The sequence below is a fragment of the Neoroseomonas terrae genome (assembly GCF_018129025.1).
Lineage (GTDB): Bacteria > Pseudomonadota > Alphaproteobacteria > Acetobacterales > Acetobacteraceae > Neoroseomonas > Neoroseomonas terrae.
Genome location: NZ_JAAEDI010000018.1, coordinates 1 through 109399, shown reverse-complemented (window position 1 = coordinate 109399; position 109399 = coordinate 1). Strand labels below are relative to the sequence as shown.

Here is a 109399-nt window from a genome sequence, read left to right as displayed (position 1 = left end):
CCTTCTCCGTCTCGCTGGGCCTGACTGCCAAAGGGCGCATCGACCGGCTGCGCGACACGATCGACATGGAGGGGACGATCGTGCCGGCCTACGTGTTCAACTCGCTGCTCGGGCGCATCCCGGGGCTCGGTCGAGTGTTCAGCCCCGAACGCGGCGGCGGGCTTTTCGCGGTGACCTACAGCATGCGCGGGCCGCTCGCCGATCCGTCCGTCAGCGTCAATCCGCTGTCGGCTCTGACGCCCGGCTTTCTGCGGGGGATCTTCGGCGGGAACTGACGGCGGGCGTTTCGCGCCGCGGCGAATGTGCTCTAGCCTCCCCGGCGCACGACCCATGGAGCGGCACATGACCGGCATCGCGAAAGGCCCCGAGGAACTGGCGCTGATGGAGGCCGCGAAGCGCGTGCTGCCCGCCGGCGGCTTCGGCAACTTCCCCGCCGACATCATCATCCGCTCCGGCAAGGGCGGGCATGTGCAGGACGTGTCGGGCAACGACTACATCGACTACCTGCTCGGCTCGGGCCCGATGTTCATCGGCCACGACCACCCGGCGGTGACCGAGGCGGTGCTGCGCCAGATCCCGCTCGGCACCACCTTCTTCGCGAACAACGAGCCGGGCATCCGGCTTGCCGAAGCGATCGTCGAGGCGGTGCCCTGCGCCGAGCAGGTGCGGTTCCTGACCTCCGGCACCGAGGCCGATTTCTATGCGATGCGGCTGGCGCGGGCGTATCGCGGCCGGCCGAAGATCGTGAAGTTCGAGGGCGGCTACCACGGCATGTCGGATTGGGCGCTGATGTCCCTCGCGCCGCGCCGCCTCGCGAATTTCCCCGAGGCCGTGCCCGACAGCCCCGGGATTCCGGACGCCGTCCGCAGTGAGGTTCTCGTCGCCCCGTTCAACGACATCGAGGCCGCGGTGCGGCTGATCGAGGCGCATCAGGACGAGATCGGCGGCGTCATCATGGAGCCGCTGCAGCGGCTGATCCCACCCAAGCCCGGCTTCTTGCAGGCGGTCCGCGACGTGACCGCGCGGCTCGGCATCCCGCTGATCTTCGACGAGGTCGTGACGGGGTTCCGCTTCGCCTATGGCGGCGCGCAGGAACTGTACGGCGTCACGCCCGACATCTGCACCATGGGCAAGATCGTCGGCGGCGGCTTCGCGCTGTCGGCGATCGGCGGCAAGGCCGAGATCATGGCGCTGTTCGACAAGGCGGTCGGAGAGGAACGCTTCCTGACGCAGGTCGGCACGCTGTCCGGCAATCCGGTCGCGGCGGTGGCCGGCCTCGCGACGCTCGGCGTGCTGCGTGAGCCCGGCACCTACGACAAGGTCTTCGCCATGGGGCGGTCGCTGATGGATGGGCTCGCGATGCTGATCGCTGAGGCCGGCATCCCGGCGCAATGCCTCGGCGAGCCGGTGCTGTTCGACGTCGTCTACGCTGCGGGCGACCTGCGCGACTACCGCGCCGTGCTGCGCCAGGACACGGCGATGCAGAAGCACGTGAACACCGTGCTGCGCGCCCGCGGCATCCTGAAGGGGGACAGCAAGTTCTACCTGTCCACCGCGCATACCGCTGAGGATGTGGCGCAGACGCTCGATGCGTTCCGCTCCGCGATGCAGACGCTGCCGGCGGGCCGCAAGGTGGCGTGACCGGGGACCGGCGGCCGGTTCAGCCGGCCGCCGCCTTCTCCAGCGCCGCGAGGTCGAGCTTCACCATGGTGAGCATGGCTTCGGCGACGCGCTTCGCGCGGGCGCGGTCGGGATCGTTCATCAATTCGCCGAGCCGCTTCGGCGCGATCTGCCAGGACAGGCCCCAGCGGTCCTTGAGCCAGCCGCATTGCTCCACCTGGCCGCCATCGCGCAGGGCGTCCCACAGCCGGTCGATCTCGGCCTGGGTGTCGCATTCCACCATGATCGAGAAGCTATGGTTGAAGGCGTCGAGCGGGCCGGCCTCGATCGCCATGTAGCGCTGGTCGCCGAGGGTGAAGGTCGCGACCTTCACACTGCCCGCCGGGCCGCTGGGGCTGTCGGTCGGCATCGATGAGACGCTGTCGATGGAGGAGCCGGGGATCAGCGAGGTGTAGAAGCCGATCGCCGCTTCCATGTCCTTCTCGTACCACAGGTTCTGCGTGACCCTCATGCCCGTGCTCCCTTCGTTGGCGATGGTGCCAAGGTCGGACCGAGGGCGCAGGCCTTGCAAGCATGCGCGCGGCATGGTGATCGCCGGCTCGTCACGCCGTGCCGAAGATCCGGTCCCCCGCATCCCCGAGGCCGGGGCGGATGTAGCCGTGGTCGTCCAGCGCCCGGTCGATCGCCGCGGTCCAGATCGGGACATCGGGATGGGCTTCCTGGAGGTGCCGGATTCCCTCCGGTGCAGCGAGCAGGCAGACGAAGCGAATGGAACGGCAGCCCCGCGCCTTGAAGCGCTCGATCGCCGCGACAGCCGAGTTCGCCGTCGCGAGCATCGGGTCGAGCACCAGTACCAGGCGCTCCGCCACGTCGCCTGGCGCCTTGAAGTAGTACTCCACGGCCTGCAGGGTGACGGGGTCGCGGTAGAGCCCGACATGCGCGACGCGCGCGGAGGGCACCAGCGTCAGCATGCCGTCCAGCATGCCAAGCCCGGCGCGCAGCACGGGCGCGAGCACCAGCTTCCGGCCCGCGATGCGCGGCGCCATCATCGGTTCAAGCGGCGTTTCGATCGGCACCTGCTCCAGCGGCAGTTCGCGCGTCACCTCGTAGCAGAGCAGCATGGCGACTTCGCCGAGCAGCCGTCGGAACTCCGAGGACGGGCAGCCGGCCTGTCGCATCAGCCCAAGCTTGTGCTGGATCAGCGGATGCGTCGCGACATGTACCGGCGCTGTCATATCCGCATCGCCCTTCCAACCATCACGCGCTGATCCTCCGTTGTTGCGCCAGCTAGGCCGAAAGCCGAGCGTGGCGCCAGGGCCGCGTGCATATCCACCAATGGTTGATTTTAAGGCAATAATTAGCAACTATTTGGGATGCCCGATATTGGCCTGCTGCCCGACCCAGCCAGCGCCGCCGCCATGGCGGCGAGGGAGGTGGTGGTCATCGGCCTTGGCTACGTCGGCCTGCCGATCGCGCTGGAGGCCGCCGCGGCGGGCTTCGCCGTGACAGGCTACGACCTCGACCCGACAGCGGCGCGCGCGGCTGAAGCGGCTGCACGCGGCACCGTCCCGGCCGGCCGATTGCTGGCCACCGCGGATCCGCTCGCATTGCCGCGGGCCGGGACCTGGCTGATCTGCGTGCCGACGCCGCTCGATGCGACGGGCACGCCGGACCTCTCGTTGGTCGCCGCAGCGCTCGAGACCTGCCGGATCGGCTTGGCGCCCGGGGCGCTGGTCTGCCTGGTCTCCACCTGCCATCCGGGTGCAACGAACGGGCTGTGCCGGCAGGTGCTGGAACGGGACGGGCTGCGCGTCGGTCGCGACGTGTACCTCGCTGTCTCGCCGGAACGCGAGAACCCGGGCGGCGAGGCCGGGCCGCGCCGAACACCACGGCTGCTGGGCGCACCGGACCCCGTCTCGCTCGCCCGTGCCCGTGGCTTCTGGGACCGTATCACCGACCAGGTGATCCCCGTCGCGACCCCCGAGATCGCCGAATGCGCGAAGCTGCTGGAGAATACCTATCGCCTGGTCAACATCGCTCTGATCGATGAACTGCATCGCGGTTTCGCCGCGCTCGGCGTGCCGACGCGGGCCGTGGTGGAGGCGGCCGCGACCAAGCCCTTCGGCTTCGCCCCCTTCTGGCCGGGCGCGGGGGCCGGCGGGCACTGCATCCCGGTCGACCCCGCCTTCCTGCAGATGGAACTGGCCCGCGCCGGCGCGACCTCCACGCTGCTGGCCGCCGCGGCGGCGGCGAATGGGGCACGGCCCGGGCGCATCCTGGCGGCGCTGGAAGGCGCGCTGGGCGGCAGCGTCGCCGGCCGGCGCGTGCTGGTGCTGGGCGTAACATACAAGCCGGACGTGCCCGATCTGCGCGGTGCGGCGCCGGTCGAGCTGGTGCGGATGCTGCTCGCATGTGGCGCGGAGGTGCTGTGGCACGACCCGGTGCTCGGCCCCGAAGCCGACGCGCTGCGCGAGGCGCGCCGCGTGCCAGGTATCGCCGTGCCGGGGCTCGATGCGGCGATCCTCGGGACGCCGCATCGGGCCTATGACCTCGCGCGGATCGCCGCGACGGCGCCGCTGGTGCTCGACCCGTTCGGCGTGCTGCCGGCAGGGCAGGCGAGGGTGGTGTAGCGCCGGCGCGGCCTCCGCTCGGGAAGGTCGCTCCGTGTCATCGGGCATCGCGCCGATCAGGCGGTTCCGCCTGATCGGGAACGACACTATGCGCGCCCGTAGGTGTCCTCGAAGCGGACGATGTCGTCCTCGCCGAGATAGGACCCGACCTGCACCTCGATCAGCACCAGCGGGATCATCCCGGGATTCTCCATGCGGTGCACGCAGCCGAGCGGCAGGTACACGCTCTCATTCTCGCGCAGCATGATCTCCTCGGCATCGCGGCGCACGATGGCGGTGCCGGAGACGACGACCCAGTGCTCCGCGCGATGGAAATGCTTCTGCAGCGACAGCTTCGCGCCGGGCCGTACCTGGATCTTCTTCACCTGGAAGCGCTGGCCGAGGATCAGCCCCTCATAGTGTCCCCAGGGGCGATAGGCGCGGCGATGCTCGGTCGCTTCCTTGCGGCCATGCGCCTTCAACTGCTCGACCAGCTTCTTCACGTCCTGCGCGCGGTCTCGGTGCATCGCGAGTACCGCATCGTCGGTGACGACGACGACAGCGTCCTCGAGCCCGACGACGCCCGTCACGATCCCCTCGCTGCGCACGAAGCAGTTCTTCGCCTCGACAAGCTCGACCGGCCCGACCGAGACGTTGCCGCCGGCATCCTTGCCGCTGATCTCCCACAGCGCCGCCCAGGACCCGATGTCGGACCAGCCGATCGAGGCCGGCACCACGGCGGCGTGCTGCGTCCGCTCCATCACCGCATAATCGATGCTGATGGACGGTGCGGCGACGAAGGGCTCGGCGGCAAGGCGCACGAAATCCATGTCGCGCTGCGCGCCCTCGACCGCGCCGCGGACCGAGGCGAGCATGGCAGGTTCGTAACGCTCCAACTCGGCGAGCAGCACCGAGGCGGTTGCGACGAACATGCCCGAATTCCACAGATGCCTACCGCCTGCGACGAACTCCGCCGCCCGCGCCGCATCGGGCTTCTCGACGAAGCGGGCGATGGCCTGCACCCCGGGCAGGCCTGACAGCGCGTCCCCGGCCTCGATGTAGCCGTATCCCGTTTCGGGCGCCGTCGGCTTCATGCCGAAGGTGACGATCCGGCCCGCGCGGGCTGCCGCCGCCGCCTGGTCCAGCGCCGCATGCAGCGCCGGCAGGTCCGTCACCGCCGAATCCGCCGCCATGATCCACATGACGGTGCCGGGGCCGGCTTCCTCCGCGAGCAGCGCCGCCGCGGCGATCGCGGGGGCGGAGTTCCGCCCGGCCGGTTCCAGCACGATCCGCGCGCCACGGCCGCGCAGCTGCTCAGCCACCAGGAAGCGGTGCGCCTCGTTGCACACCACCATCGGCGGGAGGAAGCCGGGGCCCTCGGCGCGCGCCGCGGTCTCGGCCAGCATCGGCTGGTCGGAGGCGAGCGGCCAGAACTGCTTCGGATAACCCTCGCGCGACAGCGGCCAGAGGCGAGTGCCGGTTCCGCCCGAAAGGATGACGGGAAGGATCTGGGGGGTCTTCTGGGTCATGTCGTCCGGGATGTGATGGAGCGCTGCGGCTGATATGCGACGCAATCAGGGCGAAGGAAAGGTAGAGGGCCCGCTCCCGCCCGCCGCGGACCCGGCGTAGTATCGCAGCGCAGCAAAGGGGGCAGGCATGGCGGATGGCCAGGTCGCGGACGATCTCATGGAACAGGCAGTACTGGACATTCCGGCGGGCTTCCTGCCGCGCCGGGCGGGCGGGCCGTTTCTGGAACCGATCGGGCCAATCTACCTCCGCGCCGGCGATGGCGGGTCGACCTTCGGCATCCGCATCGAGCGGCGGCACTGCAACAATGGCGGGGCGGCCCATGGCGGCATGCTCGCGACCTTTGCGGACCTCGTCCTCGGCATCGGTGGGCTGGAGCGGGCGGAAGTCGTCGGGAACTTCCTCACCGTGAGCCTGGTGACGGACTATTTGGCGCCGGCACCGCTCGGCACCTGGCTGGAGTGCCGGCCGGTGCTGCTGCGGCGAACGGCCCGCCTGATGTTCGTGGAAGGCCGCTTCGAGGCGGACGGCGCCCCGGTGCTGCGGTCGAGCGGCGTGTTCAGCGTGAAGCCGAAGGTGCAGCCGCCCCGTTGAGCGAGCGCTGATATCCGGCGGCTGACCACCTCCCCGCCGTTACCGTCACCAGCATCATCGCGACGCCGACCACGCCGTCTGGCGTCCGGCGGGAGGCTGCCCGTGCCGGCGGACGAGCGCGCGCCGCCCTTACCCTTGGTGAAGGCCGGCGCCCCGTCGAGACTGTCACACGCTTCCGGTGCCGCGCCGATGCCGGCCGGCGGCGCATCGCCCGCATGGAGACCACCGGTACCAAGCTGCCGGGCAGCGCCCGCCCTGCGTGTTGCCAGGCCGCAGCGCACGTCCTCAATTGCGGCTACGCCGGCCCGCCCGGGAGGCGCGGCATCACGATGACGGCGGAGGCCGCGGCGTCACCGCGCCGGCCCGGAGCCCCAGCGAGGCGCCCTGGATGTCGTCCTGTTCGCAGATACGGAAACCACGGCCTGCGAAGCCCCCTGACCAAAAGAAAAGGCGGGCCCCCGAGGGGACCCGCCTTCCGCAACCCGGCCGACGAACGCGGCCGCGTCGTTGTCAGCCGCCTTCCTGCAGCGCGCTGTCCTTGCCCTTGCGCAGGGCGGGCAAGAGCATCGCGATGAGGGCGATGGCCGCGATGCCGAGCATCGTCGCGCTGATCGGGCGCTCGAAGAACACCATCGCATCGCCGCGCGACAGCAGCATGGCGCGGCGCAGGTGTTCCTCCATCATCGGGCCAAGGACGAAGCCGATCAGCATCGGCGCCGCCTCGAGCCGCAGCTTGGAGGCCATGTAGCCGAACACGCCGAACAGCGCGGTCTGGTACACGTCGAACACGTTGTTCTGCAGCGAGTAGATACCGATCGCGCAGAAGATCATGATCGACGGGTACATGTAGCGGTACGGCACCGCGAGCAGCTTCACCCACATGCCGATCATCGGCAGGTTGATGACCAGCAGCATCAGGTTGCCGACCCACATGGACGCGATCAGGCCCCAGAACAGGTCCGGCTGCGCTTCCACCATGCGCGGGCCCGGCTGGATGCCCTGGATGATCAGCGCGCCGACCATCAGCGCCATCACGGCGTTGGCAGGGATACCGAGCGTGAGCAGCGGGATGAACGAGGTCTGGGAGGCGGCGTTGTTCGCCGATTCCGGACCCGCCACGCCTTCGATCGCGCCGGTGCCGAACTCATGCCGGCCCTTCGAAACCTTCCGCTCCATCATGTAGGAACCGAAGGAGGACAGCGCCGCGCCGCCGCCCGGCAGGATGCCGAGCATGGTGCCGACGAGGGTGCCGCGCAGCACCGCGGGGGTCGCCCGCTTGAACTCCTCGCGGGTCATCATCAGCTTGCCGATCTTGCCCGACATCACCGAGCGGGCCTCGGGCCGCTCGAGGTTCGAGATGATCTCGGCGATGCCGAACATACCCATGGCCATCGAGGCGAAGCCGACGCCGTCCGACAGTTCCGGGATGCCGAAGGTGAAGCGCTGCTGACCCGTCTGCACGTCCGTGCCGACCATGCCGAGCGAGACGCCGAGCGTCACCATGCCGATGGACTTCACCACCGAACCCTGGGCGAGAACGGCCGAAATCACGAGGCCCAGGAACATCAGGGAGAAGTAGTCGGCAGGGCCGAAGGACAATGCCACCGAGGTCAGCAGCGGGCCGGAGGCCGCCACCACCAGGGTCGAGACGGTACCCGCAAAGAACGACCCCAGCGCCGCGACGGTCAGGGCGGCGCCGGCGCGGCCGTTGCGCGCCATCTTGTAGCCTTCGAGCGTTGTTACGACCGAACTGACTTCACCTGGCAGGTTCAGCAGGATCGCGGTCGTCGAGCCGCCATACTGTGCGCCGTAATAGATGCCGGCGAGCATGATGATGGCGGTCGTAGCGGGCTGTCCGAAGGTGATCGGCAGCAGCAGGGAGATGGTCGCCACCGGGCCGATGCCCGGCAACACGCCGATCGCCGTGCCGATGAGGCAGCCGATCAGACAGAACATCAGGTTGTTCAGCGTCAGTGCGACGCTGAACCCGTGCGCAAGATTGGCGAAAAGATCCATTGTTCCGGTTTCCTTGCCTCAGAACACCGGCCAGACCGGCACGCGGATGTCGAGTTCCCAGATGAACACCGCCCAGCACAGCGCGCAAAGGAAGATGACGAGGCCGACCACGCCCTTGGGGTGGTGCGTCTCGTCCGCGAAGGCGGAGAGGACGACGGCAAGGGTGATGGAGGCCATCAGCCCCAACGTCTCGAGCACGAGGCCGAACAGGCAGAAGGCAGCGGTGATTAAGAATAGGGGGCGCCAGGATTTGACGACACTGGCAACCATGCAGCCCACGAAAAGGCCGATGCCGAGGGGATTCCACCCCTGGCCGATCCAGCCAGACATCCCCCCCGCCATCATGCCCGCAGTGGTGCCGATGACGGCACCTGCGAACAGGAAGCCCCATTCGGCCGGCGTCCACATCTTGATGGGGTCAGGACCGTTGAACAGCCCGAGCAGGAGGACCCCGATGCCCAGGAACAGCAGCAGCCCAAACGACAGGGCAGGCATGTAGCCCGGCCCCATCCGACGTGCCGTGCCCAACGTGTGGTCCATGTTGAGCCACAGCCCGGCGGCCGCCAAGCTGATCAGGAGCGCTGCCGACAGCAGGTCCTTCGTATTCAGTTTCATCCGCTTTCGCCCACCCACTGATTGATGAAGTTGATTTAATGCCGGCTCAGTCTGCCGTCGCACCGGAAGCCTGCACGAGCGGAGCCCACACGGCCACCTCCCGCTGCACGAATTCCGTGTAACCTTCCGCGGTCAGGTCGCCCGGCGTTCCGCCGAGTTCGGCGAAGCGGCCCCGGATGTCGGGGTTGGCCAGGAAGGCCCGCGTCTCGCGGTTCAGCCGCTCGACGATCCCTGCCGGCGTTCCGGCGGGGAAGGACAGGCCGAACCACGAATCGCTGGCAAGGTCGAAGCCCTGCTCGCGGAAGGTCGGAACGTCGGGGAAGGCGGGGTGGCGCGCGGCCGAGGCCATGCCCACCGCGACCACCGAACCCTGACGTATATGAGAAGCCGCCGAAGGCAGGCTGTCGGACATCATCGGCACCTGGCCCGCGATCACCGCCTGCATGGCAGGGCCTGCGCCGCGGAAGGGGATGTGGTTCATCTCCTTGCCGACCAGCTGGCTCATGCGGACGACCATCATGTGGTTCGAGGAACCGGCGCCCGAGGTCGCGACGTCGAGCCCCGCGGGGGACCGTGCCCTGGCGGCCGCGTCGGCCAGCGTGCGGATGCCGGAACTCGGGCTGGCGACCCAGACGGAGGGGTTGGTCACGACCAGGGCCGCGTGCGCGAAATCCTTGACCGGATCGTATCGAACGCGGTTGCCGTACAGCGTCGGCCCGATTGCGTGGCTCGCGATGTTCGACATCACCAGCGTGTAGCCGTCCGGGGCGGACCGCGCGACCTGCTCGCTGCCGAGCGTCGCACCCGCGCCTGGCCGGTTGTCCGCGACGACCGTGACGCCGAGCCGCTCCTGCAGGCCGGCGGCGACGAGCCGCGCGACGAGGTCGGTGGTTCCGCCCGGGGCAAACGGCACCACGATGCGGACGGTCTGCGACGGCCACGACTGGGCAGCGGCGCGACGTCCGGCAAACGGTGCAGCAACGGTCGAAGCCAGCATAGCGCGCCGGCTTAGCGCCCAGGACATTGAACCCCCCACGTACTCCCGGGTCGCCCTATGGCATGCGCGTTCCTGCCGGGCAAGCGTTAGCAATTGTAAGAATGCTGCGCCAACCTATGCTGAATGTAACCTGACGTTTCACTGGAACCTCCATGCTCGCCAACGACCCGCAGCGCCTGATCCGCGACGCCGCCGAGGCTGCGGCGCCGGCGCTGATCGCCCTCCGCCGCGACATCCATCGCGTGCCGGAACTTGGCTTCCAGGAAACGCGCACCGCCGGGATCGTGGCAGCGGAACTGGCGCGTCTCGGCATCGCGCATCGCACCGGCGTCGGCGTCACCGGCGTGGTGGGGGAGATCCGCGGCGGCCGCCCCGGTCCGACGCTGGCGATCCGCGCCGACATGGACGCGCTGCCGATCCATGAGGAGACCGGGCTCGACTTCGCGTCTTCCGTCGAGGGTAAGATGCATGCCTGCGGCCACGACATCCACACCGTGACGCTGCTGGGCGTCGCGGCGCTGCTGAAGGATCTCGCGCCGCAGCTTGCCGGCACGGTGCGGCTGATCTTCCAGCCGGCGGAGGAGATCCTAGAAGGCGCCGCCGCGATGATCGCGGATGGCGCCGCGGACGGCATCGACCTGGCGCTCGGCTTCCACAACCACCCGGACATGCCCGTCGGGTCCTTCGGCTTCGTGCGCGGGCCGTGCCTCGCCGCTTCCGACCGGTTCGACCTGATCGTGCAGGGCAAGTCGGGCCACGCCGCGCACCCCTACGCCGCGGTCGATCCCATCGTGGCCGCCGCGCAGTTCATCACCCAGGCGCAGACCGTGGTTAGCCGGGAGATCAGGCCGCTGCATCCGGCGGTCGTCACCGTCGGCATGGTCCAGGGCGGCGCGACCTACAACATCATCCCCGAGCGGGTGGCGCTGAAGGGTACCGTCCGCACGCTCCATGCCGCGGCGCGCGATACGGCCGAAGCGGCGCTCCGCCGCCTCGCCGCCGGCCTCGAACCCGCGATGCGCGTGCGCTGCGAGATGCGCTACCAGCGCCTGGTGCCGCCGCTGGTGAACGACGACCGGATGCTCGAACCGGTGCTCGCCTCCGTCGCCCGTCAGATGGGTGTGACGCCGGAGGAAGGGGAGGCATCCATGGGCTCCGAGGATTTCGCCGAGTTCGCCGCCCGCGCGCCCGCCTTCCATCTGCGCATTGGCTCCGGCACTCCAGGCCGCGACGACCGCCTGCACAATGCGATGTACCAGCCCGATGAGGCCTGCATCGCTCTCGGCGTGCAGGCGCTGAGCCGCGCGGCGCTCGACCTCCTGCGCTGACCGCCGCCACGCTGGCGGAAGTTGCTCCCCGCTGGCACAACCCAGCGGCCGGGTCGCACCCAGGAGACGTCACCATGCTCGGGATGGAATTGCTGCACGATCGCGGCATCGTCGTTCTCGAACCGGCCGGGCCCCTCGCGGCGGAGGATTTCGACCGCCTCGCCGCAATGGTCGATCCCTACCTCGCGGAGGCCGGCGCATTGCGCGGCGTCCTCGTCGACACCCACCGATTCCCGGGATGGGACGGGCTCGACGCGCTGCTCGCCCATGGCCGCTTCGTGCGCGGCCACGTCGCGCATGTGAAGCGCATCGCCATCGTCACCGCCAGCGACTTTGCGGGCATGATCGCGCGTGTCGCCGGCGCCGTGCTGCCGCCGGAGGTCCGCCGCTTCGAACCCGGTGAGCGGCCGCAGGCGCTGGCCTGGCTCGAGGAGGAACCCCCGGCGTGACGCTGCCATACTATCGTAAGGTATCCGGATGACCCATCGCATCGCCGAACTGGCAGCCCCCGAGGTCGCGTCGCGCCTCGCCGCCGGCGCCGTTGCCCTGCTGCCGATGGGCAGCCTCGAAACGCACGGCCCGGCACTGCCGATGGGCGACTATCTGGTCGCCGAGGACATCGCCGCGCGCATCGCCGCCGCCGCGATGGCCGCCGGGGCCGATGCGCTGGTCGCCCCGGCGATTCCCTTCGGCGGGGAGGACTTCTTCGCCGGCGTCGCCGGTGGCATCACCCTGTCCGTCCCGACCCTGACCGCGGTCATCGAGGAAATGGCCGAGGCTTTCATCCGCATCGGTACGCGCCGGATCATGATCGTGAACGGCCACGCCGGGACGATCGGCCCGGCCGAGGCCGCCGCCCGCGCCATGCGCCACCGCCATGGCGTCATCATCCCCGCACTGCATCTGTGGCGGGAGGCGGGGAAGCTGCATGCGGAACTCGGCGGGCCGGTGGTGTCCTTCGGCCATGGCGGCGATCCGGTCGCCTCGGTGACGATGCATCTGCGCCCGGAACTTTGCCGCCCGCAGGATGCACGGGAGAAGGGCGCAACCGGCCCTTATCTTGGCCTGCCGCCGACGGGATTCGGCGCGGTGCGGACGCTCGGCGTCGACTTCGCCGTGCCGATGTGGGTGGAGGAAGTCGCGCCCGGCGGCGTCGCCGCCCCCGACCCGCGCGGGGCCAATGCCGCCCATGGCGCGGCGATCACCGACCGGCTGGTGGCGGCCGGGGCGGCCATGTGCACGCAACTGCGGGAACACGCGGCATAGATCCTGCTTCCTTCCGCATTCTTCTGATAGTCCGGCACCGGCCCGCACCCCCACCCGGCCACTCAATTCAGCATGCTGTCGTTGGGTGGCCGGATGGGGGTGCGGGCCGGTGCCGGGCTTTTCAAACAGCCTCTGAGGACCGTTTCCATGACCCGTATCTGCGTCTTCGGCGCCGGCGCCATCGGCAGCCATCTCGCCACCCGCGCCGCGCTGGGCGGTGCGGACGTCTCCGTCATCGCCCGCGGCCCGCACCTTGCCGCCATGAAGGAGAACGGCATCACCCTGCACGCCCATGACGGTGTGAAGACCGTGACGGTGCAGGCCGCGGCCACCGCCGCCGAGATCGGTCCGGTCGACGCCGTGCTGATCACCACCAAGGTCCCGGCTTTGCCGGTGGCGGCGGAGGCGATCGGCCCGCTGCTCGGCCCCGAGACGCCCGTCGCCTTCGTCACCAACGGCATCCCCTGGTGGTACTTCCTGCGCCACGGCGGCGCGATGGACGGCCGTCGCCTTCCGCTGCTCGATCCGGGCGGGGTGATCGAGCGTCTGGTCGGCATCGAGCGCACGCTCGGCGGCGTCGTCTATTCGGCCAGCGAGGTCATCGCGCCCGGCGTGGTGAAGTCCGCCCATGGCGACATCCGGCTGTTTCTGGGCGAGCCGGACGGCAGTCTTTCCGACAGGGCGAAGACGATCGCGGGCTTCATCGACGCCGGCGGCATGCCCTGCCCGGTGGTGGGCGACATTCGCCACCGCATCTGGGGCAAGCTGATGGGCAATATCACCTCCGGCCCGCTATGCATCCTGTCGCGCTCGCACATGAAGGCGACGCTCGCGCCTCCGGCCGTTTTCGACGCCGCGGTGCGCATCGCCGAGGAGGGGGCGGCGCTCGCCGAGGCTTATGGCTTCGACCTCGCCACCGCTGCCGAGTCCCGCATGCGGCGCTCGGCCGACATCGCGCACAAGCCATCCATCCTGCAGGACCTGGAACTCGGCCGGGCGATGGAGATCGACGCGCTGATGACCGTCCCGCTCGACATGGCGAAGCAGGCCGGCGTCCCTATGCCGACCTTCGAGCTGGCGGCGCGGCTGGCGACGCAGGCGGCGACCGCCGCGGGCCTCTATACGCCGCCAGATGCCTGAGTCTCGGACAAACAAATACTTGGACCGCCTTGCGGAGAAGGCGTGTGAGCCGCAGGCATCGCGCCCGGTGAACTTTGCGGCAACAACACGGCGAATCCATGAAACCGTCGTGCGTCGGCCGCGTCATCAGGCTACAAACGCGGCGGAAGGACGAGCCCCCCATGATCAAAGGCGACGCCCTGTATTTCATGCTCAGCGCGGTGTTGGCCGGCGTGATCGGCGCTGGCATCTGGTCGTACAACGACACCTACAGTCCTGAGCTCAAAATGACGCTCGCCGTGAACGGCGTGGTCAGCCAGGACCGCTGACGTCAGGCACTTTCGGGCAGGAGCCCGGTGCGGAGAACATGCGGCCAGGCGGCGTTGAAGCCGACATCTTCAGCGCGCTTCGCCGCAGCCTCCCAGTCATAGGCGATCGCCAGCATCTCGACCTGGGGCGGCGCCGTTCCATCCAGATGCAGGACGGCATAGCGCGCATGGGGTGATCCGGCTTCCTGCCGATGCGCCGGTTCGCGGCTGATGCGGAAGCCGGGCAAGCCGAGGCTGCCCGGATTGAGCACCAGCGGCCCACCGGGCACCTGCACCAAGCCGGTGCGATGGCTATGGCCGCACAGCACGACGCGCGCCGCCATGCCCGCCTCGCCCAGCCTTTCCCGCAGTACCGCCATGGGCGCGCGCCGCAGCCGCTCGGCGACGATTTCCTCGATCAGGTTCTGTACGTCCTGGCCCGGCGAACCATGAACCGCGAGCACGCCCGGCGCGGGTTCCAGCGCCTGCGGCAGGTCCAGCAGCCAGCGTCGCTGGTCGGCGGACAACTCGTCATAGGCAAGCCGGTCCTGCTTCCCCATCGTCTCGGGGTCGTGCTCGCTGATCCAGCGGTCGTGATTGCCGCGCACGCACGGGATGCCCGTCGCCTGCAGCATCTCCACGGTTTCGCGCGGCCAGCCGGCGCCGGAGGCGATGTCGCCGAGGCAGATGATGTCGCGCAGGCCGCGCGACGCCGCATCCTCCAGCATGGCATCGAGCGCCGCCGCATTGCCGTGGATGTCCGTAATCACCGCCAGTCGCATGCAGGCCCCCTTGATGCGGCGCGCAGTCTCGCCGCTCGGCGCCGCTCCGTCACCCCCGCGGAAGCGCGGTCTGGCCGAGCACCCAACCCTCCCAGGCGTGGATAGCCGGGTCGTCCGGGACGAAGTCCGGACGCGCGCCGTCCAGCACGCCGATCAGCCCGAGCAGCCCGATCACCGAATCGAAACGGTCCTCGCCCGCCGCATCCGCGCCGAAGCCGTCCCGTGCCGCATCGCGCAGCGCGGGGGCGGGCGTGACGCCCCGCAGCGCCATCGCGGCCAGGAGCGCCTCTCCGATGGCTGCCCGATCCGCCCGGACGCGCTTCGACCCGCGCAGCACCAGCCCGCAATGCCGCAGCGCCTCGGCCGGATAGACCTCGGCCAGCACGGCGCGCCCCGGCGCCAGCAGCCCATGCAGCGCGCCGGCGAACGGCCAGACCGCATAGGGCGCACCGGCCGCTAGCCGCGGCGCCAGCCAATCGCGCCAGGCCGCGATCGCCGCCTTGCCGGACTGGTTCGCGCCGAGCGTCCAGAACACGGGCGCCCCGGCGGGGCGTTCGGCTGTCGCCCGGTCGCACCAGCGCGACAGTCCCCGCGCATCCCCCAGCCCCAGCGCTTCGGCATGCGCGGCGCGCGTCATCCCCTTCACGCCCCGGGCCGGATAGAAGGGCCGCCCGCGCGAGACCTCATCCAGCGTTGCCGCCACGGTGAAGAATCCGCCATCGCCCGCCCGCCCGCGCAGGAAGTCGATGAAACCCGCCTCGCGGCGGCCCTCGGCGAAGCCGCGCGGCACGCCGAGCGGCAGGTCGAGCCCCATCGCGACTGGCACGCCTTCCGCCAGCAGCGCGGCGACGAGGGCTGCCGGATCGCCGACCGGCACCGGTTCCTCCGCCCGCCAGCCGCGTGAACCCCGCCGTGCGATGCTCACCCAGCGCTTGCGTGGATCGGTGCTCCAATCCGCATGGGCCGCGATCATTCCCACCACGCCCTTGCCTGCGATACGCTGCGGTGCCGACCCCGACGGAGACGCAGGATGGACGCGACGCACACCACTGCGCTGCCTGGCCAGGACGCCGCGCATCCCGACGGGCAGTATGGCGCCATCGCCAAGTGGTTCCACTGGGTCACCGTCATCCTCATCGCCATCGCCCTGCCGACCGGGTTCGTCATCAAGTTCATCACCGGCGATGCCGACGGCGCCTACAAGATGGGCTTCTACGCCATCCACGAAAGCGCGGGTCTCACGATCCTCATCTGCGCCGTCCTCCGCCTGCTGTGGAAGGCGACGCACCGGCCACCGCCGCTGGCTGCCGAGTTGCCGCCCGCCCTGCGCATCGCCGCGACGGCGACACACCACATGCTTTATGCGCTGCTGATCATCCAGCCGCTGCTCGGCTTCTTCGCCACCAATGCCTGGGGCTTCCCGCTGCAGGGGCAGACAGCCTATCTGGGCTTCATCGACCTGCCGAAGTTCATGGATACCTGGGAAGGCATGGCGAAGGTGCTGCAATGGCTGCACACCATCGGCGGCTATCTGTTCCTGGTCCTTCTCGTCGCCCATATCGGCGCCGCGGTCTTCCACCACGCGATCCGCAAGGACGGGACGCTGATGCGGATGCTGTGACGGTCGCCTGCCGTAAGTGACCGTATCCGAGGCGTATGGTCAGCGGCGCGGCCGCCCAATGCCGCCCGGTGGGCGAAACCATCGAGCCCGTCCGCTTCTGGCGCCGGAGGGCCGCCCTGGGCTTCCCGTCACGCAGGCGGGGCGTCGAGAGGGGCTGCGGGCGGCGGCCGGCGCCAACCTGCTGACCGTCGAGACCGCAAGGCGGCGGGAATCGATCCGGCGCGCTGGGGCCGGGCCCGTCAGGGGCCTTCCCCACCCACCGGCACCACCCGCATCCGCCGCAGCGGTCCCGGCCCAGCCTCCGCCTCTGCGCGCAGGCCGCCGGCGCTCACCTCCATCCGCCGCGCTGCTCCCGGTTCCGCCGCGAGCGTCGCCAACACCCCGTCCGCCGGCAGGCCGAACAGATCCAGCACCGCCCCGGCCGCTGCCGAGGCGCGCCACCTTGCCTCGCCCTCGCCAATCCCGGCCGGCCATTCCAGCACCGCGGCGACACGTCGCGTCCCCGTCACCCGGAGCACCGTCAGCACCGGCACTGCATCGGGCGGCACCTCGGGCGGGCAGAGGAACGGCGGCGGTTCCAGCGCGGTCCGCGCGATCTCGGGCACCGAGCACCCCAGCGCGCGGGCGACGCGCGGCGCGAGCGCGGTCACGAAGGCGGGCAGCACGGCCGCATCCAGCGCCCGCGCCTCGGCCTCCGCCACGCCGGCCAGCCGCGGGCCGGGGCAGGGTGCCAACTCCACCCGGTCGTTCATGGGTTCCGCGCGGCCCGCCGGAGCAAGCCGCGCCGGCATGCGGTCCCCCGACGCCTCGATCGCCACATCGGCGGGGTCCACCCCCTGCCGCGCCATGACCGCCGCCACCGCGCGGACGCGGGCCAGCGCCAGCGCCTCAGCCCGAGGCCCGTGATCGGCATGGCCGCGCAGGCAATGGCCCCGGAATCCCGCGGGGCGCGGCGGCCGGAGGAAGCCGAGCACCACGTCCCGCGCCTCCGGCGTCACCACGGCACTGCCGGGCGCGAACAGCATCACCGCCCCGTCGGGCACGGCCTGCCCTTGCGCCGGCAGCGCCAGCGCGAGGACGCCCAGCAGCACTGCCGGCCCAATCCGCATGGGCCGACGATACATGATTCCCGGCCGCGCCGGAGAGAGGCGGAGGGCCCCTCTGTCGCGCTTCAGCTCCCGCGCTGCATCAGCGCGATCACCGCCCGCTGCCAGGCCTCCCAAGCCTGATCCGCGGCCGTGCCGGCCTGGTCCGCCTCGCGGCTTGCCGTGTTCAGCCGGCGCCGGGCTTCCTGCAACTCGGCGCCGGTGCGGTCCTCGGCGGCCTGGCGGGCGCGCTGGAGCGTCTGGTCGGCCGTGCGGTAGGCGCGCTGCTTCATCCGGGCATCGTCGAGCAAGCGGCGGAGTTCGCCCATCGTCTCGACGACCGCGGCGAGGTCGGCGCGGCCCGGCCCATCAGCCGGCGTGCGGGAGAGGATCTCCTGCAGCCGTTCCATCGTGCCGGGGCCGCCGGGCAGGCGGCGCAAATTCTGCTCGAGGTCGAAATTCTGCCAGCGCAGCAGGACCGGCTCGCCCAGCCCCGCGTCCCAGAACGGGATCGACTGGGTCATGGTGCGTTCATAGGCGAGGTTGATCGTCTGCGGCCCGCCTTCGAGCATCGCTTCGTGCCGCAGGCCGAAATCGCCCTGGGAGACGACGGTGAAGCGCGGCGTCGCACCTGGGCGCTGCGGCATGTCGATCACGACCGGACCGCGCGCGCCGCGCGGGTCGATGGCGATCGAGGTCTGCTCGGTGCGGATTGTCTCGACGCTGACGAAGCCGCGGCGCAGCGCGATGCGGGCGACGCGGTCGGCGGTGCTGCTCGTCTGGTTCACCTGGACGTCGCGGTCCCGGCCGAAGGCGAGGATGCGGCCGTCGCCGGCCGGCATGGCGCGGATCTCGGCGTCGCCGAGGAACACACCGGCTTCCGGACCCTCCGCGCCATACACGGTCGCGAGGCCGTCCGGCAGCGTGTGCTGGGAGGTGTTGCGGATCCGCACCGCCTGGAGCGGCGAGCGGGCGCTGAGGTCCTGGATCCACCAGACGCGCTCGGCCGGCAGGCGGACGTCGAGGAAGGGGACGTTCGCCGTCTCGCCGCTGCGGATGGTGACCGGTTCGGCCAGCACGAAGGCGACGCGGCCGGCGGAGGATTCGGCGCTGGCGCCGGCAGCGGACGTCGCGGCGTCGGCGATGCCGGCGCCGACCGGGGCATCGGGCGCGGCGGCGCGACGGGCCATCTGCGGCGCGGCCGCCTCGAACGCGCGGCCGCCCATGGCCGCGGCCGGCGCTGGTGCCGGTAGCGGGATCGGCCTGCCGCCCGTATCCGGCCGCACCTGGATGGCGCCCGGGACGCGAACCGGCAGTTCCGGCCGTGGCACGGTGATCGGGTCGTAGATGCGCTGGCGGAAGGCGGCGGCTTCACCCGAGACGAGCGCGAGGCGGATGCGGTCCCAGTCGCTGCCCGAGGCGTTCTCCACCACCGCCCAGCCCTGCAGGCGCGCCATCGGCCCGACCGCCGGCGTCGGCGGCGGGGCCGCGGGGGTCGGTGCCGTCGGAGCGGCGGGGCTCGGCGCGTTCGCACCCATCGGTGGCACCAGCAGGCGGTAGGACGGCTTCCACAGCGGCGCACCGGCGACATAGAGGACAGCCACCTGGCGCGCGCGGTCGGCGCGCAGGCGGATGTCGATGCGGCGTTCGTCGGCCGAACGGGCCGCGGCCAGCGATTCGGCGGCACGGGCGACGCGGGCGGCCAGGCCCTCATCGAGCAGGCGCACCTCGTCGCCCTCCCGCAGCATCACGGTGACGAGGCCGCGCTGGGTGATGAGCGTCAGGCGCAGGCCGCCCGGTGCGCCCTGCACCGGCTCGACCTCCGCCGCATCGGCGATGCGGCCACGCGCATCGCCGGCCTGGGCTTCCTGGCCTCGCAGCGCGGCGAGCAGCCGGGCGCGGCTGTCGAAATCCTCGGCGCGCAGCGGCAGACCGCGGAATGCCTCGTCGGTCAGGTCGCGCGCGGGCAGGCGCAGGCCCTCCACCGTGCCGGCCGTGTCCACCACGATCAGGCTGCGCAGCAGGTCGTCCACATCGTCGGTGCGGGCGCGGAAGGTGACGTCGCCATCGGCCGGGACTTCCCCCGCGCGCTCGATCTGCGCCAGGCCGGCGGAAGACAGCGTGACGCTGCGTACCGGCAATTCCGTCGCCAAGGCGGTCGAGGCGGTGAGCAGGAAGGCAAGGGTCAGGCGGCGCACGGCGGTCTCCTCTCCTCGGGGCGGCGGTCGAATCCTTCGACCGCCGGTAGCGTCAGTGGCGCCTCAGGCGCCGGTGCCCGCTTCGGCAGGCTTGGCCTCGTGCCGCGCGCTGGCGGCGGCCGACGGTCCGGGCGGGGTCGCGTCGCACGCTCCCGGCCGGAGGCGGCGCCTCGGGCCGAAGGGCACGCGACGGGGCCGTCGGTGTCAGGCGCCGGAGGGTAGGGAGGCAGGCCAGCGGGGTCCAGCGACGGACTGTGACAAGGGATGAAACCGTTCAGCGTGCCGTGCCGTGCGTCACAGGAAAGCCGGAACGAGCGAGCCCACCATCAGCAGCGCCATGGCGACGTTGAAGGCGCGCAGGGCGCGGGGGGTGCGCAGGATGCGCGAAGCACCGGCGCCGAGGCCCGCCCAGGCCAGCGTGCAGGGCAGGCAGACCGCGGCGAAGACGACGGCGATGCGGAGCGATTCCGCGAAAGTGTCGCCGGCCGGCGTCGTGAAGGCCGGGATGGCGGCGAGGGCGATGAACCACGCCTTGGGGTTCACCCATTGGAACAGCGCCGCGCCGACGAAGCTGAGCGGCGGGCGGGGTGGCCCGTCGCCCGGCGCCCCGGAACGCGCGATTTTCCAGGCCAGGACCAGTAGCCAGGTACCGCCGGCCCACTTCATCACCGCATGCAGCAGAGGCCAGCTGGCGAAGGGGCCGGCGAGTCCCAACCCGACCACGATCAGCATCGCCGCGAAGCCGATGGCGATGCCGAACTGGTGCGGCAGTGTTGCCCGGATGCCGTGATTGGCCGCCGCCGCCGCGACCATCAGCACGTTCGGCCCGGGCGTGACGGAGGCGGCCACGGCGAAGCCGAACAGCGGAAGGAGCGTTTACATGTCATGATATTATGTCAGTATTGCTGACATACATCCGCTCTCTTGCCGGGGCGTCCATGCCCGCGTCGCATGGCACCGCGTCCAGAGCGCAGCGCCACCGCCGTCGCACGGTGGCACCAGACAGCGACCCCTAACGCGCTCCGGCGGCGCCGCTCAGTCGAGAATGCGGAAGATCGCTTCGATCTCGACGGGGATGCGGCTCGGCAGGGACGCGAAGCCGACCGCCGAGCGCGCATGCTTGCCGTTCTCGCCAAGCACCGCGACGAACAGGTCGGAGCAGCCGTTGATCACACTCGGATGCTCCTCGAAATCCGGGTCGGCATTCACCATGCCGAGCACCTTGATCGCCTTCAGCTTCGACAGGCCGCCGGCTCCTTCGGCCGCGGCCGCCAGCAGGCCGAGGCCGACCAGCCGGGCGCTGGCATAGGCGTCCTCGACGCTTAGTTCGCTCGGCACCTTGCCGCGCGGGCGCGGGCCGCTGGTCACGCGCGGTCCCTGTCCGGAGGTCCAGAGGATGTTGCCCTCGACGCGATAGGGCACGTAGGTGCCGGCCGGCTTGGGCACCGGCGGCAGGGTCAGCCCGAGCGCGGCGAGGCGCTGTTCGGGGGTCTGGTCGGACATGGCGTGGGTTCCTTGATCAACTCACACCATGCGACACGAGCCCGGCGATCCGGGCAAGTGTGGGACGGCGGTTCAGCCGCGCTCGACCTGGAACTGGTCGAAATCGTTCAGGCCAAGGAACTCATCTTCGTACGACCTCCTGAACGCCCGCAGGAAGGGGACGACGTCGTCGGTACCGATGCGGTACTCGCCCATGTTCGGGTCGTAGAAATAGACACTCCGGTTGAATCCAAGTCCGAAAGTGCCGTGCGAGCAGTACGAGGCGATCATGTGGGCGGCGTTGCCCTTGGACGTCTTTATGCCGATGTTGTAGAGGCAGTATGCGCCTGTCGTGGTGGCTCCACTGACTAGGACATCGAGCGAGGCAGGCCGCGGGTTGTCGATCACCGTGCCGCCGATGATCCGCAATACATAGGTTTCGAGCGCAGGCCCGAACCAACCCTTGTAGGTTTCCTCGGTAGTGCCGTCGCCGTCGCTCGCCATCATGATGTCCTGGCTGCGGCCCCCGAAGCGGAAGCCGCCCTGGCTCACCAGCGCCGCCTTGCGCTGATCGGGCGTCTCGTCGTGGAACATGATGCGCCGCGCCACCCAGACCATCGACAGGCCGCAGCAGATGCCCTGCCGCTTGCCGTCTGTGAGGGGCGCGTTGAACAGGGCATGGAACTCCTGGTCGTTCCCCAGTGTCGCGCCCTGGTCCATCGCGAAGGTCTTCTCGTAGCCCTGAACTCTCACACTGCATCTCCCGCTCGATCGAACTCGAGCCCCCCGACGGGCATGCTATGAATTTCCTGTCATTAGTGCAACGAGGCGCGGTGCGGCGTCGCCTCAACCCCGCTTTACGTTGATCGGCAGTGCCATCCCCTTCTGCACGCCGCTGATGTCCCGCCGCCACGCGCTGTCGATGAAGTATTGGCCGAGCGGGATGAAGGGCAGGTCCTGCCAGAACTGCGCCTGGATGCTGCGGGCGATCCCTTGCTGCATCTCGACGGGCCCGGCGGAGAACCAGGCGTCGCGCATCGCCTCGAGGGCCGGGCTTGTCGGCCAGCCGAACCACGCATTCGCGCCATTCGCGCGCAGCAGCGGATGCTGGCCCGGATTGGCGAGATCAATGCCGCCGAACAGCACGACCAGCGCATTCCACCCGCCCTGGTCGGGCGGATTGCGATTGGCGCGGCGCTGCAGCACCGTGCCCCAGTCCGATGTCGCGCTTTCCGCGTTCAGGCCCGACCGCTTCAGCGTGTCGGTCAGCACTGTCGTCAGCGTGTTGTTGTTCACGACGTCGGTCGGGTGCAGCACCGTCACCTTCTGGTTGGCGTAGCCGGCGGCGCGCAGCGCGGCGCGCGCGGCATCCGTGCTGCGCGGGCTGGTCATCGCCGTCAGCCCCTCATCATTCGCCAGCGGCGAGGAATGCGGAAAGACGCCGATGCCGTCGCGCCACAGGCTGCGGTCGTCGCCCATGATCGCCGTCATGAAATCGGCCTGGTTCACGCTGTGAAGCAGCGCACGACGGATGGCGGGGTCGTTGAAGGGCGGATGCAGGTGGTTGAAACGCAGCATCGCCATGTTGCCGCCGAAGTCGACGCGCTCGAGGACGATGTCGCGATGCCGGCGCATCACCGGGCGCAAATCGGGTGCCACCTGTTCCCACCAGTCGATCTCGCCCGACTGGATCGCCGCGGCCGCCGTGCCGGAATCGCTGATGACGTTGAATTCGACGCGCTCGAAATGCGCGAGCTTCGCGCCGCCCAGCAGGTTCGGCGGCGCCGGGGCAGGGCGGTAGCCGTCGAAGCGGCGATAGACGGCACGCGCGCCGGACAGCCGTTCCTCTGCGACGAAGCGATAGGGGCCGGAGCCGACCACTTCGGTGAAGGGGCGCGCCGGGTCCATCTCGGCGAAGCGCTGCGGGTAGATGAAGCAGGGGTAGGAGGACGGCTTGCCGAGCGCCCCGAGCATGACCCCGAAGGGCGCGTTCAACCGGATCTCGAAGCGGCGGTCGTCGAGGGCGCGCAGCTCCGCCGTCCGTTCCATCAGCGACTGGCCGAGCGAATCGCGCGACGCCCAGCGGCGGATCGACGCCACGGCGTCGGCGGCGCGGATCGGCTCGTTGTCGTGGAAGCGGATGCCTTCGCGCAGGGTGAAGACCCAGCGCAACCCGTCCTGCTCGACGACGTGTCCCTCGGCGAGCTGGGGCTTCGGAACGAAGTCCGTGTCGACGCCGTACAGCGTGTCCCAGCACATGTGGCCGTGATTGCGCACGCCGTAGGAAGTGGTGGACATCGGGTCCACCGCGGTGACGTCGGCCTGCGGAATGAATCGCAGCGTGTGCGCGGCGGCGCCTTGTGCAACCGCGGCGCGCGTCAGCGATGCGGCGGTGAGGCCCGCGCCGGCGAGCAGCATGGATCGGCGGTGCATGACGGTCTCCTGCTCCGGAAGCCCGCAGTTTCGGCAGGCCGTGCGCCGGCTGCAAGCATCACGCGCAGCAACGGTGATTCCGAGCCGGCACGGCCGCTTGCGCGCCGCCGGGGCCACGTGTCACCGTTCCGAAGGCACCGATGGCGTGCCGCGGTGCCGCTGATGGACGAGCCGCGGGCGCCGACAGGGAACGACCCCGGATGCGGGGCGCAGGGAGACAGGATGATGGCTTTCACCACCTCACGCCGGCTGGCACTCGGCGGCGCGCTCGCGCTGCCCTTCATCCGCACCGCCTCGGCGCAGACCACGCTCGAATGGGTGGCCGGTTCGGTCGGCGGCGGCTGGTACACGATGGCTGCTGGCCTCTCCTCCCTGATCCGCGAGGAGAACCCGGATATCCAGATCCGCGTGGTGCCCGGCGGTGGCCTCGCGAACCCGACGCGCATCAACAACGGCCAGTCGCAGATGGGCTGGGGCATCGATGCCTTCTCGGCATCCGCCGTGCAGGGCGTCGAACCGTATTCCGCGAAGCACGACAAGATCCGCTGCCTCGGCACCGGCTACTCGCCGACCGAGCATCTGTTCCTGCGCCACACCGGCGCGGGGCCGGACGATATGCGCTCGATCCTGACGCAGCGCGGGCTCAAGATCGGCACGCCGCAGCGTTCCTCGACCGACGAGATGTCGCTGCAGCGCATCCTGCGCTTCCTCGGCACCAGCCCGGACAAGATCCGCTCGGAAGGCGGGCGCTACCTCAACGGCTCCTATTCTGACATCGGCGCCGCCTACAATGACGGGCAGGTGGACTACCTGTATGTCTGCCTCGCGAAGCCCGCCTCGCTGATGACCGAGATCGCGCAGGGCCGCCGCAGCGGCCGCCTCACTGCCTTCCCGGACGATGTGCGCCAGCACATGATCCAGCAATACGCTTATGCGCAGGGCACGCTCGAGAAGGCCGACTATCCGGCGCTGCTCGAGGGCACCATCCCGGTGACGCTGATGGACAGCATCATCGTCGTGAACGAATCGGTGCCGGCCGAGATCGTGCAGAAGATCACCGCCACGCTGATCAAGAACCAGGGCCAGCGCCTCGCGACCATCCATCCGTCCATGGCGGGATGGACGCCGGCGAAGGCGGTGGATTATCGCGGCGTGCCGTTCCACCCCGGCGCCGCGGCCGCCTTCCGCGCGGCCGGATTCAACCCGCCGGCCGCCTGAGACCAGCGCACCGCGACCACAACTGAGGAGAGCGCGGTGCGCGACCTTCCTTCCTGGTTGAAGCACACGATTTTCGGCTGGCTCGCCTTCTGGGCCGCCGTGCATCTGTATTGGGGTGGCTTCGGCTTTCCCGAGCCGATCACCATCCGCAGCCTGCACCTGCTGGTCTTCACGCCGCCGCTATTCCTGCTTTACCCGGCCTTTCCCGGGCGCTCGCCCGCCAACAGGCCGAGCGTGATCGACTGGATCTGGGCGGCGGCGTCCGCGGCGCCGCATCTCTGGGCCTTCGTCAATGCGGGCGCGATCAACGACCGCATGGAGTATGTCGATCCCTTCACGCCGCTGATGATGACGCTCGCGATCGTCTGCATGGTGACGATGCTGGAGGCGATCCGCCGCGCGGTGGAGCCGGGCCTCGCCTGGATGACGGTCGGCTGCCTGGCCTACATGCAGTTCGGCCATCTGCTGCCGGGCGTGCTGAACACGCGCGTCTTCACGCCCGCCGAGATCATGGAGGCCGCCTGGCTGGTGCCGACGGCGGGCGGCGTCTACGGGCCGCTGACCGGCATCGTCGCGACCACCATCGCGGTGTTCATCCTGTTCGGCGCCTTCATGCAGGGCAGCGGCACGGGACGGCTGTTTGCGAATTTCGGCGGTGCCGTCGCGGGCCGCTATACGGGCGGGCCGGCGAAGGTCGCCGTCGTCTCCTCGGGCCTGTTCGGTACGATGAGCGGGTCCTCCGTCGCCAACGTCATCACCACCGGGGCGATGACCATCCCCGTGATGATGCGCATCGGCTACAAGCCGGCCGTCGCGGCGGGGATCGAGAGCGCGTCTTCGGTCGGTGGCGCGCTGATGCCGCCGGTGATGGGCGCTGCCGCCTTCGTGATGGCCGAGATCACGAACATCCCCTATGGCGACATCATCGTCGCCGCCGCGCTGGGGGCGGTGCTCTACTACTTCGCCATCCTCGCCGCCGTGCATTTCGAGGCGAAGAAGATCGGCATCAAGCCGATGGCGCTGAAGGATGTGCCGGCCTGGCGCGAGGTGCTGCAGGACGTGCACCTGATCATCCCGATCGGCGTCCTCGTCTACCTGATGATGGAACGCTGGAGCGGCAACTTCGCCGCCTTCTGCTCGACGCTCGCCATGATCGCCGTGTCGATGCTCCGGGCGCGGACACGGATGGGCTGGCGCGCCATCGTCGAGAGCCTGGTCAATGCCGGCCTGACCATGGCGCCGCTCGCCGTCGCCATCGCGGCTTCCGGCGTCATCGTCTCGGTGCTGACGGCGACCGGCATGGTCGTCGCCTTCGGCGGCATCATCAAGGAGATGTCGGGCGGCAACCTGGGCCTGCTGCTGGTGCTGCTGTGCATCACCGTGCTGGTGCTCGGGCTCGGCATCCCGACGACGCCGTCCTACATCATCGCGGCGGCAATCGGCGTGCCGCAGCTGCTGGAACTCGGCCGGCCGCTCGGCGTCGATATGCTCCAGGCGCATATGTTCATCTTCTACTTCGCGGTCATCGCCGATGCGACGCCGCCTGTCGCCGCTGCCGCCTTCGCCGCGGCAGCCATCGCCAAAGCGAGCCCGACCATCGCGTCCATCCACGCATCGCGCTTCGGCATTGCCGGCTTCACCGTGGGCTTCGCCTTCATCTACGACCCGGGGATCATGCTGCGCGGCAGCCTGCTCGACATCCTGAGCGCGACCGCGATCCAGGTCTTTGCGCTGACGATGATCACCGCGGCCTATGCCGGATACCTGCTGCGGCCGATGGGCGTGGTGCTGCGCGTGATACTCGGCCTGGGTGGGCTGTTCGCCGCCTTCGGCCATGTCGCGACCGGGCCGGTGCGTCTGGGGATTGCGGTCGCGGTGCTCGGCGCGATCGCGCTGCTGCAACTCCTGGCCAGCCGGAAGGATACGATGATCCGCACCACCGCCCTGCTGCTGGGCCTTGTCCTCGCTTCCCCCGTCCTTGCGCAGACCGTCGCGCCGCAGCAGGCGGGGCCGACATTATCGGCCGTGCGCGCGCGCGGGGTGCTGAACTGCGGCGTTTCCACCGGAGACCCGGCCTGGAGCCAGCCCGACAGCCAGGGCGTGTGGCAGGGCCTCGATGCCGATCTCTGCCGCGCCATCGCGGCAGCAGTGCTGGGCGACCCGAGCAAGGTCGCCTGGCATCCGCTGACCGGGCAGACGCGCTTCGCCGCGCTGTCGGGTGGGCAGATCGACGCCCTGGCGCGCACCACGACCTGGACCTTCCTGCGCGATGCGGTGAATGGGCTGAACTTCACCGCGCCCTACTTCATGGACGGGCAGGGCTTCCTGGTGAAGGTCGCGAGTGGCGTCGAACACGCCCGCCAGCTCGATGGCGCGGCGATCTGCATTGTCTCCGCCAGCACGCATGAGCTGAACCTGCAGGACTGGGCGCGCGCGAACAACATCCGCTTCCAGCCCGTCGTCTTCGCCGACAAGAACGAGGCGCGCATCGCTTACGAAAGCGGGCGGTGCGATGCCTATACGGCGGATTCCAGCCAGATCGCCGCGCTGCGTGCCGCCTTCCCCGATCCGTCCGCGCATCGCGTGCTGGCCGACCGCATCAGCAAGGAACCCTACGCCGTCGCCGTTCGGCAGGGCGACGACCAGTGGTTCGACATCGTCCGCTTCGTCGTCTTCGGGCTGATGGAGGCAGAGGAACTCGGCGTGACGCGGGAGAACGCGGCGCAACTCGCCGCCACCAGCGACCGGCCCGCCGTGCAGCGCCTGCTGGGACGCACGGGCGACCTCGGGCCGGCCGTCGGGCTCGACCGTGCCTGGCTGCTCAACGCGATCCGGGCGGTGGGGAACTACGGCGAGGTGTATGACCGCCATCTCGGTGCCAACAGTCCGGTCGGGCTGCCGCGCGGGCCGAATGCGCTGTGGAATGCCGGCGGCGTGCTCTGGAGCCCACCGATCCGCTGACGATATCCCGGGGTGGTTCAGACCCCGGACCATGGGACCGCCTTGGCGGGCCCGTGAAAGACTGACCTTTCTGGGAGAGAAAAACGCCATGAAACGTACCGTCCTGACCCTGCTCGCCGTGATGGCGACAGGTCCCGCCCTTGCGCAGACCGCGTCGCCGGGGCCGACCCTGTCGACCGTCCGTGCCCGCGATGCGCTGATCTGCGGGTCCCACCCGGGCGCGCCGGGCTTCAATGTGCTGGATAGCCAGGGCGTGAACCGCGGGCTTGATGCCGACACTTGCCGCGCCATCGCCGCGGCGGTGCTGGGCGATGCGGCGAAGGCGCGCTGGATCGTGCTGTCGTCCCAGGCGCGGCTGCCCGCGCTGCAATCGGGCCAGGTCGATGTGCTGCCGCGCACCACCACCTGGTCCCAGGTGCGAGACACCGCCAACGGGCTGAACTTCACCGCCGTGAACTTCTATGACGGGCAGGGCTTCATGGTGCGGCGCTCGGCCAACGTGCAGCGCGCGCGCCACCTGGCCGGTGCGACGATCTGCGTCACCTCCGGCACGACCAATGAGCTGAACCTCGCCGACTGGGCGCGCGCCAACAACATCCAGGTGCAGCCACTGGTGTTCGACCAGAATGAGGAGACGCGCAACGCCTACAATTCCGGTCGCTGCGATGCCTTCACCACCGATGCCTCGCAGCTCGCCGGCATCCGCACGGCGCTGCGCGACCCGAACGAGCACGTCATCCTCGCCGACATCATCTCAAAGGAGCCGCTGGCGGTTGCCGTGCGCCACGGCGACGATCAGTGGTTCGACATCGTGCGCTGGACCATCTTCGCGCTGATCGAGGCGGAGGAACTTGGCGTCACCCGCGCGAATGTCGATGAGATGCTGAACAGCCAGAACCCGGCCATCCGCCGGCTGCTCGGCCAAGCCGGCGATCATGGGCCGCTGATGGGGCTCGATCGCCGCTGGGCCTACAACGCGATCAAGGCTGTCGGGAACTATGGGGAGATATTCGACCGCAACCTCGGCGCCGGTTCGCCGATCGGTCTGCCGCGCGGGGTCAACGACCTGTGGACCCGGGGCGGGCTGATGTACGCGATGCCGATCCGCTGAACGAAAGACGGAGGGGCTTCCACCCCTCCGTTCCGGCTCAGCCCAGCAGGCCGAACACGTTCAGCAGGATGATGACCACGACCGGCACGCCAAGCAGCCACAGGACGATCGAACGCATCTTCGCTTTCCTCCGCAAGACAAACACATCCGTGCAGAGGAACGCGGCGATCGCGCGAGGGGTTGCCTTGCGAGCCGGCCGCGCGGATTGAAGCGCCACCGCGGGCGGGAGCCGAGCCGCCGGCGTCAGTGTCGCTCGTAGATCAGGCGCGCGCGGATCGTGCCGGGCAAGGCGCGGAACTCCTCGAGGATCGCCTCGGCATCCTTCCGCGCCTCCTCGCTGTCCACCACAACGTAACCGACCGATCCGGCAGTCTGGTAGTACTGGCCGGATATGTTCAGCCCGCGCCGCGCGAAGCTGTCATTGATGCGGGACAGGATGCCCGGCGCGTCGCGATGCACATGCACCCAGCGGGCGCCCGTCGGCCGGGCGGGCAGTTCGACCTGCGGGAAGTTCACCGCGCCCATCGTCGCGCCGGTGTCGGAGAACTCGATCAGCTTGCGGCTGACCTCCTCGCCGATGCGCCACTGCGCCTCGCCGGTCGAACCGCCGATATGCGGCGTCAGGATCACGTTGGGCAGACCCTGGAGCGGGGAGACGAAGGCCTCCCCGTTGCGCGACGGCTCGACCGGGAAGACGTCGATCGCAGCACCCAGCAGGTGGCCGTCCTTCAGCGCGGCGGCCAGCGCGTCCAGGTCGACCACCGTCCCGCGCGCATTGTTCACGAGGACCGCGCCCTTCTTCATGACGGCGATCTCGGCGGCGCCGATCATGTTCACGGTGTCGGGCGTCTCGGGCACATGCAGCGTCACCGCATCGGCCTCGGCGAGCAGCGCGTGCAGGGAGGCCATGGGCTGCGCATTGCCATGCGGCAGCTTGCCGGTGCGGTCCCAGTAGATCACGCGCATGCCGAAGGCCTCGGCCAGCACCGAGAGCTGCGAGCCGATATTGCCGTAGCCGACGATGCCCAGCGTCTTGCCGCGCACCTCCCACGAATTCGCGGCCGACTTGTCCCAGTCGCCGCGATGCGCGGCGCTCGACTTCGGGAAGATGCCGCGCATCAGCATGACGATCTCGCCGAGCGTCAGCTCCGCGACCGACCGCGTGTTCGAGAAGGGCGCGTTGAATACCGGGATGCCGCGTTCGGCGGCCGCCTTCAGCGCCACCTGGTTGGTGCCGATGCAGAAGCAACCGACGGCGATGAGGCGATCCGAGGCTTCGAGCACCTCCGCCGTCACCTGGGTGCGCGACCGGATGCCGAGGATGTGGACGCCCTTCATGGCCTTGATCAGCGCTGGACCGTCGAGCGCCTTCGCCTCCCGCCGGACCGTCGCGTAGCCGGCGTCGGCGAGGCGGTCGATCGCGCTGTCGGCGATGCCTTCCAGCAGCAGGATGCGGATCTTGTCCTTGGGAAGGGAGAGGCGAGTGGGGGACATACGGTGCGCCGGAACGGAAAGGGGGCGCGCTTCGTGCCCCGTGCCGGCCGGTCATACAAGGGGTGAACCGCTGCAGCGCATATTGTTCACACCCGATATGAAACCGATTAGCCTACCGCCATCGCGAGCAGGGCACGCTGTCCCGCCCCCTGACAGGAGGCTCCGATGGGCAATGCGCGCTGGATTCTCGAGAAATACCTCCACCATATCGCGAACGACATCAACAACACGTCGAGCAGGTGAGCTGGAACGCTTCGCCGAGCACCAGTGGGAACTGGTACTGACGTTAGGCGGGCTACCGACTGATGCTTGTCCGAAACGCCATTCGCGGCTATCGGCGATGATGGTCCGGCGACGGGGAATCCGGCGGGTGTTTCGCAAGTTCCTGGCTGCCTTTGTCCTGGCCCTGCTGGTCGGCTGCGCGCTGCCCCCCAACACCGCGCTGCGGGACTGGGCGCAACTTGCCAGCGTGGCCGCGGACCAGCCCGAGGCCGTCCCGCCGGGCGACGCGCGGGACGGGCTGCGCGCGCAGCAGGCGGCGCTCTCCATCTACCTCTACGCTTTGTCCGTGCTGGCGCAGGAGGAGAGCATGCTGACCTTCCGCGCCGAGGCCTATGCGCCCCTGGTGCGCCGGGCCGCAGCGGGCGATGCCGCGGCGGGCGCGGCGGTCGCGCAACTCGGCCGCCTGCTGGAAGCGGCCTATGCGGCCAATCCCGTCCCGGGCGCCCGAGCCCGCAGCGCCGGCTCGCCGACCGTCATCGAGGATCTGCGCCTCCGGCCGCTCATTCGCGGCGCAGACGCGCCCGTGCAGGGCCTTGCCGCCACGCTGGCGCAGGGGACCGGCGACGATGCCTATCGGGCGGTGCTCCTCGCGATCGCCGAGGGCCACGCTCTGCTGGCCACTCGCGCCGCCGACATCCGGCAACGAGCGATGGCACGCGACATCCAGGCCCAGGAGGACCGCTTGCGCCGGCTCATGCTTTTCCTCGCACCCGACCCTGCCGTGGGGCTGCGCCGCGATCTGGCCGGGCCGGTCGGCGCCGTGGTGCAGCCGTGATGCGGCGCCCGGCTCTCCTCGCCGTGGTGCTGCTCTCGGCCTGCAACGCGCCCGACTACACGCCGGTGCGCGACTGGGCGCGCAATGCGAGCCTCGCCGCCGATTTCCCCGCCGCCCAACTGCCGCAACCGACATCCGACGATGCGCGGGCCGGCGCGATGGCGATGCGGGAGGCGCTCGCCATCTATCTGATGGCGATTGCGCGCCTGGCCGATGATGGCGTGCTGCCGTATCCGGAAGACCCGTTCGTCGCCCTCGCCGTGCAGGCCGGGCGTGCCGGCACGGGCGGGGAGCAACCGGTCGCATCGCTCGGCGCCTTCCTTCGGCGCGCCACGCGGCAGAACTGGCAGGCCCCGCGGCTGCGCGAGGCCATCACCATCAACGACCCCGCCGTGCAGGCGCTGGCGCGCGCGCTGGTGGCGACGACCGGCCCCAACGCGGCCCCCGACGACCCGCCCGCCGTCGCCGCGGCGCGCGCGCAATATGTTGCAGTCATCCAGCGCATCGGCGAGGACCACGCGCTGATGGCCGCACGTGCCGACGACATCACCGACGACGCGGTGGTGGAGCAGATCCGCGCCGCCGAGGACCGGCTGCGACGGGCCCTCTTCGCCTTACCGCGACCGACGCTGCCCGAGCGCGGGCCGCCGCTGTGAGGGTGCTGCGCCGTCTCCTCGCCGCGGCGCTCGCCTGCCTGCTGCCGTCCGTCGCCATGGCGCAGGCGGATGGCGAGCGGATCGACGCGATCCTCGGCCGGCTCGATGACATCCAGGCGCAGCTGGGCTCGCGCGGCGCCGGCGTGCTGGGCATCATGGGCTACAATGTGACGCCGGACGGCTCGGCGAACTCGTTGCAGGTCAGTCGCGGGAATGCGCGGACCGAGCTTGGATCGCAGGTGCTGACGCTCTCCCAACTCGGTGCCGGCTTCACCGTCTCGGAGAGCTTCCCGCTCTGGCTCGAGGGGTACCTTGGCTACGCGCGCTACGATCCGCGCGCGGTGTTCACCAACCTCGGGCCGCGGCGCACGCCGCTGCGGTGGAACAACCTCGCGGCGACAATCGGCGTCGGCTACGACATCCAACTCGGCGATTACCTGTGGCTTCGGCCGATCTTCAACCTGTCGGGCGGCTATGCGGCGGGCGACAGCTCGTTGTTCGGCAGCCTGGTCAACTACGCGACCGGTCGGGACATCGCGGCGCTGACCGACCGGCACGTGAATGTCTGGGGCATCGGCGGGTCGTTGATGCTGGCCTATTACGATCACCGGCCGGCGCGCGATATCGATGTCGAGCTGCGCTACACGCAGATCTACCTGCAGACCTTCGGCGACACTTTCCGGCCGGCGCGCGGCACCTCGATGGCGAAGACGCTCGGCCTGTGGGCGCGCTATCGCTGGCCGACTGGCTGGGAAGCCTTCGGCCGGCCGGTGCGCTGGGTGCTGGACGGATCCTTCACCAGCTATCTGGGTGACCAGGAGCAGGTGCTCGGCTTCAGCTGGTCGGCCAAGGTCGGTGGTGGCATCGAGATCGACGTCGGCCGCTACGAGTTCGGCGCGATGGGGCTGAACGTGTCGCGCATCCGCTTCATCGGGCGGTACTTCATCGGCGACAACGAGGTGACCGGCGCGTCCTTCGGTATCGGCGTCAGCTTCTGAGGGTTGCTGGCCTGCGAAGGGACGGTGCTGATGGAGAGGGGCTCTGCCCCTCTCCATACCTCACCCCGCCAAAGGCCGAAGGGCCTTTGGAAACCTCGATCTGGTGTCGGGCAGGGAAGAAGTTCGCAATGGCCGATCATGCTCCGTGCGCATCACCGCGGGGAGATCCGGGACGCGGCGCGACGGCATCCCACCGAACCGAATGGCCCAGCGCCAGGTGACGGTTTGCAAAGGCCTTTCGGCCTTTGCTGGGGTGAGGTCCGGAGAGGGGCAAAGCCCCTCTCTGGTCCATCGCCGCGGGCAATTTTGCCTGCGCTGCTCACACCACCCCCGCCACCCGCGCTTCGCTGATCTCCTGCGCCGTCATCCCTGCGAATTCCGCAAGGATCGCATCCGTATCCCCGCCCGGCGCCGGGATGCCGTGGCGGTATGCGGGTGGCGTCTCGGAGAGATTCAGCGGTGAGGCGAGAACGCGCACCGTCCGCCCCGCATGGTGTGGGATTTCCACGATGGTGCCGCGCGCCGCGACATGCGGGTCGGTTTCGAAATCCTGCGCCGTGTTGATGGGGCCGGAGGTGATCTTCGCGTCTTCCAGCTTCGCCAGCCATTCCGCGCGGGGCCGCGTTCTGAGCAGCGTGCGCATGCGGTCCAGAAGGGCGGCGCGGTGTTCCGCCCGGTCTCTCGCGCGCTTGAACCTCGGGTCCTCCGACCATTCGGGGTGGCCGAGTGCCGCGGCCAGGCGCACGAACTCGCGGTCGTTCAGCACGCCGATGACGAACTTCGCGTCTGATCCTTCGAACACGCCGTAGGGAACGGCGACGGGGCTGTCGTTGCCGCTGCGCGGGAAAAGCTTGCCGGCGTTCAGCCAGGACGACATGGGTGCCTGCATCAGCGACGCCATGGTCTCGAACAGGTTCACGTCGATGGACTGGCCGTCGCCTGTCGCATCGCGATGGCGGAGCGCCGCGAGGATCGAAACCGTCGCGGCGAAGCCCGTGAACATGTCCGCGACCGGCACGCCGACGCGCTGCGGTCCGCCGCCGGGTGAGCCATCGGCTTCCCCCGTCACCTCCATCAGGCCCGTCATGGCCTGGGCGACGAAGTCGTAGCCCGACCGGCCGGCATAGGGTCCGGTCTGCCCGAAGCCCGTCACCGAGCAGTAGATCAGTCGCGGATTGATGGCGCGCAGATCCTCGTAGCCGAGGCCGTAGCGCGTGAGCGTGCCGGGGCGGAAATTCTCGAGCAGGATGTCGGCGTTCGCGACCATGCGCTTCAGGATCGCCGCGCCCTCGGGCTTCGCGAAATCGACGGAGACGGATCGCTTGTTGCGGTTCAGCGTGACGAAATACGCGCTGTCATCGGTGCCCGGCACGAAGGGCGGGCCGAGCGCGCGCAGGTCGTCGCCGTCGCCGCGGCGTTCCACCTTGGCCACCTCGGCGCCGAGATCGCCCAACATCTGCCCGCAAAGCGGCCCTGCCACCACCCGGGTCAGGTCGATCACACGTAGGCCATCAAGGGCGCCGGCCATGTTTCCTCCGCTTCGAATCCGGCCGCAGGGTGGCGCAGGACGCCGGTCACGCAAAGCCTGCTGGCGCTGAGGGGCGCAGCGCGGCACGATCCGCGCAACGATATCGGGAGGAAGAACCATGTACCGCCGGACCGCCCTTGGCGCAGCCGTCGCATCGCTGCTCGCCGCGCCATCGCTGCGCGCGCAGGATCGTTTCCCGTCGCGCGCCGTGCGCGTCGTCGTTCCTTTCGCGCCGGGCGGCCCGACGGACGTCTTCGCCCGGCGCTTCGTCGACCGCTTCCAGCGTGCCCTCGGCCAGACCGTGGTGATCGAGAACAAGGCCGGCGCCGGCGGCATGCTCGGCGCGCAGGATGTCGCGCGCTCGCGCCCCGATGGCTACTCGCTGATCTTTCACGCCTCGTCGTCAGCGCTGACAAGTCCGCTCGTCTATCGTCGGCCGCTCTACGATCCCGTGAAGGATTTCGAGCAGGTCTCGCTGCTCGGAGTGGTGCCCTTCGTGCTCGCCGTCGGGCCGCAGACGGGGGCGACCAACACGGCGGAGCTGGTCGCGGCGCTGCGGGCACGGCCGGGCGCGCTGTCCTACGGGTCCTCGGGCGTCGGCACGTCGAACCATCTGTCCGCCGCGCTGTTCCTCGCGCGCGCCGGGGACCTGCGGGCCGAGCATATCCCCTATCGCGGCTCCGGCCCGGCGATCCAGGACTTGGTCGCCGGCACCACGGCGTTCCAGGTGGACACCTTCGGCACGCTGTACGAGTTGCATCGCGACCGCCGCCTCCGCATCATCGCCGTGATGCATCCCACGCGCAGTGTCGTGGACCGCGGCATCCCGACGCTCGCCGAGCAGGGCATCACCGGCGCCGAGGCGAGCACCTTCAACATCCTTGCCGCCCCCGCCGGCACGCCGCCCGAGGCCATGGCCGCGCTGTCCGACGCCACCCGCCGCGTCATGGCGGACAGCGCCTTCCAGGAGGAACTGCTGTCGATCGGCATCGAGCCCGAACCCGACACCAGCCCTCGCCGCGCCCTGACCTTCCTGGCCGGTGAATTGGAGAAGTGGCGCGTCGTCGTCCAGGCCGCGGGTGTCTCCATCGAGTGATGGACGGCCCTGCCGGGGCCGTGCTGGTCTGCCGGCCATGATCCGTGCCCTGATCCTCGCCGCCCTTGCCCTGCTGCCGCTGCGCGCCACGGCGCAGCAGGCCGGCCCGTCCTTCGACTGCCGCCAGGCCCGCGCCTGGGACGAGCGGCAGATCTGCGCGCAGGCGGACCTCGCGGAGCTTGACCGTCGCATCGCCGCGGCCTGGCGCGCGGTGACCGACCGAACCCCAACCGATCAGCGCGCCGCGCTTCAGGCCGCGCAGCGTGCCTGGCTGGGCGAGCGCCGCGGCTGCGAAGGCCCGCAAGCGCGTGAGGCGCAATCCTGCCTGCGCCGCGCCATGCGCGCCCGTGCGCGTGACCTGGAGGTGATGGCGCAGGGCGGTGCTTCGTCGACGGCGATCGCTTCGGCCCCGGACACGAAGCCCAACCTGGTCGCGCCACCGCCCCCCGCCGCGCTGCGCGCCGTTTCCTGCCCCGGCACGGCCGGCTGGGTCGCGACGCAGATCTGCGCGACGCCGGGCATGGCCGCCACGGACGCCGCCGTGGTGCGGGATGCCGAGGCCGCTCGCGCACGGCTCGCGCGGAACCCGGCGGCGCTGGCGTCCCTGGAGGCGCTGCTGACGCGCTACGTCTCGGCGCGGGAGGCCTGCGCGCGGGCGACAGGACGGCTGCCGCTCGATTGTCTTCAGGAAACGATGGAGGACGCGCAGGCGCAGATCAGGCGGGCGGGGGTGGGCTGAAAGGGACAAAGCCCCTCTCCGAACCTTTCCCACAAAGGCCGAAGGCCCTTTGGAAACCTTGATTCGTGTTGGGCAGCGCAGGGGCGGTGCCCCCCTCCGCCGACGCCATCTATCCCTTGATGCGCGCGACAGTCGCCGTCGTCGAGTTCCCGGGCAGCAATTCGGCCAGCCGCACCTCGCCGCCATATCGTTGCACGACGTCGCCGCCGACCACCTGTTCCACCGTGTAGTCCGCGCCCTTCACCAGCACGTCCGGCTTCAGCAGGCTGATCAGCTCGACCGGCGTGTCCTCGTCGAACACCGTCACGCAATCGGCCGTGGCGAGGGAGGCAAGAACGGCCGCGCGTGCCGCCTCAGACTGGATTGGCCGGGCGGCGCCCTTCAGGCGCTTCACCGAGGCATCCGAATTCAGCCCGACCACCAGCCGGTCGCACCAGGACCGCGCCTGTTCCAGCAGATGGACATGGCCGGGGTGCAGCAGGTCGAAGCAGCCATTGGTGAAGCCGACGCGCCACCCGCGGCGGCGCCAGCGTTCCACCTGCTCCAGGGCGGCGACGCGGGACATCACCTTGCGCAGGGCACCGCGCTCGGGTGTCAGGGCCTCGATCACCTCTTCCTCACGCACCACGGCGGTGCCGATCTTGCCGACCACGATGCCGGCCGCGATGTTCGCAAGCCGCGCGGCGACGGGCAGGGAAAGCCCCGCCGCCATCGACGCCGAAAGCGTCGCGACCACCGTATCCCCGGCGCCGGACACGTCATGGACCTCCGCCGCCTCGGCGGGGAAGTGGTGAACCTGCTCGCCTTCCAGCAGCGTCATCCCGTCCTCGCTGCGCGTCACCAGCACGGCCTTGAAGCCGTGAGCGGATTGAAGCGCACGCATCGCGTCAAGGATGCGCTCCTCGCTGTCCACCGGCATGCCGGTCGCGACGGAGAGCTCGGCACGGTTCGGCGTGATCACGTCGGCGCCGGCATAGCGGGCGTAGTCCCGTCCCTTCGGGTCCACGACCACAGGACGGCCTGCGGCCTGCGCGGCGTCGATCAGCTGGCGTGCCGTGTCGCCGCCCAGCACGCCCTTCCCGTAGTCGGAGAGCACGAGGACGGTCGTCGCCGCCACGGCATCGCCGGCGATCTTGATCATGCGGTCGGCGAGGCGCGGATGAATCGCCTGGATCACTTCCTGATCCGCACGCAGCATGTGCTGGCCGTTCGCGATGAAGCGGGTCTTGGTCGTCGTGTGACGGCCGCCCTGCACGAGAAGCCAGGGTTCGACCCCCGGCTGGCCGCCGATCAGACCGGTCAGGTCGCTGCCCGCCTGGTCGTCCCCCACCACTGAGACGAAGGCGACGGCCGCCCCCAGCGCGGTAAGGTTGCGCACGACGTTGCCGGCGCCGCCGGGCATCGCGACCTCCCGCTCGACCGCGAGCACCGGTACCGGCGCCTCGGGGCTGATGCGGTTGACCGCCCCGTAGACGTAACGATCCAGCATGGCATCGCCGACGACGAGGACCGAGGCACGGCGCAAGCCGCGGATGGCCTCCGCAAGCTCGGCCGCGGGGACCTCCGGCACGGGTCGGTCGGCTTGGGGCGCGGGGCCTGTCATCCGTCAGCCCCTACCCCAGGGTTGTGTTGCAACGCAAGATAACGGTCATGATCCGGCCATGGTCAGGCCCTCGATCCGTGCCGTGGGGCTGTCCGTGCCACGGCGGAACTCCAGGTCGTTGGCGGGTGTCATGTTCAGGAAGATGTCGCGCAGATTGCCCGCGATCGTGATCTCGCTGACCGGCTCGGCGAGCTGTCCGTGCCGGATCATGAAGCCCGCAGCGCCCCGACTGTAATCCCCGGTGATGCCGTTCACGCCCATCCCGATCAGGTCGGTGACGTAAAGGCCCTCAGCGATGTCCGCCATCAGCGCGGCTGGCGTCAGGTCGCCTGGTTCGAGCCAGAGGTTGGTGGCTCCCGGCGACGGCGGCCCGCCGGTGCCGCGGCTGGCATGGCCGGTCGAGGCGAGCCCGAGTTGCCGCGCGGACCGCCAGTCCAGCAGCCAGGTCTGGAGCATGCCGTCGCCTACGATGACCCGGCTTTCGCCCGGCATGCCTTCGCCGTCGAAGGGCCGGGATCGCAGGCCGCGCCGGCGGAACGGATCGTCGCGCACCACCAGGCCCCGGGCGAGCACCTGTTCCCCCATCCTGTCCTTCAGGAAGGACGTCCCGCGCGCGACGGCGGCACCGTTGATCGCACCGCTCAGATGGCCAAGCAGGCTGCCGGCGACGCGCGGATCGAACACGACCGGGATACGCGCGGTCTTCGGCCGGGTCGGATTCAGCCGGCCCACGGCCAGTTCGCCCGCCTTGCGCCCGATCGCCACCGGGTCCCCGAGGTCAGCCAGATGCACGGTGGAGGACCAGTCGTAGTCGCGCTCCATCGCCGTGCCGGCCCCGGCCACTGCGGTTGTCGAGATGGAATGCGAGGTCCGCACGAAGGAGCCGGCAAAGCCGTTCGAGCCGACCATGGCCAGTTCGTAGCGGCCCCAGCCGGCATCCGCGCCATCGGAATTGGTCACGCCGGAGACGGCCAGCGCCGCTTCCTCCGCTGCGGCAGTACGGGCGAGCAGGCCCTCGGCGGAAGGTTCCTCGGCATCAGCGAGGTCGAGGTCACGTGTCTGGGTCGACATTGCGTCGGGTAGCCCGGCGAAGGGGTCCGCCGGCACCACGCGCGCCATCGCGACGGCACGTTCGGCCAAGGTCGCAAAGCCCTTGGGATTGGCGTCGGTCGAGGAGACGATCGCCGCGCGCTGCCCGACGAAGACGCGCAGGCCGAGGTCGAAGCCCTCCGAGCGTTCCAACTGCTCGATGGCGCCGAGGCGGCGGCGGACCGAAAGCGAGGTGGAGGCGACCAGCAGCGCGTCGGCGGCATCGGCGCCGGCACGCTTGGCGGCGGCGATCAGGTCGGCAAGCGTGGTGAGGCGGTCCATCTCGTTTCCTTCGTGGGCAGGAAAAGGTCGGGGGAGGAACACCTCCCCCGAATCCCCCACCGGTTTCTATCTTTTGGAGACGGACCGCGGTGGGCGGCGCCAGAGGATAAAAAAAGGGAGGGGGTTCGGGGGAGTTCATCTGCCCCCGACCTTTACGCCGCCAGCTTCTCCATGATCGCGCCGACCGCCGGCACATTCTCCGCAGGTCCCATCGCCGCCAGTGTCGGCGCCGCGCGGAACATCGCCGCCGCGGCCTGTTGCACCTGCTCCACCGTCACCGCCGCGATCTTCGCCTTCGTCTCCTCGACCGGGATCACCCGGCCGAACACCTGCAACTGCCGGGCAAGCTGCTCGCAGCGGCTGCCGGTGCTTTCCAGCGACATCAGCAGCGATGCGCGGAGTTGCGCCTTGCCGCGGGCGAGTTCGTCCTCCGTCACGTCGCGCTGCACGGCGCGCAGTGCTTCGATCGTCACCGGCATCAGCTCGGCCGCTTCCTTCTCGCCGGTGCCGGCGTAGATCTGGAACAACCCGCCGTCGCGGAAGGGCGAGGCGAAGGAATAGATCGAATAGACCAGGCCGCGCTTCTCACGGATCTCCTGAAACAGCCGCGAGGACATGCCGCCGCCGAGCAGCGTCGACAGAAGCTGCGTCGGATAGTGCAGCGGATCGCCATGCTTCACGGAAGGGAAGCCAAGGACGATGTGCACCTGGTCCAGCTCGCGCGCCTCGCGGAACTCCCCCCCGCCGTAGCGTGCCGCCTCGGCGACGGCACTGTCCGTCGTGGGAAGGTCGGCGAAATGGGTGCGGACCATCTCGAGCAGCGCATCGTGCTGGAGCGCGCCGGCCGCCGCGATGACCATCTGCTGCGGGCCGTAGTGGCTGCGCATGTAGCCGGTCAGCGCATCGCGGGACATCGCCTTGATCGTGTCCTCGGTGCCGAGAACGGGGCGGCCCATCGCCTGCGACGGGAAGGCCGTCTCCTGGAAATGGTCGAACACGATGTCGTCCGGCGTGTCGTTGGCCTGGCCGATTTCCTGGAGGATCACGCCGCGCTCGCGCTCGATCTCCTCGGGGATGAAGGTGGAATGCGTCAGGATGTCGCCGATGATGTCGACGGCGAGGGCCGTATCCTCCTTCAGCACCTTGGCGTAGAAGGCGGTCTGCTCGCGCGAGGTATAGGCGTTCAGATGGCCGCCGACATTCTCGATCTCGCGGGAGATGGCGGCCGCGTCGCGGCGCGCCGTGCCCTTGAAGGCCATGTGTTCGAGGAAGTGGGAGACGCCGTTCACCTCCGGCGCCTCGTGCCGCGTGCCGACGCCGATATAGGCGCCGACCGAGACGGTCTCGACGCGGGGCATGGTCTCGGAGACGACGGTCAGGCCGGAGGGCAGGCGGGTAACGCGGACGGCATCGGTCTGGGACAAGGGCGGGGTCCTGGCGGAATGGGCGATGTAAGCCGACTTATGTAGTCGTTCCTGCTCCATTGCACACCGCCCCCATCAACCGGGGCTGCGGCCGCCCGCGGCGGCCGGTGGCTGGCGCATTCCTGGTTGACGCCGGAACGGCACCGACCATAGCCCGGCCGGCGGAGGTGTGGGCCGGCGCCGTTCGACCGAGTGGTGCTTTAAGCGGCGTTGCGCCGGGCATGGGCGCGCACCGCCGTCTCGACCGCACGGAGGTCGTCCGGCAGCACGTCGAAGCGCTCCTCCCGGTTGTGGAGGTCGTGGAGGCGGGCGGGCAGGGGCGGCCTGATTCCCGTGGCGCGTTCCACGGCATCGGGGAACTTGGCCGGATGCGCAGTGGCGGCGACGATGACAGGCACGGCAGGGTCCGCCGGCGGCAGGGCGCGGGCGGCAGCGGTGCCGACGGCAGTGTGCGGGTCCGCCAGGTAGCCGGCCTTCGTCCACAGGTGACGGATCTCGGCCAGAGTTCCTTCGTCATCCAGCGTGAAGCCGCGGAACAGGGCAGTCGCCTGCTTCCAGGCCGCATGCGGGATGGGCATCCGGCCTTCGCTGCGGAAGCGCGTCATGGTCTGCGCCGTCGCGGCGGCATCGCGGTCGAGTAGCTCGAACAGCAGCCGCTCGAAATTCGACGACACCTGGATGTCCATGGACGGGGAGAGGGAGGGCTCCACCGGCTTCGCTGACATGTCGTTGGCGGCGAGGAAGCGCGCGAGGATGTCGTTGCGGTTCGACCCGATGACGAAGCCGCTGATCGGCAGCCCCATCCGCCGCGCCGCCCAGGCCGCCAGCACATTGCCGAAATTGCCGGTGGGGACGGAGACCGCAACCTCCCGGTCCGGCGCACCGAGCGCCAGCGCCGCGGCGACGTAATACGGGATTTGTGCCGCGATGCGGGCCCAGTTGATCGAGTTCACCGCGGACAGCCGCATCTCGGCGCGGAAGGGCGCGTCGTTGAACATCGCCTTCACGAGGTCCTGGCAGGCGTCGAAATCGCCCTGGATCGCGATGTTCTTCACGTTCGGCGCCAGCACCGTCGTCATCTGCCGCCGCTGCACATCGCTGGTGCGGTTTTCCGGATGCAGGATGACGATGTCGACCGCCGCGCGGTCGCGGCATGCCTCAATGGCGGCCGAGCCGGTGTCGCCCGAGGTTGCGCCGACGATCGTGACGCGTTCTCCGCGCTTCTCCAGCACATGGTCGAACATGCGCCCCAGGAGTTGCAGCGCCATGTCCTTGAAGGCGAGCGTCGGGCCGTGGAACAGCTCCAGCGCGAAGGTCCTGTGGTCGAGCTGGACCAGGGGCACGACGGCCGGGTGGCCGAAGCCGGCATAGGCATCGCGGGACATCGCCTCGATCGGCATGTCATCGGCGCCGAACAGCCCCAGGATCCGGGCGGCGAGATCCGGATAGGGCAGGCCGCGCAGAGCGCGCCATTCGGCCGTCGTGAGCTCCGGCCAGGATTCCGGGACGAAAAGGCCGCCATCCTCGGCGAGGCCCGCCAGCAGGACAGCTTCGAAGTCGCGAGGGGCAGCCTGCCCGCGGGTGGAGACGTAGCGCATGGGGCAGCAATACCGCCGGCGGGCGGGAACCGCGAGGGGGGGCAGCTTGGCGAGAGCGCGGCCTGCCGGCGCCGGGATCGGGGGCGTTCCGGCTGAGGCGAGCCATCCGGTTCCGACCGGCGGGGTGACGTCCTATCCTGGCCCCGAACCTCGCCTGGCCCGGAGTACTGAACTTTGCGCGTCGTCCTGCTTGGCAACTGCCAGGTCCCTATCCTCGCAGAGGCGCTGCGGCTGGCGACCCCCGGGATCGAGATCACGCGGGCGCTGGAGATCTACCGCCTGGCACCGGGGCAGGCGCCGGAGGCCGAGCGCGCCACCGAGGCGGCTGAGACCCAGCGGGCCATCGAGGCGGCGGACCTGATCCTGACCCAGCGCATCATGCCGGTGGCGGCGACGCGCTACGACCTGCCCCTCCTGGCGACGCAGACGCTCAGGGCGCTCCGGCCGGATCGCGTGGTCGTCTTCCCGACGCTGAACTTTACAGGCTTCACCCCGGATGTGCGCCATCTCCGACGGGACAACGGGCCGATCCTGGCCGGGCCGCTCGGGAATTATCACTATGACCGGGTCCTGTCGGCATACCGGCAAGGCGTGCCGGCCACGGAGGCGACGAGGCTGCTCGACGGCGAAACACTACTCGACGCGATGCCCGACCCCTTCGCCGTCGCGCTCGAACAGCTGCGGATGCGGGAGGTGGCGGTGGATGTCACCATCAGCGACCTTGTCGCGGACATCACCACCCGGCACCGGCATTTCCACACGCCCGGCCATCCTTCGAACCTGCTGCTGCTGCATATGGCGATGCGAATCGCGGCGCGCGCCGGGCTGCCCTTCGACGCGGGTGCGGCCGGTGGCGTGAAGACCGCGCTCCATGACATAGACCTGCCCGGCTATCCTGCGATCCTGCGGCACTATGGGCTGCCGCCGGAACCTCGCCCGACCTTCCGGGGCACCCAGGTGGTCGATGCCAGCCCGCGGGGCGTGAAGCATCAGGGCGTAGTGCTCTACGAACCCTTGCCGTTGGTCGAGGCCTTCTACCGCGTATACGACGCCGTCGGTCCGCTGCCCGGACCGAGCTGGCCGCCGGTACCGCCCCGCCGTCAGCCGCCGAGGTAGCGCCGCGCCAGGTGCTCGGTGAAATCCGCCGGGTCGAGCGGTTTGCCCGTCGCCGCCCGCAGCAGGTCCTGGAAGCCGAGCAGCGAGCCCTTGCCGTGCACATTCGTGCGCAGCCAGCCGAGCAGCGGCGCCATGTCGCCTTGGCCGAGCGCCTCGTCGAGCCCCGGCACCGCCGCCCGCGCCGCCTTCATGAGCTGCGCCGCCGCCATGGCGCCGAGCGTGTAGGAGGGGAAGTAGCCGAAGGCGCCGTCATGCCAGTGGATGTCCTGGAGGCAGCCGCGCGCATCATCCGGCGGGGTGATGCCGAGCATCCGCTGCATGCCCTCGTTCCAGGCGCCCGGGAGGTCGGCGACGTCGAGAGCGCCGCCGATCAGCGCGCGTTCCAGCCGGAAGCGGAGGATGACGTGGGCGGGGTAGGTGATCTCATCGGCATCGACGCGGATGAAGCCCCGCGAGACATGCCGCCACAGCCCTGCGAGGTTCGCCGCCCCGTAGGGCGCGGCCGGCCCGCCGAAGGCGGCGCGCAACTCGCCGCCGAGAAAGCCGAGGAAGGCGTCTGACCGGCAAGCCTGCATCTCGACGATCAGGGATTGCGATTCATGCGCCGCCATGCCGGCCGCATCGCCCACCGGCTGCCGCGCCCAGGCCTCGGGCAGGCCGCGCTCGTACAGCCCGTGGCCGGTCTCATGCAGCACGCCGAGCAGCGCCTTGGACACGTCGCGCTCGTCATAGAAGGTGGTCAGCCGCACATCCTGCGGCGTGCCGCCGCAGAAGGGGTGCAGGGACTCGTCGAGCCGCGCATGCTCGTAGTCGAGCCCGATGCGTTCCGACAGTGAGCGGCAGAGCCGGCGCTGAATCTCGACCGGGAAGGGGCCGGGCAGCGGGATGGGGGCGGGCCGCGCCGCCTGGATCGCTTCAGCCCGTGGCAGGGCGTCGGCCAGGAAGGCTTCGTAGGCCGCGAAGACCGGCTCGACATCGGCGGCCGTGACGCCGCGCTGGTAGCCGTCCATCAGGGCGTCGTAAGGGTCCATGCCGAGGGCGCCGGCGAGCGCCTGCGCCGTTTCGCGCTGGAGGCGCACCACTTCGGTGAGCGCGGGGCGGACCATGGCGAAGTCGGCCCGCGCCTTGGCCTCCCGCCAGATCTTCTCGCAGGCGGAATTGGCGAGGGCGGTGGCCTCGACGAGGTCGGTCGGCAACGCGGTGGCGCGCGCATGGATGCGGGCCATCAGGGCGAGGTTGGCTTCCTGCCACGCGCCCTCGGCCCGTGCGATCTCGAGGTCTTCCTCGACAACCGGCGCCGTCAGCAATTCGTGTGACAGGCCGGCGAGGGCGGCGAGCTGCTCCCCGCGCGAGGCGCCGCCGCCCGGCGGCATCATGGCGCTGGCATCCCAATGCAGCATGCCCGCGGCCTCACCCAGCGCGGCGATGCGCGCGAAGCGGGCCTTCAGGCGGTCGAGCGCGGCATTGGGCATCAGTTCTTCTCCTTGAGGCGGCGGCGGGCCCAGACGGCGAATACGCCGACCAGCGCAACCGCCAAGCCGTACCAGGTGATGACATAGCCGAGGTGGTTGTTGGTCGGCCGCGGCAGGCGCTGCGTGGGTTCCGGCAGGCCGTCGACCGGCCCCATCGCGACCAGCCCCCAGGGCGCCACGCGCGGGAGGCCAAGCGCGGCGCCGATCACTGCCGGATCGAAGGTGTAGAAGCGCCGGCCGGGAACGTCGTCGTTGGCGGAGAAAAGCCCGGCCGTCTCGCCGGGGCGGACCCAGCCGGTGACGGTCACCTCGCCTTCCGGATGGCTGATCGGGCGGGTGGGCTCGTAGGGCACCCAGCCGCGATCGACCAGCACCGGCACGGCACCGTTGCGCAGCAGGGGCGTGACCAGCCGGCCACCGAGGGTGGTGCCACGCAGTTCGAGTTCCAGCAGGGCTTCCCGCCCATGGTCGAAGCGGCCGGTCAGGGAGACCTTGCTGTAGGCGGCGGGCGTGTCGCCGGCGGGCTGCGCGGGGGCGGCCTCCGTCTCGGCGAAGCGTTCCAGCAGCTCGGTCTTCCACAGCAGGCGCTGCACCTGCCAGGTGCCGAGGCCAAGCAGCGCCAGCAACGCCGGCAGCATCACCAGCACCGGCAGCACCAGCCGGCGCCAGGCGCCGGGACGGGGTGGGGGGGAGGCAGGGCTTGTGGGCATCTCGGGGCGCTATATGGCCTCCCCGGGCCGGCCGGAAGGGGTGGGGTTCAGTCCGCGTCGCGCCGGTGGCGCCATTGCAGGACAACCAGCGCCGCCTTGGCGAGCCGCATGGTGACCAACGAGAGCGGCAGCACGACCAGCGGCCAGATCAGGGCATGGACCCAGAGCGGCGGCCGGTAGCGCGCATCAACCCATAGCGCGAGCCCGACCGCGATGGCGCCGATGATGAAGATCCCCGCCACCGCCGGCCCATCCCCGGCATCATGGGCGGACAGGTCGAGGCCACAGGCCTCGCAGCGTGGGCGGATGTCGAGCACGCCGGCAAAGAGGTGTCCCTGCCCGCAGCGCGGGCAGCGGCCGAGCAGGGCGGCCGTCACGGGGGAGGGTGCATCAGCCAGGCCACACGATCCCCCAAACGGCATCCGGCCGGGCTTGAGGGCCCGGCCGGTGTTGGTTTCCCTTGCCTCGTCGTCCGCAGACGGCGTGGTTTCGAGGGACGGCATCAGTGCTGGGCGATCTCGCCGGCGCCGAGCCAGTAGATGCAGACAAAGAGGAACAGCCACACCACGTCGACGAAGTGCCAGTACCAGGCGGCCGCCTCGAAGCCGAAATGGCGTTCCGGCGTGAAGTGGCCCTTCGCGGCCCGGATCAGGCAGATCGCCAGGAAGGTCGTGCCGATGATGACGTGGAAACCGTGGAAGCCCGTGGCGAGGAAGAACACCGACGAATAGATGCCGCCCTCGTAGAACTTGAACGGGGCCAGCGAGTATTCCCAGGCCTGCAGCCCGGTGAAGATGGCGCCCAGGCACACGGTCAGCGCCAGCGCCTTCACCAGTGTCTTGCGGTCGTTCTGGATCAGCGCGGCATGCGCCCATGTCACCGTGCAGCCCGAGAGCAGCAGGATCATGGTGTTGAGGAAGGGCAGCCCCCAGGGGTCGAATGTCAGCGTGCCGCGGGGTGGCCAGATCGCCGGGGCGGCGGCGCCGGACACATGTTCCGGGTAGAGCGCGAAATGGAACCAGGACCAGAAGAAGGCGACGAAGAACATCACCTCGGAGGCGATGAACAGCGTCATGCCGTAGCGGAGACCGAGCTTCACGATCGGCGAATGCAAGCCGGGCGTGCCCGACTCGCGCACGATGTCGCGCCACCAGAAGAACATGGTGGCGAGCACGCCCATCAGGCCGAGGCCGAAGACCCAGTGGATGTTGCTGTGCGCCCACAGCACGATGCCAAGCACCAGCGCGCCGCCGCTGAACGACCCGAGCAGCGGCCACGGCGACGGGTCCACCAGATGGTACGGGTGCTTGTAGTGCGGCACGCCGGAGTCGGCTTGCGCGTGGCTGGTGCTGGCCATCGTAATCCCTGGACCTGAAACATGGCGCGCACGAACGGCCTGCGTCGGCCGCCCGCATCGCGGCGCATCAATCCCGAAAAGGCCCGCCGGATCAAGCCCGGAGCGTGGTGGTTCCGATATGTCCGCTGCCGTACCGAGAGGGGCTCTGCCCCTCTCGGGCTCACCCCGCCAAAGGCCGAAAGGCCTTTGGAAACCAATACCCGGCGTTCAGCAGGCGGAGGCCTCCCGGCCCGACAAAGCCGAACTTCGGTGCAGCGTGGGCGCCTGACTAGGGAACGCGACTGTCGCGGCCGCGCCAAGTGGCGGTTTCCAACGGCCTTTCGGCCTTTGGCGGGGCGGCTTGGAGGGGCAGCGCCCCTCCAATTCGTCGCCTCATGCCTCCGGCGCGCCGTCCGCCAGTGCGAACACCCGCAGCGTGCTCGCTAGCGGCGCGCCATCCGCCGCCCGCGCGGCGTCCAGCTCGGCTACCAGCGCCGCCAGGCTGACCGCCCGGCGCCGTGCCGCCGCTTCCAGCGCGGCCCAGAACGCGGGTTCCAGGGCAACCGACGTCCGATGGCCGGCCAGGGAGAAGGATCGTTTCGCCAGATGCGGCTTCACCCGCCGCCTTCCAGCGTGCCGCCGGGTGACAGCATGTCCTCGGGGCGTACCCAGCGGTCGAAGTCGGTAGGCGTTACGTGACCCAGCTTCGCGGCGGCGTCCTTCAGCGTCAGGTCCTCGACCAGCGCCAGCTTGGCGATCTGGACCGCCTTGTCGTAGCCGATGCGGGGGTTGAGCGCGGTCACCAGCATCAGCGACTTCGCCATCTGGTCCGCGATCCGGGCCCGGTTGGGTTCCAGCTTCGCGACCATGTGCGTGGCGAAGGACCGCGCGGCGTCACCGAGCAGCGTCGCACTTTCCAGCACCGCCTGGATGATCACGGGCTTGAACACGTTCAGTTCCAGGTGCCCCTGGGCGCCGGCGAAGGTGACGGTGGTCTGGTTGCCCATGACGCGGGCGGCCACCATGGTCAGGGCCTCGCTCTGCGTCGGGTTGGTCTTGCCGGGCATGATGCTGCTGGAAAGCCCGTCGGCCGGGATGACCAGCTCCGCGATGCCGGCGCGCGGGCCGGACCCCAGCAGGCGGATGTCGTTGGCGATCTTGTTCAGCGAAACGGCGACGGTGTTGAGCGCGCCATGAAGCTCCACGAACGCGTCATGCGCGGCCATGCCCTCCGACTTGTCGGGGTTGGGTGCAAAGGCCTCCCCGGTGCGTTCGGCAACGAGGGCGCAGAAGGTGGCGGCGAAGTCGGGATGGGTGTTGAGCCCCGTGCCCGCGGCGGTGCCGCCCTGGGGCAGCAGCAGCAGGCGCGCCAGCGTGTCCTTAACGCGGTCGATGCCGTTGCGCACCTGGCGCGCCCAGGTGTGGAACTCGCCGCCCAGCGTGACCGGCACGGCATCCATCAGGTGCGTTCGGCCGAGCTTCAGGACCTCGCGGTACTCCACCGCCTTGGCGTCGAGCGCGGCGTGCAGCTCCGCCAGGCCCGGCAGCAGGCGCTTCCGGACGGCGTCCACGGCGGCAAGGTGCATCACCGTCGGGAAGCTGTCGTTGGAGGATTGGCCGCGGTTGACGTGGTCGTTCGGATGCACCGGCTTCCGGCTGCCGAGCGGCTGGCCGAGCATCTCGTTGGCGCGGTTCGAGATGACCTCGTTCGCGTTCATGTTGGTCTGGGTGCCGGACCCGGTCTGCCAGACGGGCAGCGGGAAGTCGGCGTCGCGGGCGCCCGATTCGACCTCGGCGGCGGCGGCCTTGATCGGCTCGGCGACGGCATCCGGCAACTCGCCAAGTCGACGATTCGCCTCGGCCGAAGCCCATTTCTGCAGCCCAGTCGCACGGATCACGCCGGGGTCGAGCCGGGCGTCGCCGATGCGGAACAGCGCGCGGGCGCGTTCGGTCTGCGGGCCCCAGTAGCGGTCGGCAGGAATGTCGACGGTGCCGAGGCTGTCGGTCTCGGTGCGCGTCGCGGCGGCGGGCGCTAGGCTGGTGCGGGTCGCGGTCATACTGTCCTCCGACCCGCGATATAGGGCCTCAGTCCAGCGCACCGTAGGTCGAGATCTCGATCAGGTTGCCGTCAGGATCGCGGCAATAGACCGAGGTTATGGGTCCGAGCGCACCCGCCTTTCCCACCGGGCCGAGTTCCACCGCCACGCCGCAGCGCCGCAGATGGTCGATGATCTGTTCCCCATCGACCGTGACGATGAAGCACAGATCGGCGGTGCCCGGGACGCCGCCGGCGGCACCCGTCCACCATTCCTGCTGCGTCGCCTCGGCCGGGCGGAGGTTGATCTTCTGGCCACCGAACTTGAGCGCGGTGCGCTTCCGCTCGCCGAACTCCTCGACCTCCATGCCCAGGACGCGCTGGTACCAGGAGGCGGAGATGGTGACGTCCCGGCAGGTGATGACCAGGTGGTCGAGGCGATCGACGGCGAAGCGCATGTCGGGTCCTGGAACGGCGGCGGCTCGCGCCCTGTACACGAACGGTCGCCCTTGGGCGACCGTTCGTTGGCATTTTGATCGTCCCCTCAGACGGCGGGCGGGCCGCATCCGCGGCTCTTGCCTTCGCGCCGAGCACTGTCGCGCTTTGTGCTCGCGGATCGCGGCGGGTGCCGCGATCCGGGGGCGGTCCTGGCGCGGCCTCAGCGCTCCCAGCGGCCGGGGCGATAGCGCCAGCGGTCGCCATCCTGGTCCCAGCGGGGCTGGGCGTAGCGGCGGCCGCGTTGGTCGCGGACCCAGTAGCCCTCCCGCCAGACATAGCGGCGGCCATCCCAGCGATAGTGGCCGTCCACCCAGGTGCGGCCGCGGCGCGGCGGCGGCGGCCGGCGGGCATAGGGCGGCGGCGGAGGCGGGCCGAAGTTCAGCGTGACGCTCTGCGCCTCGGCCGGTGCGGGCAGGGCGAGGCCCGCTGCGGCCGCGGCGAGGGCGGGCAGGGCGACGAAAAGGCCTCGACGACTGGTCATGTACGCTACTCCTTCACAGGTGCGGGCGAAGTGGCCCGCGATCCGGAGCCTCCGCGACGCCTGCGGCGCGATGGGGGCAATGTTGCTGCGAAGGGTAACGGGGTGTTGCGGAACGGGTTTCCCGCGGTCAGCCGCGGCGGCGGGCGGTGACCTCGATCTCGATCTTCATCGCGTCGGTCTGCAGCCCGGCGTGGATCAGGGTCGAAGCCGGCCGCGCCTTGCCGAGATACTTCTTCACCACCGGCCAGCAGGGCTGCCAATCGGCGCGGTCCGGCACGATGAACATCACGCGCACGGCGTCGTCCAGCGTGGCCCTGGCTTCGGCGAGCGCTGCGGCGATGTTGCGGAAGGTCTGGTCGCATTGCCCGACGACGTCGTCCGCGATCGTCATCGTCGCGTAGTCGTAGCCGGTGGTGCCCGACACCCAGATGTCGTCGCCCACGACGACGGCGCGGGAGTAGCCGATTTCCTCCTCGAACTTCGAGCCGGAGGAGATGAGGCGACGATCGGTCATGGCCGGGATTCCTGTGGAGCGAGGTGGATGGCGGCGAGGCGCCGCTCGAGCTCCGCGCGCTGTGACGCCTGTGCTGCGATCACGACGGCGGCCTTGCGGATGACATGCCAGTTGAACGCCGCGACGGCGGCGATCAGGGCGAAGAAGGCGGCCATGCCGGTCAGCCCCTCAGCCAGCGTGAAGATGGCGAAGAAGCCGAAGATGACGCAGAGCGCGGCATTGGCGACGATGCCGAGGAGGCGGATGCGGTCCGGCACGCTCAGGCCGTTGCAGGGCCGCCGCAGCGCTCAGGGCGATGGACGCGCTCGACTGATGCGGGGAACTTCGCGAGCTTCTCCGCCGGGCGGATCGGCCGCGCGACGAGGTTGCCGCCGCAATTCGGGCACAGCCCGCCGGGCAGCTTCGTGCGCGCGCAATCCACGCACCAGGTGCATTCGAAGGAACAGATGAGCGCGTCGCGGCTCCCGGGCGGCAGGTTGCGGCCGCAGCATTCGCAGTTCGGGCGGAGTTGCAGCATGGGGCGTTCCTTCCTTGGCCCGCCCATACTGTCATTGCACGGGCGGCGCGACGAGGTGCGCGACGAGGTGCCGCACGATGGGCAGCACCACCAGCAGCGTCGGGAAGGCGACGAGCCAGGACAGGCCCCAGGCGACCGGCCACCGGGCGAGCGCCTCCCCCGTCAATCCCAGGGCGAGGAGGGTCGATACGCCCGAGATGATGCAGGTCATGATGACCGACAGCAGCAGCGGCATGACGATCCCGGCGTGGCGGGCCGGGATGCGGTGGCGGGGTATCACGGTGGCTGTCTACTCCAGGGCCGGCCGGGCGATAGCCGCGACGAGCGGCACCCCTATTCCAGCCCCTCGTAGAAATCGTTGCCCTTGTCGTCGACGACGATGAAGGCGGGGAAATCCTCGACCTCGATGCGCCAGACGGCTTCCATGCCGAGCTCGGGGTATTCGAGCTGCTCGACCTTCTTGATGCAGTCCTGCGCGAGCCGCGCCGCCGGGCCGCCGACCGAGCCGAGATAGAAGCCGCCATACTTCTTGCAGGCGTTCAGCACGGCCTTGGACCGGTTGCCCTTCGCCAGCATGACGAAGGACCCGCCGGCGGCCTGGAAGGCATCCACGTAGGAATCCATCCGTCCTGCCGTGGTCGGGCCGAAGGACCCCGTGGCGTAGCCCTGCGGCGTCTTGGCCGGGCCGGCGTAATAGACGGGGTGGTCCTTGATGTATTGCGGCAGGCCCTCGCCGCGGTCGATCCGTTCCTGCAGCTTGGCGTGGGCGATATCGCGCGCCACCACCATGGTGCCGGTCAGGGACACGCGCGTCTTCACCGGGTACTTCGACAGCGTCGCGCGGATCTGGTCCATCGGCTGGTTCAGGTCGATCTTCACGACCTCCCCGCCCAGGATGTCGTCCGTGTGTTCCGGCAAATAATGCGCGGGATCGGTCTCGAGCTGTTCGAGGAAGACGCCCTCGGCGGTGATCTTCGCCTTGATCTGGCGGTCGGCGCTGCACGACACGCCGATGCCGATGGGCAGCGACGCGCCGTGGCGCGCGAGGCGGATGACGCGCACGTCATGGCAGAAATACTTGCCGCCGAACTGCGCGCCGATGCCGAGATTCTGCGTCAGCTTGTGGATCTCGGCTTCCAGCTCCGGGTCGCGGAAGGCATGCGCCGACTTGTCGCCCTTGGTCGGCAGCGCATCGAGCCACTTGGTCGAACCGAGCTTCACCGTCTTCAGCGTCATTTCGGCCGAGGTGCCGCCGATGACGATCGACAGGTGATACGGCGGGCAGGCCGAGGTGCCGAGCGTCTTGATCTTCTCCTCGAGGAACGCCAGCAGCTTCGGCTTGTTCAGCACGGCGCGCGTCTGCTGGTACAGGAAGGTCTTGTTGGCCGACCCGCCGCCCTTGAGGATGTACATCAGGTGCAACTCATCGGCGTGGTGCTCGCCGGGCTGCGCCATGATGGAGAACTCCACCGGCATGTTGTTGCCGGTGTTCACCTCCTCGAACATCGTGATTGGCGCGTTCATCGAGTAGCGCAGGTTCGTCTCGGTGTAGGTCCGCGACACGCCATAGGCGATCGCTTCCTCCTCATCGCCCTCGACCCAGACGCGCTGGCCTTTCTTGCCGAAGACGATCGCGTTGCCGGTGTCCTGGCACATCGGCAGGATGCCGCCCGAAGCAATGTTCGCGTTCTTCAGCAGGTCGAGCGCGACGAAGCGGTCATTCGCGCTGGATTCCGGGTCCTTGAGGATCTTCGCGAGTTGCTGGAGATGCGCCGGGCGCAGCAGGTGCGACACGTCGTGGCAGGCCTGGAAGGTAAGCTCGGTCAGCGCCTCCGGCTTGATCTTCAGGACACGCTTGCCATCGACCTCGACGGTCGAGACGCCCTCGATGTCCAGCTTGCGATAGGGCGTGGTGTCCTCGCCCAGCGGGAACATGGGGGAATAGGCGAAACCGGCCGGCCGGGCGGGAGCGGCGGCATCGTCGAGCGGCGGGGTCATGCACAATCTCCGGGCGCGCGGGCATTGGGCGCGCGTAGGGCTGCTCTAGCGCAGGGGACGGGAGGGCGCCAACTGCGGTAGAGGGGGTAGGGGAAGGGCGCCTCTCCGACGCGACATCAACCGTCCTTTGCCGGCTTACGCCGGAATGCATCCAGGCTCACGACCTGCGCCGGTGCGGATGGCGGCGCCTCGGCGGGCGGGACTCCTTCCGCTGACGTTTCTTCCTCTGGCACGTCCTCCATCACCGGCGCGTCCATGCCGAGCGCAGGGAAGCGCAGGCCGAAGCGGACATGCGGGTCATGGAACATGGTCAGCGCGCCGAACGGCACCACCAGGCGGGACGGCACGCCGCCGAAGAACAGCGTCACCTCGAAACGGCCTGCGGCACGATCGACGTGCAGGCCCTCGAACTGGTGCTGCAGGACGATCGTGATCTCCTGCGGGTAGCGCGCCTTGAGATGCCCGGGCACGACGCTGCCGGGGTGGTCGGTGCGGAAGGTAAGGTAGAAATGGTGCTCGCCGGGCAGGCCTTCCGCTTCGACGCGTTCGATCGCCTGGATGGCGACCTCACGCAGGGCTTCCTCGGCCCACAGGTCGTAAGGCAGCAGGCTTTCGGGCGGGTTGGCGTCATCGCTCATGCGGCCATCTAGGCCCGGACGCAGCGGGATGCAAAGGGAAGTGGGGGGCTTCTGTTGCCCGGTGCCCCCCGAACCGCGCTTACCTATTTAGGCAGCGAGCGCCACAGCCTCGCGGCTGTTATCGTTGGCACTTATGATTTAGCCCGATAACGGCGGTACAATGCCGGGCAAAAGACGGATCTTTACCGCGCGCGTCGAGCCTGTTTCGCCCCCGTCCGCCGACCACGATACCGGTCGGGTGAGATGGTGGAGGCGCCGGGTACCGCCCCCGGGTCCGCAACGCTTATTCCATACGCCGTTTATCGCCATAGTCACCGAGGTGACGGAGCCCATGTAGCGCGGCAGAGCCCGGATTTCGAGGGGGAAAGGCCAAGCGACGCGCCGCTGATTTCGCGTTGACTGAAATTGCGAATCATTCGCAATTATGGCGCGGCCGCCGGCGGGTTCGCCTGCGGCGCGGAACGCCTACGGATCGTCACGGGAAACGCCATGTCTGATGCAGCGGTAGAGGAATTCGACGTCGTCGTGGTGGGCGGGGGCAATGCCGCCTTCTGCGCCGCGCTCTCGGCGCAGGAAAACGGCGCGCGCGTCGTGATGCTGGAACGCGCACCGGAGGACGAGGCCGGCGGCAACACCCGCTTCACGGCGGGCGCCATCCGGTTCGCCTATCGCGGTGTCGAGGATCTGCGCGAGATCATGCCGGACCTGACCGATGCCGAGGTCGCGCAGACCGATTTCGGCACCTACACCGAGGACCAGTTCTTCGACGACATGTTCCGCGTCACGCGGAACCGGACGTCACCCGAGCTGTGCGAGATCCTGGTCCGCGGCAGCTTCCCCGCCATGCGCTGGCTGCAGTCGAAGGGCGTGAAGTTCGCGCCGATCTGGGGCCGTCAGGCCTTCAAGGTGGATGGCAAATTCAAGTTCTGGGGCGGGCTGACCGTGGAATCCTATGGCGGCGGGCCGGGCCTGGTACAGGCCGAGACCGAAGCCGCGAAGAAGCGCGGCATCGAGATCCGCTACGGCGCTCGCGCCCGTCGCATCCTGACCGACGGCTTCGGCGTGAAGGGCGTCGAGGTGAAGACCGCCGACCGCATCTACGCGATCAGGGCGAAGTCGGTGGTGCTCGCCGCCGGCGGCTTCCAGGGTGATGCCGAATGGCGCACCCGCTATCTCGGCGCGGGGTGGGAACTGGCGAAGGTGCGCGGCACCCGTTTCAACACCGGCGACGGCATCAAGATGGCGCTCGAGATCGGCGCCTCGCCCTTCGGCAACTATTCCGGCTGCCATGCGGTGCAGTGGGATTTCAACGCGCCGGAATATGGCGACCTCGCGGTGGGCGATGCCTTCCAGAAGCACTCCTACCCCTGGTCCGTGCTGATCAACGCCAATGGACGGCGCTTCCTCGATGAGGGGGCGGATTTCCGCAACTATACCTATGCGAAGTACGGCCGCGTCGTGCTGGAGCAGCCGGGCAACTTCGCCTGGCAGGTCTTCGACAGGAAGGTGCTGCACGTCTTGCGCGACGAATACCGCATCAAGCAGGTGACGAAGGTGAAGGCTGACACGCTGGAGGAACTGGCGGGCAAGCTGGAAGGCGTCGACGGCAAGGCCTTCCTGGAAGAAATCCGCGCCTACAACGCGGCGGTGCGACAGGAAATCCCCTTCAACCCGAACGTCAAGGACGGGCGCTGCACGGAGGGTCTCGCGATCAACAAATCGAACTGGGCGAACACGATCGAGGAGGGGCCCTTCGAGGCCTACCAGGTCGGTTGCGGCATCACCTTCACCTTCGGCGGGCTGCGCATCGATGCCGAGGCGCGCGTGCTGGATGCCGACCAGGCCCCGATCCCGGGCCTGTATGCCGCCGGCGAACTGGTCGGCGGCATCTTCTACTTCAACTATCCGGGCGGGTCGGGGCTGATCAACGGCGCCGTGTTCGGCCGCTTGGCCGGCGCCACGGCCGTCGCGGACCTGCGCCGCTGAGGGGCGTCGCGCGCGGCCGTGCGCGACCAGGTCAGCCCTTGGCTAGTTCGCGCTCCACAAGACGCGCATAGAGCGCCGCACCATAGGGGATCGCCTCGTCATTGAACTGGTAGCGCGGGTTGTGCGGCATCGCGCCGGGGCCGTTGCCGACATGGATATAGGCGCCGGGGACCTTCTCCATCATGAAGGAGAAATCCTCGGAGCCCATGCCGGGCGGGTTGTTGCGGGCGACCTTCTCACTGCCGACCAAATCCGCCGCGGCGTCGGCGTAGGCCTCGGTCTGCGTCGCGTCGTTGATGGTGGGCGCGAAGATCAGCCGCCAGGACAGCGTTGCCGTGGCGCCGAAGCCGGCGGCAACGCCTTCCGCCACGCGACGCATCGCCTCCTCGATCTGCTCGCCGACCTCCCGCGTGAAGAAGCGGGCGGTGCCGGAGATGGTCGCGGTCTCGGGGATGACATTGTAGGCCTCCCCGCCCACGACCTTCGTCACGCTGACCACGGCCGGGTCGCGGGGGGAAAGCGTGCGGCTGACGATGGATTGCAGGGCGGTCGTGACGTGGCACGCGGTCAGCACCGGGTCGATGCTGGCCTCGGGCCGCGCGCCATGGGCGCCCTTGCCGGCGATGGCGATGTCGAAGAATGCGCCGCCGGCGGCCGTCGGCCCACTGCGGATGCCGTACTCGCCGAGCTTCATGCCGGGGCGGTTGTGCATGCCGAAGATGGCATCGCAGGGGAAGCGTTCGAACAGCCGGTCCTCGAGCATGGCCAGCGCCCCGCCGCAGCCTTCCTCGCCGGGCTGGAAGATGAAGTGGACGATGCCGTCGAAGTTGCGCGATTCCGCGAGGTACTTCGCCGCGCCGAGCAGCATCGTGGTGTGACCGTCATGGCCGCAGGCGTGCATCACGCCCTTGGCGGTTGAGCGGTAGGAGACGTCGTTCAGTTCCTCGATCGGCAGGGCGTCCATGTCCGCGCGGAGGCCGACGGCGCGGTTGCCGGTGCCGCTGCGGAGCACGCCGACCACCCCCGTCACGCCGATGCCGCGATGGACCTCGACACCCCAGGATTCCAGCAGCTCGGCCACGCGGGCGGCGGTGCGGTGCTCCTGCATGCCGAGCTCGGGATGCGCGTGGAGGTCCTGCCGGATGGCAGTCAGTTCGGCATGGTCGCGGCGGATGGCGTCGAGGGCGGACATGGCGGCTCCCTATGGCTGTTTGATGCCATGCTGCACCCGCCTGGCGCGGTCGGATAGACCGCGCCAGGCACGGGGTTGATCGGAGAGGGTCGGTCGGTCTGCGAACCGGGCCCCCCTTCGATGGCAAGGCTGTTCCGCCCCGGGGTAGTCACCTATGAAGCGGGGTTCGTTGCCCAGGGGATTGCCATGGCGCTCACCGCCGACCAGCAGCAGGAGATCGACGCCGCCCGCGCCGCGGAGGGCCGCACGCGGCGTCCGACCGTGTCAGCGCTGGAATCGATGCTTTTCCAGGCGATCCCCGTACTCGATCACGGTTTCGTTCGCGTCATCGACTACATGGGCGATGATGCGGCGATCGTGCAGGCCGCCCGCGTGTCCTATGGCCGCGGCACCCGTGCAGCGAATGAGGATCGCGGGCTGATCCGCTACCTGATGCGGCATCGGCACTCGACCCCCTTCGAGATGTGCGAGATCAAGTACCACGTGAAGTTGCCGATCTTCATCGCGCGGCAGTGGATTCGCCACCGCACGGCGAACGTGAACGAGTACTCCGCGCGCTATTCGATTCTCGACCGGGAATTCTACATTCCGGCGCCGGACCAGCTCGCCGCGCAATCCGCGGTGAACCGCCAGGGGCGGGGCGATGTGCTGGAGGGCGACGAGGCTGCCCGCGTCCTCGATCTCCTGCGCGAGGATGCGACGCGCAACTACGACCACTACCTCGATATGCTGAACGAGGCGGAGGACGGTTCGCCGCGCGATCCCGGCCGCCAGGGGCTGGCGCGCGAACTGGCCCGGATGAACCTGACGCTCAACGCCTATACGCAGTGGTACTGGAAGACGGACCTTCACAACCTGCTGAATTTTTTGTCGCTGCGCGCCGACGCCCATGCGCAGTACGAGATCCGCGCCTATGCCGGGGCCATGCTCGACACCGTGAAAGCCTGGGTGCCGATGGCCTTCGATGCCTTCCGCGACTACCGGCTGGGGGCAGTGACGTTGTCCGCGCAGATGCTGGCCATCGTGAAGTGCCTGCTGGCGGGGGAGGCAGTGACGCAGGACGCTTCGGGCCTGTCGAAGCGGGAGTGGCGCGAACTGATGGAGATGATCGGCCGCGATGCCGGCTGAACGTCCAGCATGAGCGGCAGCGCGAAGGGCCGCTCGGCGCCGAAGCGCGCCACGCCGCGGGCGCGGACCAAGAAGGCGGCCAGCCGCTGGTCCGCGATCGGGCCAGCGGCGCAGCGCTGGATCTTCATCGGGAGCTTCAGCCTTGCCCTGCTGGTGGGGCTACCGCTGGTGCACGCGCTGATGGGCGAGGTGGCGGCGATCCTGATCGGCACCTTCGTCTTCGGCTTCGTGGTAGGGCGGATGACGCAGCGGCGGTAGGGGTCTGATTGGAGAGAGGCGCTGCCTCTCTCCAGTCCGTCTTCACCGGCGCCGCACGCCGCTCACATCGCGCACCGCGCCGCGCGAGGCGCTGGTCGTCAGCGCAGCATAAGCCTTCAACGCCGCCGTCACGTTGCGCTTGCGCGGCGCGGCCGGCTGCCAGGCGTCAGCACCCTTCGCTTCCATCGCGGCGCGGCGCTGCGCCAGCACTTCATCTGACACGGCGAGGTGCAGGCGGCGGTTCGGGATGTCGATCTCGATGGTGTCGCCATCCTCGACCAGGCCGATCAGCCCGCCCTCGGCGGCTTCGGGGGAGCAATGGCCGATCGACAGGCCCGAGGAGCCACCCGAGAAGCGCCCATCCGTCACCAGCGCGCAGGCCTTCCCGAGGCCGACCGACTTCAGGTAGCTGGTCGGATACAGCATCTCCTGCATGCCGGGGCCGCCGCGCGGGCCCTCGTAGCGGACCAGGACCACGTCGCCGGCCTGCACCTTCTTGCCAAGGATGGCCTCGACCGACGCATCCTGACTCTCGAACACCCGCGCCGGGCCGGTGAACTTCAGGATCGAGGCATCGACGCCCGCCGTCTTCACGATGCAGCCTTCCTCGGCGATGTTGCCGAACAACACGGCGAGACCGCCATCCTTCGAGAAGGCGTGCTCGACATCGCGGATCACGCCCGTCGAGCGGTCATCGTCCACATCGTCCCAGCGCGCCGACTGGCTGAAGGCGACGGTGGTCGGGATGCCGCCGGGGGCGGCCTTGAAGAAGGTCTGCACCGCCTCGGTCGGGCTGCGCTTCACGTCCCATTCGGCCAGAGCCTCGGCCAGCGTCGGCGCATCGACGCGGGAGACGGAGGTGTCGATCAGCCCGCCGCGATCGAGCTCGCCCAGGATGCCCATGATGCCGCCGGCGTGGTGGACGTCCTCGACATGCACATTGATGACCGAAGGCGCGACCTTGCACAGCACGGGCACGCGGCGCGAAAGGCGGTCGATGTCGGCCATGGAGAACGGCACCTCGCCTTCCTGCGCCGCCGCCAGCAGGTGCAGGACGGTATTGGTGGACCCGCCCATGGCGATATCGAGTGTCATCGCATTCTCGAAAGCCGTGAACGTCGCAATGGACCGCGGGAGGACGGAGAAATCGTCCGTCTCGTAGTGCCGGCGGGTGATCTCGACGATGCGGCGGCCGGCTTCGAGGAACAGCTCCTTCCGGTCCGCATGCGTCGCGACGACGGTGCCGTTGCCGGGCAGCGCGAGGCCGAGCGCCTCCGTCAGGCAGTTCATCGAATTGGCGGTGAACATGCCCGAGCACGACCCGCAGGTCGGGCAGGCCGAACGTTCGATGACGGCCACTTCCTCATCCGTCACGGTGCTGTCGGCGGCGACGATCATGGCGTCGATCAGGTCGACGCTCCGCTTCACGCCGCGATGGACGACCTTGCCGGCTTCCATCGGGCCGCCCGAGACGAAGATCGTCGGGATGTTCAGCCGCATCGCGGCCATCAGCATGCCCGGCGTGATCTTGTCGCAGTTGGAGATGCAGACGATCGCATCCGCGCAATGCGCGTTGACCATGTATTCCACGGCGTCCGCGATCAGCTCACGCGAGGGCAGGGAATACAGCATCCCGTCATGCCCCATGGCGATGCCGTCATCGACCGCGATGGTGTTGAATTCCTTGGCGACGCCGCCGGCCTTCTCGATCTCCCGCGCGACCAGTTGGCCGAGGTCCTTCAGGTGGACATGGCCGGGCACGAACTGGGTGAAGGAATTGGCGATGGCGATGATCGGCTTGCCGAAATCCCCGTCCTTCATCCCCGTGGCGCGCCAGAGGCCGCGCGCGCCGGCCATGTTGCGGCCATGGGTGGTGGTGCGGGAACGGTACTGCGGCATGGGCCGGGTTTCCTCGGGGGTTTGGCGGCTGCTGAGGGCGGGGGTGTAGCGCGGTTGGGCCGCCGCGCCAAAACCGCGTGACTAGTCGATGACGATGGCCGGCCCGGCCCCGGCCTTGGCCTGGACCTTCTCCCACAGGCGGGCGGCGATGCGGCGATAGGTGGCGGCTTCCTCGCTGTCCGGCTTTGCCGTGACGATCGGCGTGCCGGCATCGGCCAGTTCCCGGATGGCGAGCTTCAGCGGCAATTCGCCCAGGAACTCGACGCCGAGCCGGTCGGCCTCGCGCTTCGCCCCGCCATGGCCGAACAGCTCAGCCCGGTGGTTGCAGTTCGGGCAGCAGTAGTAGGACATGTTCTCGATCAGCCCGAGAACGGGAACGTTGACCTTCTCGAACATCCGCACACCGCGGCGGGCATCGAGAAGTGCGACGTCCTGCGGCGTGGACACGATCACCGCGCCTGCCAGCGGCACGCGCTGGGACATGGTGAGCTGCGCGTCGCCGGTGCCCGGCGGCATGTCGACCACCATGATGTCGAGCGCACCCCACGCCACCTGGCCCATCATCTGTTCCAGCGCGCCCATCACCATCGGGCCGCGCCAGATCATCGGCGTCTCCTCATCCACCAGGAAGCCGATCGACATCGCCTTCAGCCCCCAGCGGGACAGCGGCTGGATGGTCTGGCCGCTGCTGCGCGGCTTCTCCCGCGTGCCGAGCATCTGCGGCAGGGACGGGCCATAGATGTCGGCATCCAGCAGCCCGACGCGCAGCCCCTGCGCGGCCAGCGCGACGGCGAGGTTGACGGCCGTGGTCGACTTGCCGACGCCGCCCTTGCCGGAGGCGACGGCGACGATGGCCCCGACCTCCGGCAACAGCATCGCACCCTGGCCGGTCGGCGCCCGGGCCGCCTGGCGCGGCGTGGCGGGTTGCGGCGCGGCCGGCCGGTGCGCCGTCAGTACGACGGTTACGTTCAGCACGCCCGGCACCGCGGCGGCAACCTTCTGCGCCTCGGCGCGCAGGGGTTCCATCTGCGCGGCCCGTTCGCGCGGTACTTCCAGGGAGAATTGCACCAGCCCGTCCCGCGCGGCGAGGCCCTGCACCATGCCTGCCGAGACCACGTCACGACCGGTCAGCGGATCCTTCACGGCCCGCAGCGCCACTACCACCGCCGCCGCCAGAGTCTCAGACATCGCTTGAAAAGCCCCCGTTACTGGACAATATCGCCTCCGCCGGGCGAGGTTGACGCTTCTAACGGGTCGCCCCCCGGCGACCCGGCCGGCATGCATATTGGTCGGTCACGGCGTCCCATGCATCCCCACATGGCAGGCGCCGGGTTCGACGTCACCATCTGGATGAGTTCGGAGGCGCAACGTCGAATGCCCTGGAACAACAGCGGCGGTCAGAGTCCCTGGGGGAACCCGAAGCCCGGTGGCCCGTGGGGCTCGCCGCCCCCGCCCGGTGGCGGCGGTTCCGGCGGCCCGGGCGGCGGGCGCGGGCCTGACCTCGATGACATGATCCGCCAGGCGCAGGATGCGGTGCGCCGCTATCTGCCGCGCGGTGGCGGGAAGGGGGCGGCGCTGCTTGGCCTCGTTCTCGTGGCGGTGTGGGGCGCCTCGGGCTTCTATCGCGTGCAGCCGGACGAGCAGGGCGTGGTCATGCGCTTCGGCGCCTTCGAGCGCACCGCGCCGCCGGGCCTCAACTACCACATCCCCTGGCCGGTCGAGACGGTGACGACGCCTCGCGTGACGCGCATCAACCGTGTCGATATCGGCTTCATCGGCACGCCCGAACAGGGCATCGTCAGTGGCCGCCCGGGATCCCGAGACGTGCTGGCCGAAAGCATGATGCTGACCGGCGACGAGAACATCATCGACATCGACGTCGCCGTCTTCTGGCGCATCCGCGATGCGGGCGAATTCCTGTTCAATACGCGCAACCCGGAAAGCACGGTGAAGTTCGCCGCCGAATCCGTGATGCGCGAGGTGATCGGCCGCACTCCGATCCAGCCCGCGCTGACCGAGGCGCGCGCGCAGATCGAGCAGGAAGTCCGTCGCGGCACCCAGGCGATCATGGACCAGTACGGCGCCGGCATTGAGATCACCCAGGTGCAGCTGCAGAAGGTCGATCCGCCGGCGCAGGTGGTCGATGCCTTCCGCGACGTGCAGCGCGCCAACGCGGACCGCGAGCGCGCCCGCAACGAGGCGGAATCCTTCCGGAACGACATCATCCCCCGCGCCCGCGGCGAGGCCGAGCGCATCGTCCAGGAGGCGCAGGGCGCGCGCGAAAGCCAGATCGCCCGCGCCCGCGGTGAGGCGGCGCGCTTCATCTCGGTGCTGACGGCCTACCGCACTGCGCCGGATGTCGCGGCGCGGCGTCTGTATCTCGAAACGATGGAGGAGATCCTGCGGCGCAACCCGATGGTGCTCGTCGATGACCGGCTGCAGGGCATCGTGCCCTTCCTGCCGCTGGGCGAGGGCGGGCCGCTGCAACAGCAGCGCCCGCAGGGTAACCTGCCGGCGACGCGGCCGGCGCCGCTGCCGCAGGCACCGGCCGCCACCGTCCAGCCCCGCCTGCCGCAGGGAGCGCCGCGATGAACCGCTCCGTCATCGCGCTCGGCGCGGTCGTCGTCATCGGAATCACGGCGATCTCCTCGCTGTTCACCGTGCAGCAGACGCAGCAGGTGCTGATCACCCAGCTCGGCGACCCGATCCGCGTCATCGAGACGCCGGGTCTGCATGTGAAGCTGCCCTTCATCCAGTCGGTCATCACCTTCGACCGCCGGCTGCTCGATTTCGACGCGCCGGGCGAGGAAGTCATCCTGGGCGACCAGCGCCGGCTGATCATCGACAGCTTCACGCGCTACCGCATCACCGACCCGCTGCGATTCTACCAGACGGTCGGTGCGACCGAGCAGGGCATCCGCGCCCGGCTGAACTCGATCGTCTCCTCGTCCCTGCGCCGCGTGCTGGGCAACGAGCCGCTGCTGTCGGTGCTTTCCACCGACCGCGCGCGCATCATGGGCGAGATCCGCAACCAGGTGAACGCGGAGTCGCAGCAATTCGGCATCGAGGTGGTGGATGTCCGCATCCGCCGCGCCGACCTGCCGGAGGAGAACACCAACGCCATCCTCCAGCGCATGCAGTCCGAGCGCGAGCGTGTCGCCCGGGAGGCGCGCGCCGAGGGTGCCGAGGTGGCGCAGCGCGTCCGTGCGGGCGCGGAGCGCGAGCGTACCGTGCTGCTGGCGGAAGCCCAGGCGCAGGCCGACGTGCTGCGCGGCCAGGGCGAGGAGGAAGCGATCCGCCTCGTTGCGGAAGCGTTCAGCCGTGACGTGGACTTCTTCCAGTTCTGGCGCTCCATGCAGGCCTATCGGGAGGCGTTCTCGGAGGGCAACAGCCGCATGGTGATGACGCCCGATTCCGAGTTCTTCCGCTACTTCCGCGGTCTCGGCGGCGAGCGTCAGTCGGCTGCGCCGGTCACGCCGACCGCGCCGAGTGAGACGGCGGCGAGCCCGTCGCCGGCACCGGCCGCGTCGCCGGCGCCACCCCCGGCCCAGGGTGCACCGGCGCAGCAGTGACGCTGGTCGGACTCCTCCAGGGCGTGGCCGTCGTGCTGGCCCTGGAGGGCATCGCCTATGCCCTTGCGCCCGGCGCGATGCGTCGGGCCCTGAGGGCATTGGCGGAAGCGCCGGAGCAGCGGCTGCGGCTCGGCGGGCTGGTGGCGGCGGTTGCCGGCGTCGGCCTCGCCTGGGCCCTGCAGCCCTGAAGAAGGCTTGAACGGCCATTCATGGCATCCCCCCGGCATTTCGGTGCATGATGACCGCTTCCGGATCGGGGCCGGATCGCCACATCCCTTCCTGTCCACCATCCGACCGGGACCATTCCGCATGAGGTTGCCCACCGTGCGTTTCGCCGTCCTCCTCCTGTCCGCCGTCCTGGCGGCCACCTCCGTCACCCTGCCCGCCGAGGCGCAGCGCGCGCCGGAGACCTTCGCGCCGCTCGCCCGGCAGCTTCTGCCGGCGGTGGTGAACATCTCGACCACCCAGGCGGTGCAGGCGCGCCCCGGCCGTCCCGATGCCCCGGAGATGCCGCAGGCTCCGCCAGGCAGCCCGTTCGAGGAATTCTTCCGGGACTTCTTCAACCGGAACCGTCCCGGCCAGGAGGGCGCGCCGCAGCAGCCGCAGCGCCCGCAGCGCCGCGGCCAGTCGCTGGGGTCGGGCTTCATCGTGGACGCCCAGGCCGGCATCGTGGTGACGAACAACCACGTCATCGACGGCGCCGACGAGATCAACGTGATCCTGCAGGATAACACGACGATCAAGGCGGAGCTGCTGGGCACCGACCCGCGGACCGACATCGCCGTGCTGCGCATCCGCACCGAGCACCCGCTGACCGCCGTGACCTTCGGCAATTCGGACGAGGCGCAGGTCGGTGACTGGGTGCTCGCGATCGGCAACCCCTTCGGGCTCGGCGGCTCGGTGACGGCGGGCATCGTCTCGGCGCGCGGTCGCGACATCCGCCAGGGCCTGTATGACGACTTCATCCAGACCGATGCCGCCATCAACCGCGGCAATTCGGGCGGCCCGCTGTTCAACATGGCCGGCCAGGTGGTCGGCATCAACACGGCGATCTATTCGCCGTCGGGCGGGTCGATCGGCATCGGCTTCGCCATTCCGGCGAACCTCGCCCAGCGCATCGTCGCGCAGCTGCGCGACGGCGGGCGCGTCCGTCGCGGCTGGCTCGGCGTGAACATCCAGCAGGTGACGGACGAGATCGCCGAGGCGCTGCGCCTGCCCGGCGGCGCGCGCGGCGCGCTGGTCGCGCGCGCGCAGGATGGTGGGCCCGCGGCGGGTGGCGGCATCCGCTCCGGCGACGTAATCCTGCGGTTCAACAACATCGATGTGCGTGAGATGCGCACCCTGCCGCGCATCGTCGCCGACACCACGGTTGGCGAGCAGGTTCCCGTCGTGATCTGGCGCGACGGCAAGGAGGAGACGGTCACCATTACCCTTGGCGAACTGCCGGCGGACCAGGCGCAGGCTGGCGGCGGCGCCCCGCCGGCGCCGCCCCAGCCGGACCGGCCGGTGGAGCTGAGCGGCCTCGGCATGCTGGTCGCCCCGATCACCGACGAGCTGCGGCAGCGCTTCAATCTGCGGGCTGAGCAGCGTGGTGTCGTCATCGTCGAGGTGGCGCCCGGCAGCCCGGCTGCCGAGCGCGAGCTGCGCCCGGGCGACGTGATCGTCGAGGTGCAGCAGGAACGGGTAACGACGCCCGCCGAGGTGCAGGAACGCATCGGCCGCCTGCGCCAGCAGAACCGTGGCGTCGCGCTGCTTGGCGTGGAGGGTGCGGGGGGTCAGCGCTTCGTGCCGCTGCGGCTGCGTGGGGAGCGCGGCTCGCCGGGCTGAGGTGGGCGCTGGAGCCGATCACATTCCGCTCCAGCTTTCACGCTGCCAGGGTGCCCCGCGATGCGGGGCACCGATGGGCGAGTGACCTGCCAATGGTGCGGGGCAGGTCTCGCCACCGCTACCTTACAGACCTCGCCGGTATCGCGACGCGGTTTCCAAAGGCCCTTCGGCCTTTGGCGAAGTGCGGTAACCGGGCGGGACGTCCCCGCCGGTCAAACCGCCGCAGCCGCGCTATCTCCGCATCTGACGCTGCCGTTGTTTCGCCACCTGCCGCGATGATACAGGCAAGGTGATGCGTCCGACCGAACCCGATCCGACGCCCGTCGGCCTTGCCGCATGGATCGGGGGAACGGCGGCGGCCGCCCTCGGCGCGTTCGTCATCTATGTCACCTTCGGCGGCCATATCCTGCCGCCATCCGATACCGGCTGGATGCTGTCGGGTCGCATCGGCCCTGACCCCGTGCAGTATTGGCTCGGCTGGACCACCTTCGCGCGGGATGCTTGGCACTGGCCGCCAGGGAGCAATCCGGGCTGGGGAATGGAGCTCGCTTCTTCGATCTTCTATTCCGATTCGATCCCGCTGCTGGCCTTCGCCTTCAAGGCGCTGCAGCCCGTCGTCCAGGTCGATCAGTATTGGGGCCTCTGGATCTACGCCTGCGGGGCGTTGCAGGCGCTGATCGCCTGGGCGCTGATCGGGCGGGCGACGGCCGACTCGCTGGCGCGGCTGGCGGGGGCGGGTCTGTTCGTGCTTCAGCCGCTGCTGCTGGCGCGCCTGGGCGGGCATTTCGCCTTGGGTGGGCAGTTCCTGCTGCTGGCGGGACTCTGGCTTTGCGTCGTCCCTGGGGCGGGGCTGCGGCGCCTGCTAGCCTGGGCAGCGCTGATGGCCGTCTCGGCGATGATCCACGCCTACATCCTGCCGATGGTCGGCGCCTTGTGGGCGGCCGACTGGCTGGCGCGGGCGGTTGATCGTGAGCGACGCGGCTGGTCTCTCGTGGCGGAAGTGCTGCTCGCGCCCGTTGCCGGCATTGCCGGGCTGTGGGCAAGCGGCTTCTTCGCGCTCAGCGACGGCCTCGGCGGCACTTGGGGCGGCTTCGGGCAGATGCAGCTCGACCTGCTCGCGCCCTTCGATGGCGGATACTGGAGCGGCCTATGGCCCGACATCGAGACGGCGGATCATCTGGAGGCCGGGAACTCCTACCCAGGCCTCGGCGTGCTGCTGGTGCTCGCGCTGGGGCTGGTCGCTTGGGTGGCGCGGCCTTGCCTGCCGTCGCGCCGCTACTGGCCTCTCCTGGGGGTCCTGGCCGGGCTGCTGGCGATCGCCATCACGCACCGCGTCGCGATCGGCGGGCAGGTATTCGAGGTGCTGTCGCTGCCGGCGTGGGTCGTCTCCCACGCCGATGCGCTGCGCGCGTCGGAACGCTTCTTCTGGCCGGTGCTGTATGCCGCGTTGCTCGGTGCCTGCGTGGCGCTGGTGGGATGGCTGGGCGGGCGACGGGTGGGCATCGTGCTGGTCGTCGCGCTGCTGCTGCAGGCGGCGGATCTGCGACCGGGACTGGCGCGATTGAACGACTACTTCGCACCGCAGCCACCGGAGGTGCCGCTACGCCTCGCCGACCCCTTCTGGCGGGAAGCGGCCCGGCACTACACCGTCGTTCGCGTCGTGCCGACAGGCATGCAGGCGCCGAACTGGGAGGAAGTCGCTGTCTATGCCGCGACCCTCGGGCTGCAGACCGATGCCGTGTACCTCGCGCGCCTCGATCCGCGGGCGGTGGAGGCGCTGAACGCCGTGGTCGCGCAGCGACTCGACAACGGCTTTTATGAGCCCCGAACCTTCTACGTGCTGGGCGATGAGCGATCTCTCGCCCTGGCGCGCGACAGCATGGACCCCGAGCGGGACATGCTCGGGCAGTTTGACGGGCGCTGGGTGCTCGCGCCCGGCTGGCATGGTCAGACGCCGGCGAACGCCGCGCCGCGATAGCCCTGGGCGAACAGCAGCGCGCGGAGATCGGTGTGCTCCACCCGCGCCCGCGCCGCCGCGGCCACGACGGGCTTCGCATGATATGCGACGCCAAGGCCCGCCGCCTGGATCATGTCGAGGTCGTTGGCGCCGTCGCCCACGGCCAGCGTCGCGTCGAGGCCGATGCCTTCTTCAGCCGCCAATCGCTTGAGCGTCGCGAGTTTGGCATTGCGCCCGAGGATCGGCTCGGCGACATGGCCGGTGAGACGTCCGTCTTCCTCGAGGAGCGTGTTCGAGTGGTGTTCGTGGAACCCGACCAGCGCGGCGACGCGGCCGGTGAAGAAGGTGAAGCCGCCGGAGACCAGCGCGCAGCGGGCGCCGTTGGCGCGCATCGTCGCGACCAGTTCGCGCGCGCCGGGCATCAGCACGGTCTCGGCCCAGGTGCGGTCCAGGGCATCGACGCCGAGGCCCTTCAGCCTGCCGACGCGCTCGCGCAGCGCGTCCTCGAAGTTCAGCTCGCCATTCATGGCGCGCTTCGTGATGGCGGCGATCTGGTCCTTGATGCCGGCTTGGCCGGCGAGTTCGTCCAGCGTCTCGGACGTGACGATGGTGCTGTCCATGTCGGCGATCAGCAGGCGCTTGCGCCGGCCGGTCGTGGCCTGGGCGATGAGGTCGATGGGCTGGCCGTCCAGCGCGGCGCGCGCCGCGGCCTCAGCCTGGTCGGCGGCGAGGCCGGCGAAGGGCAGGTCGGCCGCTTCATCCGCGGAAAGCCAGTCGGGCGTGCCCGCCGTGGCGCCGATGGTGGCGAGCGCATCGCGCGCTGCCTGCAGCGCGGTGGTGGCAAGGCCGCCGCGCGGGGCGACCAGGGTCAGAACATGGTCCATGCGCGGCGCGGTATGCCCGTGCGATGACCGGGGATCAACCGCCCGCGCTGCTGGTGGCCGGACCGACGACGAGCGGCAAGTCGGCACTGGCGCTGGCGCTGGCCGAACGCGTCGGCGGGGTGGTGATCAACGCCGACAGCATGCAGCTCTATCGCGAGCTGCGCGTCATCACCGCCCGCCCGACACCCGAGGAGGAGGCGCGGGCGCCGCATGCGCTGTACGGCGTGCGGCCGGCGGCTGAAGCGGCCAGCGTGGCGTGGTGGCGCGGCGAGGCGCTGGCCGCCATGGCGGCGGCGCGTGCGGCGGGGCGGCTGCCGATCCTGTGCGGCGGTACGGGCATGTATTTCTCGTCCCTGACGCAGGGCCTGTCTGACATCCCGGCCATCCCGGAGGCGGCGCGGGAGGAAGCGCGACGGCTTCTGGCCGAGGGCGGGCCGGCGGTGTTGCACGCCCGGCTGCTCGCGGAGGATCCCGGGACGGCGGCGCGACTGCGGCCTTCCGACAGCCAACGCCTCGCTCGCGCCTGGGAGGTCTGGCGCGGGACGGGCAGGGGGCTGGCGTCCTGGCAGGCGGGTGGCGGCACCGGGCCGGCACCGTGGTGCTTCGCCGCCATCCTGATCGACCCGCCCCGGGAGGCGCTGCGCTCGGCGATCGCGGCGCGCTGGGCGACGATGCTGGGCGGCGGGGCGGTGGATGAGGTGCGCGCCCTGGTCGCGCAGGGCCTGAACCCCGCACTGCCGGCCATGCGCGCCCATGGCGTGCCGGAACTGGCCGCCATGCTGGCGGGGCGGATGACGGCGGCGGCGGCGTCGGAACGTGCGATCCTCAACACCGGGCAATATACCAAGCGACAGGCGACTTGGTTCCGGCATCATGCACTCGCCGATGTGTCGCGAACGCATACGATCCATGCGCGTATCGCGGGTGATACGCAATTTTCGGAAAGTTTGGCGGCCGATATTTTCGCGTTTGTTGATCGGATGCGTTGACGCGCCGCAGCGAGGGGTCTAAGAGCCCCGCCTCGCCCCCGGGATCGTCCCGCCGGGCGATGCTACGCCACGAGGAAAGATCACACCCGATGTCCGCCGCCACGAAGCCCGCCAGCACCGAAGCCGCCCTGACGATGTCAGGCGCCGAGGTCGTCCTGCGCGCGCTGAAGGACAACGGCGTCGAGGTCATCTTCGGCTATCCGGGCGGCGCGGTCCTGCCGATCTACGACGCCATCTTCAACCAGAACGCGATCCGCCACATCCTGGTGCGGCACGAGCAGGCCGCGGTGCATGCGGCCGAGGGCTATGCGCGCTCGACCGGCAAGGTGGGCTGCGTGCTGGTGACGTCCGGCCCCGGTGCCACGAACGCCGTGACGGGGCTGGTGGATGCGCTGCTGGACAGCATCCCGATCGTCTGCCTGACCGGTCAGGTGCCGACGCATCTGATCGGCAACGACGCGTTCCAGGAAGCCGACACCACCGGCATCACGCGCCCGGCGACCAAGCATAACTACCTGGTCAAGAAGTCGGCCGACCTCGCCCGCGTGGTGCATGAGGCCTTCTACGTCGCGAAGTCCGGCCGTCCCGGCCCGGTGGTGATCGACCTGCCGAAGGACATCCTGATCAACAAGGCGCCCTATACTGAGGCGCCGAAGACCGAGCACCGTTCCTACCGCCCGCAGACCGAGCCGGATGCCGAGCAGATCCGCAAGGCGATCGCGCTGCTGAAGCATGCGAAGAAGCCAATCGTCTATGCCGGCGGCGGCGTGATCAACGCCGGGCCCGAGGCATCGCGGCTGCTCGCCGATTTCGTGCACATGACGGGCTTTCCCTGCACGAACACGCTGATGGGGCTTGGCGCCTTCCCGGCCGACGACAAGCAGTTCGTTGGCATGCTGGGGATGCACGGGACCTACGAGGCGAACCTCGCCATGCATGATTGCGACGTCATGCTGAACATCGGCGCACGCTTCGATGATCGTGTGACGGGGCGGCTGAACGCCTTCTCGCCGAATTCGAAGAAGATCCACGCGGATATCGACCCGTCCTCGATCAACAAGAACGTGCCGGTCGAGGTGCCGATCGTGGGCGATGCCGGCCGCGTGTTGGCTGCGCTGATCGCGGCGTGGAAGGAAGACGGCGCGGCGCAGGACAAGGCGGCGCTGACCACCTGGTGGCGCCGGATCGACGAATGGCGCGGCATCGACTGCCTGCGCTATCGCCAGGAAGGCAAGATCATCAAGCCGCAGCACGCGGTGAAGCGGCTGTACGAGATTACCCGCGAGCTTGGCCGCGAGACCTTCATCAGCACCGAGGTCGGCCAGCACCAGATGTGGGCCGCGCAGTATTTCGGCTTCCAGAAGCCGAACCGCTGGATGACGTCGGGCGGCCTCGGCACGATGGGCTACGGCCTGCCGGCAGCGATGGGCGTGCAGATCGCGCATCCCGATGCGCTCTGCATCGACATCGCTGGCGAGGCCTCGATCCTGATGAACATCCAGGAGATGGGCACGCTGGCGCAGTATCGCCTGCCGGTGAAGGTGTTCATCCTGAACAACGAATACATGGGCATGGTGCGCCAGTGGCAGGAATTGCTGCATGGCGGGCGGTATTCCGAGAGCTACTCCGCCGCGCTGCCCGACTTCGTGAAGCTCGCGGAGAGCTTCCATGCAAAAGGCATCCGCGTGACCGACCCGGCCGACCTCGATGCCGGCATCCGCGAGATGATCGCCCACCCCGGACCCGTCATCGCGGATATCGCGGTGGCCAAGGATGAGAACTGCTTTCCGATGATCCCCTCCGGCGCCGCCCATAACGAGATGATCCTGGGTCCGGATCAGGAGGGCGGCGTTGCCGGCGTCACGGACGAAGGCAAGGTCCTGGTCTGAGGGGCGCGTATCATGTCTGAATTCGATAGCGCGCCGCGCGCGGCGACGATCGCCGTGCTGGTGGAGAATGAGCCGGGCATCCTGGCCCGCGTGGTGGGGCTGTTCAGCGGCCGCGGCTACAACATCGACAGCCTGACCGTGGCGCCGGTGGACGAAACCGGGCGCATCAGCCGCATCACGATCGTGACCTCTGGCACCGAGATGGTGATCGAGCAGATCAAGGCCCAGCTCGACCGGCTGGTGCCGGTGCACAAGGTGTCCGACCTGACGCTGGAAGGACCGCACCTGACGCGCGAGCTGGCGCTGATCAAGGTGGTGGGCACCGGCGATGATCGCGTCGAGGCGCTGCGCCTCGCCGATGCCTTCCGTGCCCGCGTGGTGGATGCGACGACGACGAGCTTCGTCTTCGAGATGACGGGCGCGGGCGACAAGATCGACGCCTTTTGCGCGCTGATGCGGCCGATCGGGCTGGCGGAAGTCTCGCGCACCGGCGCCGTGGCGATCGCGCGTGGCCCGCGCGGACTGATCTGATTTCCTGAAGAGAGGGGAGTGCGCAATCATGCGCGTGTACTACGACCGCGATGCGGATGTGAACCTGATCAAGGCCAAGAAGGTCGCGGTCATCGGCTTCGGTTCCCAGGGCCACGCCCATGCGATGAACATGCGCGATTCCGGCGTGAAGGACGTCGTGATCGGCCTTCGCCCCGGCGGATCCTGGAAGAAGGCCGAGGCCGCCGGCTTCAAGGTGATGACCCCGGCCGAGGCCGCCAAGTGGGCCGATGTCGTCATGGTGCTGACGCCTGACGAACTGCAGGGCGATCTGTATCGCGACCACCTGAACGACAACCTGAAGCCGGGTGCGGCCATCGCCTTCGCGCATGGCCTGAACGTGCACTTCAACCTGCTCGATCCGCGCGACGACATCGACGTGTTCATGATCGCGCCGAAGGGCCCCGGCCATACGGTGCGCGGCGAATACCAGAAGGGCGGTGGCGTGCCGTGCCTCGTTGCCGTTCATCAGAACCCGTCGGGCAATGCGCTGGAGATCGCGCTGTCCTATGCGTCGGCCATCGGTGGCGGCCGCTCGGGCGTGATCGAGACGACCTTCAAGGAAGAGTGCGAGACCGACCTGTTCGGCGAGCAGGCCGTGCTCTGCGGCGGCCTCGTCGAGCTGATCAAGGCTGGCTACGAGACGCTGGTCGAGGCCGGCTACGCCCCCGAGATGGCGTATTTCGAGTGCCTGCACGAAGTGAAGCTGATCGTCGACCTGATCTATGAGGGCGGCATCGCCAACATGAACTACTCGGTGTCCAACACCGCCGAGTATGGCGAATACGTCACCGGCCCGCGCATCATCACGTCCGAGACCAAGGCCGAGATGAAGCGCGTTCTGGAGGACATCCAGTCGGGCAAGTTCGCCCGCGACTGGATGCTCGAGAACAAGGTGAACCAGGCGTCCTTCAAGGCGACCCGTCGCCGCAACGCCGAGCACCCGATCGAGGAGATCGGCGCGAAGCTGCGTGGCATGATGCCGTGGATCAGCAAGAACGCGCTGGTCGACAAGGCCAAGAACTGAGCCGCGCCGCAGCGCGGATGCATTAGGGGCGCCGGGGGGAAACCCTCGGCGCCCTTCGCTTATGTGCCGAGGAAGATCGCGCGGATGAAGGCGCGATACAGCGCCACCTGCTGCGCCAGGATTGAGGCGTCCCGCGTCACCTTGGACATGGTGATCCCGCCATCGATAACGACCGAGAGCATGTCCGCCAGGCCGTCGAGGTCTGCGGCAATCCGCGGCGGGTAGCGCGCCGCGATGACATCCAGCCGCGCCCGGAAATACTGGCGCCACTCCAGGACCGACGCGCGGTTCATGGCGACGATCTCGCGGTCGAACAACTGTTCCTGGTAGCAGATCGAGGCGACCATGCAGCCGGGATGGACCTCGGCCATTTCGGCCATCTGCTCGGCCAGCATCTTGAGCCCGACCAGGAAGCCATGCAGCGGATCGTCGGCGAGGTCGTCAGCGCGCGCGAAGACATCGCCGAGAAGCTCGCGGTCGCGCTCCATCGAGCGTTCCAGCAACGCCTTGGCCAGCGCGTTCTTGTCGGAGAAATGATAGAAGAAACCGCTCTTGGAGATGCCGGCGCCGGCGATCAGTTCCTCGATCGATGTCGCGCCAAATCCCTTCTGCAGGACCGCCGCAGCCGCCAGGTCGAGGATGCGTTCGCGGGCGCTCTCCCGCTTGAGGGTGGTCGCGCTCATGAAATGACTATACCGCAAGTGCAGTCTGCTTGTGCGTTGAATCGCCGGTGCCGGCTTCGGTCTCAGCCAAAGACTTCGCAAGCCGTTGAAATCGCGGATTTCGCAAAACCCGCGCCCGCTGCACCATGGGACGGGTAGAGAACCTGCCCCTTTCGGCGCGACATCCTCCCGTCACGCTGAACGGAAAGGACCCGCCATGACCACCGACATCCGGGGCAATGCCCTCTCATGCAGCGACGATGCGGCCCGCCGCCTCGATGCCGCGATGGCCAAGTTCCATATCTACCAGGCCGATCCGGTCGCCGAGATCGACGCCCTGCTGGCCGAGCAGCCTGACTGCGTGATGGCGCATGCGTTCCGCGCGGGCATCTTCGCCACCACCACGGACAAGACCTTCGATGCAGAGTTGCAATCGAGCCTCGCGGCGGCGGAGGCGTTGGCACCGCGCGCCAACGCACGGGAAGGCGCCTACATCGCCGCGGCGCGGCGCTGGGCGGATGGGGATCTGCAGGCGGCGACCGAGACCTGGGCCGGCATCGCCATCGCGCATCCCACCGACCTGCTGGCCGTGCAGTTCGCGCAACTCGGCGATTTCTTCCTCGGCCAGTCGCAGATGCTGCGCGACCGCGTCGCGCGCGTGATGCCGCACTGGCAGCGCGGCATGCCGGGGCATGGCTACCTGCTCGGCATGCACGCCTTCGGGCTGGAGGAGTGTGCCGATTTTGCAGGGGCGGAGGCCGCAGGGCGCGAGGCGGTGGCGATCGACCCGCGCGACGGCTGGGCCGCGCATGCCGTGGCGCATGTGATGGAGATGCAGGGACGTGCGGCGGAAGGCGCGGCCTTCATGCAGGCGACGGCACCCGGTTGGTCGCCGGACAGCCTGTTCGCTTTCCACAACTGGTGGCACGTCGCGCTGTTCTGCATCGACCAGGGCGACATTGCCGGTGCGTTGCGGCTGTTTGACGAGCGCGTCTCCGCCGGCGGCTTCGGCCAGGCGCTGGAGGCCATCGACGGCTCGGCGCTGCTCTGGAGGCTGTGGGTACTGGGGCACGACGTGGGCGAGCGTTGGTCGCAGGTGTCGCCTCGCTGGACCGACCGGATCGGCCACGGCGTCTACGCCTTCAACGACGTGCACGCGATGATGGCCTTCGTCGGAACCGGCGATCGCACGGCGCAGCTGGCGGTCGTCGAGACGCTGGAACGCGCCGCCGTCGGCACCGGCACCAATGCGATGATGTCGCGTGATGTCGGGCTGCCGCTGGCGCGCGGCCTGATGGCGTTCGGCCAGGGCGACTACGCCGGGGCGGTGCGCCACATCCTGCCGGCGCGCGGCATCGCCAACCGCTTTGGCGGCAGCCATGCCCAGCGCGACGTCCTCTCCTGGACGCTGTGCGAGGCGGCGATCCGCGCGGGCGACGCCCGCATGGCCGATGCGATGGTCGCCGAGCGTCTGGCGGCGAAGGAGGGCAGCCCCGTGGCGCAGGGCTGGGCGGTGCGGGCGCGGTCGCTCCGGCGGCCCCTGGCGGCCTGAGCCCACGCCGGGCGGCGCGAGACTTCGCACCGCCCGGCCACCCTGGCATCCTGGCCCGACCCAGACGCGAAGGCCGAGCATGCCGGACCATCCCCACCTCCTCGCCGCCGAAACCGACTATCCGCGCGACTTTTTGGGATACGGCCCGACGCCGCCCGACCCGAAGTGGCCGAACGGCGCGAAGCTCGCCCTATCCTTCGTGCTGAACTACGAGGAAGGCGGAGAGAACACGGTTCTCAACGACGATCCCGGCAGCGAGCTGTACCTGCATGAGGTGCCGGGTGGCTCGCCCATCCTCGGCGAGCGCAACCGGACCGTGGAATCCCAGTTCGACTACGGCGCGCGAGCCGGCGTGTGGCGCGTACTGCGCGCGTTCGCCGCGCATAGCTTCCCGCTGACCGTCTATGGCGTCGGCCGGGCGCTGGAACTGAACCCAGATGCCGCGCGCGCCTTTGCCGCGGCGGGTCATGAGGTCGCTTCCCACGCTTGGCGGTGGATCGACTACCACACGATGGACGAGGCGACGGAGCGCGCCGAGATCGCCCGCTGCGTCGAGACGATCGAGCGTCTGACCGGCACGCGCCCCGTCGGCTGGTACACCGGCCGCATCAGCCCCAACACGCGGCGGCTGGTCGCCGAGCATGGCGGCTTCCTCTACGATTCCGATGCCTATGATGACGATCTGCCGCATTACGTGACGGCGGCTGGCAAGCCGCATCTCGTCATTCCCTACACGCTTGACAACAACGACATGAAGTATGCGGTGCCGCCCGGCTTCGGCGAGCCGGCCGGCTGGGAACGCCATCTGACGGATGCCTTCGAGGTGCTGCTGGCCGAAGGCCGCGCCGGCCAGCCGAAGATGATGTCGGTCGGGCTGCATTGCCGCCTCGTCGGCCGCCCGGGCCGTGCGGCGGCGCTGCAACGCTTCCTGGCGCGGGTGGCGCGCGAGAAGGATGTCTGGATTTGTCGCCGCGCCGACATCGCGCGGCATTGGTGGTCGACGCATCCGCCGCTAGCATAACCACGGCGCCGCCCGGCAGAAGGCGGCGGCAGCGCCGGGCATGGCCATTCGCCAGACTGCGAAAGGGCCGGAATGATGGGTTCGAAGGTGAGCGCCCTGCGGCGCCGGACGGTGTTGGCCCTCGCGGCGGCTGCGGCAGTCGTGACGCGGCCTGCCTTGGCGCAGGGCCGGACGCTTGAATTGATCGTCCCGTACCCGCCGGGCGGCGGGAACGACATCGGCGCGCGCGCCCTGGCGCCGCTGCTGGAACGCGAACTCGGCACCCCCGTGGTCGTGCAGAACCGGCCCGGCGCTGGCAGCCAGATCGGCATGGGGCAGGCCGCCCGCGCGCGGCCGGATGGGCTGACCATCGCCTACGGCCTCTGGCCGCAGACGACGACGCTCTACCTCGACCCGTCCCGCCAGCCCGGTTTTACGCGGGAGAGCTTCACCTCGCTCGCGCTGCATGCGACCGACCCGGGTGCGATCGTGGTGCGCACGGACAGCCCGCTGCGCAGCCTGCCGGACATGATCGCCGCGGCGAAGGCGCGGCCCGATGATTTCCGCATGTCCGACAACGGCATATTGGGGCATGAGCATCTCGCCTCGATCCAATTGCAGCGCCTGGCGGGCGTCGGCTTCAACCAGGTGCATTTCAACGGCGCCGGGCCTGCGCTGACGGCGCTTCTGGGCGGGCAGACGGAGGCCGCGATCTTCGCCGTTGGCACCAGCGCGGCGCAGCTTCGCCAGGGTGCCATGCGACCGCTCGCGGTGCTGGCGCCCGAACCGAGCGCCTTCCTGCCCGGCGTGCCGACCGCGCGATCGCAGGGCTATGATGTCGTGGCAGGCTCCACCCGCGCCTTCGTCGGCCCGGCGGGGCTGCCGCCCGAAGTGCTCGACCGGCTCGCCGGCGCCCTGGAACGGGCCATCAAGTCGCCTGAGCACGTCGAACGAATGAGCCAGCTCAACATCCCAATCACCTTCCAGGGCCCCGCCGGCTTCGCCGCCTATTGGGAGGAGGAGGAACGCACGCTGCGCCCCCTGATCGCCGAACTCACCCGCGACGGACGGACGCAATGACGCGCGGCGCACTCATGGCCGCCCTGCTGGTCGGCGCCGTCGCGGCCTGCGCGCAACCGGCAGCGGCCGCCGGCTGCGCGGCGCATGAAGCGTCATTCCCTGCGCTGATCGGGCGCAGCGAGGCCGATGTGCGCACCGCACTGGCCGCGATGCCCGGCATCCGCGCGGTGCGGGTCGGCGGTCCGGACACGATGATGACGCAGGATTTCCGCGAGGATCGCGCGACCGTGCTGGTCGTGGACGGCGCGGTGCGGCGCATCACCTGCGGCTGAACTGAACCCGCGCTGCACCACGCGAACCGGTCCCTCGGTTGACCACTGTCCCGCCGAGGGTCCGAATGACTTGTCTCACCATGTCGAGGGATCTTCCATGACCGAGCTGACGGCGCTGAGCGCCACCGAACTGCGGCGCCGCCTGGGGCGCGGCGACGTCTCCGCCGCCGAGGTGCTGCGCGCCTACCGCCGGCGGATTGAGCGGCTGAACCCGGATCTCAACGCCTTCGTCGAGATGTGCTGGGACCGTGCGGAGGCCGAGGCAGCCAGCGCCGATGCCGGCGTCGGCGACCTGCCGCCGCTCTTCGGGCTTCCGGTTGCCGTCAAGGAATCGACCGATGTGGAAGGACTGCACACCACGCTCGGCAGCCTGCTCTACAAGGACCGCGTCGCCGCGGCCGATGCCCCCACCGTCGCCGCGATCCGGCGTGCCGGCGGCATCATCATCGGCAAGACCAACGTGCCGGAGCTGCTGCAGGGCGGCACCTCGCAGAACAGCATCTACGGGCTGACGCGCAATGCCCATGACGGCCGGTATTCCAGCTCCGGCTCCTCGGGCGGCACAGGCACCGCGCTGGCGAGCGACATGGTGCCCCTCGCCACCGGATCGGACATGGGCGGCAGCATCCGCGGCCCGTCGGCGGCGCATGGCATCGCGGGGCTGCGGCCCAGCCCTGGCCTGATCTCCTATCCGAGCATCCCGCTCGCCTTCGACGTCTCCTCGGTGGTCGGGCCGATGGCGCGCAGCGCGGAGGATGTGATGCTGCTGCTCGCGGGCATGATCTGCTCCAGCCATCTCGATCCTTTCGACTGGAACCCCGACCCTTCGCCGCTGCTGTCCCCGCAGATGGTGGATCCGAAGACGCTGCGCGTGGCGGTGTCGCCCGATCTCGGCTGCATCGAGGTGACCCCGGCGATCCGCGCGCGGTTCGAGGAAGCGATCGGCGCCATCGCGCCGCATGTCGGGCGGGTGGAATGGGCGACGCCCGATCTCGGCGACATGACCCGCGCCTTCTACATGCTGCGCACCCTGGCCTATCTCGTCTCCTACGGCGCGGTGCATGAGAGCGAGGCGGGCAAGCTCACCCCGCAGAAGAATGTCGACCTGCGGCGCGGCTTCGCGGCCTCCGCGCGCATGATCGCCGACGCGCAGCGCACGCAGTCGCTCGCTTTCCGTTCGCTCGCCACCTTCCTGCTCGGCTACGACGTGCTGATCACGCCAGGCGCCTCGGAACCGCTCTCGACGGTCGAGGACATCAACCGGCGCGAAGCCGCGCTCGCCGCCGACAATGCCCGTTTCGCGCTGGACGAGTACGATTTCGACCGCATGCCCAAGGCGAACATCAACACGCCGATCACCTGGACGGCGCATCCCGTGGCGACCATCCCCGCAGGACGCGGGCCGGACGGGCTGCCCTTCGGCCTTCAACTGATCGGCCGGTATCGCGACGACATCCGCCTGCTGCGCATCGCCATGACGCTGGAGGCGGTCCTCGGCGGGCAGCCCGGCTTCGGCCGCGTGCTGCCGGCGCTGGAGGTGGCGGCATGATCGGGCGTCGGACCCTCCTCGCCGCGGGTGCCGCACTCTCGGCCTCCCAGGTACGGGCGCAGCAGGCCAAGGTGCTGCGCTTCGTGCCGCGCAACGACCTCGACATCACGGACCCTGTCTGGACCTCCACCTACGTCACGCGGAACCACGGCTACCTTGTCTATGACACGCTGTACGGCCTCGACGAGAACTACCGCCCGCATCCGCAGATGGTGGCCGGTCATGTCGTGGAGGATGACGGCCGCCGCTGGACGCTGACCCTGCGCGAGGGCCTGCGATTCCACGATGGCGAGCCCGTGCGGGGGCGCGACTGCGTCGCCTCCATCCGCCGCTGGGGCGCGCGCGACCCGCTCGGCCAGACGCTGCTGGCGATCACCGATGAGATCAGCGCGCCGACGGACAACACCATCGTCTTCCGCCTGAAGCGGCCCTTCCCGATGCTGCCGGAAGCGCTGGGCAAGGCGGCATCGAACATGCCCTGCATCATGCCGGAGCGGCACGCGATGACCTCGCCGCTCCAGCCGGTGCGGGAGGTGATCGGCAGCGGTCCCTTCGTCTTCGACACCGCCGAGCGGGTGCCCGGCGCGCGCAACATCTACCGCAAGTTTGCCGGCTACGTGCCGCGCGCCGACGGCCCGGTCAGCTTCACCGCCGGCCCGAAGGTCGTGAAGCTGGACCGCGTGGAATGGGTCACCATGCCGGATCCCGGCACGGCGGCCAGCGCGATCGTCGCCGGTGAGGTCGACTGGTTCGAGCGGCCGCCGGGCGACCTGCTGCCGCTGATGCGGCGCAGCCGCGACGTGCGCATCGAGATCACCGATCCGGGCGGCCAGATCGCCATCATGCGGCTCAACCATCTGCATCCACCCTTCGATCGGCCGGAGATCCGTCGCATCGTGCTGCGCTCCGTGGTGCAGTCCGACTTCATGCAGACGATGATGGGGGAGGAGCGCGACCTCTGGCGCGACCGCATCGGCTTTTTCGCGCCCGGGCCGATGGCGACCGAGGTCGGCATCGAGCCGCCGATGAGCATCGAGGAGGCGCGCCGAGCCCTGGCGGCGGCCAATTACGGCGGCGAGACGGTGGTGATGCTGCAAAGCTCCGCCTCGGCGATCGGCGGCGTGGCGGAGGTCGGCGTCGACCTGATGAAGCGCATCGGCTTCCGCGTGGAGCCGATGCCGATGGACAATGCCGCGATGAACCAGCGGCGGGTGAAGCGGGAGCCACCGACGCAGGGCGGCTGGAGCGCCTTCTTCACCACCTTCGCCGGGCTCGACCAACTGACGCCGGCGGCGCATCTGACGCTTCGCGGCAATGGCGCGCAGGCCTTCGCCGGCTGGCCCGACAGCCCGCGCATCGAGGCCCTGCGCGATCAGTGGTTCGATGCGCCGAACGAGGCGGCGCAGAAGGCGCTGTGCGAGCAGATCCAGCGCCAGGCGATGCTGGACGTGCCCTATGTCCCGCTCGGGCAGTCGCTGGACCCGACGGCCTACCGCCGGAACATCACGGGGATCCCCCGCGGCTTCTGCCTGTTCTGGCAGGTCGACAAGGCCTGACGGTCGCGGGAGTGGGCGGTGGCCTGCTCCCGCGACCCTTGCGGCGGGTCCCCGGCCGTGGCTATTGTCCGCCCGCGATGATCCTGCGCGCCATCCCGGCCGGCCTGACCCTGGGGCTTCCCGCCCCGGCCGTGCTGCGCGCGCCTCTTGGGCTCCTTCTCCTTCGACTTACCCGCCCCTGGGCGTGACGCCCGGCTGAACTCGGCCGGACATCGCTCAGGGGAAGCTGAGCCCAACCGCGCGCATCACCCTCATCGCCAAACAGGAAACGCCTGACATGGCCATCAACCATCCTTCGTTCGGCACCCTGGCCGACGGCCGCATCATCATCTTCGACACCACCCTGCGGGACGGCGAGCAATCGCCCGGCTTCTCGATGAACCTCGAGGAGAAGCTGCGCATGGCGGAGGCGCTGCACGAGCTCGGCGCCGACGTGCTCGAAGCCGGCTTCGCCATCGCCAGCCCCGGCGACTTCGATTCCGTGCAGTCGATTGCGAAGCGCTTCGCGAAGGACGGGCCGGTGGTCGCCAGCCTGTCGCGTGCCAACACCGCCGACATCATGGCGTCCGCCGAGGCCACCAAGCTCGCCGCGCGGCCGCGCATCCACATCGTGCTCGCGACCTCCGACCTGCACATGCGCGTGAAGCTGCGCATGACGCGGGAGGAAGTGCTGGAGCGCATCACCCAGTCCGTGACGCTCGCCCGCAACCACGCGGCCGACGTCGAGTGGTCGGCCGAGGACGGATCGCGCTCCGACCTCGAATTCCTCTGCCGCTGCGTCGAGACTGCGATCAAGGCGGGTGCGACGACCATCAACATCCCCGACACGGTCGGCTACTCGCTGCCGGCGGATATGGGGCTGATCTTCTCGACGCTGATGAACAAGGTGCCGGGCGCGGAGAAGGTCATCTTCTCCACGCACAACCACAATGATCTTGGCCTTGCCGTGGCCAACACGCTGGCCGCGATCCAGGCGGGCGCGCGACAAGTTGAATGCACGATCAACGGCATCGGCGAGCGCGCGGGCAATGCGAGCCTCGAGGAAGTCGCGATGGCGCTGCGCACGCGCCAGGACGCGCTGGGCGTCGCGACGGGCGTCACGTCCCAGCGCATCCTGAAGACGTCGAAGCTGCTGGCGACCATCACCGGCTTCGACGTGCAGCCCAACAAGGCGATCGTCGGCCGCAACGCCTTCGCGCATGAATCGGGCATCCACCAGGATGGCGTGCTGAAGGACGCCTCCACCTACGAGATCATGACGCCGGAGAGCGTGGGCTGGACGACGAACAGCATCATCCTCGGCAAGCATTCGGGCCGTGCCGCCTTCCGCGACCGGCTCAAGACGCTCGGCTACGAGGTCGGCGACAACCAGCTCAACGACGCCTTCCGCCGGTTCAAGGAAGTCGCGGACCGCAAGAAGGTGGTCTATGACGAGGACATCGCCGCGCTGGTGGATGACGAGGTCGGCCGTGCGAATGAGCGCATTCGCCTGACCGGTCTGAACGTCTCGACCGGCATGGGCACGAAGCCGATGGCGACCGTGGCGCTTGAGATCGACGGCGACCGGGCCGACGGCATGGCGACCGGCGATGGTGGCGTGGACGCCACCTTCGCAGCGATCCGCCAGGCGTTCCCGCATGAGGTGACGCTGAAGCTCTATGCCGTGCAGGCGGTCACGAGCGGCACGGATGCGCAGGCCCGCGTCACCGTTCGGCTCGAGGAAGACGGTAAGCTGGTGGACGGGCAGGGGGCGGATACCGACACCATCGTGGCGTCGGCCCGCGCCTATGTTCACGCGCTCAACAAGTTGCTGGTGAAGCGCCAGCGCACCGAGCCGCCGGTCGTGCTGCGCGCATGAACCGGCGGTCGCTGTTTGGTGCGCCTCTCGCGCTGGTTTCCGCTGGAGCGGTGGCGCAGCAGACGGCCATGTGGACCATTGGCATCGCGCGGATGGAGGCCGATGGCACGCTCATCCTCGACCTCAACCCGCGGCCGGACTCATCCTCCGGCCAGACCCGCTTCGTCTATCCGCCGGATCACCGCGACTATGCGATGATCCTGCGGCATCTGGGTGGAATGCGGCCCGGCGAAACGAAGGCCGTGCCGCCTTTCTGACCCGCTGCAATCAGCGGTAGTAGTAATCCCGCTGCGGCGGAGCGGTGACCGCGCCACCGATGGCGCCCGCCGCGCCGCCGATCAGCGCACCGGCCCCCGCATTGCCCGACAGGGACCCGATCGCGGCACCACCACCCGCGCCCAGCAGGCCGCCGGTGACCGCGCGCTCGCCGGGCGTCTGCCCGCAGGCGCCGAGGGTGAGTCCGGCAACGGCGAGGATAGCGAAAGCGGTGGTTCTCATTGTCTCCGTCTCCTGGTGAGTGCTGGGCGGAAAACGCCCTTCGGCCGGGACGGTTGCGCGCCCGTCGTGGATGGGCTGGGAATCCGGCTTGAGAGTCCGCGCCGGCGGGGGTAAAGGCCCCCGTCCTCTTCAAGCCCCATTAGACGCGGCGGGCGACTGCCCCGCGGCGCGGCTGTGCGGCTCCCTCGGAAGGTCGTTACGCATGTTCTCTCGCCTGTTCGGCTTCCTGTCCGCCGACATGGCCATCGATCTCGGCACGGCCAACACGCTCGTCTACGTGAAGGGCCGCGGGATCGTGCTGAATGAGCCGAGCGTGGTCGCGATCTCCGACCTGCGCGGCCGCAAGCAGGTGCTTGCCGTCGGTGAGGAAGCCAAGCTCATGCTCGGCCGCACTCCGGGCAACATCGCCGCCATCCGGCCACTCCGCGACGGCGTGATCGCCGATTTCGAGGTGGCGGAGGAGATGATCAAGCACTTCATTCGCAAGGTGCACAATCGACGGTCCTTCGCCTCACCGATGATCATCGTCTGCGTGCCGTCGGGCTCCACCGCCGTCGAGCGCCGCGCGATCCAGGAGAGCGCGGAATCGGCCGGCGCGCGGAAGGTGCTGCTGATCGAGGAGCCGATGGCCGCCGCGATCGGCGCCGGCCTGCCGGTGACGGAACCCTCGGGTTCGATGATCGTCGATATCGGGGGCGGCACCACCGAGGTCGCGGTCATTTCGCTCGGCGGCATCGTCTATGCGCGGTCGGTGCGCGTCGGCGGCGACAAGCTCGACGAAGCGATCATCTCCTACATTCGCCGCCAGTTTAACCTGCTGATCGGTGAATCGACGGCCGAGCGCATCAAGCTCGAGATCGGCGCCGCGGCCCCGCCCGAGGAGGGCGACGACGGGCCGCTCGCGGAAGTGAAGGGCCGCGACCTGATGAACGGCGTGCCGCGGGAGGTCGTTGTGGGCCAGCGCCAGGTCGCCGAATCCCTCTACGAACCCGTCGCACAGATTGTCGAGGCGGTGAAGGTCGCGCTGGAGAACACCCCGCCGGAACTGGCCGCGGACATCGTGGACAAGGGCATCGTGCTGACCGGCGGGGGCGCGCTGCTCAACCGGCTGGACCAGGTGCTGCGAGACGCGACGGGGCTGCCTGTCGTGGTGGCGGAGGAGGCCCTTTCCTGCGTCGCGCTCGGCACCGGTCGGGCGCTCGAGGACATGAAGCGGCTTCGCCACGTCCTGAGTTCGATGTATTGATATGGACGTCGGCCCCGCCGTCCTGGCGGGGTCGGGGGCTTTCGCAATCCTGAACGGGGAATTGGCGGCGCGTGATCCGGCTGAGCATTCCGCTCCGTCAGGCCCTGGCGCGGCTGTCGCTGCCGCTGATGATTGCGGCTGCCTTCGGGGTCATGTTGCTTGGGAAGGCCGATACGCTGCTTGCCGAACGGCTGCGCACGCATCTCTCCGACGCCCTCTCCCCGATCTACGCCGCGCTCGCCGAGCCCATGGCAGCGGTGCGTTCCGCGGTGGAGGAGGTCCAGGAGCTCGGGCGCCTGCGCGCGGACAACGCCCAGCTTCGCGAGGACAATGAGCGCCTGCGCCGCTGGCATGCGTCCGCCCTCGCTCTCGAGACCGAGAACGACATGCTGCGGCGGCAGCTCAATTTTCTCCCCGAGGCCGCGCCGGCCTTCGTCACGGCGCGGGTCGTCGCGGATGGTGGCGGCACCTATGCGCGTGCTGTACTTCTGGCGACCGGGCCACAGCATTCGATCCGCAAGGGCCAGGTGGCGCTCGACGAGCGCGGCTTCGTCGGCCGGGTGACCGAGGTCGGAACGCGGTCGGCCCGCGTCCTGCTCGCCACCGACATGAACAGCCGCGTGCCCGTGACCCTCGAAGCGAGCCGTGCGCGAGCCATCATGGCCGGCAACAACGGCGCGCGGCCGCGCCTCGCCCACTGGCCGGAAGGCGTGATCCCGGTGGATGGCGAGCGGATCGTCACCAGTGCCGAGGCGGGCGCTTTCCCCGCCGGACTCCCGGTCGGCATCGTGCGGATGTCACCCCAGGGATCACCGGAGGTCGAACTTTTCGCTCGCCTTGACCGGCTGGATTCGGTGCGGCTGTTCGACTACGGCCTGCGCGGCATCATCCCGCCGGAAGCGGTCGCGCGACCGGAGCCGCGGCAGAGCCGCCGCTGAGGGGATCGCCATGGCCATGCCCCCCGCCCGCCGGCCACATGGACGCCCAGCCCCCGCCCCGGGACTGCTCCGGCGCATCGACGATGCGGCGCGCACGGCGTTTCCGGGCTTTTCCACAGCGTTCCTGATGGTGCTGGCGGCTGCGCCCATCAACCTGCCATCCCCGGTCTTTGCCGTGACGTTGCCCTGCGTCGCCTTCTGGTCGGTTTTCCGGCCTGCGGCGATGATGCCGCCGGTCGTCTTCCTACTCGGCCTTCTGCTGGACCTGCTGACCTATGCGCCCCTGGGCGCCGGGGTATTGGTCCTGCTGGCGCTGCACGCAGTGGCCGTGCGCCTGCGCTTCGCCCTGGTGCGGCAATCCTTCCTGGCGGTCTGGCTGGGCTTCTGCGTCGCGGCACTGGTCAGCGTGGTCTTCTACTGGGGGTTGCAGTCGCTGCTGGCGCTGCGGCTGTCGCCGATCGCGCCGGCGCTTTATGCGGCGCTCCTGGCCTGCGGGCTTTATCCCATCCTCGCTTACCTCCTGACCCGGGTGCATGAGGCGATGCGGCACGCGGAGTCCGAACCATGAAGTGGCGGCCCTGGGGCGGCGGCGGGATGCTCGGTCGTGAGCGGACGGTGCGTAAGGAGGAGGAACGCCGGCGCGGCATCTTCACCCGCCGCGCGGCGGTGCTGGGCGCCATTCAGCTCGGCGCCTTCGGCTTCCTGGGCTCGCGGCTCTATCGCCTGCAGGTGGAGGAGGGCGCGCGCTATGCGACGCTCGCCGAGGAGAACCGCGTCAGCGCCCGTCTTTTTGCCCCGCCGCGCGGCCGCATCCTGGACCGCAACGGCAAGGTGGTGGCGGGCAACCGGCTGAACTGGCGTGCCCTGCTGGTGGCCGAGCAGACCGTCGATGTCGGCGCCACGCTCGAGACCTTCTCGAAGATCGTGCCGCTCGCCGATCATGAGAAGGCGCGCATCGAGCGCGAGATACGCCGCAACCGCCGCTTCGTCCCGGTCGTCCTGCGCGAGTTCCTGGCCTGGGACGAGATGGCACGGATCGAGGTGAACGCGCCCGACCTGCCGGGCATCTCGGTCGATATGGGTACCACCCGCATGTACCCGGAGACCGAGCACCTGGCCCATGTCGTCGGCTATGTTGCAGCGCCGGCGGAAAGCGATGTCGGCGACGACCCGCTGATGCAGCTGCCCGGCATCCGCGTCGGCCGCGCGGGGGTGGAGCGACACCACGACCGCATCCTGCGCGGCCGCGCCGGCGCCGTGGAGGTGGAGGTCAACGCCGTCGGCCGCGTCATTCGCGAACTCGACCGCCGCGAGGGCATTCCCGGCCAGGACGTGCAGCTCAGCGTCGATGCGGAGCTTCAGAAGGCGATCCGCGGCCGGATCGAGGAAGGCACCACGGCCGTCCTGCTGGATGCGAGGAACGGCGAGGTCCTGGCGATGGCCACCAAGCCGTCCTTCGACCCGAACATCTTCAATTCCGGCGTCTCCGCCGCCCAGTGGCGGCAATGGACCGCGGCGCGCACCACGCCGCTGATCAACAAGGCGACCAACGGGCTCTACGCGCCAGGATCGACCTTCAAGATGATCGTGGCGCTGGCGGCGCTGGAGGCACGGGTGTGCCGGCCAGGCGATATCGTAAGCTGCCCCGGCCACCTCGATTTCGGCGATACGCGCTTCCACTGCCACAACCGCAACGGCCATGGCGGGATGAACATGCGCACCGCCATCATGGCGTCCTGCGACGTGTACTTCTACGAGATGGCGCGGCGCGTCGGCATGGACCGCATCGCCGCGATGGGGAATAGGTTCGGCCTCGGCGTGGATCTCGATATCGAGCTGCCGGGCACGCGGCGCGGCCTGATGCCGACGCGGGGCTGGCGCCTCGCCCAGGGGAAATCCTGGTCCATCGGCGACACCATCGTGCATGGGATCGGGCAGGGGTTCTACCAGCTGACGCCGCTGTCGCTCGCGGTGATGACGGCGCGGCTCGCGTCCGGTCGCGCCGTGCAGCCGCATCTGACGCGCAGCATCGGCGGCAGGCCGGTACGCGGCAGCAGGGCAGAGGACTGGCCTAGCCTCGGCGTGTCCGACAACGACCTCCGGCTGATCCGTGAGGCGATGTGGGCCGTGGTCAACGGTGGCGGTACGGCGGGGATCGCGCGCCTGCCGGGGCAGTACGGCCAGATGGCCGGCAAGACCGGTACCACCCAGGTTCGCCGCGTGACGCGCGAACAGCGCGAGCGTGGCTTCAATGTGAATGCGGTGCCGCGCGAATGGCGGCCCCATGCGCTGTTCGTCTGCTACGCGCCGCACGACAATCCGCTTTATGCGCTGTCGGTCATCGTCGAGCACGGCACCAGCGGATCGGGTGCCGCCGCGCCGATCGCGCGGGACATCATGATCGAGGCATTCCAGCGGCTCGGCCCTCAGCGGCCTGGCCAGCGCGTGGCGGAGGGGCCGCGATGATCTTCGAGCGCCGGCTACTGACCCGCGACCGCGGTGCGGGGATCCTCGAGAAGTTCTGGCAGGTGCCCTGGTCCTTCGTGCTGCTGCTCTGCGGCGTGGCGGCGGTGGGCTATGTGGCGCTGCTGTCGGCTGGCAGCGGCAATCCCGACACCTACGCGCAGAAGCACGCGCTGCGCTTCGGCTTCGGCGTTGTGCTGATGCTCGGCATTGCGATGGTGGATATCCGGGTGATCGCCCGCTTCGCCTGGGTCGGATATCTCGGCGGTATCGCGCTGCTCGTTCTGGTGCTGCTGCACGGCAACATCGGCAAGGGGGCGCAGCGCTGGATCGACATCGGCCCGATCCAGCTCCAGCCGTCCGAGTTGATGAAGATCATGCTCGTCCTCGCCCTCGCATCCTGGTTCCATCGGGCGTCGTGGGAGAAGGTGGGCAATCCGCTGTTCCTCATCCCGCCGGCGATCGCGGTGCTGGTGCCGGTCGGGCTGATCCTCAAGCAGCCGAACCTTGGCACGGCGCTGATCACCTGCATGGTGGGCGCGGCAGTGTTCTGGGCCGCGGGCATGCGGTGGTGGAAGTTCGCGATCGGCTTCGGGGCTGCGGCGATCGCCGCGCCCATCGCCTACGAGCGACTGCACGACTACCAGCGGGCGCGCATCACGACCTTCCTGGACCCGGAAAGCGATCCGCTCGGCGCGGGCTACAACATCATCCAATCGAAGATCGCGCTCGGGTCCGGCGGGCTTTGGGGGAAGGGGTTCCTGCAGGGTACGCAAGGCCACCTGAACTTCCTGCCTGAAAAGCAGACCGACTTCATTTTCACCATGATCGCCGAGGAGTTCGGCCTGGTCGGGGCCCTGACGACCCTGACCATGCTCCTGCTGGTCGTGGTTTTCTGCTATCTGGTGGCCTTCCGCTGTCGGCATCAGTTCGGGCGCCTGCTGGCGATCGGGCTTGGCACCAACTTCTTTCTCTACGTCTTCGTAAACGTGGCGATGGTGACGGGGTCGATCCCCGTGGGCGGTGTGCCGTTGCCGCTGATCAGCCATGGCGGGTCGGCGATGCTGACGGTGATGGTCGGCTTTGGTCTGCTGCTGTCGGCCTATGTGCATCGGGACGCCGAGATGGGACCCATGCGCGAATAGCGCCTGCCGTCGCGCAAAGGGGCTGGACAAAGTCGCCGTGCAGGGTATGAAGCGCCTCCCCGGCGCCGGCGGTCACGACGGCGCCCGGCGGGCGCATAGCTCAGTTGGTAGAGCAGCTGACTCTTAATCAGCGGGTCCAAGGTTCGAGTCCTTGTGCGCCCACCAAAGAATTCCTGGGTTGTTACAGAACAGCCCTAGAACACAGAGTTGGAATTCCAACTGCCCCTGAGTTGGAAGTTTTCGACCTCCCCTAACGCTATCTCTGAGACCTCGGCTGCGGCGGCCGATAGGCCTCCGGCGCGTTCGGCGCGTAAGGGCCGGCCGATCCCCGACCAGCACTCCTTGTCGGCGCCATAATGACGAAGCCGCGGGCTCGCATGTGATGCACCAGCTGCCAAGCCGCAGCGGGCGTCGCATCGCCATTCACCCCGATGTGCCGAGCACTCAGCGGGCGCCCTGTCTCACTGAACCGCAGCATGTACGACAGGTGTCGGGTGAGCGTGATGTCATCCATCTCGCGCAACTCCTGCCCGTCCCGATCAATCGTCAGGGGCGCAGCGCGCATGATCTGCAGCGTCATCAGCACGTGGTCCACGGCGTCGCGCAGCGTCGTCGCGGGCAGGGCAGGATAGCGAGCGAAGCAGTAGCCTTCAGCGAGGGCGGCAGCTTCGTCGACCGATGCTGCGCGCTGATTGATGGCGTTCCGGACAAGGTCTTCCATCGCGGTGATAACTGCGCGATCGATGGCCGCTGGCGCCTGTGGGTCCTGATCCATTGGCTAAGAATGTTCACAGTTCGTTCTTGGCGTCGAGTCCGGCGTGGGCGACGGGGCGTCGTCCAAAAAGACTCCCCCGACTCGGGCCAAGGCGCGTAAATTGGAATGGTTAGGCAACAGCCCCCTCTGAGGACACCGGTGTTGACGCACCGTGTCCTGAGAGGGGGTGATGAAGCATGGCTACTACGACCACGATCGGCAGAAATGCCGGAAACGGTCAGTTCACGACGGTGAAGACGGCGACCAATAAGCCGTCGACGCACATCGTCGAGACGATCAAGAAGGGGAAGTAAGGCTTCCAGGCCACCCTTCAGATCGACCGGAGGCGGCAGGCGCGAGCTTGCCGCTTCCACCCTAGTCTTGCCGCGCCTCCGGACCCTGATCAAGCGACATTCGCACTCATGAGGCGTCGTTACCTTCCGCCGCCAGACGCTTCCTGAACGCCCCCTCCGCCGCCTTCGCGGTGCGGATGATGTAGTGCCGCGCCAGGATAGCCTTCACGCTGCCTGGCGTGTGTCCGGTGATGCCGGCGATGCCAAGGTCATCCACCCCGGCTTCGTGCAGCCGCGTCACCGCGGTGTGCCGCAGCTCCATGAAGCGAAGATCGGCGCAGCTCGGCATCGGCTCGATCGCCGGCGCCTCGCCCTCGGCCGGCATCCCGGCGACGGCGGCGGCGCGGACCTCGGCGAAGACGTGCCGGAAGGTGTGCTCGTTCCACTCCTGCCCGGTGCCCTCATGGACGAGCAGATGCGTCAGGGACTGCACCGCACCTGGCCGCTCCGTCTCGCCCTTCACCCGCTCGACCAGCTGCGGCACCAGGTGGATCGGCAGTGACACCCAGCGCCGCGTCTTGCCCTGCTGGATCAGCAGCGCCTCGGCCGAAACCTTCCATGGCGGCAGCTTCAGCACGTCCGCCTCGCGCTGCCCGATCCATTCATTCAGCAGGATGGCGGTGCCGACGCTGCGCCAGCTCAGCCGATCGGCGACGGCCGCCATCTGCCGCACGTGCTCCGGCTTCCACAGCACCGGCTCCCGCGCGCGGCGCAGGCTGATGCCAGGCTGCGCAGCAGGATTGCTGTCAGGCGGCAGGTAGCCGAGGCGCGATCCGGCTGCGAGGAACAGGCGCAGCACACGCACCGCGGCCGCAGCCTTCGCCGGCGTCTCGATGACGACGCGCTTGCGGCCTTGCGTCTCCACCCGGCGCAGCATCATTTCGTAGAAGGCTTGCACCGCCGGCGGCGTGATGCCGCGCGCTGGCTGGTCGCCGGCCCAATCCTCGATCGCGTCGAGCGCCCATTCGTATTGCTTGCGCGTCTTCGGGGCGAGCTTCGTCCACCAACGGCTGGCTTCGTAGTCGATGCGCAGCGCGGCGACAGTGCCGGGTGCGGCCTTCTTCGTGCGGGCCTTCGCGGTCGACGGCGCCAACAGCGCGACCTCGCCCTTGCGCCAGGCATCAAGATCCGCGTTCAGCACCTCGGCGCGCGCGATCGCAGCTAGCCGATCGTCCGGCAGGCGCTCCGCCTTCCAGCCCTCCGCGCGCAGCGCAGCAGGGGGCTGCCAGTAATAGAGCTTGTTGCCGCCCTTGAGCGCCTTCGCCACCAGGTGGCGGATCTTCAGCTTCGCCATGACAGCCTTGATCTCCCTGAGATACCGTGCCTCACGTAGTCGGGAGGTCGCAATGGATCGTGCTCAACCGGTGGCGCTGCTGTACTTCGCAGCCTCCTGCGCCACTTTCCTCTATCTGACGTTCTTCGATGATTACCCATACAACGCGTGGAACTGGCTCATCGCGGTGCCAGTCAACGGCTTCCTGTCGACGATTTGGCCCATTTACTGGGCCCTTCTTCACTGGATCAGCTAACCGCCATCGCCCGCGCGCGGCTGATCAGGATGTCTTCCGGTGTCTCCGGCTGTGAATCCGGAATTCCTCCGGCCTGCCGCGCTAGCCACGCTTCGACCGCCGCCGGGTTCCAGCGGCGGCCCAGCCCCGGCACGGGCCCCGGAAAGCCGTGCTCATCCTCGAGGCGCCGGCGCCGCGCGGCGAAGGCGGCCGGCGACAGCGCCAGCCGATCCGCCACCTGCTCCGGCTGCCAGAGGCGCGCCTTCTCGGCGAAGGCGTTCACAGCTGCACCATGTCGAGCAGCAGGCCGCCGAGCATGTAGGCGCCGACCCACAGCAGCGCAGAGCTGCCAAGGATCAGCACCCCGCAGGGCAAGACGCGGCCGAGCCACATCACGCAGCCCTCGCGAGCGGGGCGGCGGCATTGGACAGCTGCCGCGCCTGCTCGCGCCCCTTCTCGGTGGGCTGCAGCAGCCTGTCCCGCTGATCCGCCGGGTTCACGGGGCGGATCGCGAGGCCAAGCGTCTCAAGGCGATCGATGGCGCGGGTGATGGCAGGCTTCGACACCTGCAGGTGATGCGCCAGCCCGCGGACGGACAGCGGGCCCTTGGCCGCGGCCAGTTCCAGCAGCACGACGATCTGCCGGACATTCAGGTCCATACCCTCGCGGACAGCCTGCAGCAGGCTTTCATGCACCTGGTTCATGCCGCTGCCGCCTCCTCTTCGGCCGTGGCCTCGTCCTCATCTGCGCCCTCAGGATCGCCTGACAGATCCCATGGCAGGGTGATCAACAAGCAGCACACCTCGCCCCGAACGCGCACCACCTGGTGGCTGGCCGCCTTCTTGGGCGCTTCCCAGCGGGCCATATCGTCGGGCACGCGGAGCGCGACGGTGCGGTAGGTGCTGCGACCGATGGGCCGGAGGCGAACCCCCATTTCCCGGACCCGCAGCTGGACGAAGCCGGCTTCATCGCCACGGCCGACCGCGAGCGTGACGCTCTGGTCGGAGGCCCATCCCAGCTCCGCCAGCACCTCGGCGGCGAGCGTGACGACGAGCTTCTGCATGCCGCCACGTGCTGCCTTGAGGCTGACGCTGCATAGCGAAGCCGGCCCGGTCGTGGGTTTGGACGCGGCCTGTTCGATCTCGTCCCAGCTCATGCCGCGGTCACCGCTTCCGCGTCCGTGATCGCGCGGCGCAGATCCTCCACTCCGTCGCAGACCAGCGCCAGGCGGTCGATCTCCGCGACAACCTTGGTGGCGGTGGCGATCAGCTGGCGGTGCGCCTGCATCTGCGCAGTCGCCTGCGCCTTCGTGGGCTTCTTCATCCAAGGACACTCCTGCTTTCGGGCAGGGCCTCGCGCACGGCAATGATCTCCTGCCGCAGCGCGGTGGCTTCCTGGCCGATCGATGTGGCGATGGTGGTGTCGACGCCGAGGGTCAGCAGCGCCTGCTGGGCCATCGGCAGCAGCTCGCTGAGGCGAGCCAGGGTGTAGCGGGCATCCGCGTCGCTGCGCGGATAGGTGCTCATGCCGTCCATCAGGCGGCACGGCCCCCATCACCGCCGACCGCGACGGTCGGCCGGAAGTCGGCCAGGCGCACCACGCCGGGCGGCAGCGGGCGCTGGGCGTCGGGCACGGGCTGCCCTTCCAGGCGACGCGCCTGGTCGGCCATCTCCCGGAAGTTGCTGGTCAGGACCGAGCAGAGGCGCGCGTCCATCTGGATGCCGCCCTGCTTGGCCCAATCGTTGAAATGCCCGGCGTAACTGTCGAGCTGGTTGGAGAGCATCGTTCGTCCCCCCTCCTTGAGGGCGGAACGACGCTAATTCAGGTCACCTGTATCACGCAAGCGAGAAAATTCAGGTCACCTGTATTGATGCTTCAGGGCTTGTAGTCCGGCGAGGCCGTCAGGAAGCTGGCATGCTGGCTTGCAAGAAATGCTCGCGATAGGGTGAGCAAATGTTGCGAACACTCGTTGTATCTGGCGGATTGCTGGCAAGTTGCGCGTGTATGGCGCAGGGCAGCGCGTCAAATGCGACGGGCGTCTACGATATTGATGCCGCACCGTTCCTCAGGACGCTGGTCGTTCCGCGATCTCTCGCAAGTATCGTGTTTTGCGGTATCCGCGACGGCAACTGGCGCGCCGTAGTGGAGGCGGCCTATCGCCGACAATTAACGGCAGAGATCGAGGCAACGCCCCACGACAATGGGGTGAAGAACGTCATGCACGCCTATTATGTCGGCGTTTATAATCTGTTCGCGGCATCGCATTACTGGCCGATGCCGACCACTGCTCAATGCGGGGACTGGTCTAACTCACCGCAGTTGGAAGAATTCGACCGGGTCTTCGAGCGTGACCGTCCGACGCCCAGTCGCCGGCGCACCCTTCGAGGCTAAGCGGCGTCCGAGCTTCGACGGTCGCGCTCCAAGGGTGGCAGGCCGAGAAGCTCGGGAAATCGGGCGCGTAGCCCATCGAGCAGGCGGCCCGGCAGGTTCTTAGGGTCCGCTGCATACACCCAGTCGAGCGAGATGCCGTAGAGCTGGTGCGCGCGCACCATCACCAGGGCGTCGGGCAGATGCCGCGCGCTCTCCCAGTTGCTCCAGCGCTGGGGCTCGGCGCCGCAGGCGCGAGCCATGTCCTGTTGCTGAACACCTAGCACCTCACGGGCTGCGCGCAGCCTGGTCGCGGCACCATCCACGGCATCGCTGGGGCGTTCTGGGATCGACATCACGCGAATGATCGCGCCGGTCACCTGTAGGGTCATCACAGTCCTCCGCTTGACACGCTACAGGTCACCTGGATTAGCGTCGAGCCCATGGTTACGAACCCGTCCGCGTCGCGTAACGAGCAGGTTGCAGAGGCGTGCAGCGCCGATGCGATGAGCGTGCAGGATTTGATGAAGGCCCTCGGCGGCGGCGTGGCCGTCAGTGAGGCCTGCGCTGTCTCGCCCCAGGCGGTCAGCAACTGGATTGCCGAGGGACGCATCCCTGCACGTCATCACCCAGCGGTTTGGCGGCTGGCGCAGGCACACGGCGTCAATTGGCGGCCCCCGGGGTACGAGGGTCTGCGCCTGGTCCCCATGGACGGTCCTCATTCAGTTGACGGTACGGTGAAGGTTTCACCCGCCGCGCGCGAAAAGGTCGTCAAATCGGATCACGCGGCGTGAGCGCGGCCAGCAACACGCCCCGCCGCTGGACCGACGCTGAGCGGCAGCAGCTGCTCGACCTGCTGCGCGAAGGCGTCGGCGGTTACCAGCACGTGGCCTATCGGCTCGGCCGCAACGTCGAGGACTGCCAGGCGGAGGCGGCGGTGCTGAGGCAGCGGGGCTGGACGGCCAGCGGCGCCAGCAAGCGGCGCGGCACCCCGCCCCCGTCGCGCGAGTGCCTGACGTGCCGCGATCCCTTCGCCCCCGAGGGGCGGTTCTACTTCCTGTGCCAGCGATGCCGGCGGGCCGCGTCGTCCGGGTGGCGACGCGACCCCGATGAGCAGGCGAAGGCCGCATGACCCGCGACGGTGCCTTGGCCCGCCAGGTGGTGCGGCTGCCCGTTCGGCTCGGCGTGGACGATCGCGTGGATCTGACCGTCGCGCTGCGGTTCAACGCCGCCGGCGCGCTGGTCGGGATCAGCGCCAACCTGCCCCCGGCCCCGCGATCGAGCGAGGCAGAGCGCCAGGCCGCCATGCTGGTTGAGGCCATCAGCGCCAAGCTGCAGCGCCGCCGCGACATCGGCGTCACCGAGCTGCGCCGCCGTGCCGAGCTGGCGTTCGCGCTGCTCGAAGACCTTGAGGCGCTGGAGGACACCCACGGCCCCGATGCGCGGCGGCTGCTCGCCCCGCCCCCCGAGGCCGCGGCATGAGCGCCGGCGCTGTTCGCCCCGACCCCGGCCGGCGGGCGCGGGTTCGCCGGGTCCTCGCCCTCGCCCCCGCCCCCAAGGCAGAGAGGCAGACAGACCGCCGACCTGGCCGGATTGCCTGCCCGCCGCCGGGGAGGGAGGGAGAATATCCAGCGTTTTCAACGCTGTCGCAGCCGTCATGCGCCGTCACAGTGAGCGTGACGGCTGTGTCTGGCCTTTCTCTAGGGGTTGCGGGCGGTGTCATGCCCGTCATGCCCTTAAGGGGGTCACACGTGCGCGCGCGGATGTGCGCGAACTCCTCTCTCCATGACACCATGACAGAGAGGGAAATAAGGAAGGGGATCAGGAACTTAGTCCGTCATGAGGGGCATGACGGCGGCATGACGGGCATGACGCCTGTTTGCCCGTTGCGGGGAGCGTTGCGGCCGTGGCGCTGACCGCTGCGGAGCGCATGCGCGCGTCACGCGCCCGGAAGCGGGCGGTGAAGGAGGCCGAGGCCCGGGCCGCCGGCGTGAAGGCCGAGCAGGACCAGGCCGCGCTGCTGCCGCTGGCGGATCTGGTCGAGAAGCACGTCGAGCTGCCGAGCGCGGCGGCGCGTGGCCGGCATCGCGCCTACCTCCAGGTGTTGGAAAGCCGGTTCCCGGCACCGCTGGGCCGGCTGGCGGCGATCTTCGCGCAGGAGCCGGAGGCGCTGTCGAAGCGACTGGTCTGCACGAAGCTGGAGGCGCAGCGGATCATCCTCGATGCCGCGACGCGGTCGCTGCCCTACTGGCACCAGGCGCAGCCGACGGCGATCCAGATGTCGGGCGCACCCGTGGCGCCGGTCCAGGTGGTGATTTCGGGGGCCGTCGCCGAGCAGCTGGGGCTTACGGACGAAAGCGAGGAAGATCAACGGGTTATCGAGGGCGAGGCGGCATGAGTTGGAAGCCTCGCAGTTGGAAGGATCGGCGCAACGCGGCCTCTGCCCTGGCCTTCGGCCATGTTTGGCCGCTGATCGCGGATCAGTCGGGCGGGCAGGCGGCGAGGCCCCCCCGGGTCGGTCTTCGACCGACCCCCCGGCACCCTTACCCCCCCGGCACCCCCGCGCGCGAGCGCGCCCGTCTGTCCGCCCCTCCGCACGGGACCCGTCGGACCTTTGGACGATCGGGCGCCGGCCGGAAATCAAGTTCGGGCCGTCCCGGGGACGGGGGAAGGCAGCAGCCATGATGGAGATTGGCGAGATCGTCCGGCTGCTGGCGCAGGGCGCGGAGAGCCTCGCGCGCGAGCTGCTGCCAGGTGGCCGGCGCGAAGGGCGGGAATGGGTGGCCGGCGACCTTGCCGGCAGCCCGGGGCGTGGCGTCTCGGTGTGCATCGCCGGGCCCAAGGCGGGGATCTGGGGGGATTTCTCGGCTGGGCTGCATGGCGATGCGCTCGACCTGGTCGCGGTGTGCCGCTTTGGGGGCAACAAGACCGAGGCGCTGAAGTGGGCGCGGGGGTGGCTGGGGCTGGGTGAGGCGCGGTCGGGGGGCCGTGCTCCGGCGCCGCCGCCTCCGCGCCCGCGCGATGTGGAAGGGGAGCGGCGCGAGGCCGAGCAGCGGCGCCAGAAGGGCAGGGGGCTGTGGGCGGCTGGCGTGCCGATCCCAGGCACGCCGGCGGAGGTGTACCTAGCCGGCCGCGGCATCAGCCTCGAGGCGCTGGGGCGGGCGCCGAACGTGCTGCGGTTCAACGCGCGCACCTGGTGCACGGAGCGCGGCGCCGCGCACCCCGCCATGGTGGCGCTGATCCAGGACCAGGGGTTCACCATCGGGGCGCATCGCACCTTCCTCGCACCCGACGGGCGCGGGAAAGCGCGGATCAAGGCGGCGAAGAAGGTGCTGGGGGCGACCGATGGCGGGCTGATCCCGTTGTGGCGCGGGGCCTCGGACAAGCCGCTGAAGGACGCGCCCGAGGGCGACACCATCGCGATCGCCGAGGGCATCGAGGATGCGCTGACGATCGCGCTGCACTGCCCGGAATGGCGCGTCGTCGCCTGCGTCAGCATCGGGAACATGGCGAAGCTGACGCTGCCGCCGACGATCATGGACGTGCGGCTGTGCTTCGACCGCGACGGCGAGAACCCCGCCGTGCGCACGGCGCGCGAGCGCGCGATCGACCGGTACATGCGCGAGGGCCGCAGCGTCTTCGCGATGCAGCCGGCCGAGGGCTTCAAGGACTTCAACGAGGAACACCAGGCCGCGCTGCGCGGCCGGAGGGGGGCCGCCTAAATGGACATGGACGATTTCTCCGCCGCCAACCGCAGGCGCTGCGAGGCCCCCGACGGCTTCAACCATGCGCTGAACAGCTGGTCGCTCAGCGACTGGATGACGGCAACCCTCGGCGAGCTGGGGGAGGCTGCCAACGTCGCGAAGAAGTTGAACCGCGTGAGGGATGGTATCCCCGGCAATAGGGAGACGCCTCAGGAGCTACGCGCGCAGCTCGCCGACGAGTTGGCCGACGCTTTCATCTACCTCGATCTCTTGGCGCAATCTCAGGGCATCAACCTTGCCGACGCGGTGCTGCGGAAGTTCACCCGAACCTCCGAGAAGATCGGCTATCTGCGGCCGCTCCGCGCATGAAGGTCGCGCTGTTCAATGCGGCGATGCGGCTGCTGGCGGCGGGCGTGGTGTTCTACGCGCTGACGGAGGTCGTGCAGCCCTTTCTCGCGCGGCATGACGTGACGATCGTCATCCGTCCCTGGCCGCCGATGGTGCCGCAGGCGCCGCTGGAGCGGCGGACGTGATCGCATCAGCAGGCAATAGCGTCGGCGCACGCAAGTTCTCGGATGCTGCGGCTGGGGAAAGCTGGCGCGCTTTCGATCGCCTCCCGCCGATCCTGCGCGCCGCGATGTGCCAGCTCGCCAGCGACTTCTGCGCCACCGACATCCTGCGATCGTTCGACAAGATCCGCTTGAAGCATGGCGAGACGATCGCGACCCGCGCGGTCCTGGATGCGCTGCTGCGGAACGAGCGGGAAGAAATCGAGGAGTTCGCGGCCGAGCAGGGATACCTGCCGCACGTCGCCGCCGGCGTCTCCATCCTCCGCTACGGCCGCGCCGCATGAGCGACGACAAGCCCCGCAAGGACAATGTTACCTCGATCCGGTCTCGCCTGCGCGAGGCGCCGGAGGCGCGGCGGCGGGATGACTATCTGCCGGAGGATTGCCCCGTCGTGCCCCTCGGCGTCGAGGGCGACCTGTGCTGGTACATCGACGGCGTCGGGCAGATGGTCGCGATCCCGCGCAAGGGGCACTCGAAGCTGGCCATCCATGGGCTGTTCAGCCCGCACACGCACTACTGCCAGAACGCGAAGCCCGATTGGGCGAAGACCATCAAGATGCAGCCCGACGAGGACGGCAACGAGCGGCTGAAGGTGGTCGACTTCCGCCCCGACACCGTCGCGCGCGACCTGATGGCCGCCTGCGCCTCCATGGGGCCGTTCAACCCCGTGGGGCGCGTGCGCGGCCGGGGCATCTGGCGCGGCCGCGATGATGACCTGGTGCTGCACCATGGCAGCGCCATCCATGTGCGGAAGCAGGCGCTGAAGCCCGGCCGGCATGATGACTTCGTGTATCCGCGCGGGCCGGAGCGGCCGCTGCCGGCGAAGGATGAGCAGCCGGGCGGCGCCGAAGGGCCGGCCGCGCGCGTGCTGGCGGACCTGGGCAGCTGGAATTGGGCGCGGCCGGGGATCGACCAGCAGCTGCTGCTCGGCTGGGTGTGCGCGACCTTCTATGCCGGCGCGCTCGACTGGCGCCCGCATGGGTGGGTGAACGGCGAGCGGGCCGCGGGCAAGTCCACGCTGTTCCGGTACCTCTCGCGGCTGCTGCATGCGCCGCGCGGCAGCATCATGACCGGCAACACCACGGCCGCCGGCGTCCGGTCGGTGCTGAAGGATGACGCGCTGGCGGTGCTGTTCGACGATGCCGAGGCCGGCGAGACGCCCGATCGCATCCGCAACCTGGTCGAGCTGATGCGCGCGGCGTCTTCCGGCAGCACGGTGCTGCGCGGCACGGCGGACCATGGCAGCGCCAGCTTCACGGTGCGCTTCACCGGCCTGGTCAATTCCATCCTGCGGCCGCCTCTGACCGCGCAGGATCTGTCGCGCATGATGCTGCTGGCGCTGCTGCCGCTGAAGGCGGACGCCAAAGAGCCCGAGATGGGCGACAGCCATCTGGAGCTGCTGGGGCAGCAGCTGTTCCGCCGGATGGTCGATGCCTGGCCGCGCTTCCTGCAGGAGTTCCCGCGCTGGAAGCATGCGCTGAAGGAGGCGGGCCTGCCGGGGCGCGGGCCGGAGCAGTTCGGCGTGCTGCTGGCGGCGCAGGACGTGGCGCTGAACGACCACCCGGCCGAAAGCGACGAGCTGACGGACACGGCGGTGAAGGTCGCGGACGGCACCGCCAGCGACCGCGCCGAGGAACTGCCGGAATGGGCGCGCTGCATCGAGCGCATCACCAGCACCATCGTGCCGGCGTTCAGCGGCGGGCAGCAGCGCACGCTGGGGACGCTGATCGGCATGGTGGCGTGGCAGGCCACCTGGATCAATGGCGAGACTGGCGACAAGGACGTGTGGCCGGCGAAGGACCGCGACGACGCGGCGCGGGCACTGGCGTCCTACGGGCTGCGCGTGGTGCTGAAGACGCGCGAAGGCTCCCCGCATCCGATGCGCCGCTGGAAGCATGATCCGATCCGCGAGCCGTCGCCCAATGGCGATGGCCGCGCCGTCGGCATGCTGGCGGTCGCGAACGGGCACACCGCGCTGAACAACGCGGTGTTCCGGGGCAGCCACTACGCCGCCGCGAGCGGCACCAGCGGCGGCTGGAAGGCGGCGCTGGAGACGGCGCCGGACGCCGAGCGAGGGAAAGAGATGCGCTTCGGCGGGCCGGCGAGCCGGTGCGTGATGGTGCCGCTTGATCTGGTGCTGGATGGCGGGGCGCAGCATGGGGAGGCGATGGAGTGATCGGTGATCTGACCGCCGCCGATGTCTATGGCCGGCTGCGCGCCGCGTGCCGCGAGGCGGGGTCGCAGCAGGCGTGGGCCGAGAAGCACGGCATGTCGCCGCAGTACGTGTCCGACGTGCTGAATGCGAAGCGGCCGATCCCCGACAGCATCCTCTCCGCCCTCGGGCTGATCCGGGTCACGGTGTATCGGGCGAAATCCGGCAATCGACGGATAGCGGCGTGATGGCCGAGCACGAGCCGAGCCGCGGGCGCTCCGACGAATGGTACACGCCGCCGCACATCTTCGAGGCGCTGCGGCTGACCTTCGACCTCGATCCGTGCAGCCCTGGTCCAACGCATTGGGTGCCGGCGGCGCGGGTGTTCACCAAGGACGATGATGGGCTAGCGCAGCCGTGGCGCGGGCGGGTGTGGATGAACCCGCCGTTCGGCGGCCGCCACGGGCATCTGCCCTGGCTGAAGAAGTTCCTGCTGCACGGCAACGGCATCGCTCTGGTGCGGGCCTACACATCGTCGGCGTGGTTCCATGCCTACGCGACCTGCGCGGAGGCGATGCTTTTCCCGAAGGGGAAGACGAAGTTCATCCGGCCTGACGGCACGATCGGCAGATCCCCAGGCCATGGGATCGTTTTGCTGAGCATGGGTGCGGTCTGCAACCACGCGCTTTGGCAATCCGGCCTCGGCCTATGGGTGCCGCTTGGTGGCAGGCCGCTGCGGCTGGTGGCGGCATGAGCGACGCCGCCCCCATTTTGGTCTCGCCCGGGCCGATCGCGCAGGCCTTCGTCGATGCCGACGAGCCTATCACCGTGCTGATGGGGCCGGAAGGATCGGGCAAGACGACGACCGGAATCCTGAAGGGGATCACGAAGTCCTATCTCTGGCCGCGCACCCGGCCGGGCGTCACCTCGGTGCGGTTCGTCATGATCCGCCGGCTGCTGAAGGACCTGGAGGCCACGACGATGAAGTCGTGGTTGCAGTGGTTCCCGCGCACGCAAGGCACCTGGCGCGGCGGCAAGGGCGAGCCGGCGACGCATGAGATCATCCTGCCGCACCCGCGCGGCGGCGTGGTGGAGATGACGGCGGAGTTCGTGGCGACCGGCGACCTGCGCGTCGAGGAAGCGATGCGCGGCAAGGAATTCTCCTTCGCCTATGTCGATGAAGTCGATCTGGCGCCGGATGACATCCTGACCTGGACCTTCGGCCGCGCCGGTCGCTTCCCGATGGAGACGCTGTCCCGCAATCCGAAATGGGTTTGGGGGACCTGTAACGCCCCGCAGGACGGCAATTGGGTGATCGAGGACTTCATCAACCAGGTGAAGCCCGGGCACCGCATGTTCCGCCAGCCCTCCGGCCTCTCGCCGCAGGCGGAGAACGTGCAGAACCTTGGCCGCAACTGGTATCCGCAGCTGGCGCAGAACCTGCCGGCCTTCGAGCGGAAGCGCCGCATCGAGAATATCCCCGGCCTCTCGCGCAACAAGGAAGCGATCTATCAGGAGTTCAACCCTGATGTGCATATCGCCGCGGGGCCGCTGAAGCCGCTGCAGGGGCGCAAGATCATCGTCGGCGCCGACGCCGGCGGCACGCCGGGCGCGGGCTTCTGGCAGCTGATGCCGGACGGGCAGTGGCGGCTGTATGCCGAGATCAGCACGCACGCGAAGGAACATGGGTCGGTCACCGGCCCCACGCGCTTCGGAGACGCCATCGCGGCGCTCGCCGCCGAGCGGTTCCCGAACTTCCAGCTGGTGGGCATCGCCGATCCGTCGGCTGCCTATGGCGCCGACACCGCGGCCGGCGAGGAAGACTGGATACAGATCGTCAGTCGCGTGTCGGGCATCCACTTCCGGCCGGCGCCGACGAACAAGCCGCCGGTACGGATGGAGGCGCTGCGCCTGCCGATGACGCGGCTGATCGACGGCCGCACGCCCGGCCTGCTGATCGACCCCAGCTGCACGCTGACGGCGCGCGCGCTGACCAGCGAATACCAGTGGGTGGTGACGGCCGGGCGCCGGAGCACCGAGCCGCTGAAGAATTGGGCGTCCCACCTGGTCGAAGCGCACCAGTACGCGCTGCTCGACGGGGGACACTACCACCAGGTGATGGCGCGCCAGCAGCAGCTGAGCGGCCGCACGGGGCCGATCCTGGCCGGAACCGACTTCAACGTCTTTGCGAGGTAGGACCATGGAAACGAAGCTGACGGCGCAGCAGCCGCCGGAGGAGCCGAGGCGCGCCGACGAGTTGGTGCAGCAGACGGCGGCGCCGCCGGCGGCGCATGCCCATCCAACGGACACCTGGCGCGAGCCTGAGCCGCTGATGACGGCGCGAGACGTCGCGATGGCGACGGTCGGAGAGCTGGCGGCCGATTCCGCGATGCAGGCTTTCGAGGCGCACGAGAAGAAGTTTCTCGCCGGCGGCGCCTCGGCGGACGACGCGGCCACGGCGGCCGGACAGCTGACGCCTGTCTGCGTCCTGCTGACCGGCCGGCATGTGGCCTACCTCCAGCAGCGCGCAGCGATGCACGGCGAGACGCCGGAACAGCACCTGGAGGCCATCCTTCGGCAGTTCCAGGCCTACTACGACGACAAGAAGCCGGAGCTGACCGCGATGGAAGCGCAGCGCAACGGCGGCGCCGTCACCCGGCGCGTCGCCTGATGGGCAGCCGGGTGCCAAGCATCGGGGCTACGCAGCGGCGGCGCGCAATCGAGCAGCCCGCCATGCAGGAATGGTTCGTGCTGTTCGGCGACGGCTTCAGCATGCCGCGCCCCTGGTGGTACCGGTTCCTGGCACCCGGCTATCGCCACGTCATCGCCATGCGCGGCAATGGCGTCGGCTGGTCCACCATCATCATCGAGCATGTCGGCAGCCGGATGATCGTCGATGTCCGGCCCGATCCGGTCGATGAGGTCGTGCTTTGGTACATGCAGCACAACCGCATCACCCACGCGCTGAAAGTGCGCGTGCCGAACCCGGATGACGCGCCCCCCGTCGCCCTGCTTCGCCCGCCGATGACCTGCGTCGAGGCCGTGAAGGCGGTGCTTGGCCTGTCCGCCCCCCGGATCATCTTCCCCCGCCAGCTCGCGCATCGCCTGCGGGCCATGGGCGCCTGGGAAGTGCCGACCCTCTCCCTTTCCGACGCAGCATAGGAGGCCGCCATGGGTGGCGTGTTCAGTTCCCCGAAGACGCCGCAGCCGTCACCGGCGGCGGTCGCGGCGCAGGAGAGCCAGGCGAAGCTGGCCGATGCCGAGGCGGCACGCCTGGCCGCCCAGCAGGCCGAGACGGACGCGGCCCGCCGCGCCCGTGCCGCGCGCGCCGGCGGCCGCAGCCTGCTGCTGAACAGTGAGGTGGGCGTGACGGACGACAGCCGCGCCCCCAAGACGACGCTGGGGGGCTGAGATGTCCGGTATGTTCCGCAGCCCGCCGAGGGCTGACAACGACAAGCCCGGCGTGCGGGAGATGGCCGCCTTCGGCATGGCGGTGAATGACGCCGATGCGTCCCGCGCGGTCGAGACCACGGGAGCCAATCCCGCCATCGTGGCGCGGCTGCGCAGCGGCCGGCCGACCCTGCTGGGGGGTGACACCGCCGGCGACACCAAGTCGAAGCTGGGGGGCTGACCATGGCCGCGATGGATGTCGAGGCGCTGATCAAGCGGTACGAGCGCGCCGACCAGAAGCGCCAGGCCTTCGCCGCGCTGATGCGCGATTGCTACGCCTACGCGATGCCGGAGCGCGACGCCTGGTCTTCCTATGGCTACGGCCAGGACCGCAACAGCGTCATGATCTTCGACAGCACCGCCGTCGTGGCGGTGCCGCGCTTCGCGAACCGGCTGCAGCAGGCGCTGTTTCCGCCGCAGCAGCGATGGGCGCAGCTGGCCCTGCCGCCCGAGATCGCCGAGGAAGAAGGCGCCGAGGCCGAGAAGGCGAACCTCGAAGCCGCGACGGACCTGATGTTCCGCCACATCCACCAGTCGAATTTCGACGCGGCGATATCGGAATGGGGGCAGGACCTGGCGGCGGGCGTCGGCGCGCTGCTGGTGGAGAACGGCCGCTTCGGGCAGCGCCGCACGCGCGGGCCGCTGCTGCGCTTCGAGGCTGTCCCGTCTGCCCTGGTCGCCTTCGATGAGGGGCCCTTCGGCGGTGTGGAAGGCGTGTTCTTCACGCAGCGGATGCCGGCGCGCTTGGTGCAGCGGAAGTATGCCGATGCGAAGCGCCTGCCGCCCGAGTTCCAGCGGTTGCTGCACGACAAGCCCGACGACGAGGTCGAGCTGCTGCAGTGCACCTACTACGACGCGAAGGCCGACATCTATCGCTTCGAGGTGCTGCTGAAGGCGGAAAAGGCGCGCATCGTCGACCGGAAGTACCGCACCAACCCCTGGATCATCACGCGCTGGACGAAGGCGCCGGGCGAGATCCACGGGCGCGGGCCGCTGATGCAGGCGCTGCCGGACATCCGCACCGTCAACAAGCTGATGGAGCTGGCGCTGAAGTCGGGGGCGCTCGGCGTCGGCGGCGTCTGGACGGCGGTCGACGACGGGGTGCTGAACCCCGACACCATCCGCATCGCGCCGGGCGTCGTGATCCCTGTCGGCAGCAATGCCACGGGCGGGCGCGGCCCCAGCCTGCGGGCGCTGGAGATGCCGGGCAACTTCACGCTCAACGAGGCGATGCAGGACAAGATGAAGACCAGCATCCGGCAGATGCTGTTCGACGATCCCCTGCCGCCGGAGGTGCAGGCCGGGCTGACGGCGACGGAGGTTGTCGAGCGGGTGCGGCGTTTCCAGGCAGACACCGGCGCTTTCGGGCGGCTGCAGGCGGATGCGGTGACGCCGCTGATCGCCCGCATCATCGACATCCTGGACGAAGCCGGCACCTTCGCCGCGCCACGCTATGCCGGGCTGATGAAAAGCCTGCAGGACGAGGCGGTGCGCATCCAGGCGACCAGCCCGCTGAGCCAGGCGCAGGACCGCGCCGACGTGCAGTCGGTGATGATGCTGATCCAGGGGATGGCGAGCATGGGCGAGCTGGGGGCGCAGCTGCTGCAGCGCGCGATCAAGCTGGACGACGCGGGCCGGTACATCGCGATCCGCGCCGGCGTGCCGCAGGTGCTGATCCCGAGCGAGAAGGACGTCGCGGCGCAGAACCAGGCGCAGGGCGAGGCGGCGCAGACGGAGCAGGCGCTGACCAGCCCCGTGGTGGCGCAGCTGGCCGGTGCGCTGGGGAATGCGGCGTCGCGGGCTGTTGGGGGGGAGAAGGCAGCATGATCCGGTACTTCCTCCGTGAGAACGACCCGCTGTGCCCGGTGTATGCTGTCGATTTCGAGGCAAAGACGTGGGAGCTGGCCGCTTCGCGGCTCGGTCGCATAGAGGGCTCCGGCGGCAGCCTCGCCGACCGTGATGATGTCTTTCTCAGCGAACGCTTCGCTGAGGTCTGGCCCAAGCCGCATGACAAAGCCGGCATCGTCGCCTTCACGCGCGATCGACCCGCAGAAGCGCCGGAGGCCAAATGAGCGATCCCGTCACCCTGACCCGCGCGCGCATCGATGCCGGCCTTGCCATCTGCGAGCACATTGCCGAGGGTGATGCGCCGGCCTGCGAGGCCTGCCAGGGCAAGGCCGACAAGGCCGTCGCGGGCTTCCTCCGCGCCTTCGGCCACGGCAACCCCCGGTATCTGCCGTGCCGCAGTCCCGATGGCGCGAGCAGCCATATCTGGATCGTCCCCCACGATCTCAACAAGCTGGCCAATGCGGTGAAGCCATGAACGCCGACTTCAACGTCTTCGACCCGTCCGCGCCGGGCGGCGCGGAACAGGCGCAGCGCGCGCAGCAGGCGCGCCAGCAGCGCCACGCCGCCGTGCATGCCGCACTGAGCCATCCCGCCGGCCGCGCCTGGCTCAACGCCATGCTGGCCGAGGCCTATGCCCGCCCGTCCTATGCGCCGGGCGACACCTTCGACGCCGTCGCGTACCGCGAGGGCCGCACCGCCGTGCTGCGCGAGATCGCGCAGGACCTGCACGCCGCCGACCAGCCCACCCACACCGGAGAGTGACCATGCACCCGTTCCGCTATGCGCTGATGCGCCGCGCTGTCATGGCCGCCGAGGATGGCGGCGCCGGCGGCGGCGGCAGTGCCGACCCGAACGCCGGCGGCGGCGCAGCCGCGACGACCGGCGGTGATCCGCCCAGCATCTTCGATGCCGCCGGCACCGGCGCCCCGCCCACGGGGACCGACGGGAAGCCGGTGCGACCTGACTACGTCGCCGAGCAGTTCTGGGACGCCGAAAAGGGCGAGGTGCGCACCGAGCAGATGGCGCGCAGCTGGAAGGACCTGCGCGGCCAGGTGAGCCGCGGCGAAGGCAAGATGCCCGAGACGGCCGAGGGCTACACGCTGCCCACCATCGAGGGCATGCCGGCGGATCTGATCAAGGCCGACGATCCGCTGTGGGTCGCGGTGCGCACGGCCGCGCATGCCCACAACGTCACCGAGGCGCAGCTGCAGGCGCTGGTGAAGCCGTACCTCGCCGCCATGACGAAGGCACAGGGCGCGGCGCCCGACCCGGAGGCAGAGCGTGCCGCCATCATGGCGGAGCGCCGCGCCGAGCTGGCGCTGCTGGGTCCGGGCGGCGAGCAGCTGGTGCGCGACGTCGGCGGATGGATCGGCGGCATGGAGGCGAGCGGCGCGCTGACGAAGGACGAAGCGCAGGCGCTGAAGGCGCTGGGCACCGCCGCCGGCGTGCGCGCCCTGGCGAAGATGCGCGAGGCGCAGGGACACCCCGCCATCCCGACCGATGCCTATGCGGCCGATGCGATGAGCCAGGCCGATGCGCAGAAGATGCTGCAGGACGGCTACGCCACGAAGGATCAGGCGAAGATCGACAAGGCCACGAACGCGCTGAACGAATTGCAGCGTCGCGGCATGCTGAAGCCCGCCGCCTGAAAATAACGCTTGGGACCGTAGCAGGGGCTGCCATTCTGCCCCTGCCGCAGTGACGCGGTTCTTGGACGTTTCCTCCCTTGACTGGCGGGCCTTCGGGCCCGCCGCTCTTTTCGGAAGAACCGCCGGAACGGCCGCCAGCTCCGGCTACGCGGGGAGAAGCCCCCGGGAGAGGCGCCCGCCGAAGGGCGAAGCGGATACGACCCGCGCCAGGGCCTATCCCCGCCAGGGGACCCCGGAAAGCGTGGCCTATCGGACTGCGAACCGTCGCTAACGCGCTGTTCGGAGAGATGGGCCACCATGAGCACCGGCCTCTCGCAGATTGTCCAAATCGACTACGACGCCCGGGTGAAGGCGGCGTATCAGTCGATGGGCATCCTTCGCCCGCATGTCCGTGTGAGGACGGGCGTGATCGGGTCCACCCACAAGTTCCGCCGTGCGCAGCGCGCCATGGCGAAGCCGCGCATCCCGCAGACGCCGCTGATCCCGATGGGGCAGCAGTATGCGGAGGCGACGGCCACCCTCTCGCCCTGGCAGGCGTCCGACTACACCGACAAGCTCGACCAGGTGCTGAACAACATCGACGAGCGCCAGGTGCTAGCCGAGAACATCGGCGGCGCCATCGCGCGGCGCGCGGACCAGATGGTCATCGACGCGCTGGACGCGGCAAACGGCTCGGCGAACATCGTGCACGGCAGCACCGGCATGACCTTCGCGAAGGTCGAAGCCGCGGCCGGCCTGATGAACGCGCGCAGCGTGCCGTGGGGCAAGCGCAAGCTGGTCATCTCCGCCAAGGCTTACGGCAACCTGCTGAACGAGGCGAAGTTCACCAGCGCCGACTATGTCGAGAAGAAGGCGATCACCGACGGCAAGCTGCCGGCGATCCTCGGCTTCGACATCATCATGGTGCCCGACATGGACGAAGGCGGCCTGCCGCTGAACTCCACCACGCGCACCAACTTCGCCTTCGACGCGGACGCGATCGGCCTCGCGATCTCCGTCGAGACGGGGCTCGAGGTCAATTACATCCCGCAGATGATGTCCTGGCTGTCCGCCCAGGCCTTCAGCGGCGGGGCGGTGACCATCGACGCGCTCGGCGTGATCGAGGTCGAGAGCACGGAGAGCTGAGCCATGGCATTCGACATCAAGGGGTTCCAGCCGGCCGGCGGTGAGAGCAAGTCCGGCGCCGCGCCGAAGATGCACACCTACAAGTCCGAGGATGCGATCACCGTCGTGCGCGTCGCCGGGTACTTCAACCCGGTCCGGCACATGCTGGAGATCGGCGACCTGATTTATGTCGTCGCCACCAGCGCCGGCGCGCTGTCCACGGCATCGTGGGTGGTGGTGAAGGACAAGTCGGCGTCGGCGGTCGATGTGACCGACCAGACGGCGATCACCGTCACCGACACCGACTGAGGCGCAGGCGGCGGGCTTCGGCCCGCCGCCCCCAGGGAGGTGCCGCCGATGTCCCATCCTTCGCAGGTGTCTGTCCGCCCCATGAACGATCTGCTCGGGCCGGACACCGCGCCCATCATCAAGTCCCTCGGCGCGGCCTTCGCAGGCCGCGCTTTGCTCATCCTGGAAGCGCGGCGGGACATGCCCATCACGACGCGCAGCGTGCTGACGCTGATCATCTGGGAAGTCCCGCTGATCGTCGCCTTCGCGCTGATCGGATGGCACGCCGCCAGCCTGCTGGGCTTCGACAGCGAGAACGGCCGCGTGGTGCTGACCGCGCTGCTGGCGAACATCGGCCCGCGCGGGATCGACCGGCTGGTCGATCGCCTGCTGCCGCCGCCGCCCACGGGAGAGAAGAAGTGACGTCCGACCCCAAGCAGAGCCGCGGCTATCGCAACTGCAACCCCGGCAACATCGAGCACAACCCGGCGAACAAATGGCAGGGCCTGGCCGATCCGCCGCTGGAACCGGCACCGCTGAACGGCAGCCGGCGGCGCTTCGCGCGCTTCGTGTCCCACGAGTACGGCATCCGCGCCCTGGCGGTGCTGCTGACCACGTACCAGGACCGGCACGGGCTGCGGACCATCCGCGGCATCGTCTCGCGCTGGGCGCCGGGCAACGAGAACGACACCGATGCCTATATCGCCGCCGTCGCGCGGCGCATCGACCGCAATCAGCGAGCCGAGCTGAACCTGCACCGCTTCGAGGATCTGCGGCCGCTGGTGGAAGCGATCATCGTGCATGAGCTGGGGGGCAACCCCTATCGCGCCGCGACGATCGATGCGGGGCTGCGCCTGGCCGGCGTGGTGCCGAGCGGGCGGGAGGCCGTGGCGCGCAACGACACGGCG

Annotated in this window: 119 protein-coding genes, 1 tRNA gene, 1 other RNA gene and 1 pseudogene (1 of these 122 cut by a window edge); 72 read left to right on the top strand and 50 right to left on the bottom strand. The window is 69.4% G+C overall.

Features of this window, described 5'->3' with window-relative positions; all coding sequences use genetic code 11:
• Positions 1 to 275, top strand: the 3' end of a protein-coding gene (locus GXW78_RS17480; protein WP_211870125.1) for a YhdP family protein. Its footprint begins 2911 nt before the window's first position; the window shows 275 of its 3186 coding nt (coding positions 2912–3186); its start codon lies beyond the left edge, outside the window; the stop codon is at positions 273 to 275.
• A 67-nt stretch (positions 276 to 342) separates the two neighbouring features.
• Complete coding sequence (locus GXW78_RS17475) at positions 343 to 1641, top strand: aspartate aminotransferase family protein (RefSeq protein ID WP_211870124.1); 1299 nt, start codon at positions 343 to 345, stop codon at positions 1639 to 1641.
• Between the two features lie 19 nt (positions 1642 to 1660).
• Here GXW78_RS17475 and GXW78_RS17470 read toward each other — a convergent pair whose 3' ends face one another.
• Positions 1661 to 2131: a VOC family protein gene (locus GXW78_RS17470; protein ID WP_211870123.1), complete on the bottom strand. Its 471-nt coding sequence runs from the start codon at positions 2129 to 2131 to the stop codon at positions 1661 to 1663.
• Positions 2132 to 2222: 91 nt separating this feature from the next.
• Positions 2223 to 2855 (bottom strand): uracil phosphoribosyltransferase, encoded by a 633-nt coding sequence (gene upp / locus GXW78_RS17465; RefSeq protein ID WP_211870122.1) that lies wholly within the window; start codon positions 2853 to 2855, stop codon positions 2223 to 2225.
• Between the two features lie 138 nt (positions 2856 to 2993).
• Between upp and GXW78_RS17460 the strand changes: the two genes are divergently transcribed.
• Positions 2994 to 4250, top strand: a complete 1257-nt coding sequence (locus GXW78_RS17460; protein WP_211870121.1) for a nucleotide sugar dehydrogenase — start codon at positions 2994 to 2996, stop codon at positions 4248 to 4250.
• An 86-nt stretch (positions 4251 to 4336) separates the two neighbouring features.
• On the opposite strand, the gene GXW78_RS17455 is transcribed toward GXW78_RS17460, so the two are convergent.
• The gene (locus GXW78_RS17455; protein ID WP_211870120.1) at positions 4337 to 5758 is read right to left on the bottom strand and encodes a mannose-1-phosphate guanylyltransferase/mannose-6-phosphate isomerase; all 1422 of its coding nucleotides are present in this window, start codon (positions 5756 to 5758) and stop codon (positions 4337 to 4339) included.
• A 127-nt stretch (positions 5759 to 5885) separates the two neighbouring features.
• On the opposite strand from GXW78_RS17455, the gene GXW78_RS17450 reads away from it, so the two are divergent.
• Positions 5886 to 6350: a PaaI family thioesterase gene (locus GXW78_RS17450; RefSeq protein ID WP_211870119.1), complete on the top strand. Its 465-nt coding sequence runs from the start codon at positions 5886 to 5888 to the stop codon at positions 6348 to 6350.
• Positions 6351 to 6860: 510 nt separating this feature from the next.
• On the opposite strand, the gene GXW78_RS17445 is transcribed toward GXW78_RS17450, so the two are convergent.
• The 3 genes from GXW78_RS17445 to GXW78_RS17435 are packed head-to-tail and all read right to left on the bottom strand — an operon-like array spanning position 6861 to position 9897.
• Positions 6861 to 8366: a tripartite tricarboxylate transporter permease gene (locus GXW78_RS17445; protein ID WP_211870118.1), complete on the bottom strand. Its 1506-nt coding sequence runs from the start codon at positions 8364 to 8366 to the stop codon at positions 6861 to 6863.
• Positions 8367 to 8384: 18 nt separating this feature from the next.
• Positions 8385 to 8981, bottom strand: a complete 597-nt coding sequence (locus GXW78_RS17440) for a tripartite tricarboxylate transporter TctB family protein (RefSeq protein WP_211870117.1) — start codon at positions 8979 to 8981, stop codon at positions 8385 to 8387.
• Between the two features lie 46 nt (positions 8982 to 9027).
• Positions 9028 to 9897: a Bug family tripartite tricarboxylate transporter substrate binding protein gene (locus GXW78_RS17435; protein ID WP_211870116.1), complete on the bottom strand. Its 870-nt coding sequence runs from the start codon at positions 9895 to 9897 to the stop codon at positions 9028 to 9030.
• Between the two features lie 233 nt (positions 9898 to 10130).
• On the opposite strand from GXW78_RS17435, the gene GXW78_RS17430 reads away from it, so the two are divergent.
• The 5 genes from GXW78_RS17430 (at position 10131) to GXW78_RS17410 (ending at position 14020) form a co-directional block, all read left to right on the top strand.
• Positions 10131 to 11306 (top strand): M20 metallopeptidase family protein, encoded by a 1176-nt coding sequence (locus GXW78_RS17430; RefSeq protein ID WP_211870115.1) that lies wholly within the window; start codon positions 10131 to 10133, stop codon positions 11304 to 11306.
• Between the two features lie 74 nt (positions 11307 to 11380).
• Positions 11381 to 11755 (top strand): SpoIIAA family protein, encoded by a 375-nt coding sequence (locus tag GXW78_RS17425; RefSeq protein ID WP_211870114.1) that lies wholly within the window; start codon positions 11381 to 11383, stop codon positions 11753 to 11755.
• Between the two features lie 28 nt (positions 11756 to 11783).
• Positions 11784 to 12572 (top strand): creatininase family protein, encoded by a 789-nt coding sequence (locus GXW78_RS17420; protein WP_211870113.1) that lies wholly within the window; start codon positions 11784 to 11786, stop codon positions 12570 to 12572.
• Between the two features lie 147 nt (positions 12573 to 12719).
• Positions 12720 to 13712, top strand: coding sequence for a ketopantoate reductase family protein (locus tag GXW78_RS17415; RefSeq protein ID WP_211870112.1), 993 nt, complete (start codon positions 12720 to 12722; stop codon positions 13710 to 13712).
• 161 nt (positions 13713 to 13873) lie between these two features.
• The gene (locus tag GXW78_RS17410; protein ID WP_211870111.1) at positions 13874 to 14020 is read left to right on the top strand and encodes a hypothetical protein; all 147 of its coding nucleotides are present in this window, start codon (positions 13874 to 13876) and stop codon (positions 14018 to 14020) included.
• Positions 14021 to 14022: 2 nt separating this feature from the next.
• On the opposite strand, the gene GXW78_RS17405 is transcribed toward GXW78_RS17410, so the two are convergent.
• Together GXW78_RS17405 and GXW78_RS17400 are read right to left on the bottom strand one after the other, a co-directional pair.
• The gene (locus GXW78_RS17405) at positions 14023 to 14781 is read right to left on the bottom strand and encodes a metallophosphoesterase family protein (RefSeq protein WP_211870110.1); all 759 of its coding nucleotides are present in this window, start codon (positions 14779 to 14781) and stop codon (positions 14023 to 14025) included.
• A gap of 49 nt (positions 14782 to 14830) precedes the next feature.
• On the bottom strand, positions 14831 to 15754 hold the full coding sequence (locus GXW78_RS17400; protein ID WP_211870109.1) for a DUF429 domain-containing protein: 924 nt from the start codon (positions 15752 to 15754) through the stop codon (positions 14831 to 14833).
• A 57-nt stretch (positions 15755 to 15811) separates the two neighbouring features.
• Between GXW78_RS17400 and GXW78_RS17395 the strand changes: the two genes are divergently transcribed.
• Complete coding sequence (locus GXW78_RS17395) at positions 15812 to 16402, top strand: cytochrome b (RefSeq protein WP_211870108.1); 591 nt, start codon at positions 15812 to 15814, stop codon at positions 16400 to 16402.
• A gap of 239 nt (positions 16403 to 16641) precedes the next feature.
• On the opposite strand, the gene GXW78_RS17390 is transcribed toward GXW78_RS17395, so the two are convergent.
• From GXW78_RS17390 to GXW78_RS17365, 6 genes are all read right to left on the bottom strand, one after another.
• Positions 16642 to 17511: a hypothetical protein gene (locus GXW78_RS17390; protein WP_211870107.1), complete on the bottom strand. Its 870-nt coding sequence runs from the start codon at positions 17509 to 17511 to the stop codon at positions 16642 to 16644.
• A 62-nt stretch (positions 17512 to 17573) separates the two neighbouring features.
• Positions 17574 to 19685 carry a hypothetical protein gene (locus GXW78_RS17385; protein ID WP_338147772.1) on the bottom strand — a complete coding sequence of 704 codons (2112 nt, stop codon included), beginning with the start codon at positions 19683 to 19685 and terminating at the stop codon, positions 17574 to 17576.
• A 294-nt stretch (positions 19686 to 19979) separates the two neighbouring features.
• A complete protein-coding gene (locus GXW78_RS17380) occupies positions 19980 to 20534 on the bottom strand; it encodes a LysE family translocator (RefSeq protein WP_338147771.1) in 555 nt (184 codons plus the stop codon).
• A 186-nt stretch (positions 20535 to 20720) separates the two neighbouring features.
• On the bottom strand, positions 20721 to 21188 hold the full coding sequence (locus GXW78_RS17375; RefSeq protein WP_211870106.1) for a RidA family protein: 468 nt from the start codon (positions 21186 to 21188) through the stop codon (positions 20721 to 20723).
• A 72-nt stretch (positions 21189 to 21260) separates the two neighbouring features.
• On the bottom strand, positions 21261 to 21887 hold the full coding sequence (locus GXW78_RS17370) for a hypothetical protein (RefSeq protein ID WP_211870105.1): 627 nt from the start codon (positions 21885 to 21887) through the stop codon (positions 21261 to 21263).
• Between the two features lie 126 nt (positions 21888 to 22013).
• Entirely contained in the window at positions 22014 to 23600 is a 1587-nt protein-coding gene (locus tag GXW78_RS17365) for an ABC transporter substrate-binding protein (protein WP_211870104.1), read from the bottom strand.
• A 225-nt stretch (positions 23601 to 23825) separates the two neighbouring features.
• Here GXW78_RS17365 and GXW78_RS17360 point away from each other — a divergent pair, with 225 nt between their 5' ends.
• The 3 genes from GXW78_RS17360 to GXW78_RS17350 all read left to right on the top strand — a co-directional run bounded on the left by GXW78_RS17360 (position 23826) and on the right by GXW78_RS17350 (position 28890).
• On the top strand, positions 23826 to 24818 hold the full coding sequence (locus GXW78_RS17360) for a TAXI family TRAP transporter solute-binding subunit (RefSeq protein WP_211870103.1): 993 nt from the start codon (positions 23826 to 23828) through the stop codon (positions 24816 to 24818).
• Between the two features lie 36 nt (positions 24819 to 24854).
• Entirely contained in the window at positions 24855 to 27779 is a 2925-nt protein-coding gene (locus tag GXW78_RS17355; RefSeq protein WP_211870102.1) for a TRAP transporter fused permease subunit, read from the top strand.
• Between the two features lie 88 nt (positions 27780 to 27867).
• Entirely contained in the window at positions 27868 to 28890 is a 1023-nt protein-coding gene (locus GXW78_RS17350; protein ID WP_211870101.1) for an amino acid ABC transporter substrate-binding protein, read from the top strand.
• A 243-nt stretch (positions 28891 to 29133) separates the two neighbouring features.
• Here GXW78_RS17350 and serA read toward each other — a convergent pair whose 3' ends face one another.
• A complete protein-coding gene (serA, locus tag GXW78_RS17345; RefSeq protein ID WP_211870100.1) occupies positions 29134 to 30384 on the bottom strand; it encodes a phosphoglycerate dehydrogenase in 1251 nt (416 codons plus the stop codon).
• Positions 30385 to 30754: 370 nt separating this feature from the next.
• On the opposite strand from serA, the gene GXW78_RS17340 reads away from it, so the two are divergent.
• Genes GXW78_RS17340 through GXW78_RS17330 form a run of 3 tightly spaced genes read left to right on the top strand, consistent with a single transcriptional unit; the run spans position 30755 to position 33095 of the window.
• Entirely contained in the window at positions 30755 to 31441 is a 687-nt protein-coding gene (locus tag GXW78_RS17340) for a hypothetical protein (RefSeq protein ID WP_211870099.1), read from the top strand.
• A complete protein-coding gene (locus tag GXW78_RS17335; protein ID WP_211870098.1) occupies positions 31438 to 32097 on the top strand; it encodes a hypothetical protein in 660 nt (219 codons plus the stop codon). Before GXW78_RS17340 ends, GXW78_RS17335 begins: the two co-directional genes overlap by 4 nt.
• A 2-nt stretch (positions 32098 to 32099) precedes the next feature.
• A complete protein-coding gene (locus tag GXW78_RS17330) occupies positions 32100 to 33095 on the top strand; it encodes a hypothetical protein (protein ID WP_211870097.1) in 996 nt (331 codons plus the stop codon).
• A gap of 319 nt (positions 33096 to 33414) precedes the next feature.
• Here GXW78_RS17330 and GXW78_RS17325 read toward each other — a convergent pair whose 3' ends face one another.
• Positions 33415 to 34623, bottom strand: coding sequence for a CaiB/BaiF CoA transferase family protein (locus GXW78_RS17325; RefSeq protein ID WP_211870096.1), 1209 nt, complete (start codon positions 34621 to 34623; stop codon positions 33415 to 33417).
• A 118-nt stretch (positions 34624 to 34741) separates the two neighbouring features.
• Here GXW78_RS17325 and GXW78_RS17320 point away from each other — a divergent pair, with 118 nt between their 5' ends.
• Both GXW78_RS17320 and GXW78_RS17315 read left to right on the top strand, forming a co-directional pair.
• The gene (locus GXW78_RS17320; RefSeq protein WP_211870095.1) at positions 34742 to 35719 is read left to right on the top strand and encodes a Bug family tripartite tricarboxylate transporter substrate binding protein; all 978 of its coding nucleotides are present in this window, start codon (positions 34742 to 34744) and stop codon (positions 35717 to 35719) included.
• A gap of 37 nt (positions 35720 to 35756) precedes the next feature.
• Positions 35757 to 36458, top strand: a complete 702-nt coding sequence (locus tag GXW78_RS17315) for a lysozyme inhibitor LprI family protein (protein ID WP_211870094.1) — start codon at positions 35757 to 35759, stop codon at positions 36456 to 36458.
• Between the two features lie 109 nt (positions 36459 to 36567).
• Here GXW78_RS17315 and rfaE1 read toward each other — a convergent pair whose 3' ends face one another.
• From rfaE1 to thrC, 4 genes are all read right to left on the bottom strand, one after another.
• Positions 36568 to 38061 (bottom strand): D-glycero-beta-D-manno-heptose-7-phosphate kinase, encoded by a 1494-nt coding sequence (gene rfaE1 / locus GXW78_RS17310; protein WP_211870093.1) that lies wholly within the window; start codon positions 38059 to 38061, stop codon positions 36568 to 36570.
• 45 nt (positions 38062 to 38106) lie between these two features.
• Entirely contained in the window at positions 38107 to 39432 is a 1326-nt protein-coding gene (locus GXW78_RS17305; RefSeq protein ID WP_211870092.1) for a TldD/PmbA family protein, read from the bottom strand.
• 152 nt (positions 39433 to 39584) lie between these two features.
• The gene (locus GXW78_RS17300) at positions 39585 to 40856 is read right to left on the bottom strand and encodes a M16 family metallopeptidase (protein ID WP_272876864.1); all 1272 of its coding nucleotides are present in this window, start codon (positions 40854 to 40856) and stop codon (positions 39585 to 39587) included.
• 200 nt (positions 40857 to 41056) lie between these two features.
• Positions 41057 to 42454, bottom strand: coding sequence for a threonine synthase (gene thrC, locus GXW78_RS17295; RefSeq protein WP_211870090.1), 1398 nt, complete (start codon positions 42452 to 42454; stop codon positions 41057 to 41059).
• 174 nt (positions 42455 to 42628) lie between these two features.
• Here thrC and GXW78_RS17290 point away from each other — a divergent pair, with 174 nt between their 5' ends.
• Entirely contained in the window at positions 42629 to 43570 is a 942-nt protein-coding gene (locus tag GXW78_RS17290) for a WcbI family polysaccharide biosynthesis putative acetyltransferase (protein WP_211870089.1), read from the top strand.
• Here GXW78_RS17290 and GXW78_RS17285 read toward each other — a convergent pair.
• The 15 genes from GXW78_RS17285 to ssrA form a co-directional block, all read right to left on the bottom strand.
• Positions 43555 to 45042 (bottom strand): carboxypeptidase M32, encoded by a 1488-nt coding sequence (locus tag GXW78_RS17285; RefSeq protein ID WP_211870088.1) that lies wholly within the window; start codon positions 45040 to 45042, stop codon positions 43555 to 43557. The two genes, GXW78_RS17290 and GXW78_RS17285, sit on opposite strands and share 16 nt — an antisense overlap.
• Positions 45042 to 45752, bottom strand: coding sequence for an SURF1 family protein (locus tag GXW78_RS17280; RefSeq protein ID WP_211870087.1), 711 nt, complete (start codon positions 45750 to 45752; stop codon positions 45042 to 45044). The genes GXW78_RS17285 and GXW78_RS17280 overlap by 1 nt, the downstream gene beginning before the upstream one ends.
• Positions 45753 to 45799: 47 nt before the next feature.
• Positions 45800 to 46129: a DUF983 domain-containing protein gene (locus tag GXW78_RS17275; RefSeq protein ID WP_338147770.1), complete on the bottom strand. Its 330-nt coding sequence runs from the start codon at positions 46127 to 46129 to the stop codon at positions 45800 to 45802.
• 125 nt (positions 46130 to 46254) lie between these two features.
• Positions 46255 to 47109: a cytochrome c oxidase subunit 3 gene (locus GXW78_RS17270; protein ID WP_211870086.1), complete on the bottom strand. Its 855-nt coding sequence runs from the start codon at positions 47107 to 47109 to the stop codon at positions 46255 to 46257.
• Between the two features lie 372 nt (positions 47110 to 47481).
• Entirely contained in the window at positions 47482 to 47706 is a 225-nt protein-coding gene (locus GXW78_RS17265; protein ID WP_211870085.1) for a ribbon-helix-helix domain-containing protein, read from the bottom strand.
• On the bottom strand, positions 47703 to 49145 hold the full coding sequence (locus tag GXW78_RS17260; RefSeq protein ID WP_211870084.1) for a class II fumarate hydratase: 1443 nt from the start codon (positions 49143 to 49145) through the stop codon (positions 47703 to 47705). The genes GXW78_RS17265 and GXW78_RS17260 overlap by 4 nt, the downstream gene beginning before the upstream one ends.
• Positions 49146 to 49173: 28 nt before the next feature.
• Positions 49174 to 49581 (bottom strand): VOC family protein, encoded by a 408-nt coding sequence (locus tag GXW78_RS17255; protein WP_211870083.1) that lies wholly within the window; start codon positions 49579 to 49581, stop codon positions 49174 to 49176.
• 200 nt (positions 49582 to 49781) lie between these two features.
• Positions 49782 to 50102, bottom strand: a complete 321-nt coding sequence (locus tag GXW78_RS17250) for a YXWGXW repeat-containing protein (protein ID WP_211870082.1) — start codon at positions 50100 to 50102, stop codon at positions 49782 to 49784.
• Positions 50103 to 50229: 127 nt separating this feature from the next.
• A complete protein-coding gene (locus GXW78_RS17245; protein ID WP_211870081.1) occupies positions 50230 to 50616 on the bottom strand; it encodes a RidA family protein in 387 nt (128 codons plus the stop codon).
• A complete protein-coding gene (locus GXW78_RS17240) occupies positions 50613 to 50873 on the bottom strand; it encodes a hypothetical protein (RefSeq protein WP_211870080.1) in 261 nt (86 codons plus the stop codon). Before GXW78_RS17240 ends, GXW78_RS17245 begins: the two co-directional genes overlap by 4 nt.
• Positions 50874 to 50875: 2 nt before the next feature.
• A complete protein-coding gene (locus GXW78_RS17235; protein WP_211870079.1) occupies positions 50876 to 51133 on the bottom strand; it encodes a DUF1272 domain-containing protein in 258 nt (85 codons plus the stop codon).
• A 31-nt stretch (positions 51134 to 51164) separates the two neighbouring features.
• Positions 51165 to 51413: a DUF2798 domain-containing protein gene (locus tag GXW78_RS17230; protein WP_338147769.1), complete on the bottom strand. Its 249-nt coding sequence runs from the start codon at positions 51411 to 51413 to the stop codon at positions 51165 to 51167.
• A 53-nt stretch (positions 51414 to 51466) separates the two neighbouring features.
• Complete coding sequence (locus GXW78_RS17225) at positions 51467 to 53131, bottom strand: fumarate hydratase (protein WP_211870078.1); 1665 nt, start codon at positions 53129 to 53131, stop codon at positions 51467 to 51469.
• Positions 53132 to 53247: 116 nt separating this feature from the next.
• Positions 53248 to 53769, bottom strand: a complete 522-nt coding sequence (locus tag GXW78_RS17220; RefSeq protein ID WP_211870077.1) for an SspB family protein — start codon at positions 53767 to 53769, stop codon at positions 53248 to 53250.
• Between the two features lie 39 nt (positions 53770 to 53808).
• Positions 53809 to 54132: a transfer-messenger RNA gene (gene ssrA / locus GXW78_RS17215) on the bottom strand.
• Between the two features lie 126 nt (positions 54133 to 54258).
• Here ssrA and tcuA point away from each other — a divergent pair.
• Positions 54259 to 55755 (top strand): FAD-dependent tricarballylate dehydrogenase TcuA, encoded by a 1497-nt coding sequence (gene tcuA, locus GXW78_RS17210; protein ID WP_211870076.1) that lies wholly within the window; start codon positions 54259 to 54261, stop codon positions 55753 to 55755.
• Between the two features lie 31 nt (positions 55756 to 55786).
• Here the strand turns inward: tcuA and GXW78_RS17205 are convergent, their stop codons facing one another.
• Entirely contained in the window at positions 55787 to 56947 is a 1161-nt protein-coding gene (locus GXW78_RS17205; RefSeq protein ID WP_211870075.1) for a M20 aminoacylase family protein, read from the bottom strand.
• A 186-nt stretch (positions 56948 to 57133) separates the two neighbouring features.
• Here GXW78_RS17205 and thyX point away from each other — a divergent pair, with 186 nt between their 5' ends.
• Both thyX and GXW78_RS17195 read left to right on the top strand, forming a co-directional pair.
• A complete protein-coding gene (gene thyX / locus GXW78_RS17200) occupies positions 57134 to 58075 on the top strand; it encodes an FAD-dependent thymidylate synthase (RefSeq protein WP_211870074.1) in 942 nt (313 codons plus the stop codon).
• Positions 58076 to 58084: 9 nt separating this feature from the next.
• Entirely contained in the window at positions 58085 to 58333 is a 249-nt protein-coding gene (locus tag GXW78_RS17195; protein ID WP_211870073.1) for a hypothetical protein, read from the top strand.
• Between the two features lie 42 nt (positions 58334 to 58375).
• Here the strand turns inward: GXW78_RS17195 and ilvD are convergent, their stop codons facing one another.
• Complete coding sequence (ilvD, locus tag GXW78_RS17190; protein ID WP_211870072.1) at positions 58376 to 60232, bottom strand: dihydroxy-acid dehydratase; 1857 nt, start codon at positions 60230 to 60232, stop codon at positions 58376 to 58378.
• 81 nt (positions 60233 to 60313) lie between these two features.
• Positions 60314 to 61420: an Mrp/NBP35 family ATP-binding protein gene (locus GXW78_RS17185; RefSeq protein WP_211870071.1), complete on the bottom strand. Its 1107-nt coding sequence runs from the start codon at positions 61418 to 61420 to the stop codon at positions 60314 to 60316.
• A gap of 129 nt (positions 61421 to 61549) precedes the next feature.
• Here GXW78_RS17185 and hflK point away from each other — a divergent pair, with 129 nt between their 5' ends.
• The 5 genes from hflK to GXW78_RS17160 all read left to right on the top strand — a co-directional run bounded on the left by hflK (position 61550) and on the right by GXW78_RS17160 (position 67609).
• Positions 61550 to 62824, top strand: a complete 1275-nt coding sequence (gene hflK, locus GXW78_RS17180; RefSeq protein ID WP_338147768.1) for an FtsH protease activity modulator HflK — start codon at positions 61550 to 61552, stop codon at positions 62822 to 62824.
• Entirely contained in the window at positions 62821 to 63804 is a 984-nt protein-coding gene (hflC, locus tag GXW78_RS17175) for a protease modulator HflC (protein ID WP_211870070.1), read from the top strand. The genes hflK and hflC overlap by 4 nt, the downstream gene beginning before the upstream one ends.
• Positions 63801 to 63992 carry a DUF2065 family protein gene (locus GXW78_RS17170; protein ID WP_211870069.1) on the top strand — a complete coding sequence of 64 codons (192 nt, stop codon included), beginning with the start codon at positions 63801 to 63803 and terminating at the stop codon, positions 63990 to 63992. Before hflC ends, GXW78_RS17170 begins: the two co-directional genes overlap by 4 nt.
• Positions 63993 to 64113: 121 nt before the next feature.
• Positions 64114 to 65631, top strand: a complete 1518-nt coding sequence (locus GXW78_RS17165) for a DegQ family serine endoprotease (protein WP_211870068.1) — start codon at positions 64114 to 64116, stop codon at positions 65629 to 65631.
• 292 nt (positions 65632 to 65923) lie between these two features.
• Positions 65924 to 67609, top strand: a complete 1686-nt coding sequence (locus GXW78_RS17160; protein WP_246522335.1) for a DUF6311 domain-containing protein — start codon at positions 65924 to 65926, stop codon at positions 67607 to 67609.
• Here the strand turns inward: GXW78_RS17160 and serB are convergent.
• Positions 67579 to 68472: a phosphoserine phosphatase SerB gene (gene serB / locus GXW78_RS17155; RefSeq protein ID WP_211870066.1), complete on the bottom strand. Its 894-nt coding sequence runs from the start codon at positions 68470 to 68472 to the stop codon at positions 67579 to 67581. The genes GXW78_RS17160 and serB overlap by 31 nt on opposite strands.
• Positions 68473 to 68495: 23 nt before the next feature.
• On the opposite strand from serB, the gene miaA reads away from it, so the two are divergent.
• The 4 genes from miaA (at position 68496) to ilvC (ending at position 72926) form a co-directional block, all read left to right on the top strand.
• On the top strand, positions 68496 to 69461 hold the full coding sequence (gene miaA, locus GXW78_RS17150; protein ID WP_211870065.1) for a tRNA (adenosine(37)-N6)-dimethylallyltransferase MiaA: 966 nt from the start codon (positions 68496 to 68498) through the stop codon (positions 69459 to 69461).
• A gap of 89 nt (positions 69462 to 69550) precedes the next feature.
• Positions 69551 to 71350, top strand: coding sequence for an acetolactate synthase 3 large subunit (locus GXW78_RS17145; protein WP_211870064.1), 1800 nt, complete (start codon positions 69551 to 69553; stop codon positions 71348 to 71350).
• Positions 71351 to 71362: 12 nt separating this feature from the next.
• Positions 71363 to 71881, top strand: a complete 519-nt coding sequence (gene ilvN, locus GXW78_RS17140) for an acetolactate synthase small subunit (RefSeq protein ID WP_211870063.1) — start codon at positions 71363 to 71365, stop codon at positions 71879 to 71881.
• Positions 71882 to 71909: 28 nt separating this feature from the next.
• Positions 71910 to 72926, top strand: a complete 1017-nt coding sequence (gene ilvC / locus GXW78_RS17135; RefSeq protein WP_211870062.1) for a ketol-acid reductoisomerase — start codon at positions 71910 to 71912, stop codon at positions 72924 to 72926.
• Between the two features lie 59 nt (positions 72927 to 72985).
• Here the strand turns inward: ilvC and GXW78_RS17130 are convergent, their stop codons facing one another.
• The gene (locus GXW78_RS17130) at positions 72986 to 73609 is read right to left on the bottom strand and encodes a TetR/AcrR family transcriptional regulator (RefSeq protein WP_211870061.1); all 624 of its coding nucleotides are present in this window, start codon (positions 73607 to 73609) and stop codon (positions 72986 to 72988) included.
• A gap of 196 nt (positions 73610 to 73805) precedes the next feature.
• On the opposite strand from GXW78_RS17130, the gene GXW78_RS17125 reads away from it, so the two are divergent.
• From GXW78_RS17125 to GXW78_RS17090, 8 genes are all read left to right on the top strand, one after another.
• The gene (locus GXW78_RS17125; RefSeq protein WP_211870060.1) at positions 73806 to 75140 is read left to right on the top strand and encodes a tetratricopeptide repeat protein; all 1335 of its coding nucleotides are present in this window, start codon (positions 73806 to 73808) and stop codon (positions 75138 to 75140) included.
• 79 nt (positions 75141 to 75219) lie between these two features.
• A complete protein-coding gene (gene puuE, locus GXW78_RS17120) occupies positions 75220 to 76161 on the top strand; it encodes an allantoinase PuuE (protein ID WP_211870059.1) in 942 nt (313 codons plus the stop codon).
• A gap of 87 nt (positions 76162 to 76248) precedes the next feature.
• A complete protein-coding gene (locus GXW78_RS17115) occupies positions 76249 to 77220 on the top strand; it encodes a tripartite tricarboxylate transporter substrate binding protein (RefSeq protein WP_211870058.1) in 972 nt (323 codons plus the stop codon).
• Positions 77217 to 77492 carry a hypothetical protein gene (locus GXW78_RS17110; RefSeq protein ID WP_211870057.1) on the top strand — a complete coding sequence of 92 codons (276 nt, stop codon included), beginning with the start codon at positions 77217 to 77219 and terminating at the stop codon, positions 77490 to 77492. The genes GXW78_RS17115 and GXW78_RS17110 overlap by 4 nt, the downstream gene beginning before the upstream one ends.
• A 97-nt stretch (positions 77493 to 77589) precedes the next feature.
• Positions 77590 to 79041: an amidase gene (locus GXW78_RS17105; RefSeq protein ID WP_211870056.1), complete on the top strand. Its 1452-nt coding sequence runs from the start codon at positions 77590 to 77592 to the stop codon at positions 79039 to 79041.
• The gene (locus tag GXW78_RS17100; RefSeq protein WP_211870055.1) at positions 79038 to 80597 is read left to right on the top strand and encodes an ABC transporter substrate-binding protein; all 1560 of its coding nucleotides are present in this window, start codon (positions 79038 to 79040) and stop codon (positions 80595 to 80597) included. The genes GXW78_RS17105 and GXW78_RS17100 overlap by 4 nt, the downstream gene beginning before the upstream one ends.
• 277 nt (positions 80598 to 80874) lie before the next feature.
• The gene (locus GXW78_RS17095; RefSeq protein ID WP_211870054.1) at positions 80875 to 82455 is read left to right on the top strand and encodes a 2-isopropylmalate synthase; all 1581 of its coding nucleotides are present in this window, start codon (positions 80875 to 80877) and stop codon (positions 82453 to 82455) included.
• A gap of 68 nt (positions 82456 to 82523) precedes the next feature.
• Positions 82524 to 82712 carry a hypothetical protein gene (locus tag GXW78_RS17090; RefSeq protein ID WP_211870053.1) on the top strand — a complete coding sequence of 63 codons (189 nt, stop codon included), beginning with the start codon at positions 82524 to 82526 and terminating at the stop codon, positions 82710 to 82712.
• 10 nt (positions 82713 to 82722) lie between these two features.
• Here the strand turns inward: GXW78_RS17090 and GXW78_RS17085 are convergent, their stop codons facing one another.
• The gene (locus GXW78_RS17085) at positions 82723 to 82953 is read right to left on the bottom strand and encodes a hypothetical protein (protein WP_211870052.1); all 231 of its coding nucleotides are present in this window, start codon (positions 82951 to 82953) and stop codon (positions 82723 to 82725) included.
• A 202-nt stretch (positions 82954 to 83155) separates the two neighbouring features.
• Between GXW78_RS17085 and GXW78_RS17080 the strand changes: the two genes are divergently transcribed.
• The 6 genes from GXW78_RS17080 (at position 83156) to GXW78_RS17055 (ending at position 88910) form a co-directional block, all read left to right on the top strand.
• The gene (locus GXW78_RS17080) at positions 83156 to 84199 is read left to right on the top strand and encodes a rod shape-determining protein (protein WP_211870051.1); all 1044 of its coding nucleotides are present in this window, start codon (positions 83156 to 83158) and stop codon (positions 84197 to 84199) included.
• Between the two features lie 71 nt (positions 84200 to 84270).
• On the top strand, positions 84271 to 85137 hold the full coding sequence (gene mreC / locus GXW78_RS17075; protein WP_211870050.1) for a rod shape-determining protein MreC: 867 nt from the start codon (positions 84271 to 84273) through the stop codon (positions 85135 to 85137).
• Positions 85138 to 85147: 10 nt separating this feature from the next.
• Entirely contained in the window at positions 85148 to 85705 is a 558-nt protein-coding gene (locus tag GXW78_RS17070; protein ID WP_246522324.1) for a rod shape-determining protein MreD, read from the top strand.
• Positions 85702 to 87603 carry a penicillin-binding protein 2 gene (gene mrdA, locus GXW78_RS17065; RefSeq protein WP_246522322.1) on the top strand — a complete coding sequence of 634 codons (1902 nt, stop codon included), beginning with the start codon at positions 85702 to 85704 and terminating at the stop codon, positions 87601 to 87603. Before GXW78_RS17070 ends, mrdA begins: the two co-directional genes overlap by 4 nt.
• Positions 87600 to 88745: a rod shape-determining protein RodA gene (rodA, locus tag GXW78_RS17060; RefSeq protein WP_211870049.1), complete on the top strand. Its 1146-nt coding sequence runs from the start codon at positions 87600 to 87602 to the stop codon at positions 88743 to 88745. The genes mrdA and rodA overlap by 4 nt, the downstream gene beginning before the upstream one ends.
• 89 nt (positions 88746 to 88834) lie before the next feature.
• A tRNA-Lys gene (locus GXW78_RS17055) sits at positions 88835 to 88910 on the top strand.
• 91 nt (positions 88911 to 89001) lie between these two features.
• Here GXW78_RS17055 and GXW78_RS17050 read toward each other — a convergent pair.
• Both GXW78_RS17050 and GXW78_RS17045 read right to left on the bottom strand, forming a co-directional pair.
• Positions 89002 to 89466, bottom strand: coding sequence for a hypothetical protein (locus GXW78_RS17050; protein ID WP_211870048.1), 465 nt, complete (start codon positions 89464 to 89466; stop codon positions 89002 to 89004).
• Positions 89467 to 89919: 453 nt separating this feature from the next.
• Complete coding sequence (locus GXW78_RS17045) at positions 89920 to 91146, bottom strand: site-specific integrase (RefSeq protein WP_211870047.1); 1227 nt, start codon at positions 91144 to 91146, stop codon at positions 89920 to 89922.
• Between GXW78_RS17045 and GXW78_RS17040 the strand changes: the two genes are divergently transcribed.
• Positions 91145 to 91381: a hypothetical protein gene (locus tag GXW78_RS17040; protein WP_211870046.1), complete on the top strand. Its 237-nt coding sequence runs from the start codon at positions 91145 to 91147 to the stop codon at positions 91379 to 91381. The genes GXW78_RS17045 and GXW78_RS17040 overlap by 2 nt on opposite strands.
• On the opposite strand, the gene GXW78_RS17035 is transcribed toward GXW78_RS17040, so the two are convergent.
• From GXW78_RS17035 to GXW78_RS17010, 6 genes are all read right to left on the bottom strand, one after another.
• On the bottom strand, positions 91374 to 91643 hold the full coding sequence (locus GXW78_RS17035; protein WP_211870045.1) for a hypothetical protein: 270 nt from the start codon (positions 91641 to 91643) through the stop codon (positions 91374 to 91376). The two genes, GXW78_RS17040 and GXW78_RS17035, sit on opposite strands and share 8 nt — an antisense overlap.
• 109 nt (positions 91644 to 91752) lie before the next feature.
• A complete protein-coding gene (locus GXW78_RS17030; protein ID WP_211870044.1) occupies positions 91753 to 92064 on the bottom strand; it encodes a MarR family transcriptional regulator in 312 nt (103 codons plus the stop codon).
• Entirely contained in the window at positions 92061 to 92516 is a 456-nt protein-coding gene (locus tag GXW78_RS17025; protein ID WP_211870043.1) for a hypothetical protein, read from the bottom strand. Before GXW78_RS17025 ends, GXW78_RS17030 begins: the two co-directional genes overlap by 4 nt.
• Positions 92513 to 92683, bottom strand: coding sequence for a hypothetical protein (locus tag GXW78_RS17020; protein ID WP_211870042.1), 171 nt, complete (start codon positions 92681 to 92683; stop codon positions 92513 to 92515). Before GXW78_RS17020 ends, GXW78_RS17025 begins: the two co-directional genes overlap by 4 nt.
• On the bottom strand, positions 92680 to 92886 hold the full coding sequence (locus GXW78_RS17015) for a hypothetical protein (protein ID WP_211870041.1): 207 nt from the start codon (positions 92884 to 92886) through the stop codon (positions 92680 to 92682). The genes GXW78_RS17020 and GXW78_RS17015 overlap by 4 nt, the downstream gene beginning before the upstream one ends.
• Positions 92887 to 92894: 8 nt before the next feature.
• Entirely contained in the window at positions 92895 to 93143 is a 249-nt protein-coding gene (locus GXW78_RS17010; RefSeq protein WP_211870040.1) for a hypothetical protein, read from the bottom strand.
• A 221-nt stretch (positions 93144 to 93364) separates the two neighbouring features.
• Here GXW78_RS17010 and GXW78_RS17005 point away from each other — a divergent pair, with 221 nt between their 5' ends.
• Entirely contained in the window at positions 93365 to 93751 is a 387-nt protein-coding gene (locus GXW78_RS17005; RefSeq protein ID WP_211870039.1) for a hypothetical protein, read from the top strand.
• On the opposite strand, the gene GXW78_RS17000 is transcribed toward GXW78_RS17005, so the two are convergent.
• Positions 93748 to 94119 carry a helix-turn-helix domain-containing protein gene (locus GXW78_RS17000; RefSeq protein WP_211870038.1) on the bottom strand — a complete coding sequence of 124 codons (372 nt, stop codon included), beginning with the start codon at positions 94117 to 94119 and terminating at the stop codon, positions 93748 to 93750. The genes GXW78_RS17005 and GXW78_RS17000 overlap by 4 nt on opposite strands.
• A 51-nt stretch (positions 94120 to 94170) precedes the next feature.
• On the opposite strand from GXW78_RS17000, the gene GXW78_RS16995 reads away from it, so the two are divergent.
• From GXW78_RS16995 to GXW78_RS16875, 25 genes and pseudogenes are all read left to right on the top strand, one after another.
• Positions 94171 to 94521 (top strand): carph-isopro domain-containing protein, encoded by a 351-nt coding sequence (locus tag GXW78_RS16995; protein WP_211870037.1) that lies wholly within the window; start codon positions 94171 to 94173, stop codon positions 94519 to 94521.
• Positions 94518 to 94859 (top strand): hypothetical protein, encoded by a 342-nt coding sequence (locus tag GXW78_RS16990; RefSeq protein WP_211870036.1) that lies wholly within the window; start codon positions 94518 to 94520, stop codon positions 94857 to 94859. Before GXW78_RS16995 ends, GXW78_RS16990 begins: the two co-directional genes overlap by 4 nt.
• The gene (locus tag GXW78_RS16985; RefSeq protein WP_211870035.1) at positions 94856 to 95209 is read left to right on the top strand and encodes a hypothetical protein; all 354 of its coding nucleotides are present in this window, start codon (positions 94856 to 94858) and stop codon (positions 95207 to 95209) included. Before GXW78_RS16990 ends, GXW78_RS16985 begins: the two co-directional genes overlap by 4 nt.
• A gap of 424 nt (positions 95210 to 95633) precedes the next feature.
• Positions 95634 to 96125, top strand: a complete 492-nt coding sequence (locus GXW78_RS16980; RefSeq protein ID WP_211870034.1) for a hypothetical protein — start codon at positions 95634 to 95636, stop codon at positions 96123 to 96125.
• A 283-nt stretch (positions 96126 to 96408) separates the two neighbouring features.
• Positions 96409 to 97449 (top strand): DUF7146 domain-containing protein, encoded by a 1041-nt coding sequence (locus GXW78_RS16975; protein ID WP_211870033.1) that lies wholly within the window; start codon positions 96409 to 96411, stop codon positions 97447 to 97449.
• Positions 97450 to 97800 (top strand): MazG nucleotide pyrophosphohydrolase domain-containing protein, encoded by a 351-nt coding sequence (locus GXW78_RS16970; RefSeq protein WP_211870032.1) that lies wholly within the window; start codon positions 97450 to 97452, stop codon positions 97798 to 97800. It abuts the gene before it with no gap.
• A complete protein-coding gene (locus GXW78_RS16965; protein ID WP_211870031.1) occupies positions 97797 to 97964 on the top strand; it encodes a hypothetical protein in 168 nt (55 codons plus the stop codon). Before GXW78_RS16970 ends, GXW78_RS16965 begins: the two co-directional genes overlap by 4 nt.
• Positions 97961 to 98284, top strand: a complete 324-nt coding sequence (locus GXW78_RS28335; protein WP_211870030.1) for a DUF6525 family protein — start codon at positions 97961 to 97963, stop codon at positions 98282 to 98284. The genes GXW78_RS16965 and GXW78_RS28335 overlap by 4 nt, the downstream gene beginning before the upstream one ends.
• On the top strand, positions 98281 to 100176 hold the full coding sequence (locus tag GXW78_RS16955) for a hypothetical protein (protein ID WP_211870029.1): 1896 nt from the start codon (positions 98281 to 98283) through the stop codon (positions 100174 to 100176). The genes GXW78_RS28335 and GXW78_RS16955 overlap by 4 nt, the downstream gene beginning before the upstream one ends.
• Positions 100173 to 100400, top strand: a complete 228-nt coding sequence (locus tag GXW78_RS16950; RefSeq protein ID WP_211870028.1) for a helix-turn-helix domain-containing protein — start codon at positions 100173 to 100175, stop codon at positions 100398 to 100400. The genes GXW78_RS16955 and GXW78_RS16950 overlap by 4 nt, the downstream gene beginning before the upstream one ends.
• On the top strand, positions 100400 to 100906 hold the full coding sequence (locus GXW78_RS16945) for a DNA N-6-adenine-methyltransferase (protein ID WP_211870027.1): 507 nt from the start codon (positions 100400 to 100402) through the stop codon (positions 100904 to 100906). The genes GXW78_RS16950 and GXW78_RS16945 overlap by 1 nt, the downstream gene beginning before the upstream one ends.
• The gene (locus GXW78_RS16940; RefSeq protein WP_211870026.1) at positions 100903 to 102348 is read left to right on the top strand and encodes a hypothetical protein; all 1446 of its coding nucleotides are present in this window, start codon (positions 100903 to 100905) and stop codon (positions 102346 to 102348) included. Before GXW78_RS16945 ends, GXW78_RS16940 begins: the two co-directional genes overlap by 4 nt.
• A 4-nt stretch (positions 102349 to 102352) precedes the next feature.
• Positions 102353 to 102823, top strand: a complete 471-nt coding sequence (locus GXW78_RS16935; RefSeq protein ID WP_211870025.1) for a hypothetical protein — start codon at positions 102353 to 102355, stop codon at positions 102821 to 102823.
• A gap of 62 nt (positions 102824 to 102885) precedes the next feature.
• Complete coding sequence (locus tag GXW78_RS16930) at positions 102886 to 103314, top strand: hypothetical protein (protein WP_211870024.1); 429 nt, start codon at positions 102886 to 102888, stop codon at positions 103312 to 103314.
• Between the two features lie 9 nt (positions 103315 to 103323).
• A complete protein-coding gene (locus tag GXW78_RS16925; RefSeq protein ID WP_211870023.1) occupies positions 103324 to 103563 on the top strand; it encodes a hypothetical protein in 240 nt (79 codons plus the stop codon).
• Position 103564: 1 nt separating this feature from the next.
• Entirely contained in the window at positions 103565 to 103783 is a 219-nt protein-coding gene (locus tag GXW78_RS16920) for a hypothetical protein (RefSeq protein WP_211870022.1), read from the top strand.
• Between the two features lie 2 nt (positions 103784 to 103785).
• On the top strand, positions 103786 to 105429 hold the full coding sequence (locus GXW78_RS16915) for a portal protein (RefSeq protein ID WP_211870021.1): 1644 nt from the start codon (positions 103786 to 103788) through the stop codon (positions 105427 to 105429).
• Positions 105426 to 105674, top strand: a complete 249-nt coding sequence (locus tag GXW78_RS16910) for a hypothetical protein (protein WP_211870020.1) — start codon at positions 105426 to 105428, stop codon at positions 105672 to 105674. Before GXW78_RS16915 ends, GXW78_RS16910 begins: the two co-directional genes overlap by 4 nt.
• Positions 105671 to 105925: a hypothetical protein gene (locus GXW78_RS16905; RefSeq protein WP_211870019.1), complete on the top strand. Its 255-nt coding sequence runs from the start codon at positions 105671 to 105673 to the stop codon at positions 105923 to 105925. The genes GXW78_RS16910 and GXW78_RS16905 overlap by 4 nt, the downstream gene beginning before the upstream one ends.
• Positions 105922 to 106212 (top strand): hypothetical protein, encoded by a 291-nt coding sequence (locus tag GXW78_RS16900; RefSeq protein ID WP_211870018.1) that lies wholly within the window; start codon positions 105922 to 105924, stop codon positions 106210 to 106212. Before GXW78_RS16905 ends, GXW78_RS16900 begins: the two co-directional genes overlap by 4 nt.
• A 2-nt stretch (positions 106213 to 106214) precedes the next feature.
• Positions 106215 to 107099, top strand: a complete 885-nt coding sequence (locus tag GXW78_RS16895) for a capsid assembly protein (protein WP_211870017.1) — start codon at positions 106215 to 106217, stop codon at positions 107097 to 107099.
• A 297-nt stretch (positions 107100 to 107396) separates the two neighbouring features.
• Positions 107397 to 108224 (top strand): phage capsid protein, encoded by an 828-nt coding sequence (locus GXW78_RS16890; RefSeq protein WP_211870016.1) that lies wholly within the window; start codon positions 107397 to 107399, stop codon positions 108222 to 108224.
• Positions 108225 to 108227: 3 nt separating this feature from the next.
• Positions 108228 to 108512: a hypothetical protein gene (locus tag GXW78_RS16885; RefSeq protein ID WP_211870015.1), complete on the top strand. Its 285-nt coding sequence runs from the start codon at positions 108228 to 108230 to the stop codon at positions 108510 to 108512.
• An 81-nt stretch (positions 108513 to 108593) separates the two neighbouring features.
• Positions 108594 to 108914: a hypothetical protein gene (locus tag GXW78_RS16880; RefSeq protein WP_211870014.1), complete on the top strand. Its 321-nt coding sequence runs from the start codon at positions 108594 to 108596 to the stop codon at positions 108912 to 108914.
• Positions 108911 to 109399, top strand: a pseudogene (locus tag GXW78_RS16875) (hypothetical protein); the annotation flags it as partial. The gene GXW78_RS16880 and the pseudogene GXW78_RS16875, both read left to right, overlap by 4 nt.

Bases quoted from the DNA above. Each gene is read 5' to 3' on its own strand.
- GXW78_RS17020 (WP_211870042.1), bottom strand. From the start codon at position 92,683: ATGAAGAAGCCCACGAAGGCGCAGGCGACTGCGCAGATGCAGGCGCAC.
- GXW78_RS17405 (WP_211870110.1), bottom strand. From the start codon at position 14,781: ATGCGACTGGCGGTGATTACGGACATCCACGGCAATGCGGCGGCGCTC.
- GXW78_RS17390 (WP_211870107.1), bottom strand. From the start codon at position 17,511: ATGCGGATTGGGCCGGCAGTGCTGCTGGGCGTCCTCGCGCTGGCGCTG.
- GXW78_RS17195 (WP_211870073.1), top strand. From the start codon at position 58,085: ATGAGCGGCAGCGCGAAGGGCCGCTCGGCGCCGAAGCGCGCCACGCCG.
- GXW78_RS17320 (WP_211870095.1), top strand. From the start codon at position 34,742: ATGTACCGCCGGACCGCCCTTGGCGCAGCCGTCGCATCGCTGCTCGCC.
- GXW78_RS17185 (WP_211870071.1), bottom strand. From the start codon at position 61,420: ATGTCTGAGACTCTGGCGGCGGCGGTGGTAGTGGCGCTGCGGGCCGTG.
- GXW78_RS17305 (WP_211870092.1), bottom strand. From the start codon at position 39,432: ATGGACCGCCTCACCACGCTTGCCGACCTGATCGCCGCCGCCAAGCGT.
- hflK (WP_338147768.1), top strand. From the start codon at position 61,550: ATGGCAGGCGCCGGGTTCGACGTCACCATCTGGATGAGTTCGGAGGCG.
- ilvC (WP_211870062.1), top strand. From the start codon at position 71,910: ATGCGCGTGTACTACGACCGCGATGCGGATGTGAACCTGATCAAGGCC.
- GXW78_RS17315 (WP_211870094.1), top strand. From the start codon at position 35,757: ATGATCCGTGCCCTGATCCTCGCCGCCCTTGCCCTGCTGCCGCTGCGC.
- rodA (WP_211870049.1), top strand. From the start codon at position 87,600: ATGATCTTCGAGCGCCGGCTACTGACCCGCGACCGCGGTGCGGGGATC.
- GXW78_RS16930 (WP_211870024.1), top strand. From the start codon at position 102,886: ATGCAGGAATGGTTCGTGCTGTTCGGCGACGGCTTCAGCATGCCGCGC.
- GXW78_RS16895 (WP_211870017.1), top strand. From the start codon at position 106,215: ATGCACCCGTTCCGCTATGCGCTGATGCGCCGCGCTGTCATGGCCGCC.
- ilvD (WP_211870072.1), bottom strand. From the start codon at position 60,232: ATGCCGCAGTACCGTTCCCGCACCACCACCCATGGCCGCAACATGGCC.
- GXW78_RS16915 (WP_211870021.1), top strand. From the start codon at position 103,786: ATGGCCGCGATGGATGTCGAGGCGCTGATCAAGCGGTACGAGCGCGCC.
- GXW78_RS17350 (WP_211870101.1), top strand. From the start codon at position 27,868: ATGAAACGTACCGTCCTGACCCTGCTCGCCGTGATGGCGACAGGTCCC.
- serB (WP_211870066.1), bottom strand. From the start codon at position 68,472: ATGGACCATGTTCTGACCCTGGTCGCCCCGCGCGGCGGCCTTGCCACC.
- GXW78_RS17375 (WP_211870106.1), bottom strand. From the start codon at position 21,188: ATGTCCGACCAGACCCCCGAACAGCGCCTCGCCGCGCTCGGGCTGACC.
- GXW78_RS17205 (WP_211870075.1), bottom strand. From the start codon at position 56,947: ATGTCCGCCCTCGACGCCATCCGCCGCGACCATGCCGAACTGACTGCC.
- GXW78_RS17280 (WP_211870087.1), bottom strand. From the start codon at position 45,752: ATGCCCACAAGCCCTGCCTCCCCCCCACCCCGTCCCGGCGCCTGGCGC.
- GXW78_RS17225 (WP_211870078.1), bottom strand. From the start codon at position 53,131: ATGACCCCGCCGCTCGACGATGCCGCCGCTCCCGCCCGGCCGGCCGGT.
- GXW78_RS16905 (WP_211870019.1), top strand. From the start codon at position 105,671: ATGAGCGATCCCGTCACCCTGACCCGCGCGCGCATCGATGCCGGCCTT.
- GXW78_RS17010 (WP_211870040.1), bottom strand. From the start codon at position 93,143: ATGCTCTCCAACCAGCTCGACAGTTACGCCGGGCATTTCAACGATTGG.
- GXW78_RS17095 (WP_211870054.1), top strand. From the start codon at position 80,875: ATGGCCATCAACCATCCTTCGTTCGGCACCCTGGCCGACGGCCGCATC.
- GXW78_RS17165 (WP_211870068.1), top strand. From the start codon at position 64,114: ATGAGGTTGCCCACCGTGCGTTTCGCCGTCCTCCTCCTGTCCGCCGTC.
- GXW78_RS17100 (WP_211870055.1), top strand. From the start codon at position 79,038: ATGATCGGGCGTCGGACCCTCCTCGCCGCGGGTGCCGCACTCTCGGCC.
- GXW78_RS17080 (WP_211870051.1), top strand. From the start codon at position 83,156: ATGTTCTCTCGCCTGTTCGGCTTCCTGTCCGCCGACATGGCCATCGAT.
- GXW78_RS17370 (WP_211870105.1), bottom strand. From the start codon at position 21,887: ATGGACCAGGGCGCGACACTGGGGAACGACCAGGAGTTCCATGCCCTG.
- GXW78_RS16945 (WP_211870027.1), top strand. From the start codon at position 100,400: ATGGCCGAGCACGAGCCGAGCCGCGGGCGCTCCGACGAATGGTACACG.
- GXW78_RS17410 (WP_211870111.1), top strand. From the start codon at position 13,874: ATGATCAAAGGCGACGCCCTGTATTTCATGCTCAGCGCGGTGTTGGCC.
- GXW78_RS17030 (WP_211870044.1), bottom strand. From the start codon at position 92,064: ATGAACCAGGTGCATGAAAGCCTGCTGCAGGCTGTCCGCGAGGGTATG.
- ilvN (WP_211870063.1), top strand. From the start codon at position 71,363: ATGTCTGAATTCGATAGCGCGCCGCGCGCGGCGACGATCGCCGTGCTG.
- GXW78_RS17105 (WP_211870056.1), top strand. From the start codon at position 77,590: ATGACCGAGCTGACGGCGCTGAGCGCCACCGAACTGCGGCGCCGCCTG.
- GXW78_RS16955 (WP_211870029.1), top strand. From the start codon at position 98,281: ATGAGCGACGACAAGCCCCGCAAGGACAATGTTACCTCGATCCGGTCT.
- GXW78_RS17125 (WP_211870060.1), top strand. From the start codon at position 73,806: ATGACCACCGACATCCGGGGCAATGCCCTCTCATGCAGCGACGATGCG.
- GXW78_RS17440 (WP_211870117.1), bottom strand. From the start codon at position 8,981: ATGAAACTGAATACGAAGGACCTGCTGTCGGCAGCGCTCCTGATCAGC.
- GXW78_RS16995 (WP_211870037.1), top strand. From the start codon at position 94,171: ATGGTTACGAACCCGTCCGCGTCGCGTAACGAGCAGGTTGCAGAGGCG.
- GXW78_RS16900 (WP_211870018.1), top strand. From the start codon at position 105,922: ATGAACGCCGACTTCAACGTCTTCGACCCGTCCGCGCCGGGCGGCGCG.
- GXW78_RS17245 (WP_211870081.1), bottom strand. From the start codon at position 50,616: ATGACCGATCGTCGCCTCATCTCCTCCGGCTCGAAGTTCGAGGAGGAA.
- GXW78_RS16985 (WP_211870035.1), top strand. From the start codon at position 94,856: ATGACCCGCGACGGTGCCTTGGCCCGCCAGGTGGTGCGGCTGCCCGTT.
- GXW78_RS17000 (WP_211870038.1), bottom strand. From the start codon at position 94,119: ATGACCCTACAGGTGACCGGCGCGATCATTCGCGTGATGTCGATCCCA.
- GXW78_RS17455 (WP_211870120.1), bottom strand. From the start codon at position 5,758: ATGACCCAGAAGACCCCCCAGATCCTTCCCGTCATCCTTTCGGGCGGA.
- GXW78_RS16910 (WP_211870020.1), top strand. From the start codon at position 105,426: ATGATCCGGTACTTCCTCCGTGAGAACGACCCGCTGTGCCCGGTGTAT.
- GXW78_RS16975 (WP_211870033.1), top strand. From the start codon at position 96,409: ATGATGGAGATTGGCGAGATCGTCCGGCTGCTGGCGCAGGGCGCGGAG.
- GXW78_RS17250 (WP_211870082.1), bottom strand. From the start codon at position 50,102: ATGACCAGTCGTCGAGGCCTTTTCGTCGCCCTGCCCGCCCTCGCCGCG.
- GXW78_RS17110 (WP_211870057.1), top strand. From the start codon at position 77,217: ATGACGCGCGGCGCACTCATGGCCGCCCTGCTGGTCGGCGCCGTCGCG.
- GXW78_RS17145 (WP_211870064.1), top strand. From the start codon at position 69,551: ATGTCCGCCGCCACGAAGCCCGCCAGCACCGAAGCCGCCCTGACGATG.
- GXW78_RS17475 (WP_211870124.1), top strand. From the start codon at position 343: ATGACCGGCATCGCGAAAGGCCCCGAGGAACTGGCGCTGATGGAGGCC.
- serA (WP_211870100.1), bottom strand. From the start codon at position 30,384: ATGTCCCCCACTCGCCTCTCCCTTCCCAAGGACAAGATCCGCATCCTG.
- GXW78_RS17285 (WP_211870088.1), bottom strand. From the start codon at position 45,042: ATGCCCAATGCCGCGCTCGACCGCCTGAAGGCCCGCTTCGCGCGCATC.
- GXW78_RS17070 (WP_246522324.1), top strand. From the start codon at position 85,148: ATGGCCATGCCCCCCGCCCGCCGGCCACATGGACGCCCAGCCCCCGCC.
- GXW78_RS17430 (WP_211870115.1), top strand. From the start codon at position 10,131: ATGCTCGCCAACGACCCGCAGCGCCTGATCCGCGACGCCGCCGAGGCT.
- GXW78_RS17255 (WP_211870083.1), bottom strand. From the start codon at position 49,581: ATGCGCTTCGCCGTCGATCGCCTCGACCACCTGGTCATCACCTGCCGG.
- GXW78_RS16880 (WP_211870014.1), top strand. From the start codon at position 108,594: ATGAACGATCTGCTCGGGCCGGACACCGCGCCCATCATCAAGTCCCTC.
- tcuA (WP_211870076.1), top strand. From the start codon at position 54,259: ATGTCTGATGCAGCGGTAGAGGAATTCGACGTCGTCGTGGTGGGCGGG.
- GXW78_RS17420 (WP_211870113.1), top strand. From the start codon at position 11,784: ATGACCCATCGCATCGCCGAACTGGCAGCCCCCGAGGTCGCGTCGCGC.
- GXW78_RS16885 (WP_211870015.1), top strand. From the start codon at position 108,228: ATGGCATTCGACATCAAGGGGTTCCAGCCGGCCGGCGGTGAGAGCAAG.
- GXW78_RS17045 (WP_211870047.1), bottom strand. From the start codon at position 91,146: ATGGCGAAGCTGAAGATCCGCCACCTGGTGGCGAAGGCGCTCAAGGGC.
- GXW78_RS17085 (WP_211870052.1), bottom strand. From the start codon at position 82,953: ATGAGAACCACCGCTTTCGCTATCCTCGCCGTTGCCGGACTCACCCTC.
- GXW78_RS17160 (WP_246522335.1), top strand. From the start codon at position 65,924: ATGCGTCCGACCGAACCCGATCCGACGCCCGTCGGCCTTGCCGCATGG.
- upp (WP_211870122.1), bottom strand. From the start codon at position 2,855: ATGACAGCGCCGGTACATGTCGCGACGCATCCGCTGATCCAGCACAAG.
- GXW78_RS17050 (WP_211870048.1), bottom strand. From the start codon at position 89,466: ATGGAAGACCTTGTCCGGAACGCCATCAATCAGCGCGCAGCATCGGTC.
- GXW78_RS17470 (WP_211870123.1), bottom strand. From the start codon at position 2,131: ATGAGGGTCACGCAGAACCTGTGGTACGAGAAGGACATGGAAGCGGCG.
- GXW78_RS16925 (WP_211870023.1), top strand. From the start codon at position 103,324: ATGGGTGGCGTGTTCAGTTCCCCGAAGACGCCGCAGCCGTCACCGGCG.
- GXW78_RS16965 (WP_211870031.1), top strand. From the start codon at position 97,797: ATGAAGGTCGCGCTGTTCAATGCGGCGATGCGGCTGCTGGCGGCGGGC.
- thrC (WP_211870090.1), bottom strand. From the start codon at position 42,454: ATGCGCTACGTCTCCACCCGCGGGCAGGCTGCCCCTCGCGACTTCGAA.
- puuE (WP_211870059.1), top strand. From the start codon at position 75,220: ATGCCGGACCATCCCCACCTCCTCGCCGCCGAAACCGACTATCCGCGC.
- GXW78_RS17450 (WP_211870119.1), top strand. From the start codon at position 5,886: ATGGCGGATGGCCAGGTCGCGGACGATCTCATGGAACAGGCAGTACTG.
- GXW78_RS17015 (WP_211870041.1), bottom strand. From the start codon at position 92,886: ATGAGCACCTATCCGCGCAGCGACGCGGATGCCCGCTACACCCTGGCT.
- GXW78_RS17025 (WP_211870043.1), bottom strand. From the start codon at position 92,516: ATGAGCTGGGACGAGATCGAACAGGCCGCGTCCAAACCCACGACCGGG.
- GXW78_RS17260 (WP_211870084.1), bottom strand. From the start codon at position 49,145: ATGACCGCGACCCGCACCAGCCTAGCGCCCGCCGCCGCGACGCGCACC.
- GXW78_RS17365 (WP_211870104.1), bottom strand. From the start codon at position 23,600: ATGCACCGCCGATCCATGCTGCTCGCCGGCGCGGGCCTCACCGCCGCA.
- GXW78_RS17130 (WP_211870061.1), bottom strand. From the start codon at position 73,609: ATGAGCGCGACCACCCTCAAGCGGGAGAGCGCCCGCGAACGCATCCTC.
- GXW78_RS17040 (WP_211870046.1), top strand. From the start codon at position 91,145: ATGACAGCCTTGATCTCCCTGAGATACCGTGCCTCACGTAGTCGGGAG.
- GXW78_RS16890 (WP_211870016.1), top strand. From the start codon at position 107,397: ATGAGCACCGGCCTCTCGCAGATTGTCCAAATCGACTACGACGCCCGG.
- GXW78_RS17445 (WP_211870118.1), bottom strand. From the start codon at position 8,366: ATGGATCTTTTCGCCAATCTTGCGCACGGGTTCAGCGTCGCACTGACG.
- thyX (WP_211870074.1), top strand. From the start codon at position 57,134: ATGGCGCTCACCGCCGACCAGCAGCAGGAGATCGACGCCGCCCGCGCC.
- GXW78_RS17415 (WP_211870112.1), top strand. From the start codon at position 12,720: ATGACCCGTATCTGCGTCTTCGGCGCCGGCGCCATCGGCAGCCATCTC.
- GXW78_RS17360 (WP_211870103.1), top strand. From the start codon at position 23,826: ATGGCTTTCACCACCTCACGCCGGCTGGCACTCGGCGGCGCGCTCGCG.
- miaA (WP_211870065.1), top strand. From the start codon at position 68,496: ATGACCGGGGATCAACCGCCCGCGCTGCTGGTGGCCGGACCGACGACG.
- GXW78_RS17235 (WP_211870079.1), bottom strand. From the start codon at position 51,133: ATGCTGCAACTCCGCCCGAACTGCGAATGCTGCGGCCGCAACCTGCCG.
- GXW78_RS16935 (WP_211870025.1), top strand. From the start codon at position 102,353: ATGGAAACGAAGCTGACGGCGCAGCAGCCGCCGGAGGAGCCGAGGCGC.
- GXW78_RS17460 (WP_211870121.1), top strand. From the start codon at position 2,994: ATGCCCGATATTGGCCTGCTGCCCGACCCAGCCAGCGCCGCCGCCATG.
- GXW78_RS17220 (WP_211870077.1), bottom strand. From the start codon at position 53,769: ATGAGCGATGACGCCAACCCGCCCGAAAGCCTGCTGCCTTACGACCTG.
- mrdA (WP_246522322.1), top strand. From the start codon at position 85,702: ATGAAGTGGCGGCCCTGGGGCGGCGGCGGGATGCTCGGTCGTGAGCGG.
- GXW78_RS17270 (WP_211870086.1), bottom strand. From the start codon at position 47,109: ATGGCCAGCACCAGCCACGCGCAAGCCGACTCCGGCGTGCCGCACTAC.
- GXW78_RS16920 (WP_211870022.1), top strand. From the start codon at position 103,565: ATGTCCGGTATGTTCCGCAGCCCGCCGAGGGCTGACAACGACAAGCCC.
- hflC (WP_211870070.1), top strand. From the start codon at position 62,821: ATGAACCGCTCCGTCATCGCGCTCGGCGCGGTCGTCGTCATCGGAATC.
- GXW78_RS17325 (WP_211870096.1), bottom strand. From the start codon at position 34,623: ATGGCCGGCGCCCTTGATGGCCTACGTGTGATCGACCTGACCCGGGTG.
- rfaE1 (WP_211870093.1), bottom strand. From the start codon at position 38,061: ATGACAGGCCCCGCGCCCCAAGCCGACCGACCCGTGCCGGAGGTCCCC.
- GXW78_RS16970 (WP_211870032.1), top strand. From the start codon at position 97,450: ATGGACATGGACGATTTCTCCGCCGCCAACCGCAGGCGCTGCGAGGCC.
- GXW78_RS17425 (WP_211870114.1), top strand. From the start codon at position 11,381: ATGCTCGGGATGGAATTGCTGCACGATCGCGGCATCGTCGTTCTCGAA.
- GXW78_RS17005 (WP_211870039.1), top strand. From the start codon at position 93,365: ATGGCGCAGGGCAGCGCGTCAAATGCGACGGGCGTCTACGATATTGAT.
- GXW78_RS17400 (WP_211870109.1), bottom strand. From the start codon at position 15,754: ATGATCGCGGCCCATGCGGATTGGAGCACCGATCCACGCAAGCGCTGG.
- GXW78_RS17395 (WP_211870108.1), top strand. From the start codon at position 15,812: ATGGACGCGACGCACACCACTGCGCTGCCTGGCCAGGACGCCGCGCAT.
- GXW78_RS16940 (WP_211870026.1), top strand. From the start codon at position 100,903: ATGAGCGACGCCGCCCCCATTTTGGTCTCGCCCGGGCCGATCGCGCAG.
- GXW78_RS17090 (WP_211870053.1), top strand. From the start codon at position 82,524: ATGTGGACCATTGGCATCGCGCGGATGGAGGCCGATGGCACGCTCATC.